The organism is Paenibacillus sp. sgz302191 (assembly GCF_057749925.1).
In genome coordinates this window covers 1-114109 of the sequence record NZ_JBYLHY010000012.1, presented here as the reverse complement: position 1 = coordinate 114109, position 114109 = coordinate 1, and the positions used below count along the sequence as shown (strand labels likewise).

At 53.0% G+C, this 114109-nt stretch carries 112 protein-coding genes and 2 pseudogenes (1 of these 114 cut by a window edge); 34 read left to right on the top strand and 80 right to left on the bottom strand.

What is annotated here, in order from left to right; translation table 11 throughout:
- On the bottom strand, positions 1–406 hold the start of the coding sequence (locus AC3G2T_RS18555) for a cache domain-containing sensor histidine kinase (protein ID WP_488436475.1). It extends 1376 nt beyond the left edge of the window; 406 of the gene's 1782 nt are visible here — the first part of the coding sequence; it begins with the start codon at positions 404–406; the stop codon falls past the left edge of the window.
- Positions 407–753: 347 nt separating this feature from the next.
- Between AC3G2T_RS18555 and AC3G2T_RS18550 the strand changes: the two genes are divergently transcribed.
- Entirely contained in the window at positions 754–1071 is a 318-nt protein-coding gene (locus tag AC3G2T_RS18550) for a hypothetical protein (RefSeq protein WP_488436474.1), read from the top strand.
- 350 nt (positions 1072–1421) lie between these two features.
- Here the strand turns inward: AC3G2T_RS18550 and AC3G2T_RS18545 are convergent, their stop codons facing one another.
- From AC3G2T_RS18545 to AC3G2T_RS18530, 4 genes are all read right to left on the bottom strand, one after another.
- Entirely contained in the window at positions 1422–2042 is a 621-nt protein-coding gene (locus AC3G2T_RS18545; RefSeq protein ID WP_474681035.1) for a serine/threonine protein kinase, read from the bottom strand.
- Between the two features lie 220 nt (positions 2043–2262).
- Entirely contained in the window at positions 2263–3285 is a 1023-nt protein-coding gene (locus AC3G2T_RS18540) for a metal ABC transporter substrate-binding protein (RefSeq protein ID WP_474680723.1), read from the bottom strand.
- A 36-nt stretch (positions 3286–3321) separates the two neighbouring features.
- Complete coding sequence (locus AC3G2T_RS18535; RefSeq protein ID WP_488436473.1) at positions 3322–4230, bottom strand: metal ABC transporter permease; 909 nt, start codon at positions 4228–4230, stop codon at positions 3322–3324.
- Positions 4176–4883, bottom strand: coding sequence for a metal ABC transporter ATP-binding protein (locus AC3G2T_RS18530; RefSeq protein WP_488436472.1), 708 nt, complete (start codon positions 4881–4883; stop codon positions 4176–4178). Before AC3G2T_RS18530 ends, AC3G2T_RS18535 begins: the two co-directional genes overlap by 55 nt.
- 295 nt (positions 4884–5178) lie before the next feature.
- Between AC3G2T_RS18530 and AC3G2T_RS18525 the strand changes: the two genes are divergently transcribed.
- From AC3G2T_RS18525 to AC3G2T_RS18515, 3 genes are all read left to right on the top strand, one after another.
- On the top strand, positions 5179–6189 hold the full coding sequence (locus AC3G2T_RS18525) for a CobW family GTP-binding protein (protein ID WP_488436471.1): 1011 nt from the start codon (positions 5179–5181) through the stop codon (positions 6187–6189).
- Positions 6190–6257: 68 nt separating this feature from the next.
- Positions 6258–7187 (top strand): permease, encoded by a 930-nt coding sequence (locus AC3G2T_RS18520; protein WP_488436470.1) that lies wholly within the window; start codon positions 6258–6260, stop codon positions 7185–7187.
- 18 nt (positions 7188–7205) lie between these two features.
- Positions 7206–8213, top strand: a complete 1008-nt coding sequence (locus AC3G2T_RS18515) for a TIGR03943 family putative permease subunit (RefSeq protein WP_488436469.1) — start codon at positions 7206–7208, stop codon at positions 8211–8213.
- A 40-nt stretch (positions 8214–8253) separates the two neighbouring features.
- Here AC3G2T_RS18515 and rpmG read toward each other — a convergent pair whose 3' ends face one another.
- The 9 genes from rpmG to AC3G2T_RS18470 form a co-directional block, all read right to left on the bottom strand.
- A complete protein-coding gene (gene rpmG, locus AC3G2T_RS18510) occupies positions 8254–8403 on the bottom strand; it encodes a 50S ribosomal protein L33 (protein WP_474680717.1) in 150 nt (49 codons plus the stop codon).
- A gap of 33 nt (positions 8404–8436) precedes the next feature.
- On the bottom strand, positions 8437–9669 hold the full coding sequence (locus tag AC3G2T_RS18505) for a GTP-binding protein (protein WP_488436468.1): 1233 nt from the start codon (positions 9667–9669) through the stop codon (positions 8437–8439).
- 18 nt (positions 9670–9687) lie between these two features.
- Complete coding sequence (locus tag AC3G2T_RS18500) at positions 9688–10182, bottom strand: Fur family transcriptional regulator (protein ID WP_474680715.1); 495 nt, start codon at positions 10180–10182, stop codon at positions 9688–9690.
- A 30-nt stretch (positions 10183–10212) separates the two neighbouring features.
- Positions 10213–11418, bottom strand: a complete 1206-nt coding sequence (locus AC3G2T_RS18495) for a GTP-binding protein (protein ID WP_488436467.1) — start codon at positions 11416–11418, stop codon at positions 10213–10215.
- A gap of 194 nt (positions 11419–11612) precedes the next feature.
- Positions 11613–12101: a L,D-transpeptidase gene (locus AC3G2T_RS18490; RefSeq protein WP_474680713.1), complete on the bottom strand. Its 489-nt coding sequence runs from the start codon at positions 12099–12101 to the stop codon at positions 11613–11615.
- A gap of 193 nt (positions 12102–12294) precedes the next feature.
- Entirely contained in the window at positions 12295–13227 is a 933-nt protein-coding gene (locus AC3G2T_RS18485) for a manganese-dependent inorganic pyrophosphatase (RefSeq protein ID WP_488436466.1), read from the bottom strand.
- Between the two features lie 131 nt (positions 13228–13358).
- Entirely contained in the window at positions 13359–14342 is a 984-nt protein-coding gene (locus AC3G2T_RS18480; RefSeq protein WP_488436465.1) for a polysaccharide deacetylase family protein, read from the bottom strand.
- Positions 14343–14946: 604 nt separating this feature from the next.
- A complete protein-coding gene (locus AC3G2T_RS18475; RefSeq protein WP_474685671.1) occupies positions 14947–15369 on the bottom strand; it encodes a DUF6157 family protein in 423 nt (140 codons plus the stop codon).
- The gene (locus tag AC3G2T_RS18470) at positions 15366–16193 is read right to left on the bottom strand and encodes a sugar phosphate isomerase/epimerase family protein (RefSeq protein WP_488436464.1); all 828 of its coding nucleotides are present in this window, start codon (positions 16191–16193) and stop codon (positions 15366–15368) included. Before AC3G2T_RS18470 ends, AC3G2T_RS18475 begins: the two co-directional genes overlap by 4 nt.
- 196 nt (positions 16194–16389) lie before the next feature.
- On the opposite strand from AC3G2T_RS18470, the gene AC3G2T_RS18465 reads away from it, so the two are divergent.
- Complete coding sequence (locus AC3G2T_RS18465) at positions 16390–16947, top strand: DJ-1/PfpI family protein (protein WP_488436463.1); 558 nt, start codon at positions 16390–16392, stop codon at positions 16945–16947.
- A gap of 82 nt (positions 16948–17029) precedes the next feature.
- Here the strand turns inward: AC3G2T_RS18465 and AC3G2T_RS18460 are convergent, their stop codons facing one another.
- The 4 genes from AC3G2T_RS18460 to AC3G2T_RS18445 all read right to left on the bottom strand — a co-directional run bounded on the left by AC3G2T_RS18460 (position 17030) and on the right by AC3G2T_RS18445 (position 20265).
- A complete protein-coding gene (locus tag AC3G2T_RS18460) occupies positions 17030–17818 on the bottom strand; it encodes a nucleotidyltransferase domain-containing protein (RefSeq protein ID WP_474685664.1) in 789 nt (262 codons plus the stop codon).
- Positions 17819–17840: 22 nt separating this feature from the next.
- Complete coding sequence (locus AC3G2T_RS18455) at positions 17841–18668, bottom strand: metallophosphoesterase family protein (RefSeq protein WP_474685662.1); 828 nt, start codon at positions 18666–18668, stop codon at positions 17841–17843.
- 118 nt (positions 18669–18786) lie between these two features.
- Positions 18787–19329, bottom strand: coding sequence for a GNAT family N-acetyltransferase (locus AC3G2T_RS18450; RefSeq protein ID WP_474685659.1), 543 nt, complete (start codon positions 19327–19329; stop codon positions 18787–18789).
- Positions 19330–19461: 132 nt separating this feature from the next.
- Positions 19462–20265 carry a hypothetical protein gene (locus AC3G2T_RS18445; protein WP_474685657.1) on the bottom strand — a complete coding sequence of 268 codons (804 nt, stop codon included), beginning with the start codon at positions 20263–20265 and terminating at the stop codon, positions 19462–19464.
- A 209-nt stretch (positions 20266–20474) separates the two neighbouring features.
- Between AC3G2T_RS18445 and AC3G2T_RS18440 the strand changes: the two genes are divergently transcribed.
- Positions 20475–20987 (top strand): hypothetical protein, encoded by a 513-nt coding sequence (locus AC3G2T_RS18440; RefSeq protein WP_474685655.1) that lies wholly within the window; start codon positions 20475–20477, stop codon positions 20985–20987.
- Positions 20988–21038: 51 nt separating this feature from the next.
- Here AC3G2T_RS18440 and AC3G2T_RS18435 read toward each other — a convergent pair whose 3' ends face one another.
- The 7 genes from AC3G2T_RS18435 to AC3G2T_RS18405 form a co-directional block, all read right to left on the bottom strand.
- Positions 21039–21476 (bottom strand): DUF2269 family protein, encoded by a 438-nt coding sequence (locus AC3G2T_RS18435; protein WP_474685653.1) that lies wholly within the window; start codon positions 21474–21476, stop codon positions 21039–21041.
- Positions 21477–21510: 34 nt separating this feature from the next.
- The gene (locus AC3G2T_RS18430) at positions 21511–21843 is read right to left on the bottom strand and encodes an ASCH domain-containing protein (RefSeq protein ID WP_474685651.1); all 333 of its coding nucleotides are present in this window, start codon (positions 21841–21843) and stop codon (positions 21511–21513) included.
- 56 nt (positions 21844–21899) lie between these two features.
- Entirely contained in the window at positions 21900–22175 is a 276-nt protein-coding gene (locus AC3G2T_RS18425) for a hypothetical protein (RefSeq protein WP_488436462.1), read from the bottom strand.
- The gene (locus AC3G2T_RS18420; protein ID WP_488436461.1) at positions 22133–23137 is read right to left on the bottom strand and encodes an aldose epimerase family protein; all 1005 of its coding nucleotides are present in this window, start codon (positions 23135–23137) and stop codon (positions 22133–22135) included. Before AC3G2T_RS18420 ends, AC3G2T_RS18425 begins: the two co-directional genes overlap by 43 nt.
- 119 nt (positions 23138–23256) lie before the next feature.
- The gene (gene araA / locus AC3G2T_RS18415) at positions 23257–24747 is read right to left on the bottom strand and encodes an L-arabinose isomerase (RefSeq protein WP_488436460.1); all 1491 of its coding nucleotides are present in this window, start codon (positions 24745–24747) and stop codon (positions 23257–23259) included.
- Positions 24748–24786: 39 nt separating this feature from the next.
- The gene (locus AC3G2T_RS18410; protein WP_474685642.1) at positions 24787–26460 is read right to left on the bottom strand and encodes a ribulokinase; all 1674 of its coding nucleotides are present in this window, start codon (positions 26458–26460) and stop codon (positions 24787–24789) included.
- Positions 26461–26552: 92 nt separating this feature from the next.
- Entirely contained in the window at positions 26553–27647 is a 1095-nt protein-coding gene (locus AC3G2T_RS18405) for a substrate-binding domain-containing protein (RefSeq protein ID WP_488436459.1), read from the bottom strand.
- Positions 27648–27827: 180 nt separating this feature from the next.
- Between AC3G2T_RS18405 and AC3G2T_RS18400 the strand changes: the two genes are divergently transcribed.
- A complete protein-coding gene (locus AC3G2T_RS18400) occupies positions 27828–28517 on the top strand; it encodes a hypothetical protein (protein WP_488436458.1) in 690 nt (229 codons plus the stop codon).
- A 49-nt stretch (positions 28518–28566) separates the two neighbouring features.
- Here AC3G2T_RS18400 and shc read toward each other — a convergent pair whose 3' ends face one another.
- Complete coding sequence (gene shc / locus AC3G2T_RS18395) at positions 28567–30429, bottom strand: squalene--hopene cyclase (protein ID WP_488436457.1); 1863 nt, start codon at positions 30427–30429, stop codon at positions 28567–28569.
- Positions 30430–30558: 129 nt separating this feature from the next.
- Between shc and AC3G2T_RS18390 the strand changes: the two genes are divergently transcribed.
- Together AC3G2T_RS18390 and AC3G2T_RS18385 are read left to right on the top strand one after the other, a co-directional pair.
- Positions 30559–31647: a DUF2515 domain-containing protein gene (locus tag AC3G2T_RS18390; RefSeq protein WP_488436558.1), complete on the top strand. Its 1089-nt coding sequence runs from the start codon at positions 30559–30561 to the stop codon at positions 31645–31647.
- Complete coding sequence (locus AC3G2T_RS18385; protein WP_488436456.1) at positions 31568–32029, top strand: CBO0543 family protein; 462 nt, start codon at positions 31568–31570, stop codon at positions 32027–32029. Before AC3G2T_RS18390 ends, AC3G2T_RS18385 begins: the two co-directional genes overlap by 80 nt.
- A gap of 105 nt (positions 32030–32134) precedes the next feature.
- Here the strand turns inward: AC3G2T_RS18385 and AC3G2T_RS18380 are convergent, their stop codons facing one another.
- From AC3G2T_RS18380 to hrpB, 5 genes are read right to left on the bottom strand one after another with little or no spacing between them, the layout of a single operon-like run.
- Positions 32135–32776, bottom strand: a complete 642-nt coding sequence (locus tag AC3G2T_RS18380; RefSeq protein WP_474685634.1) for a class I SAM-dependent methyltransferase — start codon at positions 32774–32776, stop codon at positions 32135–32137.
- The gene (locus AC3G2T_RS18375; RefSeq protein ID WP_474685632.1) at positions 32730–33614 is read right to left on the bottom strand and encodes an aminoglycoside phosphotransferase family protein; all 885 of its coding nucleotides are present in this window, start codon (positions 33612–33614) and stop codon (positions 32730–32732) included. The genes AC3G2T_RS18380 and AC3G2T_RS18375 overlap by 47 nt, the downstream gene beginning before the upstream one ends.
- Positions 33615–33631: 17 nt before the next feature.
- Positions 33632–33886 (bottom strand): hypothetical protein, encoded by a 255-nt coding sequence (locus AC3G2T_RS18370; RefSeq protein WP_474685630.1) that lies wholly within the window; start codon positions 33884–33886, stop codon positions 33632–33634.
- Positions 33887–33903: 17 nt separating this feature from the next.
- Positions 33904–34626, bottom strand: a complete 723-nt coding sequence (locus AC3G2T_RS18365; RefSeq protein ID WP_474685628.1) for a lipase family protein — start codon at positions 34624–34626, stop codon at positions 33904–33906.
- Complete coding sequence (hrpB, locus tag AC3G2T_RS18360) at positions 34623–37130, bottom strand: ATP-dependent helicase HrpB (RefSeq protein ID WP_488436455.1); 2508 nt, start codon at positions 37128–37130, stop codon at positions 34623–34625. The genes AC3G2T_RS18365 and hrpB overlap by 4 nt, the downstream gene beginning before the upstream one ends.
- A 134-nt stretch (positions 37131–37264) precedes the next feature.
- On the opposite strand from hrpB, the gene AC3G2T_RS18355 reads away from it, so the two are divergent.
- Complete coding sequence (locus AC3G2T_RS18355) at positions 37265–37519, top strand: DUF2533 family protein (RefSeq protein ID WP_488436454.1); 255 nt, start codon at positions 37265–37267, stop codon at positions 37517–37519.
- 14 nt (positions 37520–37533) lie between these two features.
- Positions 37534–37698: a hypothetical protein gene (locus AC3G2T_RS18350; RefSeq protein ID WP_474685621.1), complete on the top strand. Its 165-nt coding sequence runs from the start codon at positions 37534–37536 to the stop codon at positions 37696–37698.
- A gap of 128 nt (positions 37699–37826) precedes the next feature.
- Here AC3G2T_RS18350 and AC3G2T_RS18345 read toward each other — a convergent pair whose 3' ends face one another.
- From AC3G2T_RS18345 to AC3G2T_RS18320, 6 genes are all read right to left on the bottom strand, one after another.
- Positions 37827–38465: an NUDIX hydrolase gene (locus AC3G2T_RS18345; RefSeq protein WP_488436453.1), complete on the bottom strand. Its 639-nt coding sequence runs from the start codon at positions 38463–38465 to the stop codon at positions 37827–37829.
- Between the two features lie 29 nt (positions 38466–38494).
- Entirely contained in the window at positions 38495–39178 is a 684-nt protein-coding gene (locus AC3G2T_RS18340; RefSeq protein WP_488436452.1) for an HAD family hydrolase, read from the bottom strand.
- 2 nt (positions 39179–39180) lie between these two features.
- Positions 39181–39438, bottom strand: a complete 258-nt coding sequence (locus AC3G2T_RS18335; RefSeq protein ID WP_474685616.1) for a DUF2164 domain-containing protein — start codon at positions 39436–39438, stop codon at positions 39181–39183.
- A gap of 156 nt (positions 39439–39594) precedes the next feature.
- Positions 39595–40482: an aldo/keto reductase gene (locus tag AC3G2T_RS18330; protein ID WP_488436451.1), complete on the bottom strand. Its 888-nt coding sequence runs from the start codon at positions 40480–40482 to the stop codon at positions 39595–39597.
- A 13-nt stretch (positions 40483–40495) separates the two neighbouring features.
- Positions 40496–40816 (bottom strand): Dabb family protein, encoded by a 321-nt coding sequence (locus tag AC3G2T_RS18325; RefSeq protein WP_474685612.1) that lies wholly within the window; start codon positions 40814–40816, stop codon positions 40496–40498.
- Between the two features lie 112 nt (positions 40817–40928).
- Entirely contained in the window at positions 40929–41864 is a 936-nt protein-coding gene (locus tag AC3G2T_RS18320; RefSeq protein WP_474685610.1) for a hypothetical protein, read from the bottom strand.
- 138 nt (positions 41865–42002) lie between these two features.
- Here AC3G2T_RS18320 and AC3G2T_RS18315 point away from each other — a divergent pair, with 138 nt between their 5' ends.
- The 3 genes from AC3G2T_RS18315 to AC3G2T_RS18305 all read left to right on the top strand — a co-directional run bounded on the left by AC3G2T_RS18315 (position 42003) and on the right by AC3G2T_RS18305 (position 43860).
- Positions 42003–42179, top strand: coding sequence for a hypothetical protein (locus tag AC3G2T_RS18315; RefSeq protein WP_474685608.1), 177 nt, complete (start codon positions 42003–42005; stop codon positions 42177–42179).
- Between the two features lie 98 nt (positions 42180–42277).
- Complete coding sequence (locus tag AC3G2T_RS18310) at positions 42278–43255, top strand: YpdA family putative bacillithiol disulfide reductase (RefSeq protein ID WP_488436450.1); 978 nt, start codon at positions 42278–42280, stop codon at positions 43253–43255.
- 305 nt (positions 43256–43560) lie between these two features.
- The gene (locus tag AC3G2T_RS18305; protein ID WP_474685604.1) at positions 43561–43860 is read left to right on the top strand and encodes a hypothetical protein; all 300 of its coding nucleotides are present in this window, start codon (positions 43561–43563) and stop codon (positions 43858–43860) included.
- Between the two features lie 56 nt (positions 43861–43916).
- On the opposite strand, the gene AC3G2T_RS18300 is transcribed toward AC3G2T_RS18305, so the two are convergent.
- The 5 genes from AC3G2T_RS18300 to AC3G2T_RS18280 all read right to left on the bottom strand — a co-directional run bounded on the left by AC3G2T_RS18300 (position 43917) and on the right by AC3G2T_RS18280 (position 48845).
- Positions 43917–44483: a DNA-3-methyladenine glycosylase I gene (locus tag AC3G2T_RS18300; protein ID WP_474685602.1), complete on the bottom strand. Its 567-nt coding sequence runs from the start codon at positions 44481–44483 to the stop codon at positions 43917–43919.
- A 100-nt stretch (positions 44484–44583) separates the two neighbouring features.
- On the bottom strand, positions 44584–45441 hold the full coding sequence (locus tag AC3G2T_RS18295; protein WP_474685600.1) for a patatin-like phospholipase family protein: 858 nt from the start codon (positions 45439–45441) through the stop codon (positions 44584–44586).
- A gap of 77 nt (positions 45442–45518) precedes the next feature.
- Positions 45519–45653 (bottom strand): hypothetical protein, encoded by a 135-nt coding sequence (locus AC3G2T_RS18290; RefSeq protein ID WP_474685598.1) that lies wholly within the window; start codon positions 45651–45653, stop codon positions 45519–45521.
- A gap of 76 nt (positions 45654–45729) precedes the next feature.
- A complete protein-coding gene (locus tag AC3G2T_RS18285) occupies positions 45730–47316 on the bottom strand; it encodes a DUF3369 domain-containing protein (RefSeq protein ID WP_488436449.1) in 1587 nt (528 codons plus the stop codon).
- Positions 47316–48845, bottom strand: a complete 1530-nt coding sequence (locus tag AC3G2T_RS18280) for a sensor histidine kinase (RefSeq protein ID WP_488436448.1) — start codon at positions 48843–48845, stop codon at positions 47316–47318. Before AC3G2T_RS18280 ends, AC3G2T_RS18285 begins: the two co-directional genes overlap by 1 nt.
- 320 nt (positions 48846–49165) lie before the next feature.
- Here AC3G2T_RS18280 and AC3G2T_RS18275 point away from each other — a divergent pair, with 320 nt between their 5' ends.
- Both AC3G2T_RS18275 and udk read left to right on the top strand, forming a co-directional pair.
- Complete coding sequence (locus AC3G2T_RS18275; RefSeq protein WP_488436447.1) at positions 49166–49483, top strand: hypothetical protein; 318 nt, start codon at positions 49166–49168, stop codon at positions 49481–49483.
- 154 nt (positions 49484–49637) lie between these two features.
- A complete protein-coding gene (gene udk, locus AC3G2T_RS18270; RefSeq protein ID WP_488436446.1) occupies positions 49638–50276 on the top strand; it encodes a uridine kinase in 639 nt (212 codons plus the stop codon).
- A gap of 139 nt (positions 50277–50415) precedes the next feature.
- Here the strand turns inward: udk and AC3G2T_RS18265 are convergent, their stop codons facing one another.
- Positions 50416–50943: a hypothetical protein gene (locus AC3G2T_RS18265; RefSeq protein WP_488436445.1), complete on the bottom strand. Its 528-nt coding sequence runs from the start codon at positions 50941–50943 to the stop codon at positions 50416–50418.
- A 172-nt stretch (positions 50944–51115) separates the two neighbouring features.
- Between AC3G2T_RS18265 and AC3G2T_RS18260 the strand changes: the two genes are divergently transcribed.
- Positions 51116–52231, top strand: a complete 1116-nt coding sequence (locus tag AC3G2T_RS18260) for an aminopeptidase (RefSeq protein WP_488436444.1) — start codon at positions 51116–51118, stop codon at positions 52229–52231.
- 78 nt (positions 52232–52309) lie between these two features.
- Here AC3G2T_RS18260 and AC3G2T_RS18255 read toward each other — a convergent pair whose 3' ends face one another.
- Together AC3G2T_RS18255 and AC3G2T_RS18250 are read right to left on the bottom strand one after the other, a co-directional pair.
- Entirely contained in the window at positions 52310–52747 is a 438-nt protein-coding gene (locus tag AC3G2T_RS18255) for a carboxymuconolactone decarboxylase family protein (protein ID WP_474685585.1), read from the bottom strand.
- A 93-nt stretch (positions 52748–52840) separates the two neighbouring features.
- The gene (locus tag AC3G2T_RS18250; protein ID WP_488436443.1) at positions 52841–54337 is read right to left on the bottom strand and encodes a L,D-transpeptidase family protein; all 1497 of its coding nucleotides are present in this window, start codon (positions 54335–54337) and stop codon (positions 52841–52843) included.
- A gap of 180 nt (positions 54338–54517) precedes the next feature.
- Between AC3G2T_RS18250 and AC3G2T_RS18245 the strand changes: the two genes are divergently transcribed.
- The gene (locus AC3G2T_RS18245) at positions 54518–54655 is read left to right on the top strand and encodes a hypothetical protein (protein WP_474685581.1); all 138 of its coding nucleotides are present in this window, start codon (positions 54518–54520) and stop codon (positions 54653–54655) included.
- Positions 54656–55014: 359 nt separating this feature from the next.
- On the opposite strand, the gene AC3G2T_RS18240 is transcribed toward AC3G2T_RS18245, so the two are convergent.
- The 6 genes from AC3G2T_RS18240 to AC3G2T_RS18215 form a co-directional block, all read right to left on the bottom strand.
- Complete coding sequence (locus AC3G2T_RS18240) at positions 55015–55338, bottom strand: hypothetical protein (RefSeq protein ID WP_488436442.1); 324 nt, start codon at positions 55336–55338, stop codon at positions 55015–55017.
- Positions 55339–55489: 151 nt separating this feature from the next.
- A complete protein-coding gene (locus tag AC3G2T_RS18235; RefSeq protein WP_488436441.1) occupies positions 55490–57451 on the bottom strand; it encodes an endonuclease MutS2 in 1962 nt (653 codons plus the stop codon).
- Positions 57452–58113: 662 nt separating this feature from the next.
- Complete coding sequence (gene rocF / locus AC3G2T_RS18230; RefSeq protein WP_488436440.1) at positions 58114–59064, bottom strand: arginase; 951 nt, start codon at positions 59062–59064, stop codon at positions 58114–58116.
- 15 nt (positions 59065–59079) lie between these two features.
- Positions 59080–60009 (bottom strand): proline dehydrogenase family protein, encoded by a 930-nt coding sequence (locus AC3G2T_RS18225; RefSeq protein ID WP_474685573.1) that lies wholly within the window; start codon positions 60007–60009, stop codon positions 59080–59082.
- Positions 60010–60033: 24 nt separating this feature from the next.
- Positions 60034–61584, bottom strand: coding sequence for an L-glutamate gamma-semialdehyde dehydrogenase (gene pruA / locus AC3G2T_RS18220; RefSeq protein ID WP_488436439.1), 1551 nt, complete (start codon positions 61582–61584; stop codon positions 60034–60036).
- 17 nt (positions 61585–61601) lie between these two features.
- Complete coding sequence (locus tag AC3G2T_RS18215; protein WP_488436557.1) at positions 61602–62801, bottom strand: ornithine--oxo-acid transaminase; 1200 nt, start codon at positions 62799–62801, stop codon at positions 61602–61604.
- Positions 62802–62963: 162 nt separating this feature from the next.
- On the opposite strand from AC3G2T_RS18215, the gene AC3G2T_RS18210 reads away from it, so the two are divergent.
- Positions 62964–63803, top strand: a complete 840-nt coding sequence (locus AC3G2T_RS18210; protein WP_488436438.1) for an ATP-dependent DNA ligase — start codon at positions 62964–62966, stop codon at positions 63801–63803.
- Positions 63804–63902: 99 nt separating this feature from the next.
- On the opposite strand, the gene AC3G2T_RS18205 is transcribed toward AC3G2T_RS18210, so the two are convergent.
- The 5 genes from AC3G2T_RS18205 to cyoA all read right to left on the bottom strand — a co-directional run bounded on the left by AC3G2T_RS18205 (position 63903) and on the right by cyoA (position 68137).
- Entirely contained in the window at positions 63903–64115 is a 213-nt protein-coding gene (locus tag AC3G2T_RS18205; protein WP_474685568.1) for an alpha/beta-type small acid-soluble spore protein, read from the bottom strand.
- 75 nt (positions 64116–64190) lie between these two features.
- Positions 64191–64517, bottom strand: a complete 327-nt coding sequence (gene cyoD / locus AC3G2T_RS18200; protein ID WP_474685566.1) for a cytochrome o ubiquinol oxidase subunit IV — start codon at positions 64515–64517, stop codon at positions 64191–64193.
- Position 64518: 1 nt separating this feature from the next.
- A complete protein-coding gene (gene cyoC / locus AC3G2T_RS18195; RefSeq protein WP_474685564.1) occupies positions 64519–65133 on the bottom strand; it encodes a cytochrome o ubiquinol oxidase subunit III in 615 nt (204 codons plus the stop codon).
- Positions 65133–67106 (bottom strand): cbb3-type cytochrome c oxidase subunit I, encoded by a 1974-nt coding sequence (locus AC3G2T_RS18190; protein WP_488436437.1) that lies wholly within the window; start codon positions 67104–67106, stop codon positions 65133–65135. Before AC3G2T_RS18190 ends, cyoC begins: the two co-directional genes overlap by 1 nt.
- Before the next feature lie 29 nt (positions 67107–67135).
- Positions 67136–68137 carry a ubiquinol oxidase subunit II gene (gene cyoA / locus AC3G2T_RS18185; protein ID WP_474685560.1) on the bottom strand — a complete coding sequence of 334 codons (1002 nt, stop codon included), beginning with the start codon at positions 68135–68137 and terminating at the stop codon, positions 67136–67138.
- 1065 nt (positions 68138–69202) lie between these two features.
- Between cyoA and AC3G2T_RS18180 the strand changes: the two genes are divergently transcribed.
- The gene (locus tag AC3G2T_RS18180) at positions 69203–69625 is read left to right on the top strand and encodes a hypothetical protein (protein WP_488436436.1); all 423 of its coding nucleotides are present in this window, start codon (positions 69203–69205) and stop codon (positions 69623–69625) included.
- A 245-nt stretch (positions 69626–69870) separates the two neighbouring features.
- On the opposite strand, the gene AC3G2T_RS18175 is transcribed toward AC3G2T_RS18180, so the two are convergent.
- The 4 genes from AC3G2T_RS18175 to AC3G2T_RS18160 all read right to left on the bottom strand — a co-directional run bounded on the left by AC3G2T_RS18175 (position 69871) and on the right by AC3G2T_RS18160 (position 73513).
- Entirely contained in the window at positions 69871–70119 is a 249-nt protein-coding gene (locus tag AC3G2T_RS18175) for a hypothetical protein (protein WP_488436435.1), read from the bottom strand.
- 282 nt (positions 70120–70401) lie between these two features.
- Positions 70402–70710: a DUF4870 domain-containing protein gene (locus AC3G2T_RS18170; protein ID WP_474685556.1), complete on the bottom strand. Its 309-nt coding sequence runs from the start codon at positions 70708–70710 to the stop codon at positions 70402–70404.
- A gap of 174 nt (positions 70711–70884) precedes the next feature.
- Complete coding sequence (locus AC3G2T_RS18165; protein ID WP_488436434.1) at positions 70885–72063, bottom strand: FAD-dependent monooxygenase; 1179 nt, start codon at positions 72061–72063, stop codon at positions 70885–70887.
- A gap of 793 nt (positions 72064–72856) precedes the next feature.
- Complete coding sequence (locus AC3G2T_RS18160; protein WP_488436433.1) at positions 72857–73513, bottom strand: deoxynucleoside kinase; 657 nt, start codon at positions 73511–73513, stop codon at positions 72857–72859.
- Between the two features lie 210 nt (positions 73514–73723).
- Here AC3G2T_RS18160 and AC3G2T_RS18155 point away from each other — a divergent pair, with 210 nt between their 5' ends.
- Positions 73724–74677: an L-lactate dehydrogenase gene (locus tag AC3G2T_RS18155; protein ID WP_474685552.1), complete on the top strand. Its 954-nt coding sequence runs from the start codon at positions 73724–73726 to the stop codon at positions 74675–74677.
- 77 nt (positions 74678–74754) lie between these two features.
- Here AC3G2T_RS18155 and AC3G2T_RS18150 read toward each other — a convergent pair.
- Positions 74755–75196, bottom strand: a pseudogene (locus AC3G2T_RS18150) (DUF3900 domain-containing protein); the annotation flags it as partial.
- A gap of 210 nt (positions 75197–75406) precedes the next feature.
- On the opposite strand from AC3G2T_RS18150, the gene AC3G2T_RS18145 reads away from it, so the two are divergent.
- On the top strand, positions 75407–75637 hold the full coding sequence (locus AC3G2T_RS18145) for a hypothetical protein (RefSeq protein ID WP_474685550.1): 231 nt from the start codon (positions 75407–75409) through the stop codon (positions 75635–75637).
- Between the two features lie 122 nt (positions 75638–75759).
- On the opposite strand, the gene AC3G2T_RS18140 is transcribed toward AC3G2T_RS18145, so the two are convergent.
- Positions 75760–78003 carry a PAS domain S-box protein gene (locus AC3G2T_RS18140; RefSeq protein WP_488436432.1) on the bottom strand — a complete coding sequence of 748 codons (2244 nt, stop codon included), beginning with the start codon at positions 78001–78003 and terminating at the stop codon, positions 75760–75762.
- A gap of 190 nt (positions 78004–78193) precedes the next feature.
- Between AC3G2T_RS18140 and AC3G2T_RS18135 the strand changes: the two genes are divergently transcribed.
- A complete protein-coding gene (locus tag AC3G2T_RS18135) occupies positions 78194–79126 on the top strand; it encodes a zinc dependent phospholipase C family protein (protein ID WP_488436431.1) in 933 nt (310 codons plus the stop codon).
- Positions 79127–79183: 57 nt separating this feature from the next.
- On the opposite strand, the gene AC3G2T_RS18130 is transcribed toward AC3G2T_RS18135, so the two are convergent.
- The 4 genes from AC3G2T_RS18130 to AC3G2T_RS18115 all read right to left on the bottom strand — a co-directional run bounded on the left by AC3G2T_RS18130 (position 79184) and on the right by AC3G2T_RS18115 (position 84612).
- Positions 79184–80878: a M3 family oligoendopeptidase gene (locus tag AC3G2T_RS18130; RefSeq protein ID WP_488436430.1), complete on the bottom strand. Its 1695-nt coding sequence runs from the start codon at positions 80876–80878 to the stop codon at positions 79184–79186.
- Between the two features lie 151 nt (positions 80879–81029).
- On the bottom strand, positions 81030–81707 hold the full coding sequence (locus tag AC3G2T_RS18125) for a uracil-DNA glycosylase (RefSeq protein ID WP_488436429.1): 678 nt from the start codon (positions 81705–81707) through the stop codon (positions 81030–81032).
- Positions 81708–81730: 23 nt separating this feature from the next.
- Entirely contained in the window at positions 81731–84016 is a 2286-nt protein-coding gene (locus AC3G2T_RS18120) for a type IA DNA topoisomerase (protein ID WP_488436428.1), read from the bottom strand.
- A gap of 98 nt (positions 84017–84114) precedes the next feature.
- On the bottom strand, positions 84115–84612 hold the full coding sequence (locus tag AC3G2T_RS18115) for a metallophosphoesterase family protein (protein ID WP_488436427.1): 498 nt from the start codon (positions 84610–84612) through the stop codon (positions 84115–84117).
- 236 nt (positions 84613–84848) lie between these two features.
- On the opposite strand from AC3G2T_RS18115, the gene AC3G2T_RS18110 reads away from it, so the two are divergent.
- Positions 84849–86150, top strand: a complete 1302-nt coding sequence (locus AC3G2T_RS18110; protein ID WP_488436426.1) for an AAA family ATPase — start codon at positions 84849–84851, stop codon at positions 86148–86150.
- Positions 86151–86164: 14 nt separating this feature from the next.
- A complete protein-coding gene (locus AC3G2T_RS18105) occupies positions 86165–87874 on the top strand; it encodes a hypothetical protein (RefSeq protein WP_488436425.1) in 1710 nt (569 codons plus the stop codon).
- 649 nt (positions 87875–88523) lie between these two features.
- Here AC3G2T_RS18105 and AC3G2T_RS18100 read toward each other — a convergent pair.
- From AC3G2T_RS18100 to AC3G2T_RS18085, 4 genes are all read right to left on the bottom strand, one after another.
- A complete protein-coding gene (locus tag AC3G2T_RS18100; protein WP_474685532.1) occupies positions 88524–88721 on the bottom strand; it encodes a hypothetical protein in 198 nt (65 codons plus the stop codon).
- Between the two features lie 159 nt (positions 88722–88880).
- Positions 88881–89717 carry a prohibitin family protein gene (locus AC3G2T_RS18095; RefSeq protein ID WP_474685530.1) on the bottom strand — a complete coding sequence of 279 codons (837 nt, stop codon included), beginning with the start codon at positions 89715–89717 and terminating at the stop codon, positions 88881–88883.
- 69 nt (positions 89718–89786) lie between these two features.
- Entirely contained in the window at positions 89787–91094 is a 1308-nt protein-coding gene (gene hisS / locus AC3G2T_RS18090) for a histidine--tRNA ligase (protein WP_488436424.1), read from the bottom strand.
- 263 nt (positions 91095–91357) lie between these two features.
- Complete coding sequence (locus AC3G2T_RS18085; RefSeq protein ID WP_474685526.1) at positions 91358–91837, bottom strand: glutathione peroxidase; 480 nt, start codon at positions 91835–91837, stop codon at positions 91358–91360.
- A gap of 180 nt (positions 91838–92017) precedes the next feature.
- On the opposite strand from AC3G2T_RS18085, the gene AC3G2T_RS18080 reads away from it, so the two are divergent.
- Both AC3G2T_RS18080 and trhA read left to right on the top strand, forming a co-directional pair.
- Entirely contained in the window at positions 92018–94180 is a 2163-nt protein-coding gene (locus AC3G2T_RS18080) for a HelD family protein (RefSeq protein WP_488436423.1), read from the top strand.
- 187 nt (positions 94181–94367) lie between these two features.
- A complete protein-coding gene (gene trhA, locus AC3G2T_RS18075; RefSeq protein WP_474685523.1) occupies positions 94368–95000 on the top strand; it encodes a PAQR family membrane homeostasis protein TrhA in 633 nt (210 codons plus the stop codon).
- Between the two features lie 36 nt (positions 95001–95036).
- Here trhA and AC3G2T_RS18070 read toward each other — a convergent pair whose 3' ends face one another.
- Positions 95037–95690, bottom strand: coding sequence for a GDSL-type esterase/lipase family protein (locus AC3G2T_RS18070; RefSeq protein WP_474685522.1), 654 nt, complete (start codon positions 95688–95690; stop codon positions 95037–95039).
- Positions 95691–95780: 90 nt separating this feature from the next.
- Positions 95781–96086: a hypothetical protein gene (locus AC3G2T_RS18065; RefSeq protein WP_474685521.1), complete on the bottom strand. Its 306-nt coding sequence runs from the start codon at positions 96084–96086 to the stop codon at positions 95781–95783.
- Positions 96087–97809: 1723 nt separating this feature from the next.
- On the opposite strand from AC3G2T_RS18065, the gene AC3G2T_RS18060 reads away from it, so the two are divergent.
- Positions 97810–98973 carry a M20 family metallopeptidase gene (locus AC3G2T_RS18060; protein WP_488436422.1) on the top strand — a complete coding sequence of 388 codons (1164 nt, stop codon included), beginning with the start codon at positions 97810–97812 and terminating at the stop codon, positions 98971–98973.
- Positions 98974–99205: 232 nt separating this feature from the next.
- Here the strand turns inward: AC3G2T_RS18060 and AC3G2T_RS18055 are convergent, their stop codons facing one another.
- The gene (locus AC3G2T_RS18055) at positions 99206–100498 is read right to left on the bottom strand and encodes an MFS transporter (RefSeq protein ID WP_488436421.1); all 1293 of its coding nucleotides are present in this window, start codon (positions 100496–100498) and stop codon (positions 99206–99208) included.
- 86 nt (positions 100499–100584) lie between these two features.
- Positions 100585–101472 carry a DMT family transporter gene (locus tag AC3G2T_RS18050; protein ID WP_488436420.1) on the bottom strand — a complete coding sequence of 296 codons (888 nt, stop codon included), beginning with the start codon at positions 101470–101472 and terminating at the stop codon, positions 100585–100587.
- Positions 101473–101635: 163 nt separating this feature from the next.
- Between AC3G2T_RS18050 and AC3G2T_RS18045 the strand changes: the two genes are divergently transcribed.
- A complete protein-coding gene (locus AC3G2T_RS18045) occupies positions 101636–103720 on the top strand; it encodes a putative bifunctional diguanylate cyclase/phosphodiesterase (protein WP_488436419.1) in 2085 nt (694 codons plus the stop codon).
- A 47-nt stretch (positions 103721–103767) separates the two neighbouring features.
- Here the strand turns inward: AC3G2T_RS18045 and ytxJ are convergent, their stop codons facing one another.
- A complete protein-coding gene (ytxJ, locus tag AC3G2T_RS18040) occupies positions 103768–104109 on the bottom strand; it encodes a bacillithiol system redox-active protein YtxJ (protein WP_474687215.1) in 342 nt (113 codons plus the stop codon).
- Positions 104110–104190: 81 nt separating this feature from the next.
- The gene (locus AC3G2T_RS18035) at positions 104191–105528 is read right to left on the bottom strand and encodes a 5'-deoxyadenosine deaminase (protein ID WP_488436418.1); all 1338 of its coding nucleotides are present in this window, start codon (positions 105526–105528) and stop codon (positions 104191–104193) included.
- A 111-nt stretch (positions 105529–105639) separates the two neighbouring features.
- Between AC3G2T_RS18035 and AC3G2T_RS18030 the strand changes: the two genes are divergently transcribed.
- Positions 105640–106509, top strand: coding sequence for a metallophosphoesterase (locus AC3G2T_RS18030; protein ID WP_488436417.1), 870 nt, complete (start codon positions 105640–105642; stop codon positions 106507–106509).
- A gap of 44 nt (positions 106510–106553) precedes the next feature.
- Here AC3G2T_RS18030 and AC3G2T_RS18025 read toward each other — a convergent pair whose 3' ends face one another.
- Positions 106554–107099 carry a chromate transporter gene (locus tag AC3G2T_RS18025; protein WP_474687220.1) on the bottom strand — a complete coding sequence of 182 codons (546 nt, stop codon included), beginning with the start codon at positions 107097–107099 and terminating at the stop codon, positions 106554–106556.
- 62 nt (positions 107100–107161) lie between these two features.
- Positions 107162–108769, bottom strand: coding sequence for a PucR family transcriptional regulator (locus AC3G2T_RS18020; RefSeq protein WP_488436416.1), 1608 nt, complete (start codon positions 108767–108769; stop codon positions 107162–107164).
- A gap of 476 nt (positions 108770–109245) precedes the next feature.
- Between AC3G2T_RS18020 and AC3G2T_RS18015 the strand changes: the two genes are divergently transcribed.
- Positions 109246–109512, top strand: a complete 267-nt coding sequence (locus AC3G2T_RS18015) for a hypothetical protein (RefSeq protein ID WP_474687223.1) — start codon at positions 109246–109248, stop codon at positions 109510–109512.
- A 401-nt stretch (positions 109513–109913) separates the two neighbouring features.
- Here the strand turns inward: AC3G2T_RS18015 and AC3G2T_RS18010 are convergent, their stop codons facing one another.
- The gene (locus tag AC3G2T_RS18010) at positions 109914–110276 is read right to left on the bottom strand and encodes a tyrosine-type recombinase/integrase (RefSeq protein WP_474687225.1); all 363 of its coding nucleotides are present in this window, start codon (positions 110274–110276) and stop codon (positions 109914–109916) included.
- Positions 110277–110386: 110 nt separating this feature from the next.
- Complete coding sequence (locus AC3G2T_RS18005; protein ID WP_474687226.1) at positions 110387–111313, bottom strand: helix-turn-helix transcriptional regulator; 927 nt, start codon at positions 111311–111313, stop codon at positions 110387–110389.
- A gap of 101 nt (positions 111314–111414) precedes the next feature.
- Between AC3G2T_RS18005 and AC3G2T_RS18000 the strand changes: the two genes are divergently transcribed.
- The 3 genes and pseudogenes from AC3G2T_RS18000 (at position 111415) to AC3G2T_RS17990 (ending at position 113687) form a co-directional block, all read left to right on the top strand.
- The gene (locus AC3G2T_RS18000) at positions 111415–111879 is read left to right on the top strand and encodes a VOC family protein (protein ID WP_474687228.1); all 465 of its coding nucleotides are present in this window, start codon (positions 111415–111417) and stop codon (positions 111877–111879) included.
- A 64-nt stretch (positions 111880–111943) separates the two neighbouring features.
- Positions 111944–113119, top strand: a complete 1176-nt coding sequence (locus AC3G2T_RS17995) for an MFS transporter (RefSeq protein WP_474687230.1) — start codon at positions 111944–111946, stop codon at positions 113117–113119.
- Between the two features lie 41 nt (positions 113120–113160).
- Positions 113161–113687, top strand: a pseudogene (locus AC3G2T_RS17990) (YdeI/OmpD-associated family protein).
- Positions 113688–114109 lie beyond the last annotated feature (422 nt).

Sequence of the window (114109 nt, the reverse complement as noted above, 5' to 3'; positions counted from 1 at the left end):
TAGAATGCACGTACCCGCGAAAATCGATCAATGCCATGAACGCATGGTCGTCGACCAAAATATCCCTTGTCGACTGCAGCTTTTTTTGCAGCTGGGTCAGCCGTCTGGACGCCTCATACCGGCGGCTCCAGTCCACATCCGAGGTTAAGTACTGCATCACCTCGGAATCGTTGACCAGAAGCGTCGACGCTCTCAGCATCCGGGTCGTCAAATCCGATATGGCCGCGGCTTTTTGGCTGACCAATTCCTGGTTCGAAGCAATCAGCTTTTCTTCAATGATTTTTTCCGAATAGGAGCGGTAGTTAAAAAAAATGTAAGTATAAGGAAGGAGGATAAAAAAGAACAAAGTGAGCAGGATTTTATCGCGGAGAGAAGAAACATGCAGCTTGTTGACCCATTTCCTCATAAGCGCAAGCACCATACTTTCCTAAGGGGGTAAAGTTTGCGATTTATTTAATTTCACACCTTATTGGTTCCCTCCGTTTCATTATATGGGCGATTGTTTATTTCGGCGCAGCTCCCGGCTCCTGGCGCGTAGTGTTGCGCTGCATGACGGCGGCCGGTCGAGCACAAACGCTTACATTTGTGTTTTCAATTGTCATCGGCTGCCGATGCAAACCTCGGAAAACTTGCGAATCGCGGGCGGCGCAGCCGCAGGCCCCACACGGCTGCGGACTGCAGCCGCTCTTTCTCAACTAGCGCCTCTCATGCCATCGGTTGCTGCGCTGAAGTGGGAAGGGGGCACAAAGTGGCTTGGCAGGGCGAAAACCTGCAAAAGTGCAGGTTTTTTCCGGAGAAGCGGTTCGTTTTGGTGAAAAGCCTGCGAAAGTGCAGGAATTTTCGATGAAAATGAATCTGAGCCCCTATTCGCGGCTAAAAGCCTGCACAATTGCAGGAATTTTTCGTGGCAAGGGATCAAGGATGCAAATTCATGTATTTTTGCAGGTTTTCTTCGTGAAACCAGACAGATTGTGCAATCGGCTCGGGCGTATGGGTTTCTGGCAGCCTGCTCATTTGCCAGCTTTCTCCGCATGCCAAGTAGTTGCTTCCTCTAGCTCGCAATCCCCATAATTTTACATTCTCCTCTTCGCGCAACCAGGCAGATTGTGCGACTGGCTCGGGTATATGGGTTTCTGGCAGCCTGCCCAATTGCAGGCTTTCTCCGCACTGCCAAGCAGTTGCTGCCTCTAGCGTGCGAAATGCACTGGTTTCCATCTGCTACGCTTGTAAAGCTTGAAACTACAGCAGCAGATCTGATTATTTTCATTCTGCGGGGTGACTATCCCCGGCGTTGCGGGAGTTTTTGCAGGCTTTCCACGAGCTGCCGGCGATGCGCCGGGTCGGGTTCCGCACTCAGCGCATCTGCCGGACTCCATAACTGTGCTATGATCAGCCGCCTGCGAATATTCCTCCCTCCCCTTCTATCTCATGACCTTCTTCCATTTCCGGTACCCTCTGCGCAAGAAATTCAACATAAAGTCCGGAAACGGAAGACGGCTGATCCACGGGAAATAGAAACGGTCGTATGCCTTTTTCAAATCGTCCCACATCGTACAGGGCTCCCGCTTCAAAAAATCCGAAACGTCGACTACGATGCCTCTGCCGTCTTTCATCATGACGTTTTTCCCGTGCACATCGTGCGGGAACAGCCCTTTGCCGGCCGCATAGGCCAAAGCCTGATCGATGTCGCGGATCACCTGGCGCCGAATCGGAATCCCTTTGCGCATGCAGTTATATAGAGTGACGCCCGTGAGACGCCGCAAAATCAAAAAGTTGCGTCCTTCATAGATGCACTCCGAATAAGCCGGATGCCGGCCAAGACGCCTGTATACCTCGGCCTCGTCTTCGAGTCCCGGCCGGCCGGGCGCATATACTTTGGCCACCCAATCGGGAAAGTCAGGGTGGGCCAGCACGGCCGCGTAGTTTCCGGCACCGAGCAGCCGCCACGGCTCAGGGACATGATAGACGGCGATCGGCTCGTCGGGCTGCTCGCTGGCTATGCGCAGGTGAGGCAGCAGCTCAGCTTCGATGCGTGCAGCCATCGGCCCTGCAATTATGTGTGCCGCAGCCGCACTCGGGAAGTTGCCCTTAGATTCCACCATAAACGTTCGAATCTCTTCCTCTCTCCAAAAAAGCTCGGCGGTCTTCAGCCGCTCGCATTCATAATTGCACACGTTGTCCCCTTTGGTCAACTGGGTGCCGTCTGCCGGCAAAAGAAAAAGGAACTTCGATCCGCAGGCGGACCCAAGTTCCTAAATCTGTTTACTCGTTCAGCGCTTTTTGCAGCGCCGCCAAGTTTTGCTTCATAATGCCGATGTAGTCCAGCTTGTTTTTCTTATCCTCGTCCGTCAAACCTTCGAGCGGATTCAACACATCGGTCTTTGCGCCGATTTCTTTGGCGATCGTTTGGGCGATTTTCGGATCGACCAGCGTTTCGAAAAAGATCGTCTTGACCTGACGCTCCTTGGCAAACTTCACGATGCCCGCCATTTTTTCCGGGGACGGCTCCTGCTCGGGGGATAGTCCGGCAATCGGAACTTGCGTCAAGCCGTACTCTTTGGCCAAATAACCGAAAGCTGCGTGTTGGGTGACAAAATCTTTATGCTTTACGCCGCTTAGCCCTGTTCGATACGATTGGTCAAGCTCTTTCAGCTTCGCTATGTAAGTATCGGCATTTTTCTTGTAGTCGTCCTTGTGGGCGGGATCGGCTTGTTCGAGCGCCGCCTCGATGGCAGCCACTTCCTTTTGGGCCAGCGTGGGACTCAGCCAAACGTGAGGATCGAGAACTTTGCCGTCCTTCGCCTCCTGCTGCTTATGGTCGTCCGCGTGTTCCCCCTCGTCCTCGTCGGGCAGCCCTTCCATCAGCTCGATCCCTTTGCTCGCCTGCACAACTGTGCGCTTATCGTTCGCGGCGCTCTCCAGCGCCTTGTCGACCCAGCCTTCGACGATACCGTTATAGACGAACACGTCAGCTTCCTTGATTTGCGCCATATCTTTGGCGCTCGGCTCCCAATCGTGCGGCTCGGCGCCGGCCGGAATGAGACCGATGACATCGGCATGGCTGCCGACGATTTGCTGCGTAAATTCGACCATCGGGTAAAAGGTCGCGACAATTTTTAACGGCTTGCCGCTAGCGGCAGCGCTCGGCGACGGCGCGGAGTTCGTCCCCGCCGTAGGCGGACTGGCGGCTCCTGCTCCCGTTTGCGCCGTATTGCTGCCGCAGCCTGACAGCAGCAGCGCGGCCGCAGCCGCCGTCATCATCGTTTGTTTCCATGTTCCTTGCATGTGTATTCCTCCTGAACTTATATGAAATGTAAGAACTTATTGAATGGTTGAATCCTTGGCATAGCGGGTCGCCGATCTTGAAACAGCCGGTTCCGGGGCAGCGGGTTCAGCGGCAGCCTGCCGGCGGTTGATGCGCTTGCCCAGTTGGAGCAGCAGCTTTTTGATGCCTATGCCGGCGACCAGAAAAACGAGCAGCACGATGGCGATCGTTCCGCCGGGAGGCGTGCTCAGCTGATAGGAAGCCGTCAGGCCGGAGAAGACGCCGATCAGGCCGATAGCCATAGCAAGGCCGATTGCGGCCGAGAAGCTCGGCGCAAGGCGAATCGCCAGCGCGGCAGGCAGCACGATCAGCGAGGAGACGAGCAGGACGCCGACGACCGGCATCGCCGCCGCCACGATCATCCCGGTAACGACGCTGAACAGCAGCGATATGCGCTTCACCGGGAGGCCGCTTGTCTGCGCGGTTTCCTCGTCAAACGTGATCTGGTACAAAGGCCTGCGGAACGCGTAGAAAAAACAGCCTCCGATCAGCGCGACCGCGCACATCAAGGCGAGCTCGGTCCCGTTCACGGCAACGACCGACCCGAACAAGTACGACGAAAAGTTTTTGTTGATGCCCTGATTCAAGCTCATCAGCACGACCGCGCCGGACAAGCCGCCGATCATGATGATCGCTATCGAAATCTCGCTGTACGTTTTGTAGGACCTGCGCACATATTCCACGACGACCGCACCGATTGCCGCCACGGCAAAACCGGTCAAAGTCGGGTTCAGATGCAGGTACGCTCCGGCCGCAACGCCGGCCAGCGACACATGCGAAAGCATGTCGGCCATGAGCGCCTGGCGGCGAAGCATCAGGTACACCCCCAGCACCGACGCTAACAGCGCGATTATTCCACCGGCACAAAATGCCCGCTGCATGAAGTCGAAGTGCAGCATTTCCATCCGCCATCCTCCTTCTTTTCAAGCTCGATGATGCGGTCGAGGTATGCGCGGACTTCCGGCAGCCCGTGCGTCACCATGACGACCGTAGTGCCGTGCTCCTTCACCTGACGGTGCAGCAGCTCATAGAAAGCGTACCGGCTGTCCTGATCCATGCCCGTCGTCGGTTCGTCCAGCACGAGCAGATCCGGCTCCTGCGCCAGCGCGCGGGCGATGACGATGCGCTGCTTTTGCCCGCCGGAGAGCTCGCCGATCTTGCGGCTGCGCTGCTCCCACAGGCCGACCTGGCGCAGCGCCTTTTCCGTCTGCCGGTGATCCTCGTTCGTCAGCCTGCGAAGCCACGAGCCTCTGGCGTGCCTGCCCGACCGCACGAACTCGACAATCGTGCTCGGGAAGCCGCCGTTAAATGCTGCGATCTGCTGCGAGACGTAGCCGACAACGAGCTTCTTTCCCGCCCGGTTCGACGGCGCCAGGTACGCTTCTCCGCTCCATGGCTGCAGCAGCCCAAGCATAAGCTTGAGCAGCGTCGTCTTCGAAGCGCCGTTAGGCCCCGTCACGGCGACGAATTCGCCGGCAAATACGTCGATGCTGGCCTCTTCCAGACAGGGTACGTCCCGATAGCCGAACGATACTTGTTTCAGCGATGCTAGCAGCATAAGCTCACCTCTTTTACATGTAATCATTACGATTAAACTCGAAAAAGAAAATCGAGCCGACTCGATATTAAATAGTAATTATTACGTATTAGATCATAGCAACGTCCCGTCTATTCGTCAATGCTTTTTTTCCGGCTTGCAGTGGCGCGCGTCTCGCGCAGCATTTGCCAAGCAGCCTGGAGCTGCTGTATGATCACATTATGCTAATAGTAATCATTACTTTTTAATAGCATGTTCCGCCGGTTTTCAGAATAAGTATGTGACAAAACATCAACCACGTTCATGGAGGAACCCGATGAAAATTCCTGTTTTCGTATTAAGCGGATTTTTGGGGAGCGGCAAGACGACTCTGCTGATGCAATTGTTGAAAGAAACGAGAAACCGCGGCTTGCGGCCGGGCATCTTGATGAATGAACTCGGCAGGCAGGACGTGGACGGGAACATTGTGGACGAGGCTGCCGGGCTGGCGGTCGAAAAGCTGCTGGACGGCTGCGTATGCTGCAGCAAAAAAGAGGAATTGGCCGGATGCCTGAAGCTGCTGCTCGGGCAAAAGCCCGCCGTCCTCTTTATCGAGCTGACAGGCGTCGCCAACCCGGAAGAAATCGCCGACGCGCTGACGGAACCGGGTCTTCTGGGCGTTGTCGCACTGAAACAAATCGTCACCGTACTGGACGCCGAGCACGTGCTGGAGTACAACAGCATTTTCTCCTCCGACAGACAGCTTGTCGCCACGCTGCGGAAACAAATAGAGGCGGCCGATCTGATTTTGATCAACAAAACCGACCTCGTCCCGCCTGCACAGCTGGCCAAAATCGAAAAAAGCGTCCGCAAGCAAAACGAGAAATCGCTCATCGTCCATACCGTGCGCAGCCAAATCGACGTCAGCCCCTTGCTCGCCAGCATCGCCTCCCACGAGCCCGCTCCGCTGTCCGTCCGGCCTTTCCGCATGCTCAAATCGGTAACGGCTGTTAAGCGTGAGGCAGAAGACCACGTTCACAAACACGAGCAAAACCTCTCCTACTCGCGCGTGCAAACCGTCACACTGCCCTGGCACACGGCCGAATCGGTATCCAGGCAGAGGCTGGAACAGTTTCTCGCCCGATGGAACAAACAGCTTTTACGGGCAAAAGGATATGTCGCTTGCGGGCCGCAGGGGACGACGATGCTGATGCAATTTGCCGGAAAAAGAACGTATTGGGAGCCATCGCAGTTTGCCGGCGATCCTTATGTCGTCTTCATCGGCATCGATCTGAACGCTGCGCTGCTGGAGAAAGAATGGTCGCGCCTGTTTGAAATTTCCTCCTGAACCCGTCTATACGAAGTCCGTTCGATCCGTTATAATAATCGTAAATATTATTATTTAGAGGTACATATATGCTGCAGGCACTCCAACTACCCGCTTTCATCGACACTACCAACCTGCAAACGTTCAAAACGATGTTTATCAGCATTATTTTGGAAGCTATTCCCTTTGTGCTGCTGGGCGTCGTTTTATCTTCCATTTTGCAGGTATTCGTATCCGAGAAGCTGATTCAAAAAATCGTCCCCCGCCATCCGGCGCTCGGTATCCTGTTCGCCTGCCTGATCGGCATCGTTTTCCCGGTTTGCGAATGCGGCATGATTCCGGTGGTCAGGCGGCTGATTCAAAAAGGAATGCCCGTCTACGTCGCGGTCGTTTTTATTTTATCCGGCCCGATTCTGAATCCGGTCGTGTACGCCGCTACTTACATGGCCTTTCGGACGCACACCGATCTGGTGTATGCACGAATGGGCCTGGCTTTTCTCGCAGCCGCCTTCATCGGCTTTGTTTTGTACAAAACGGTCAAACGCAGCCCGCTGCGCACGAGCATGGCCTCCTTCCAGCCGGAAGAACCCGAACCAGAGCGCCAGCCGAACAAGATAACCGCGACTTTGGCCCATGCGGCCGAAGAATTTTTTGAAATGGGCAAATTTCTTATGTTCGGCGCCATGCTGACAGCGCTGATCCAGACGTTCGTCGTCCGCGAAAGTCTCGGCGCCATCGGACAAGGCCCCGTCATCTCGCATTTGTTCATGATGGGCTTTGCGTACATCCTGTCCTTGTGCTCAACTTCGGACGCGTTTGTCGCTTCTTCATTTTTGGGCACGTTCTCCAAAGGTTCGCTGCTTACTTTCTTGGTGATCGGCCCGATGCTCGATTTCAAAAACACGCTGATGCTGCTCTCGGTGTTCAAAACGAGGTTCGTCCTGTTCCTCAGCCTTTTGATCGCGGTCACGGTGCTGCTCGGCTCGCTGCTCATCGAACGTTTGTTTTTCATCCAATAATGACAGGAGAGGGATTCATTGGTACATCAGCATTCGCATTCCGGCTCGCTGGCGCCGCATTACTTGCTGCGGGCCGGCATTTTGCTGGCATTCGCCATGTTCATCGTCTATTTGACCAAAACGGACAACCTGGCCTACTACATCGCCCCCCGCATGCAAAGCTATGTCAAATATTCGAGCGTCGCGCTCTACGCCATCGCCATCTATCAGGTCTACCTCGGAATCGGCGCCTTGTGGGGCAAAAAGCAGGCCGATTGCGGGTGCGAACATCCCCCCTCGCGTTCGCGCTTGCGCAGTACGGTCGCTTATAGCTTGTTCGTGTTTCCTTTGCTTTTGGGCTTTTTGCTGCCCCATACCGCAATGAGCAGCGCACTGGCCGACAAAAAAGGGATGAATTTATCGACGGGCACGGCGGCCGCAGCGATCACCAAACAGCTGGCGGCAGCGGCCGAGAGCGACAAAGCGCTCGCCCCGCTCGCATCGGCTGCCCCTTCCCCCTCTCCGTCGGCGGCAGCGAATGCTCCGCAACCGCTCCCCGCAGCAGGCGGCGTGACGGATGAGCAGCTGAAAAAAATGTTCGTGGCGCCGGACGAGTATTCGGAAGATTTTGCGAAAATGGGAATGATCCTCTACAAGCGCGATCTGATTGCCGTGAAACCAGAAATCTACATGGAAGTTTTGTCCACTATCGATTTGTTCAAGCAAAACTTTTTCGGCAAAAAAATCGAACTGACCGGATTTGTGTACAGGGAAAAAGATATGAAACAGGATCAATTCGTCGTCGGACGGTTCGCCGTCTCGTGCTGCTCGGCCGACGCCTCGCCGTACGGCGTAATGGTCGACTTTCCGACAGCGAACCATCTGGACAAAGACACATGGGTGAAAGTCACGGGAACGATCGACAAAGGCAGCTACCAAAATAACGATATTTTTACGATCCATGCGACGAGCGTCGAAAAAATACCGGACCCGGGAACTCCTTACGTATATCCGAACTTCGACCCTATTCCCGAACTGAACAAATGACAACAAGCCGGAGCGGCCTGCTCCGGCTTCCTTCGTATCATTAGCGGGTTTCACGGTGAAGTGTAACTTTGTTCAGACGCGGGCAAAACTTTTTCAATTCCAAACGTCCTGGCGTGTTTCGTTTATTTTTCGTCGTCGTGTAGTTGCGATCCCCGCACTCCGTGCAGGCCAGTGTAATCGTAACGCGCATGCGGCTTCCTCCTTTCCAAGCGGTATCCCGGTTTTACTTGCCCATTCCGGCCAGCAGCTCCTCCAGCTGCTCGTTCGACGCATTCGGCAGCTCGTCTGCGAACCGGCTCCAATCCATCCGCATCTCCGCATCCGTCAGCAAGCAGCGGTCCAGCGATTCGATCAGCGCAGGCTTATCCAGCCCGATGCCGATGAGCACGAATTTCGTAACGCGGTCGCCGAAAACCGGGTCCCAATCCTGCAGCAGCTCAGGCTCCTCGGCCAAGATGGAAGCTTTCTCGGCTTCGGGCAGCGCAGTGACCCAGAAGCCGGCCGGTCCGATCTGGATCGAGGGCCCCGCCTGGCTCATATTTTGCGCCAGGTCGTGCCGTGTCGCCAGCCAGAGCATGCCTTTGGCCCGCACGATTTCTTCCGGCCAATCGGCCATCCAGGCGGTAAACCGCTCCGTATGGAAAGGCCTGCGCCGTTCGTAGACGAACGAAGAGATGCCGTATTCTTCGGTCTCCGGCGTATGATGGGCGTTCTCCAGCTCCTGCATCCAGCCGGCAGACACACTCGCTTCGTCAAAATTGAACAGCCCGGTGTTCAAAATATCACGCGGATCGACTTGACCGTTCGCGGTCCGGATCAATTTCGCCCGGGGCTGCAGCTTGCGCAGCACCCCTTCCAGTTCTTGAAGCTCCTCTTCATCGACGAGGTCGCACTTGTTCAGGAGCAGCACATCGCAAAACTCGATTTGGCTGATCAGCAGATCAACGACGTCGCGCGTATCGTCTTCGCCGACCGCCTGCCGGCGTTCGAGCAGCGTCTCCCCGGAGGAGAAATCGTGCCAGAAGCGGTAGGCGTCGACGACCGTTACCATCGTATCCAGGCGGCAGTACCGCGACAAATCGATATGATGCTCCTCGTCGATGTAGGTGAACGTTTGCGCAACCGGCACCGGCTCGCCGACGCCCGTCGATTCGATGAGGATGTAATCGAACCGACCTTCTTTGGCCAGCCGCTCCACTTCGCGCAGCAAATCCTCCCGCAGCGTGCAGCAGATGCAGCCGTTGGACATTTCGACGAGCTTTTCCTCCGTCCGGGATAATCCTCCCCCTTCTTTGACCAGACCGGCGTCGATATTCACTTCGCTCAAATCGTTGACGATAACCGCCACTTTAAGGCCGTCGCGGTTGTTTAAAACGTGGTTCAGCACGGTCGTTTTACCTGCGCCCAGGTAACCGCTCAGCACCGTAACCGGAATTTTTGCCGTATTTTCACTCATGCCTTAGGTGAACTCCTCTCATTCCGATTTTCCCGCCGCCTGCCTGCTTTCGCGCCCCTCCGAGCAATCCGAACAGTAGCCGTACACGTCGAATTTGTACTTGACCGGCTGGAACTGCCCCGGAAGGTCCGCAAACAGCTTGTGCGGCTCATAATCGCGCGGAATCGTTTTCTCGCAAGAAACGCAAATCAAATGATAATGCTCAAAATGCTCGTGCCCGCTGCAGCTCAGCTTAAACCGCACGGAACCGTCCAGAACGAACTGCTCGATAAGTCCGATCTCCGCAAACAGACGGATATTCCGGTATACGGTGTCATAGCTGACACCCGGACACTTGTGCGCCAAATCCGTATACACGTCCATCGCCGAAGCAAAGCCTGGCGTCTCCAGGAAAAAGCAAAGCGCGAGCCTGCGCTGCTTCGTAATTCGGACGCCGCGATGCGAAAGCCTGCGAATCATCGATTGCAGCCTTTCCGATGCGGAAGCGTCATGATCCGTCAGCCGATTATTCATAAGCAGCCTCCTCGCCGCCGGTTAAATAGACTACGATCTGGGGAGCGGATCGGCAAAGCTCCGCCAATTGCGTTCGCGCATCTCCTGCTCGGTCAACAGCGCCCGATCGAACAACTGCTCGATCTCCGGCCTGTTCAAGCCGATGCCGATAAAAACGAGCTTCGTTACTCTGTCGCCCCATACGTCGTCCCAATCCGGGGACTTGGGGTAATGTTCGCCGAAGTGGAACCGCCGCTCTTCCTCCGACAGCGCCGCAACCCACAAGCCTGCCACAGTCAGCTGCCTGGAAGCCCCTGCCTGCCCGAACACCATCGCCTGCGCATTTCTGGAGGCGATCCACATCAGGCCTTTGGCACGTATTATATCGCCCGGATACCGCTCAAGACATTCCGCAAGCCGCAGCGGGTGAAACGGCTTTTTTCGCTTATACACGAAGGAAGAGATGCCGTACTCCTCCGTTTCCGGCGTATGCGCTTCCTTTTCCAGCTCTTGAATCCAGCCTGCTGAACCGCTTGCCTCATCGAAATTAAATCTTCCCGTATGCAAAATCTCCTTCGGGTCGATTCGCCCGTGGGAAGTACGGATCAGCTTCGCTTTCGGCTGGAGCCCGCGGAGCCCTGCTTCCAGTTTCTCAAGCTCCGTCTCGGTGACGAGATCGCACTTGTTTATAATCAGCACGTCGCAAAATTCAATCTGATTAATGAGCAAATCGACGATGCCCCGGCTGTCATCCTCGCCGGCTTCCTGCCCGCGGTCTTTCAGCTTATCCCGTGACCGGTAGTCGTGCCAAAACTGGGCGGCATCCACGACTGTAACCATGCAGTCGAGCTCGGTCAAAGACGAGAGATTGATGCCGTTCTCATCGTCGATGTAGGTAAATGTTTGCGCGACCGGGATCGGCTCCCCGATTCCCGTCGACTCAATCAGGATGTAATCGAACTTCCGCTCCAAAGCCAGCTTCTCAACCTCGCGGAGCAAGTCTTCGCGAAGCGTACAGCAGATGCACCCGTTCGACATCTCCACCAGCTTCTCCTCTGTGCGCGACAGTCCCCCGCCGCCCCGCACAAGCTCGGCATCGATATTCACTTCGCTCAAATCGTTAACGATGACGGCCACTTTCAAACCGTCGCGATTGTTCAACACGTGATTCAGTACCGACGTTTTGCCGGCGCCCAAGTAACCGCTTAATACGGTGACAGGCAGCTTTTTATCCGGTACCCGCTGCGATTCCGCCATTATTCAACACTCTCCTTCGAGCAGCTTGACCCTGCATCCGGAACCAAGCATTTTTGTTTATATGTAATTATTACTATTATGTAGCAAAAAAAGAAAAATCCGCCAACGGATTTTAATTGTAATAATTACTAACTGAATCCATACTATCGCATTTACTCTCGTTTGTAAATAGTATTTTTTACGATTAACCGAATCTAATCTTGAATAATAACTTTCGTGCCGACCGGAATATGTTTGAACAACCATTCTACGTCCTTATTCAGCATGCGGATGCAGCCGGAAGAAACGCTCTGACCTATGGAATAAGGCTTGTTCGTGCCGTGGATTCCGTAACGGAAACCGCCCGTATTAGGGACGCTGATGCCCAGCCAACGGGTACCAAGCGGATTTCTCTTGTCTCCTCCCGGGATTTGCTTTCTCATATACCACGGATACTTGATTTTGTTGGCGATGCGAAACTCCCCTTCCGGCGTCAAGTTTCCTTTTCCCGTAGCGACCGAGAACGTAAACGGCGCACTCTCATTCACATAGACAAACAACAGATGGCTCGATTTATCAATTACGATGCATATGTCTTCTTCGATGGGATAAGGTTCGTCGGCATGAGCGGTTTTCGGTGCCGCTGCTCCTGCAATCATGAGTGCAAACGCCGCCAAGCTGAGCATACGTCTTATGGTGAGCATCCTATTCAGCCTACTTTCGCTTAACATTTTGCCGCTGTCCGAAGCTTTGATTAGTATGGTTGTCCGGCGGCAAATTCATTCCGAAAAAAGCCTGCAAATGAAGATTAAGATAAACTTCAATGAAAATGCGAAGCGCAAAAAGCCCGCCATCCTTAGGGACGACAGGCTTGGGATATCACTATATGCGCTATGCTTACAGCTTGTTGAAAATATCGGTCAATTGCGGAACGATTTGCGATTTGCGGGATACAACGCCTTTCAAAGTCGCTTTGTTATCGACCAATTTCACGTTATATGCCTGCTCGACGGCTTGCACGGAACGACCCAGCGCCAAACCGATGGAATCGTTCTTCAAAATATCAGTGACGACAAACAGGAATAAGTCCAGGCCTTTTTCCGCGATAATACCGTTCAAAGCGTCCTCAAGCTCCGCTTGGCGGGACAGAACGTCGTTCGTATCCACGGCGTTGACTTGGGCGATTTCCACTTTGTAGCTGCCCATTTGGAACTCTTTGGCGTCGAGCGAAATCAATTGAGCGATCGTTTTGTCGCTCAGGTCTGCTCCGGCTTTCAGCATGTCAAGACCGTAAGCCTCGGCGTTTACACCGGCGATTTCAGCCAGTTCTTTGGCTGCGGCCACGTCTTCTGGCGTGCAAGTCGGCGATTTGAAAAGCAGCGAGTCCGAAATAATCGCGGACAGCATAAGACCGGCGATATTTTTGTCGATGGTGATGCCATTTTCTTTGTACATTTTATTTAAAATCGTCGCTGTGCATCCTACCGGCTCGGCGCGGTAGTACAGCGGACCGCTTGTTTCGAAGTTGGCGATGCGGTGATGGTCGATAACTTCGGCCACGCGAACTTGATCGATGTCCGAAACGCTTTGCTGCCGCTCATTGTGATCCACCAAAATGACGGTTTTCGTTTCGTTCGCAACCGTTTCCACCAAACGCGGCGCTTCAGCCTTGAACGTATCGAGCGCAAATTGGGTTTCGCCGTTAATGCTGCCCAGGCGCACAGCTTCGACTTGTTGGCCTAATTTCGTTTTCAGATCCGCGTAAGCGATAGCCGAACAAATCGTATCCGTGTCCGGATTTTTGTGGCCGAAAATAAGAATTTTTTCCATTCTAATGCTCCTTAATCGTTTTTGTTTTTAGGGTGAGAATCGTTATCTCTACATAGATTATAGCCGGATCGCATGTTACGTACAAGCTATTCCGTATTTTCCACTCGCTTTTAACGGCATAGGCTTATGAGTTACTGCTGCTTGCCGAGCCTTCTAATCCATATCTTCATACTGTTTTCGCTGTCCACATAAATGCGTTTGAGCTGAAAAGGGTCCTGATCCGGCGTCGTGCGCCCCTGCTTGATCGTAAACGCATAACGGTACCCCGAATCTTTCAAAATTTGCAGCGTCTGCTTGTTGAATTCTCCATACGGATAGCAGAACACGACAGGCTTGACCCCGAGGTGCTCCTCAATAAGCCTGCCCGCTTCCACAATCTCTTCTTTTTGCTTTTCGGCGGAAAGCCTCGGCAGATGCGGGTGCGTCATGCTGTGAGGCTGAATGTCCCAGCCTGCGGCCTGCATCGCTTTGGCCTGCTCCCAGTTCAGATAGCCGTCCTGGGAAACGGCGCCCGGCGACATAAACAGCGTAGCCGGAAAACCGTAACGCTCCAGCACAGGCATCGCCAGCGTATAATTATCGGCGTAGCCGTCGTCAAAAGTAAGCAGAACCGGCTTCGCGGGCGCAGCTTTTTTCTTTTCGAGGATGAGCATAAAATCCGCAAGGCTAAGCGGCGTAAAACCGTGCTCATGCAAGTATTCCATTTGCAAAGCCAGCTCCTTCTGGGGAAGCACCAGCGAATTGCCGGGTTCGTCGCCGATGCTGTGATAATTCAGCACGGGAATGGACACAGGGCGTGAATCGCTTTCCGCCCGTTCCGTGGCGGCGGCCGCGCTCTGTACCGAGTACACGCTTGCCGCGACGGACGCCGGAGCAGGGCTGGCCGCGAGTACGGCCGGCGTCTCACTCGGCGCCGGCTCGTTCCAGCCCGCCTCAACTATCGTTGAGGCGCTTTCCTGCCGGGGCTGCTCGTCCGCAATCGGAGGTGCCTGCAACTGGGGTGCATCGGCAGCAGTTCCGTCCGTATGCGAGCGTCCGGGCTCAATCAGCCGATAGAGGCCGATCACGGCGATAACGATGATTGCAGCAATTGCTGCCGCGTAGGTTTTCTTCATAGGACTCCTCCGGGATAGTACCATTTGTTATGTTTAATCCTATCCACAGAACTATGAAAATATGTCCCGACCCGCACGCGGCGGCCACCAAAACGCAAGCGCCTTGGCTGGCGCGGCGGGCAAATCTCAAGCGCCTCCGCTGACGCGGCGCGTAAAAACTCAAGCGCCTCCGCTGACGCGGCGCGTAAAAACTCAAGCGCCCCCGCTGACGCGGCGCGCAATAACTCAAGCGCCTCCGCTGACGCGGCGCGCAATAACCCAAGCGCCTCCGCTGACGCGGCGCGCAATAACCCAAGCGCCTCCGCTGACGCGCCGCGCGAAAAGCCTGCAATTGTGCAGGCTTTTCCGCGTAAAACCTTGCTCAAACCCACCGTAAGCGGAAATTCCTGCACTTTTGCAGGCTTTCCCCTAAAACGGGCCGCTTACGAAGAAAAAGCCTGCACTTTCGCAGGTTTTGCCAGCCGCATGCAGTTCCCCCAGCTGCCAAGCCGTTCCGGCCAGCACGAGCCATCTCCGGCGGCTCGCCCGCCCCCCCCCGATGGCTGTGGTGTTTGGGCAATACCGCAGAAAAGCCTCCAACAGATGGAGGCTTGTGGTTTAGGCTCTATTTGGTCCGTGCGTTCCGCATCGCATTGACGAGTTGAGTCTTGCCGTCCGAAGCTTCGGCGAACTTTTGATACGCTTCGGATTCCATTGCATGGAGGGCGATTTTTCCCTCTCTGTTGTAATGGATTCCCCAACCGTATTTTTTGGCCAAAGTGGACGTCCGCAGGCAGGGATGCGGCTTTTGAAACAATTCCGCGCGAATTTCGTCGCCCCGGGCTTCCAACTGCTCCGGCGAAATGTTTTTGTGGCGGATATGAATTTCAAAAATCAAATCGTTTTGGGTGTATTCGTACGGATGCTGCGAAAGAAGCTCGTATTGAATGACGTGAATCGGTTTGTTTTCCTTGGCGCTTACAGGAATTTCGCTGTGTTCGGCGGCGCTGTCGGGTGAAACCAAAACAAACGTATCGAGGTAGCTCATATCAGTTCGGCCTTCACCTGCTCGATTCCGTCCCACATGTTGCCTTCCCGATCAAAAATGATGGAAATGGGAGCGCTGCAGTTCTTTTCCCGCAAAATCGCCAGCATACGGCCGAACTCTTCCCGGTCCAGTTCCCCGCCCGGGCCATAAACCGGCTTGGCGTGAATCGAGTGAGCGATGGGCGCGCCGTAGGCAATTCCGCGTTCTTTCTCCTCGGCGGCCAAATTTCCGAAATCGACGATTGTCGTAAATCCGCTGCCTAAATCCGTCATCAGTTGGGACCAGCTATCAACCGTGGAGGTCAGCTCCCGGAAATTTTCCGTTACGACGGCGATACCCCGGGCAGCGGCATACGCTTGCAAAATCCGCAAGCCCTCTGCGCTTCGGGCGTGAGCTTCACTGTCGCCGGGAGGCTGTTCGCCAGCGACGATGCGGATGGCAGCAGCGCCCGCCGTGGAAGCCGCATCGATCCATTGCTGCAAATAAGCGATGTCCGCCTCTCTACGAGCGGCATCCGGCGATGAAATATCGCCGTAGTCCACGAGCAAAGTATGGAATTTAACGTCCGCTGCGGCCAAAGCCGCCTTCAGCCGCTCTAAATAGTCCCTTTCCCTGGTAGGAAAATGGAAATGGCAAATTTCCACGAACCGGAATCCGCGGGCGGCCAGTTCCTTGGGTAGATCGAGCAGCTCCCATTCGGTCGGCTGGCTCTGCTCCGCAACGGCCGGCTGTTTCAGCGCATCGTCCCAAACCGTCCAGCGCAAAGGCCCCAAACAGCGATGCAGACTCCAAGTGCTTATCGAAAGCTTATTTTCAAACATCATCCACGCTCCTCATCTCAAAATAATGCTGCACAAAAAAATATTCCACATTTATCCAAAAATTCCTTCTGCCTTGTCCGTCGGATATTTAAACCTGATGGGCATTCGACAATAACCGTCAAATTCTCCCCATTTACAGCGGGAAGCCGTTTGTTCATAATGAAAGTGGATTCCCATCTTTTTTCCAAGGAGTGATAGGATGTCGAACAAAATTTTAATTTTAACCGGCGACGCCGCTGAAGTGCTGGAAGTTTATTATCCTTTTTTTCGTCTTCAAGAAGCCGGCTATGATGCCGTTATCGCATCGCCTGCAAAAAAAGTTCTGCGCACCGTCGTCCACGATTTCGTAGAAGGCTGGGAAACGTACACCGAGAAGCCCGGACACCTGCTGCCTTCCCATATCGCCTTCACAGACGTGGAACCTGCTGAATACGACGGCCTGATCATTCCGGGCGGACGAGCTCCGGAGTACATTCGCTCCGATGAAAACGTGCCGCGGATTTTGCGTCATTTTTTTGAAGCTGACAAGCCGATCGGCGCCATCTGCCATGCCGCCCAAATATTTACGGCTTTAAAGGACAACAGCCTTTTCGAAGGCCGTACCATCGCCGCATATACCGCCTGCCGCCTGGACGTAGAGCAGCTTGGTGCCAAATATGCGGAAAACCCGCTTCACGTGGACGGCAAGCTGGTCAGCGGTCATGCCTGGCCGGATTTGCCCGGCTTTATGCGCGAGTTTCTGAAGCTGCTCTCCTAAGCTAAGGCACAAACGGCGGGCTGCCGATCGGCGGCCCCTTTGCCGGGCAGCAGCGTTCAGACGTCGCCTCCCCGCAAATCCCTTACCTGTCCATTAACGGCGTAGCCGGCTCCAGCCAGTTCCATTCATTGTTTTGCACGAACATGCTGACCGCCTGCGACATACTGATTCCGCAGTCGTAAAACACCGACATCATGTCCAAATACGCCTTCAATTTTCCCCGGGTCGGCTCCTTGAGCAAATCGTTCGTCTTCTGCACAAACTGCTCCGGCTTCGTCTCCGCCGCCTCGACCGCCCGCATGAGTGATTTGTGGCACGGAAACAGCTGCCGATTGTAAGCGAGTACAATTCGCCCCGCCGAAAGCGCCACCTGGCTGAGCGATTGCGTCAACAAATACGCATTGTCCTGCTCCCAGGCTTTCACAGCAAAATAGTTGCCGTAAAGCAGCAGCTGTGCGTAAAAATCTTTCAAATTCGCCTCACGGCGCTCTTCCGGAAAAACCGGAATCCGGTCCAGCAGTTGCTGAAGATCGGGAATTGTCGAATACGCCGCATAAGCCCCCTGAAAAGACGCCCGGGTCGGCTCGCTGCCTTTCTCCGCAGCTTTGACCAGAAAATCGTAACAAATGATTTTGCCGTCGATGTAGCCGCCGGGGTAATCGCATACATCCTGATTAAAATAAGACAAGTTCTGCTCAGCGCTCCTGCGCTCGAACTCTTTGTCGGTAACGACCAGATACGCGTCGATATCCGAATCGTCCCTCGCGATTCCTTTTGCTACGGAACCCGCAATAATAATCGCGCGAAAGTTCGTGTCCTGCTGCAAGAAACGAACGAAATTGTTGATCGACCTCTGATGGTGCTCTTTCACGGCCCGCCCCCCATTTTCTCTGTTAAATCGAAACTTGAACGATTTTTTTCGGAGCTATCGGATTGTCCCTCGGGTAACCCAGCGAAGCATTGACGAACCTGCATTGATGCAGCACATAATCCATTCTCCGGTGAATGTGGCCAAAACACCACGTTTTATCGGCAATCCGGTCGAAGTAAGGAGCGCCGTCGAAATAATAAAAGCTTGTCGACAAATCAAGCTCCCTGCCATCGGGCACCCGGCTCCAATCGGGTGATATGTGGGTGACGACGACCTGCGCGCCCGCTACGACCTCGTCCAGCTTCGCTTTTTCCCTCTCGAACATGTCGAGCGTATGGCGCGGCTTGCCGCGAATGAGCGCATAGTCGTTGGAAACGGACTGCCATTCGATAAACAACCGGTTGGAATCCGCCTGCAAAATCTGCATGCCATACTGCAAATCGTACCACATCCCGCAGCCGCCAAACGCAATTCCGTCCAGCTCAACAATTTGGCCGTCCAAATATACTACACCGGGCAGTTGGCTTGCGAGCAGCATCATTTCATTTGCCCGATCCATGGAGTCGTAGCGCCCGCTGCTTGCCAGCATCGCCTTTTCCAAATAATAATCGTGATTTCCCATAACGAGCGCAATGTTCGGATAATGCTCTTTCATGAGCTTCAAAAAAATGTAGTTCTGTTTGTTGCTGTGACCGAGGTCGCCTGCGATAACCAACGTGTTGGAACACGTTTCAGGAAGGAGCTGCAGGACCAGTTTCTTAATCGCATTCCGCAATTTCCAGACGCTTCCGGTCTCTTTGATCCAAAAGTCCAGATGAATATCAGAAATAAGATCGAAGCGCTTCATCATGTCCTACCTGCCTTTCAGTCCAGAAGCTCTTTCTTTTTCTATTATAATGCAATTAGCCGTCAGCAGGCTCGAAGAAAAATTCAAAAATCCCACGGGCGTACCGCAACGAATCCGCAGGTTATTTCTTCCAATCAGCCGCCAGCATGCCATAGACTGCATGGTCGATGTAACGATCCTCGATCAGCTCCGCCTGCCGGATGGTGCCTTCGCACATAAAACCGAGCCTCTCCGGAATGGCTCTGCTTTTATCATTCATCACTCCCGCCCTGATCTCGACGCGGTTCAATTGCAATTCGCGCAAAGCATAGTCAACCAGCGACGAGCATGCTCTCGTCATAATGCCGCGACCCTGATATTCTCCGCCTAGCCAATAACCGATGGAAGTATGCCTGTTTTTCCAATCGATTTTATTTAGCCCGATACATCCCGCGATTGTACCCTTGTAAAAAATCCCGCAATGGAAGCCGTTGTTTTCGGCAAACTGCTGCAAAGCTTGAGAAATAAATTGTTTGATAGGCTCGGGATTATCCGTCTCCTTTACCCAAGGCAGCCATTTGCCCAGGTAAGCCCGATTTCGGTCAAGCAGTGCATACAGATCGTCCGCATATCTCATTTCCAGTATTTTCAGCTCGGTATCTTCCGCTACTTTATAACTAAACATCAAGACGCTCCTCCCTTACTTTAATTTTCTTGGACTGCACCCTATTACCATAATATGGTACGAGCGCCATTTCAGCAATCAAAAAAAGACAGCCCGGCCTTCTCGAATGGCTGCTGTCCTCTTCATCGTTTTTTACTGGGCTGCGCTTCTTATTTCCGCCAATCTGGCCGCACGCTGCTCCTTGCTCAACTTCGGGCACGTATAGCAATAAATTTCTTTCCCTGTGCGGTAATACAAACAACACGCGGTTTTAAGCGGCATCTGCTTTTGCGGATCCGTCGAATGCTCGACCATCTTGTCGGTCACATTAAACGGATTGCGCTTGCGTCCGAATACGGCGGGCTCCAAACCTTTTTGCAAAAATTCGAGATCTTCGTGCACGCGTTCCCGAATCGAGCTATCTTCCACTTCGCTCAACATATGGTCCAAAAAGTAAGCGCGCCCGTTCGACAGTTGACCCCATAACTGTGCGATAGGGACGGAAACCGTATCCGCCATTTGCTCCATAATCGGTCTCAGCGTCGTTCCGTACAAAGCGGTCAGCACTTCTTTTCTCCAGATGTGGCGTTCTTCAAGGTTCACGGGTCCGTCTTGTACGACCCATTGTTTCAGTCGGAAACCGAAGAAATGATAGCCGTTTTTGTACAAAAGCTGAATTTGCAAGTTGCCGGGAGACAAATCCAGAGATTGATTGCAAATTGAAATGGCCGATTGCTGGGCAAAAATCAAGTACCGCAGCGCACCGCCGGTATACGTTGCGGCAGCAGCCGGCTCCAGCGCCTGAATGAGCGGCGCATATGTTTGCATCAGCCGTTCCATAGACTCTTTTTGCGCAAGCTCGTCTGATTGGAAGGACAGTACTTCTTGCTCCGCATCTGTTACATGAAAATGAAAACGCTGTGTCAGCTTATATAAGTCCAATTGTGCAGCCTGCATAGTTCCTCCCTTTGCATCCGGTTGCATTAGATGCCAGGTTAATGATAATGATAATCATTATAAGGATTTGCAAAGCCGCTGTCAATCTTTAGTAGTTGACAGCGCGCATATCGCAAGCGGCTCAATCCGGTATTGCCGCATTTGCATAAAATAGTGTAAGATCATGAATGGAACTCCTTACATAAATAGAAAGTATGTGAACGCTCGGCATGAACAGCATGAACTTGAATGTCAAAATCGTAATCAGCAGTCTTTTTTTAATGGCGGTTTATTTGATCTCCGCGAAATTTTCCATCCTGCATATGCTCTTCTATCCTACGCTGGGCGCATTCAGCTTCTTGTTTTCTTCGCGCAAGCTCACGCGCAAAGAGGCGCTCTCCATGCTCGCAGGCGCCACAGCCGCCTCCGCAATCGGCGTCGGGATGTACGAAATTTACGACGGCCCCGTAACGATATTCATTGCCGCTCTGCTGGTGATGAGGATGATTTTGTTTTTCAAGCTTAACGCACCACCGATTATCGCGATCAGCTTGATTCCTTTTTTCAGCCATCCGTCCAATCCCTGGATTTCGCCGGTTTTTACGCTAGTTTCGCTAAGCGGCCTTTTCCTTACGCTAGGCATTTCGGACCGGATCGTGCAGTACGCAAGCGCTCACCCACTATTCGTTACATTGTGGAGCAAACTTAAATTCTCGACTGAATCGCAAAGCGAATCCGCTTGAAAAACAAAAACCCGCACCTCTGCCGAATGCAGAAATGCGGGTTTCTTTTGTTTACCAGAGCGCCGGTTTGGCGACCATAAACCACATCATCGTTAAAGTAATGATGACGTACACGATCAGCGACCGCCGCAGCTTGGATACCAGAGCGGTCCGGTTCTCGTGCGGAGCTTTCAGCTGCCGGATGATCGGCGAGAACGCCCGGGCTATAAAATACAGGGAAGCTACCATAATAAGCACCGTCATCACGATCCACGACGTATTCCAGGTCCAGGACGTAATCCAGGTCAGCAGAATGCCGCTGCCGACAAGCGCATGACCCGCATGCTTGGTCAATCGAACGGTAATGCGGAAAGGCTCCAGAAAGTCGTCCAGCCTCTCAAACGGCGCTTTTTCGATTTTTGCCAATAGCGGAAACAGTACAAAGTAAGGGCCGATGCTCAAAATGGCGCTGAAAATATGTACATATAACAGTAACACATACCAGGACATCAGCCATCATCCAATCCAAGTGATATCCGGCAAGTTATTGCGCGGCTTGAAATTCATGTACCCAAACCTTCATATGCGGCAGCCAAGGCATCCCCGGGTGAATGGAAAGAATGCTTTCTTTATAGGCATCGACGGTCGGATACCCTTCCGCTTGCGCATCCGTGTCCGTCAGCTCGCCGAGCGATTGCCGGTATACGCCCGTCACGACAAAAGTTTTCCCCTGCAGCTCCATCTCTTCGCCGATATCCGCATAGCGTCCGTTCCGTCTGCACGCTGTTTTTTCTCCGGCCAACACTTTGGCGACTTCCTCTTCTTTGGTAACCAGACGGTCGACTGAGCATGTTTTTGGCGGTAAAGTTTCGTTCATTGCTGTTTGCTCCTTTTTGATCGATTATTCCTTACTTTCTGCGCCGCGCTTCGCTTCTATTCCCGCAGCGCTTCCTTCAATTTCGTCGACATGCTGTCCATGGACCCGGCCTGGGTCCGCTTGCCGCTGCGCAGTTTGGCAGCCTCTTGTTTCAGCTTGGTGTGCTCATCCATCAACTGCCGGATATCTTCGATCAGCGCACGTCTCATCGGCTCATCCAGCTCCGCTCCGTCATGCAGCAGGCTCATCGCGGTCCGAAGACGGTCGTACAGGGTTAACGCCGGCTCCGTCATGCCGTACCGATGCAGTACAAGCGGCCCGATTCTTCCCAAATTTCGCCAGGCTGCAACGAAACGAGTCCGATCTGCTCCGCAGGAAGCTTCACATTAGGTGCATTTACAAGGTTCATTTGCGGCTCTGGACAGAAAAAGCCTTCCGTCGCTCCGTTGTTCCAAATCATCCACTGCTTGTAGGTCGTGCCGACATCATAAACAAGCTTAACGTTAGCGCGGTTATCCGTCAATTCCATGCGGTTACTGCCATTTTGGGCTTCCGTCGTGTAGTGATTGTCCATAGGCGCGTAAAATGGCGATAGGCCGCCCTGCTTCATCCGTTCTTCCTCGGCCGTCAAGGCCTGGAATTCGCCGGTAGGCAGCATTCTTTCGTTCAACTGCCAGCGTTTGCCGATCGTCAGCTTGAACGTGTAGTCCGCTGCGCTGCTGTCCGGCGCAAAAGGCGCATTGATCGCCGTATGAAAAGCGAGCAAGCAAGGCATCGCATCGTTACCGTCGTTGCGCACCATAACGTGCTGATGAAGCCCGTTTTCACCCAGCGTATAAGTAAGCCGGATTGTAAATTCATGAGGCAAATAACGGTATACGAAATGTCCTTCTCTGACTTTTAAGAACAGCGTAACGCGGCTTTCGTTATGATCTGCCGCATATTTTTCGACTTCCCATGGAATGTAATGCACGAACCCGTGCAAATGATTGCCTGTCGCCGCTTCGTTGACCGGGAACTCGTACACTTTGCCATTCCAGGGAAACTTGCCGTCTTCGTAGCGGTTCGGCGGAAACAGCACCGGAATGCCGTGAATGCCTGGTCTTGCCTTAAAAGCTTCCATTTCCTCCAAAGCCGGCTCATGCAAAAAACGGTACTGCTTTTCCGTATCTCTAAAAGCAATCAGATTGGCTCCGATTTGCGGCAGCGCCGCCGCCTCGTAACGTCCCGCTTTTAACCAGATAGCCTGTTCGCCTTGATAAGTTCCTTCGTAAGCTTGCGGTTGGATATTCATATTCTCCTCCTGACTAATACTGACTCCAAACTAATATAAGTTTACCGATTTCATTGTGCAAGTCAATGTTAAAGTGGAAGAAAAGCCCAAAGTGCGGCTGCAGCTCTGGGCTTTCGTTCTTATTTATGCTTCCACGCGATGTCGTTCCAGCGCAGTTCGTTGCGGAATGTTAGAGGTGACGTGTTTTTGTTGATGATTACGACCTCGATTCCGGCCATTTCCGCCCAATCCACAAGCTGCTCGGTCGTTACCGTGTAGGAGAACACGGTATGATGCGCTCCGCCTGCGTAAATCCATGCTTCCGCCGATTCGCTTAGCGAAGGCTGCGGTTTCCAGAGCACGCGGGCTACAGGAAGCTTCGGCATCGATTTCGTCACATTCACCGCGTCCACTTCGTTGATCAGCAGGCGGAATCGGTTGCCCATGTCGATGATCGAGGCATTCAGCGCAGCTCCGCTTCTGCCGTTAAAAACGAGACGCGCCGGATCGGCTTTGCCGCCGATGCCGAGCGGATGCACTTGGATCGAAGGACGATTATCCGCGATCGTCGGACAAATCTCCAGCATGTGAGCGCCAAGCACAAGCTCATTGCCCGGTTCCATATGGTAGGTGTAGTCTTCCATGAAGGAAGTGCCTTTGTTGTCGGCGATGATTTTCATAATGCGCGTCAATGCGGACGTCTTCCAGTCGCCCTCGCCGCCGAAGCCATAACCCTGCTCCATCAGGCGCTGTACGGCAAGTCCTGGCAGCTGCTTCAGACCGTGCAGGTCTTCGAAGCTGGTCGTAAACGCGCCGAAGCCGCCCTCTTGCAAAAATGCTTTCATCCCCAGCTCGATCCGTGCCTGCTCGCGAATCGCGTCGCGCACAGGTCCGGCGGAGCGGCCTTCCGGCGTTATGTCGTACAGCTCGTTGTACTCATCCATCAGCCGATCGATTTCAGCCTCGGAAATGTCATTGACGCGCTGCACGAGATCTCCGACGCCATATCCGTTAATCGACCAGCCGAACTTGATTTGCGCTTCCACCTTGTCGCCTTCGGTTACAGCTACTTCACGCATGTTGTCGCCGAAGCGGGCCACTTTCAGGTTGCGGCCTGCGATGAAAGCCGCAGCCGTACGCATCCATCCGGCAATCCGGCTGATGACGGCCGGGTCTTCCCAGTAGCCGACAACGACTTTGCGGGCAATGCCGAGCCGCGCGCCGATAAATCCGTACTCACGGTCGCCGTGGGCCGCCTGGTTCAGGTTCATGAAGTCCATGTCGATCGTTTCCCAAGGAATGTCGCGGTTAAATTGGGTATGCAGGTGAAGCAGCGGTTTGCGCAGCTCCGTTAGGCCCGCGATCCACATTTTAGCCGGGGAAAACGTATGCATCCAGGTAATGATCCCCGCGCATGTATCGTCCGAATTCGCTTCGATGCAAAGTCTGCGGATCGCATCGGGAGTCGTCAGCACAGGCTTGAAAACGAGCTTGTTAGGAATAGAAGGATTTTGATCGATGCCTTGAGTAATTTGTTGAGAATGAGCATCTACTTCTTTTAACGTTTCCGGCCCGTACAAATGTTGACTGCCTGTCACAAACCAGAACACTTTTTCCGAAACTTGCAGCATAGTTACGCCTCCTAAATGGTTATAAAAGTGTATGAAAAATTAACTGCGGGCTTCTTCCCGGATGGCGCGCAGACGCTTCATCACGTCGTTCTCGCCACGGCCGAAATAGTCGTGAAGCTGGCTGTACTCCTGATACAACCGCTCATAGACAGCTACGTTCTCCGGAATCGGCTTGAACGTTTCCTTGCGCACGCGGGCCATCTTTTGCGCTGCGTCGACGATGCTGTCGTAGCCGCCTTTGGCGGAGCCCGCCGCCACGGCGCCGAACATCGCTGCGCCCAGTGCAGGCGTTTGCTTGGAGTCGGCGATTTTGATCTCGCGGTTCGTCACGTCCGCATAAATTTGCATAAGCAGACGGTTTTTTTGCGGCAGACCGCCGCAGGCGTACAGCTCTTGAACTTCGACGCCGTTATTATGGAAAGCGTCGACGATTTTGCGCGTGCCGAAAGCGGTTGCCTCGAGCAGCGTGCGGTAAATCTCCTCCGGCTTCGTCAGCAGCGTATAGCCCAGGATCAGACCGTTGAGCTCCGTGTCGACGAGCACCGAACGGTTGCCGTTCCACCAGTCCAGCGCCAGCAGCCCGGTCTCGCCCGGCTTGTAAGCGGATGCACGGCGCTCCAGCCATTCGTGTACGTTGATGCCTTCCCCGTTGGCCGCCTCCTGTACGTAAGCGGGCACACCCTGTTCCACGTACCAGGCAAAAATGTCGCCTACCGCCGATTGGCCGGCCTCATACCCGAGATAGCCCGGAATGATACCGTCTTCCACGACGCCGCACATGCCTTCGACCTGCTTCTCTTCCGTGCCGAGCAGCATATGGCAGATCGAAGTGCCCATCGCCATGACCAGCTTGCCCGGCGTCACTACGCCCACGCCCGGAACGGCCGCATGCGCGTCCACGTTGCCGACCGCGATCGCGGTTCCCGGCTTCAGCCCCATCAGCACGGCCATCGTTTCCGTAAGCTCTCCGGCTTTCGTGCCCAGCGCCACCACATCGCCGCGCAGCTTCGTTTCGGTCACATTTTCCAAACGGGGGTCCAGCGCTTTAAAAAATTCTTTGCTCGGATATCCTTCCTGTTTGTGCCAAATGGATTTGTAACCGGCCGTGCAGCTGTTGCGCATAATTTGGCCTGTCATCTGGGAGACGACCCAATCGGTAGCTTCCAGGAAGCGGTCGGTCTGTTCGTAAATGTCGGGGGCTTCGTTAAGAATTTGCCATACTTTGGCAATCATCCACTCGGATGAAATTTTACCGCCGTAGCGCGGAAGAAAAGCCTCTCCCCTGGCTTCGGCAATTTCGTTGATCAAATTGGCTTCATCCTGTGCAGCGTGATGCTTCCACAGCTTCACCCATGCATGCGGATTGTTCTTCAGCTCCGGCTTCAAGCAAAGCGGAACTCCCTGCTCGTCAACAGGCAGCATCGTGCATGCCGTAAAATCGATGCCAAGACCGATCACGTCGGCAGGATCGACGCCGGACGCTTTCATCACGGCCGGAACGGACCGCTTGAGCACTTCAATATAGTCCGCCGGATGCTGCAGCGCCCAATCGTACTCCAGCTTGACGCCGGACTCCGGAAGCTGCTCGTCGATCACATTGTGCGGATAAGGCGTTACATGGTCCGCAACCTCGGTTCCGTCGGACAGATTGACCAGCACAGCGCGGCCTGACTCCGTACCGTAGTCGACACCGATTGCATACTTCGTAGACATGGTTAGATCCTCCTTAGCGTACATGTTCATACAAGCTAAATTTTTCTATATTCAGTATAGCACTTGTACGTACAAGTTGACTAGATGCAAAATCAAATTTTTGCCGTCGACTCTCTGACGATGAGCTCCGGCTTATAAATTTTGCCCGGAGTTCTGCCTCTTTCCTGCTTATGCTCGATCATGCCGATCAGCAGCTCCGCCGCGTCGGCGCCCAAGTCCGTCTTGGGATGCGTGAGCGTCGTAAGCTTGACTTCGGTAGCGGTAGCCAGCGTCGAATCGTCAAAGCCGACCAGGGAAATGTCCTGAGGAACTTGAAACCCGGATGTACGTACAGCTTCAAGCAAATGCACGGCCAGCTCATCGTTATAGCATACAAAAGCCGTCGGCTTCCCTTCCCCCTGAGCCAGCATCGCGACCGCCTGCTCGTAAGGCTTGTGCTTCTTCTCTTCGGTCGTGTAGTGCACGACCAGATCCGGCGAAAGCGCGAGGCCGTAGCTGTTGTGGGCGCGTATGAACCCCTTCAGCCGGTTGGCTCCTTGCAAATCGTCGGTTTTGAAAAAACCGGCGATACGCCGGTGCCCCAGCTCGATCAAATGCTGCGCGGCCAGGAAGCCGCCCTCTTCATCGTCCACCTTCATGCACGGGCAGTTCATTTCGGCGTACCGCTCGTTGATCATCAAATACGGAATTTCATGATAATCGAGAGACAAATAATAGCTCAGGTTCGGATTGCCTTCCGCGCTCTTCGTCGGCTCGATGATCAACCCGCTGAGCGGCTGGCTCATCATCATGTTCAAGCTCTCTTTTTCCTTCTCCTTGTCGTTATCCGTGCTGGACAGGAGCAGCCTGTACCCTTTGCTGCGCAAAGCGGCTTCGGCTCCGCGCACGATGTGCGGAAAAATGTAGTCGGATATATATGTCGTCACGATGCCGATCGTCTGCACATCGCGGCCCTTTTGCGTTTGCGGAGTGGAAACGAACGTGCCCTTTCCCTGCACGCGGTACAGCCAACCCTCCTGCTCCAGTTCGCCGAATGTTTGCCGCACCGTCTGCCTGCTCATTTGAAATTGCTCGGCAATTTCATTCTCGGAAGGCATCTGGTCGTTCGGTTTGAGCTTGCCGGCATGCAGCCAGGATAAAATTTCCTGCTTGAGCTGCAAATACTTGGGCATCTGTTTTTCTTTCATGTTTCACCTCGGGAGTATCGTTCTGAACGTATTATAGCATTCGCCCAACTTGTATGTACATATTCTTGGCAAAAGAGCCCCTTAAGCCGCTGCGCATTGTCGGGATGGATGGAAAATCATGTCCGCGGCCACTTTATCCAGGCATCGTCCCAAGAAGAGAACCGAGAGCCGTGAGCGCCAATGCCCGCTGGAAAAAATGCAGGTTTTTCCGCCGAGAGGGCCGTTTCCATCGAAAAAGCCTGCACTTTCGCAGGCTTTTGCCAACGTCCGCCAAACCGCTTGCACCCACGCAGGCTCATGGCGGTGAAGTGCACCCGCTCCACTCGGCGCAGCAAATTCCAAAAACGCAAGCGCTTCGATGGCACGGTGAGCGAAAAAGCCTGCGAAAGTGCAGGTTTTTGCTCGCCGCTACCGCCTGCAGCGAAATATTCCTGCAAATGTGCAGGCTTTTCTACCGATACGCAGGGCTCAGGCCGTTTTGAGCCGAAATTCCTGCACAATCGCAGGTTTTTCCGCCAAGCGGGCCGTTTCCATCGAAAAAGCCTGCGCTTTCGCAGGCTTTTGCCAGCGTCCGCCAAACCGCTTGCACCCGCGCAGGCTCATGGCGGCGAAACCACCCGCTCCACTCGACGCAGCAAATTCCAAGAACGCAAGCGCTTCGCTGGCGCGGCGAGCGAAAAGCCCGCAAAAACGCAGCTTTTTGCTCGTCGATACGCCTGTACAACTAGGTTTTCTTCGTGGCCAGCGATCAAGGACGCGAATTCATGTGTTTTTGCAGGTTTTCTTCGTGCAGCCAGACAGATTGGGGTTATCGCCTCTGACGCGGGGGGTAGGTTTTCAACAGCCTTTTCCATCGAAACGGCTCGTTAACAGCAACAGCCATAGTCGGAAAAAGCCTCAGACTATCGGCAGTCCTTCATTATTCAAACTTCCTTCGATAATGCGATAAAGCAAGCAGTGGAAAAATATACCGGTAACTATGATAATGGATATAAAACGTTCCTCCCATACCTTGGCCTTTTGGATAGTCGGTGCTCCAATCCTCTTTCTTAAGGGAATCCAGCAGATATGCTATTCCTTTGTGGATGGCTGCAGTGGGCCGGTCAGCAATTGTTATCAAGGCATCCAGCGCCCAAGCCGTATCCGTCAGCGTGCTTGTCTTTAACGGAACGTAGGTCGTTTGAATGTCGCTTTGGCACGACTCGCCCCATCCGCCGTCCGTATTCTGAATACTCGTCAGCCATGCCGCCGCTTTTTGCATGCTTGGATGGTTTTTCGATATGCCCACCGCTTTTAAACCTGTAAGCGCACCCCATGTACCGTATATATAACAAATTCCCCAGCGCCCGTACCACGAACCATCCTTCCGCTGATTGCTGAACAGCCAATTTACAGCATTCCTGATAATTGGATGGTTGGAGGGATGGTTCGTATAGTTCCCGAAAAATTCAAGCGTCCTCCCGGTCAAGTCCGCACATGATGGATCCGCCAGCAAAAACCGGCCCTTTTCAAGCGGGATAAATTCCAACAGCTTGGAATCGGCATTTTTTTCAAAAGCAGGCCATCCGCCATTATCGTTTTGCATCGACAACAGCCAGCGGACGCCCCTTTCCCAGGCAGTTGGATTTTGCTGCGAAATTCTGTGTATGGACCTTAGCGAGGCAGTCGTGTCATCCACATCCGGATTCATCGTATTCACATCGGAAAAACCCCAGCCGCCCGGCAAGCTGTTGGGATTATGTACGGCCCAGTCGCCAAAACGGGTCTGCTGGCGGCTCAGTAAATAGTTGTTTGCCCTCGCCACCATAGGATCTTTGGGCGAAACTCCCGCTGCCTGAAGCGTATAACCGATTAACGAAGTATTCCACACATTTGCCGTTGTATATTGCATATGAGGATGGCCCTTAATTTCGCATTTCATTGCCCGAATCCCCCGGACGGCCTTGGTAATGACCGGATCCGTTCTTTTGTACCCCATGGAAAGCAGGGCAAAAATCATCAGAAAGGTACTGCTGTAATAACTATAAAAAGTTCCGTCACTTTCCAAATGGTCCAGCATATATGTTTTGGCTCGCTCAAAGGCTAGCTGATGCAGTTCACTCGGGATGCCGAGCAATCTTTTGACTCCGTCCTGAATAAAGGAGAGCAGCGAACGCCATTCGCTTGAGCGAATCCATTGGTCCTCATCATCGCGAATCAATTTCAAATCAGACAGGTCGGGAGCATTTGCTGTTTGAACGGAAAACTTACGATCAGCCAGGATCATAATCGGAGTCAGATTGGCCCTGCCGAAAACAGACAAAGAAAAGAAATTGATCGGGAAGCTGAGCGGGAGCAAAATCATTTCAATTGGCAGAGGGGTAGCGGACGGCCATTTATATTGCCCGGTCAGCGCCAGCATTATTTTCGTAAACATACTCACTTCCGATAAACCGCCATTGGCGAGAATAAACTTTCTGGCAGCGCTAAGACGCTCGTCATCTTTGCTGTAGAATCCGGAAAAAAGCAGCGCATAATAGGCCTCTACAGTGGTGGTTACATTCCCTTCTCCCTCATCATAAAAAAGCTTCCATGCCCCATTTTTCTGCTGTTTACTTAAAATCCTTTGGCAAAGCCCTGCAATTAATTCATTATCATTAATCTCTAAAGTCCGCAATAAAATAATCGTAAAAGCATCGGTAGAAATCCCCGTGTCAAACGGATAAGCCCACGAACCATCGGGAGATTGGTCTTTTCGAAGTGTTTGAATAATCCACTCCATCCCTTTCACAGTATCCATCATTCCAGCCCTCCTTCCTCCCGTAAAAGCATCTTTAGGCTATACATATTCGGTTCTGCTCTAGAGAATTCGTAAGGGAGGGAAGCTGCTTTCTTTTTCACAAGAAACCGCCCCAAAACACCTCTTGAAACGATTCGCGAGGAATTAAAGAAAAGAGAGAAACATTCCCATGCCATTTCAAATGAGTTATCGCTTTCAGAGAACAAACTTTTGAACAATGTTAGATTGATTACCCAAAGCCACAACCTTAATAATGTGACTAGAACAAAAGCCTATCTCGAGTTTTATCTCCGGCATCCTGAAATCCATTGGGCATTTTTAGGCCATATGGTATCACGGAACGGCGGATGGAATATGACCGATCTCAAGGGAGAATATTTAACCAAATTGCTCACAAAAAAGGAGCAGGAATCGTTTTTCCATTTTTTAGAACGCGGCAACTGGCTGATTTTCCAAGATGTATACCCGCAATTTCTACTTTACGATGAAAGTTTAAAGCAAAATAAACCATTGTTTTATCTGCTGCCTCAACTGAATGTTTCTATTTTTATGGAAACGATTTGGAACTATTTTTGGAGAGCCCGAGATACGTATATTGTTTGTATAGCGTTAGTTATCAATGAACAAAGCTACTTGGAACAGAGGGTCATTCAAAATCCCTATTATCAAAATGAAATATTAGACAAAATCAAATTTCATCTTCAGGATTGGCTGTCATTTAATCAAATTCTGTTTCCTTCGGAAGGTGAGAATGTAAAGGGGCGGACACTTCACCATTTCCAGTCTCTTCATGAGCGAATTTTGCTTGGGAAAAGGCTATATGCCGTTTTGTTTGCAAATAAGGATTTTAATAGGCAGGCCCTGGATTGGGCGAAACGGCATCCGCATACCGGATCAAGGAAGGATTACTGGCCGCATTTATTCAATGATGTAAATGAAGGCGCACCGGGAATTACTTATCCATTTAGGTTAAGATCGTGCCGTCTCCGCGAGGGAGCAAGGAGAATATACAGTCCAAGACTTGAGTATGCCTGGAAAAATGTCAGCCAGCCGGAAGCGGAACCGGGGGATTGGTTTCAAGATATAGGCGTGGCGGATTATTTAAAGGATGATATTGAAATGACGGACGGAGAGATTAAGGGTGAATACTGTAAAACATTGGAACGGCTTGAAGTTGCTGCGCTCGCCAAAAAAACGATTAGCTTTTTGGAATCAAGATAGTTTAACATGCGCAATGCTCGCATCAATGCTTGGTACGTACTCCGATCTCTATTTTGTCGGCAAAGGGCTGTATCAGTTTCCTCACAGGCTGCTGCCGGAAATTTTTTCGATTAATATCATCTTCACTCTAATCGGATTGCCTATATGGACGATGGTTTTTTTGTACTCTCTTTCCAACATGGATCGATGGACGAGGGCAGGTATGGTCCTGTTTGTCAGCTTGCTAATGCCATTTTTGGAAATGATAGCAGAGCGGCTAGGGTTGTTTCTTCATTCAGTTAAGTGGATGCATGTATACAGCTTCTTCGGTTATTTACTGTTTCTAACGTTAATTTCAGGGGTTTATTTTGGGTTAAAAAAGGAAGCGGATAAGCGCGGATAGCAAGCAGATTGAAGCACCCGACGCAAAAGGACCTCAAATTCCACTGCCAAGCGGAGAACGAGGTCCTTTCTTCAGGTAAAAATCCGGGCAAAGCGGGGCAGAAAATCAATTGACTTGTGGGGCAGCCCCTTTTTTCCTGGCTAAAATGGATTGGTAATCGAGTTTCATGTCATCCCCCATGGACAGCACTCGAAACCGGACGATGTCGAAAACTTCGCGTACTTTCTTTTGAATATGCTCATCCTCATAAAAAGCAAAAAAGCGCTGCGGCCGGTAGCTGTCCTCTTCCCAAATGCCTTCGCTTTCGCAGCCTCCGTACAAGCCCATGTACAAAATACCGTCCGGTTTCAGCACCCGTTCGATATTCCTCAGCACTTCAACCAGACTCGCCTTCGGCACATGCAGCAGGGCGTTCATCGTCCAAACCGCATCGAACGAAGCGGCAGGCAGATCAAGCCGGTAAAAATCCATCGCATACGCTTCGAGCTCTTTTTCCCGGCAAATGCGCACCATTTCCTCCGATAAATCGACGCAAACGACCTCACAGCCCCGCTCGCGCAAATAAACCGCCTGCTGCCCGGGACCGCTCCCCAAATCCAGCAGCTTCATACCGCGGCCTTCCGTCCGGAGTGTGGCGGCAAACTCGTCCATCTCCTCCGTTTTCCAAGCCTGCATGTCATTCGTATCCCTGTACCTGGCGTTATTGTCGTAAGTTTCTTTCAGTAGCTGTTTGACTTCCAAATCCACGGCCCGCAGCTCCCTTTAGTTTGAATTGAATCAATTGAAATAAAACCCGTTTCTCGTTATCGCTCAAATGCTCAACCAATCTGGCCGCGGCGGCAGGCAAAATCCACGCTTCAATCTCCTCCATGCTCCGTCCGGACAGCTTGAGATATTCGTGAATGTACGAAGCATAAAACCGCTTCTGAATAAACGCGATCAATGCGGCCATCGGCTTCGAGACGCCCTCGGGCACTTGGCCCGTGCGCAAAATGAGAGCCGTCCGCGCGGCGTCCGCCATCGTGTTTCCGCTCATTCCGGTCATCCAGTCCATCACCCATGTGCGCGTTCCGATCATGACATTGTCGGGATGCAGGTCGCCGTGGCACAGTCCTTCCCCGCCGCCAAGCGCATGCAGCCGCTCCACGATTTCCGATTTATCCGCGTCGTTCAACAAAGGCGCATGGCGAATCCGATGCTCCCACACTTCGCTCAGTTTGGGAAAATCCGCAGCTTGATGCCGATGAATCTCAACATGCAGCGAAGCTAAGCGGCGCGCCAGTTTGGAGCAGTTCCACGGCGTGCGGCCGATCGTTTCCAGCATCGTTCTCCCGGAGGCGCGCTCATAGCGGATGCCCTGCCGCCCATCTACATGTACCCGCTCCAGCGGTTCCGGGACAGGCAGCCCGAGCCGGAATACACGCAAGCTTGCCTCATACTCGCTTTCAACCAGATCAGGGGACTGATTCGGATAAAAAAGCTTTAGCACCGTCCGCTCGCTCTCTTCAAACACTTCCGCCGTTCTGCCAACGCCTAAGCGTTTACGTGTTTCTCCCGCCATAGCTGCCGACAGTCCTCTCTTCAAGTAGTCGCGATTCCATGCTAAGAAGATGCATTGGCAGCGTCAACAAGCTGATCGAACCACTCATCGTCTTCGAGCATTTCTTCCACAGCCGAAATATGTTCTTCACTGCCGGATTCGCCCTGAAAATGCAGCCCGTAGCCCCATTCTTTTCGATTGGTGCTGTACAGTGTAATCTCGTAAGGCAGCGGATGGCCTTCCACCCGAAAGGCAACTTGGCCGACGTACCCTTCCTCCTTGCTGTGACGCATACTTGCCCGCAAAATTTCAAACATGGACAACATCCTTTCCTCTATGTAAATTGATGCGGATATGTTTCGCAAAGCCATGACCAAATCGTGTGTGCCGTCTGCTGCAAATTGCTTTCCCCGTCCAGGACGAAAAGCGGATGGTCGCGAAAATAATCGGCATGACCGCCGGCAAGCCGAAGCGGCTTGACGAAAGCCGGCGCGTGCTTCCGGGGAGCCCAGCGCCAGCCGATGGCGCGGGCCGGGACCCACCCGCCCCACGTGCCGATCCGGGTCACCGGATCGGCGGCCCGGCCAGCCGTGCGGTCGCCGGCCGCGTATATATAAAGAACGCGCTGCCGCAAGTCCGCGGGGACGGCGCATTTGGGCGATCCGATCTGGATCACCCCGGCTATGCTCCGGCCCGCCCGCTCCAGGCGGGAGGCGGCGTGAACGGAGGCGACCCCGCCGCCGCTGTGTCCGATCAGAAGCAGCGGCTCATCGGGCGCCGAGTGCTCGCTTACGAAATCGCTCAAGCTTTTGCCTCCGTAAGCGGCGCTTTTTTGCCGGGCGCCATTCCAAAGATCGCTGGCGATTTCGTGCAGCTGCAGACGCCCTTTGCGGGACCAGTCCCCGTAAGGAAAAAAGACGCGCACCCGGCAGCTCCAACCCGACTGATGAAAACGGCCGGCAAGCTCCTCGGCGCATCCATGCAGGAAGTCCGGAGCGGTCGCATAACCGGCCGACAAATAAATCGAGATCCGTTTTGTCGCAGACCGGAATATCATGAGCGGGGTTTCGCCCTGTTCGTCGGCTGCGCGGCAAGCGGGTCGTCCGGCCAATAATGCTTCGGATAGCGTCCTTTCAAATCTTTTTTCACTTCAAAATAAGCGTTTTTCCAGAAGCTGGACAAATCCTTAGTCACCTGCACGGGCCGCTGCGCCGGCGAAAGCAGATGCAGCGTCAGCGCCACTTGCCCGCGGGCAATGCGCGGCGACTTCTCCAGTCCGAACAGCTCCTGGAGCCTGACCGACAAGGACGGCGCGCCGAGGTCGCTATAATCGACCGGAATACGGGAGCCGCTGGGTACCGTAATATGCGTAGGCGCCCATTCGTCAAGCTGCCTGCGCTGTTCCCAGGACAACATATCCTCCCAGATGGAGATAAGCTGCAGGCGCTGAAGATCGCTGCGACTTTTCAGCCCGTACAGATGCGGGCCGAGCCAGTCTTCCAGCGATTCCATCAGTGCGGGGTTGCTCAGATCGGGCCACGCGGCGTCAAACCGCTGCAAAAACATGACGCGCTGCTGAAACTGCCTCGCTGCGCGGGTCCAGGGAAGCATGTCCGTTTTTTCGCTTCTGATGCCGTGAAGCAGCGCTTTGAGCCGCTGTTCCGGTTCCGGCTCGTGGACAGGAGCTTCTTTGATCGTCAGCGCGCCGAGCCGGATGCGCTGCCTGGCTTTGACAGACTGGGAAGCGGAGTCCCAGAACACTTCCTGTTCCTTCTCCAACCGGTCGGCGAATGCGCCGGTCAACTCCTCTTCCGCCAGCGGAGCCGCCATATAGATGCGGCTCTCCGCGCCCTGATCGTCAAGCTCCGCGCAGGCGAGATAGCGCTCGTTCGAGAGCGCTTGAAGCTCGGTCAGCACGGCCCCGCGGCCGCTGCTGAGCAAAAAGCGCCCGGTCGACCGGAGCTGCGCGATCCGGTCGGGATAGGCGAATGCGAGCAGCAGCCCGCTCGCATCGGCCCTTTCCGCGCCGCTCGGGCGGATGCCGAGCTGGCGCTGCAGCGCCCTGGCCTCCGCCAGGATGCGGCGGGCCAGGGCCAAATCGAAGCCGCTTGCTTCGGCTTCGGCGTCCGTGCGCTGCTCCCTCCGGGCAGCGCTCCAAAGCGCCTCGATGCGGGTGCGCACATCCGCATCGCCGCCGGCGGCGCGCAGGAAGTCGCGCTCGCCGAGGATGGCCGCGAGCTCGCACGCCATTGCGCCGAGCCCGAGCGGCACGGCTTGCAGCACCATGTGCGCAAGCCTGGGGTGCAGCCCCAGCTCCGCGAGGTGTCGGCCGTGCGGCGTCAGGCTGCCGCCCTCGTGCAGCGCGCCCAGCTGCGCGAGCAGTTCCCGCGCCTGCCGGTACGCGGCGGCGGGCGGCGGGTCGAGCCAGCGCAGCTCGGCCGGCTCGGGCGCGCCCCAGGCCGCCAGCTCGAGCGCCAGCGGCGCGAGGTCCGCTTCGCGGATCTCGGGCGTGCCGCTCGGAGGCAGCTGGCGCTGCTCGTGCTCGGTCCACAGGCGGTAGCACACGCCCGGACCGAGCCTGCCTGCGCGGCCTCTGCGCTGGTCCGCCGAGGCTTGCGACACCGGCACCGTCGCGAGCCGGGTCATGCCGGTGCGCGGCGAGAAGCGCGGCACGCGCATGAGGCCGGAGTCGATCACGACGGCGACGCCCTCGACCGTCAAGCTGGTCTCCGCGATCGCGGTCGCCAGCACCACTTTTCTGCGGCCCAGCCGGCACGGGGCGAGCGCCTTATCCTGCGCCTCCAAGGGCATATTGCCGTAAAGCGGCGCAACGTCCACGGTTTTGTCCGCCATTTGCGCGGCCAGACCCGCTTGCACGCGGCGTATTTCCGCCGCTCCCGGCAAAAACACAAGAATGCTTCCTTCATGAGCCTGCAAAGCATGGATGACGTAGCGAACGACGTACGGTTCGATGCTGCCTCCGACTTTGCCGCTTGCATAATGGGTTTCCACGGGAAACGCCCTGCCCTCGCTGTGAATGATGGGCGCATGATCCAGCATATCCGCCACAGGCTCGGCCTCGAGCGTCGCGGACATGACTAGGATGCGCAAATCTTCGCGCAGCAAGCTTTGCGATTCCCGGCTCAGCGCGAGCCCCAAATCCGCATGCAGGCTTCGTTCGTGGAACTCGTCGAAAATGACCGCTCCGATCCCTTCCAGCGCCGGATCGGCTTGCAGCATCCGCGTAAGCACGCCTTCCGTGATGACTTCAATGCGGGTCTGCGGCCCTACTTTCGTTTCCATTTTTACGCGGAATCCGACGGTTTGTCCGACTTGTTCGCCCAGCTTGCCGGCCATATACCGGGCTGCCGCCCGCGCGGCGAGCCGGCGCGGCTCCAGCATGACGATTTTTTGCTCTCCGAGCCAAGGCTCGTTCAGAAGGGCGATAGGGACTTGCGTAGTCTTCCCGGCTCCCGGGGCCGCGATCAGCACGGCGCATGAGGAGGAGCGCAGCGCTTGTCTTAATTCCGGCAGTGCCGATTCGATGGGTAACGCTTGCATTCGTTTCACTCCGCTTTACTTAAGTTCGTACTTGTCGCCTTATTTTTACCGCTTTCACCGTTTTCATTGTTCCATGCGCCGGTCATCGTGTATACTGGATTAGACATATCCGTTCGTTAAAGGAGAAACAGAACATGAGTGTACATGAAGCGATAACCAGACATTCCACGAATCAGCATATGCATTTGGTCCAATTCGCCGCATTGGACGAGCAGCGCGAGCAGGCTATCGACGAGTGCGTCGAGCTGTGCAGGAACGGGCTCCCTTTTACGGTAGATCGCATCAACGCCATTACGGCGGCCATCGCTGCGCACGCCAAGCAGGGCATTTCCCCTCTGCGCTCATATGTAACCGAGCAAATGGTGCGCGATTACGCGAGCAAACTGTAAGGAGGAATTTTCGGGTGGGCGTACTAACTTTTATTTCCATGATTATTATCGGATCTGTATTCAGTGCCGGACTGCTGCTGATGTTCAAACAAAAGAAAGCTGCCGGAGCAGCCGTCATGCTGCTTTCCGTCGTATGCTATGTCGCTTATGTTTACATCGCGCATGCTTACTTTGTCTAGGGACAACTCTCCGTCATCCAAAAAGAACCGACTGCCGTTTGCGAGAGACGCAATCAACGGCGCGCCGAACCGATCGGCCGCTTGTTTTCCGCGCCATACCGCCCGGCTGCTCCGGTTCTTTTTGTGCTCTACCCGGCCAGATTCATTTCCTTGATCGCGCGAAAAACCATCTCATAGTACGCCGCCGGATGCGGCACCAGAAGCTCGCGCTCGACGGTACGGCTGACCGGCTTCAGCTCGCCGCTCTCCGCCGGCACTACGCCTCTGGCAGCAATGGAATCGGACCGGCGATGAATCAGCGCTTCAAGCTCCGCGATGGAAACCGCGAACAGGCCGCTTACTTCCTCCGGCTGCAGCGTGTAGCTGTTCAAAGGCCGGTCGCACCTGTGAACGAACACATGGCAAAACTCCCGATCCGTCAGCTTTTCGGAAATATGATCTTCCTCGGCAAAAATACCGCAGGCGAGCAGCTCGTCAAATTCGGCCTGCAGCCCCAATTCTTCCTCCAGCTCCCGGATTCCGTCCTGCACCGTTTCTCCTGCGGCCAAATGCCCTGCGCACGAAATGTCCAGCAGATCCGGGAACAAGTCTTTATCCGGATGGCGAAGCTGCAGCAGCAGTTCCGGCGTATCCGTCTCGCAGCTGACGATCCAGCATTGAAATGTGCGGTGCCACAATCCTTTGGCATGCGCCTCGGAGCGCGGCGCAACGCCGAGCCAATTCATTTTTTCATCGTAGATGTCGAATAGTTCCTCTGCTTTGCCCACGGCTAGGTACGTCTCCCCTCTCCTGTATGTTACAGCTCCGACAGCAATTCCGGCAGTTCTTCATAATGGCTGAAACATGCATCCCACGTACGGGCGGATGCCTCCGGCTCATGCCCATTTCGTTTCCAGACCGCTTTCATACCGGCACGCCGGCTGGCCGCTACATCGTTCTCCAGATGATCGCCGACAAAATAGGCTTCCTCCGGCGATACGCCGAGCCGGCCGAGCGCTCTGGCAAATATGTCAACATCCGGCTTGCGCACGCCCTCGGATTCCGAAATCAATATAACATCCATCAGACGGTCGAGTCCAAGCGCGCGGATTCCCCGGCTTTGCAGCAGTTCCTTGCCGTTGGTGACGATGCCCAGTTTGATGCCCTGCTCCTTAAATTGGTGCAAAACTTCCAGCGCTCCCTTATACGGTCTGGCGTGGAGGCTGAAATGATCCAAATAATCTTGAAGCAGCGCTTCCCAGCCGACGCCGCCGATGACGAAGCGCGCTATGAGCTTTTGATACACCGTATCTTTCCACACGTAGCCGTGTTCGTCCAGTTCGATAAATGCATCCGCAAACGGATCTTTGGGGACATGAGGCATTTGCGGCCGCCAACGGTCATACTGGTCGCTGACGAAATACCGCAAAGAGGTATCGCGATCGAGCAGCGTTCCGTCCAGATCGAACAGCACCGCTTTGATTCCCGCCGGTACCCTCATGTTCAGCTTCTGCGCTGCGGCGAAGCTTTGCGCATCGCGTAAAGCTCGTCTTCCAACGAAGCCATTTTTTCCAGCAGCGTTTTTCTTGCGTCTTCCAATGCCAGATTATAAACCGGCACGGCAAGCTGCTGCAGCATCGTATCCACCAATTGTTCGGAGCCCATTCGGCCGAGAGTGATGCCATGATCCATCTCCAGGTGAGCTTGCAGGGCATCGATAAGAACTTCTTTTTCTTCTTTTGGCAGCTTGATCGGTATCATAATGGATATGGATTCTCCCTCCGCTATTTCATAATTTATAGTATACCATGATTATCCACGCGCACCTCACCTTGTTTTTGACGAAAAAAAACGGGCTGCCCCCAAGCAGCATGTACTGCCTGGGAATCAGCCCTTTTCAGGGAAGATCCGCGAGGTTTATGCGATCGACGTCGGAGCCCCGAAAGGCGAAGCGTAGTCGGGAATCGCACTCAAAATTTGCTCGGCCTCGCCGGAGCTCATCGCCCGGTCCGAATCAAACCGTTCGACGGCTGCGACGATTTTGGGGAACAGGTGGATATCTCCTGCGCTCGCGAAACCTGCAATCGCCGGAAAAGACAGGACGAAATGCACGCACGCATCAATAATTTCCTGCTGATCGAAAGGTTCGTACCAAGTCGAATAGGAGCGGCTCTGCTCTTCAGCCCACGGACCTTTGGCTATCGCCTTGATCGCTCTGACGGCAGCGCCGGACGCATTCGCTTGTTCCAGAAACCGCTCAAAATCGTCCCTGTACGCCTCGCGGGAATACAAATGATAGTTGAGCGGAAGCAGCACCGTATCGAACGGAAAGCGCTTAAGCGCTTCGGTATGCGTCGCAGGCGCCTGATGCCCGTGGCCGGTAATGCCGATCGCTTTGACGATCCCGGCTTCTTTGGCTTCGATGAGCGCTTCCAGCGCGCCGCCCTTTTGCGTGCAGGCATCCAGCTCTTTCAAATCGCCGACCGCGTGCAGTTGGATCAAATCTATCGTATCCGTCTGCAATCTTTCCAGTGAGCGGTAAATTTCCGCTTTCGCCTTCTCTTTCGTCCGTTCGCCGGTTTTTGTGGCCAGAAAAATATCGCCGCGAATGCGGGGCATCCAGGGGCCCAGACGCAGCTCCGCATCCCCGTAGCTCGCCGCCGTATCGAAATGATTCACCCCATGCTCCAGCGCATGCGAGATCGACGAATCCGCTTCTTCCTGCGTCACTTGACCGAGTTTCGCTGCCCCGAACATCAATACGGAGCTTTCGATTCCGAGCCGTCCGATAGTTCGATTGAGCATCGCGCCCCACTCCTCAACCGTTTAATTTTTCGTAATATTGGAAATCGATTTCCTGAAAACGGCTAACTTCCTTCAGCCAGCGTTCCGCCACATAAGTTTGATGCACAGGGTGGACATTATAGGCGTCATATGCGGCCTGATCGGCGAATACCATCGAAAATCCGTAGTCGTAATCGTTTTTTGCGCTCACCTGGCGGAAAACTTCGAACTGCTCCACTCCCGGAATCGGCGCCAACTGCGCTGCGCTCTCTTTGAGGAACGCTTCGGCTTCAGGGTTGTCTTTGCCCGCATGCAAACTAAAAGTCACCATATGTTTAATGCTCGTACGGCTCATGCTACATCTTCTCCTTCCAAAATTCACGATATTGTTTATTATAGCGCATACCCGAATCGTACATAAGAGCTATAAAAAGCTTCATTAACTTACCCGGAGGTAACTGCCCCGGTTAATTTGCGATCAATTCCTCATACCGCCTGACAGCTTCGGCCAACGCGCTCTCGGTTTTTAGGCGCTCCCGCTCCAATGCGCGCAAAATGCCGTTGACCGCATCCAGCTTCTCCTCTACCTGCGATAACGTGTCCTGAATTTTGTCTTGAACGAGCCAGTCGCTTACAAGGCCGTCGAAAAAGTAATCGGCAAACCGCAGAAATCCGCTGATCCCGATATCTATGTCGAGCGATAGCTCTACGTCCTTCAGTTCTTTCGCCAAATTGCCCAAGCTCGTCCGGGCACTTTGAATGTGCTCCATCGCCTCGTCGATTTTTTCGTTTTTAATATGCGTGGTTAGAAGCCCTCCGCCGATCATGTCAAATACGCCCCAACTTTTTGCCGAGCGGAGCGTTTCCAGCGCGTTTTGTAAATGTCCGGCAACGATACTTCCGGCTCCTTCGGCTTCTTTGAGCTCCCCGGAACGATGCCTGAGCTGGGCTTGTTGTTCGGTCAGAAGGCGAAGCTTATTACTTTTATGCGAATCCGTCAAAAAAATGTGCCGCTCGATATCCTTTGTGAGCTTTTCCACCTCCAAATCCCAAAATCTTACCGCGTCCAGCTTGAGCTTAAGCTCGTCGATATGCTGTTGAATGAGATCTCGCTCGCGTACGGCCTCGTCGTACTTCAGCTTCGCTTCCAATCTCTTTTGTTGTTCCGCCGTCGGCTGCGCTTCTTTTTTATGAAACACCCTGTACAAAAAGCCGATAAAAGAGTGCTTTTTCAGCTTGTCGACACCGTCCTGCTCTTTTCTCAGCCACTCTTCCCATGTGCAAACCCGGTATATTTCCTCTGCAAGCTGCCGTTCCAGGGCAGCCATTCGTTCTTGCCAAATGCGCTGCATGCGGCCTTTTTCTTTTGCAGCGGTTAATTGACCGGTGAGCTCTTGGATCATGGCGGACCATCCTCCCGTACTTCGCTATATCTTTTTAGACGGTGGCAGCCCGGCGAAGTTTCATCCTTTTGCATAAAATTCGGCTTCCCGGCGCACGTTAATTTTGTACCATATTTTGCATGGAAAGGAAATTCGATCATGGAAAACAAAATACATACGGGCAACTACACCGGCACAGCGAACATGAAGGCGGAAAATCAGGATCTGGAATTCGTCAACGACACTTTGGAAAACGCCAAAAACACGACGCCGGTCAATATCGCCAAAGACGATATCAGCGAAGAGCGGGAAGACAGGACCTTAAACCAGTCCTGATTTCGGCCCGGAGGCCGTGCGATTGCGAATCAACCTTGGCATCTTTCCTCTACTTGCGGTAGTATGAGAAGAGAAAATGAACCAAGGAGGATTTTGTCGTGGAACAAGTTATTGTCATCGGAGCGGGTCCGTGCGGGTTGTCGGCAGCTGTTGCCTTACAGCGCGCAGGCCTCTCTCCATTACTCATAGAAAAAAGTTCGATCGTGCACTCCATTTATTTATACCCGACCTATTTGCAATTTTTCAGCACTCCCGAGCTGCTCGAGATCGGCGGCTATCCGTTTGTCACGCCTCACGAGAAGCCTTACCGCCAGGAAGCTCTCGTCTATTACAGGGAAGTCGCCCGGCGCGAGCAGCTGCGCATCCGGTCCTATGAAGAGGTCGTCTCCATCGAACGGTCGGAGAGCGGATTCAGCGTACATACGGAAAACCGCGCAGGCCAAAAATCGTCCTACACGGCCCGCTTCGTCGTTGTCGCGACAGGCTACTTCGACGCTCCGAACATGCTTGGCATCCCCGGCGAGGAGCTTTGGAAAGTGACGCATTACTACAAAGAAGCGCACCCCTATACGGGGGCAAAAGTGGCTATCATCGGCGGGAACAACTCCGCCGTGGACGCGGCCATGGACCTGCTGCGCGTCGGAGCGGAAGTAACCGTCGTTTACCGCGGAAGCCAGTTTTCGGCCAACATTAAGCCGTGGGTCAGACCGATTTTCGAAAGCATGGTGAATAAAGGGCGCGTCAACATGTGGTTCGATTCCCAGGTAGAGCGGATTGAGGAACAGCTCGTTCATGTCCGGCGCGGCGGCGAGCTCGTCCAACTGGACAACGACTTCGTTCTGGCGCTGACCGGCTTCCGTCCGGACCGTAAGCTTCTCACCGGACTTGGCGTCCGTTTCCATGAAGAAACGGGCGCCCCGCTGATCGACCCGGAAACGATGCAGACGAACATCCAAGGCTTATACGTAGCCGGGGTCGTCGCTTCCTCCAAGTACGATGCCAACGAAATCTTCATTGAAACCGGCAGAATGCACGGAATTGCCATTACCGAACACATCAAGTCGCAGCCGGTTTGATGCCCGCCAAAGAACAAGCAAGCCCCGCCCGGAGCTTGCTTGTTCTTTTGTTTTATTTGGATTTCTTTTTTGCCGCCGATCTGCCCTGCTTCCCGTTTTGCCCTGAAACAGCCTCCGCCTCTTGCGTGCCGTCAGCTTTTTTATTGGCCATAGTGCGCTTCCCTCCCGCTTTCATTGTGCCCGCGAAAATAGTATGAATTTTTATTAAAATTTTCATGCAAAACTCTTCCATTACGAACGAATGTTTGGTATATTATAGATATACAAACAAATGTTCTATTTGAGTGAAGGAGGTTGTTTACACGATGAATACAAGTCACAATTTCCGTTTTATTGAGCGAGACTATTGGTACCATAAGGCATTGTGTAACAGCGATAGCCTTCTGCCCGCTCAAATCGATGAAATGCTGGACGAAGACAGCCATTACTACTGCGACTACACGTTCAAGTTTTATGATGACGGCTCCGTTACGATCATTGACAACGATACGAACACATTGGTCAAGCCGCGCGAATTAACCGGAGCGGTGTACGATTTTTATATCCGCAAACGAATCCATCTCATCAAAGCCAACCTTTTGGAAAAACAGCTCCAGTATGCATAATACAACAAAAGCGTGCTGCCCATTGACGAATGTCAGATGGAAGCAGCACGCTTCTGTCATGCCCGATTGCCGTTGTACCGGAAACAAGCTCTCGTATGATCGTTAACCATTCCTGTCGCTTGCATGAATGCATAGCAAATCGTGGAGCCTACGAATTTGAAGCCTCGCTTTTTCAAATCCTTGCTCATGGCATCGGATTGAGCCGTCGAGGCAGGAACGCTGCGCAGGTCGTCCCAGTGATGGATGACCGGTTCTCCGCCTACGAACCCCCATATGTAGCGGTCGAAGCTTCCGAACTCCTGCTGCACCTTCAGGAACGATTTCGCATTCTGCACCACCGCCGCAATTTTCAGCCGATTGCGCACGATTCCGGCGTTCTGCATCAGCGATTCGAGCTTTGCGTCGTCATACCCGGCAATGCGTTCCGCATCGAATTGATCGAAAGCTTCGAGGTAATGCCCGCGCTTTTTCAAAATCGTATACCAGCTTAACCCGGCCTGAGCGCCTTCCAGATTCAACATTTCGAACAGCTTGCGATCGTCATGAACAGGGACTCCCCACTCGTGATCGTGGTAATCGATATACAACGGATCTTCATTTACCCAACCGCATCTTATCACCATCGCTGCCGCCAGCTCCCTTTTCAAAAAAATACGAACATTAGTTCTTAAACCATTATATCGGCAGCTTGGCAAAAAGTCCAGTTTGGCTCCGTTTATATTTTTATTTTTCCGATTCGATCCAAGCCTTGATCCGTCCGCTTTCTCTTTGGGCATCCGTGTAGCCCAGCTCGTAGAGTTCTTCCAGCTTGCCTGCATCTTTCTCCATGCGGCCAACCCGGACAGTTGAAGATGGGCGAATCACGATGGCATGTCCCTCCCGCTCCAAGCGTTCGATCGTATCCAGGGTGCGGTTATAAATCTCGCTTCGGTTCACGAGGACGTCTATGAGACCGCGGTAGCGCGGATAGAAGCTTTTGGCGAGCCATTTTTGCTTGAACGGACTTTTGCGGTAACCCTGCTCCTTCGTTAAAACGATAATATGCTTGCTGTTGCCATCGGCCAGCGACTTTTGAATCGGGATCGGATCGACAAGCCCGCCGTCAAACAAAACTTTCCCGTTATAATGAATCGGCGTGGACACGAAGGGGAGACTGCTGGATGCTTGAACGATAGGCATCGTATCCTTCATCAGCTCATGCTTCGTATAATACACGGGCTTGCCCGTATGTGCGTCCGTCGTCCCGATGACCAGCTGCTGCGGCGACGCGTAGAACGCATCGTAATCGAACGGCTCCAAACGGTTAGGCAATTCTTTGAAAATAAAATCCATGCCGAATATGCTTTTATGCCGGAATAAATTGCGGTAACTCAAATATCGGGGATCGGCGATATATCCGATCGTCACTTTTTTATTGCGACCGCGCTGTCGGGAGATGTATGAAACGGCGTTGCATGCGCCCGCCGATACGCCTGCAATGTATGGGAAATACCAATCTTGCTTCATAAAATATTCCAAGACCCCCGCGGTGTAGACACCTCTCATCCCGCCGCCTTCCAGTACGAGTCCGATTCCTTCCAAAACGGCACCTTCTTTCAATCCCTTTTTAAAAATGCCCCCTGATCTTCGCTAAGATCAAGGGGCGCATTGTGCGGGACTTATTGTTCGTTCTTGCTGATGTTATTCAAGCTCGGCACATAATCGTCCGCCTTTTTTGCCGTCAAGTTCGTCATTTCTTCCGTGAAATTAGCTTTATTTTGCTGATTTTCCTTCTTATCCGCCCGTTTGGACACCCTGCTCACCTCCCGCACATTTTGCTTAGTATGGGGGTTCGCGCCGCTTTTTATGCCCGGTCGGGCTCCTTCAGGCTTATGCGTAAGACTCCTTGATCGCCAAAAACTCATCGAGATTGTCCAAAAACAAATCTACAATAACCGGATCAAAATGCCTGCCGCGCTCCTGCTGCAGCAGCTCCAGCACCCGGTCGAGCTCCCACGCTTTCTTGTACACGCGGTCGCTGCACAAAGCGTCAAATACGTCGGCCAGCGCGGTAATCCTGCCGTAAATATGGATCTCTTCCCCCCGCAATCCCTGCGGATAGCCCGTTCCGTCGTACTTCTCGTGATGCTCTTTGGCGATGACCGCAGCCGCATGCAGCACCTGCTTGTTCGAATGCTTGAGCATTTCGTATCCGAGGTCGGAGTGCGTTTTCATGACGCCGAACTCTTCCTCTGTTAAGCGGCCCGGCTTATTCAAAATCGCATCGGGAATTCCGACCTTCCCGACGTCGTGCATGGGCGAAGCGAGCCGGATGATTTCGGCTTCCTGCTCGGAAAGCCCGTACTTCAGCGCCAGCAGGTGCGAATATTCGGCAACGCGCTTCACATGATAGCCTGTTTCCTGCGACCGCGTCTCCGTAATCTCGCCCATCGTGTAAATGATTTCCTGCTGCGTGCTCTCCAATTCCTCGTTCAAATATATATTTTCAAAGGCGACCGAAACATTCGCGCAGTAAATATCGATCAGGTAATGTTCCCATTCGCTGAGCGACTTGAATCCGTTCATAAAAATAACGTTTTCCATCCCCATCTTGCTTTGAAAGTAAATGACGAAATGTTCGGGGGCAAACCGGCTTTTTTTCGAGCGAAACGCCTCTTCGATTTCCCGCATCACATCGGCCGGAACGACGTCCCTGGCTCTCTTGTCGCTGCTGGATGCGTAATCTCCGCTGGCAGCCAAAACATAAATGTCCTCGACGCCCCTCGTCACGGCGAAGCTGCAGTGAATCGCATTTTTATGCAAATTGACGATGGAAGTCAATTGAGTCAGCACGCCGGAGGCGAACTTTTTCATCGATTGCAGCTCGAACAGCGTAGAGGCGGATTTGATAATTTCCTCCAGACCGTTTCGGCTTTTTTCAATCGTTTTAATATCGCGGTAGGAACGCAGCGAGGCTATGACCGTCGTGAACAGCTTTTGTGCCGTAAGTTCCGTTTTCTCCTTGTAATCATTGATGTCGTATTCCGTAATGACGGTTTTTTCCGGCGCCTGGCCCGGCTGCCCCGTCCGTAAAATAATGCGGATCGAGCTGTTCTTGAGCTCCTCGCGAATAAATTTGACGATTTGCAGTCCGGCTTCGTCATGTTCCATGACCACATCCAATAAAATCAATGCGGCGTTCGGCTGTTCGCGCAGAAGCTGCCTGGCCTCGGAACCCGAGTAGGCGCAGTGGAATTCCAGCTTTTTGCCGTCAAACTCAAAATCCTGCAGCACCATCTTGGTGACCTGGTGAATTTGCTGCTCATCATCGACGATCAGGACGACCCACGCTTCTTTGTCGTGGTTTTCTTTCGTATTGGAATCCGTGTCTTCTTCCGCTGCGAATAAGAGCTGGTCGTCTTGATCGTCCGCAAACAGCGCTTCATCCGTCTGAATAATTGGATCTTTCGGCTTCATTATAGGGATTCCTCCTCTTTCGGAATTTCGATATGGAACAAGCTTCCTTGTCCCAGCGTACTGGAACAGCTCATCGTTCCGCCTAACGTTTGGGTAACCAAATTATACACAATGTTCATGCCGAGGCCTGTCCCGCCCTTCCCGCGGCTCGTCGTAAAAAACGGATCGAAAATGTGCGCAAGCACCTCCTGCGTCATGCCTTTGCCATCGTCCGTATAAACCAGATGGACGCTATCTTCGCTCGTCATAACGCGAAAATGCAAGTTGCCTTCCTCCTCCGGGGCAAACGCGTGGTTCAAAGAATTCATGACCAGATTGGTCATAATTTGCGACAAAGCTCCGGGATAGCTGTACAGGACAAGCTGTTCGTCGCACTCGATATGGACGCGCAGCCGCGTTTTTTTCAAAGAAGGCTTCAGGCTGACTACGACACCCTCCAAATACTCGCGAAGATGGAACGAGCGTTTGACTTCCACGCTTTGATCCACGGATATTTGCTTGAAACTCCGAATCAGCGCAGACGCGCGATCCAGATTGGACTGCACCATGCCGTTCGTTTCTTCAACAACCGTCAAAAATTGTTCGAGATCCGATTTCTTCATTTTGCCTGTTTGATACAACTGCTGAAAATGCTTCGTTTTTTCATCCAAATAGGAGACCGCCGTCACCCCTATGCCGATCGGCGTGTTGATTTCATGGGAAACGCCGGCAACGAGGCCGCCGAGAGCGCTCATTTTTTCCGATTGAACGAGCTTATCCTGTGTCTGTTTGAGTCTGTGGAGCGCTTGCTGCAGCTCCTGATACCGCTCATCGAGAATGTTCACCATCTCATTGAACGCGTCCGAGACATCCTCGATTTCGGGAGAAGCCTGAAACTCCAGCTTCGGCAGCTCGCCCCCCTGTTTGACCCAGTTGGCGGCTTCGCGCAGCTTGATGAGCGGGATAATAACCATTTTCCGTAAAATCAGCCATAAAATCACCGAAAGCAGCAAGGCGATGCTGGCGCCGACAACCAAAATAAGCCTTGTACGGGTATTCAGCAGCGCAGTTTCTTCCGTCGAATCGAAAATAACTTCCACGGCGCCGACCATCGTCCCGCCTTCCTCCAAGGGAGCTGTCAACCGTACGACGGGCTTATCGTTCTCTTCCATAGGCGCGCGGTCGATAATCGAATGGCTCAGCGGGTACTTCATTTGGGAAGGTGAAAATTGTTTGCCGATTTCTTCGTGCTGGGAAGAGGCCAAAATAAGGCCTTCCATGTTGTAAAGCTTCAGCTCCAAAACGCGATTGTTCTTGATCTGTATGTAATCAATCATTTGCTGGACATCGCCGATCGAACGCCCTTCTTCATACCTCGCGTTGATTGCAATGGCGATTCCGTTAATTTGGCTGACGTAAGCCTCCCTGATCGATTTGTTCAGGCTGACGGTGTCGACGGCCATCATTAACGAAAGCATGACTACCGTGACTCCAGTAAGCATGAACACAATTCTTTTCTGCAGGCTGAGCCGTTTTTTTTCTGTCGACATCGTTCAGACTCCTCTGTTTTTGCTTGCCACAAAATACCATTCTTAAAAAGCGCATGCCTCTAGCTTATAAAACTAGCAATCCGTTTGTCCACTTTTATTTACCGCGCATGTAAAGGAAAAACAGTTGAATAATTCGTCTGTTCGGAATTTTCAGACAAATGATGTCGAAAAAGTAGAAGTGCTATCATTTTTTGCGCTTGCCCAGGAAATAAAAACAATTTCCCCGTACGGGAATGATTTCCCGGGGTTTGGAGCAATGTAGTAATGGGAGTTTTTGCAAAACGACAATTCAATGCGTACATGTGAGGAGGCTTATACCGGTGACCAACACCAATCATCAGCAGGAACCGATTCGCCACGCCCAAGAGGCCGCGGAAAAAGCGATTCTGCTCGCCCAAAAAGCGGAGTACAATTTGCATACCGCTATCCTGCAGGCCGATCCGCAGGCGATCCAGTCCGCTCAGGCGGCGGTCGTTCAAGCCAGGCAGCAGGTCGTGGACGCCCAGGGGCAGCTGCGAACGTTTGACAACGAGCAGTTCGGCCCGCAAATTCAACAGACGCTGGAGCAGCTCCATCAGGCGGGTCAAGACCTGGAAGCGAACCAGGAGAAGTCCCACACGCCGCGGCAAGTCAGATAAATACGTGCGAGACGGACAAAGTGATCGGCTAACGATCGCTTTTTTCCTGTGCATCGGTTTTGCCAATATAGGGTGACTTTCTTTTTCAAAATGCAATCATTATGTTAAACTATTCGCAGAAGAGCTTAAGTCACTTGGGGAGGCAATACATTTCATGCTGGTTATCGGAATTGCCGGAGGCACCGGGTCGGGAAAAACGACGGTTGCCCGTTCGATTATGAACAAATTGGGCGGCGCAAACGTTGCGCTTATCTCGCAGGATAATTATTATCGTCATTATAGCGATCTTACTTTTGCAGAGCGCGAACGGTTGAACTACGATCATCCGAACGCTTTCGAGAACCGCTTGCTGCTCCAGCATCTTGGTGAGCTTAGAAGCGGTCATGCGGTCGATATTCCGGTGTACGATTTTACGGAGCATAACAGAAGCGGGCAGACGCTCCACATTGAAGCGAAACCGATCGTATTGATCGAAGGCATTCATGTCCTGACGGACGAGGAGCTGCGGGGGGCTCTGGATATTAAAGTTTTCGTCGATACCGACCCCGATGTCCGCATTTTGAGGCGGTTATCCCGCGACATTAACGAAAGAGGCCGGACGCTGCAGTCCGTATTCGATCAATATTTAACGACCGTGAAGCCGATACACGACGCTTTCATTGAGCCTTCCAAAAAATACGCGGATATCATCATTCCGGAGGGCGGCGAGAACGAGATCGGCATTCATATGCTGACGATTTTGACGGAGCGGTACATGACGGATCATTCGCGAGCAGCGCAATCATTCAACTAAGCAGGTGATGAGCGGCCGCGTTTATCGCCAATAAAAAAACACTGGAGCCGCAGCATCGTTGTTGCGGTTCGAGTGTCTTTTTGCCTGTCTGCGAGTCTATCGAGTCTATTTATCCGGCGAAGCGGACAAATTCCTCGGGTCACTCCACCGCTTCCCATCTTGAGGCGTACTGCTCCAGTTTCCCGTTCAAGGGAACGCGATACTTAAGCTGGACGACGAGCCGCACCTTCTTGATCCATTCCGCAAAAGACGCATAGGTGACAAACACATTGGCGTACCGGTCGCTCATCGCGACGAAAAAGGGGCCCACGTATTTATCCGTTAAAAAGTGAAGCGATGTGTCGATCGGCGTATACTTCTTCCTCTTCCCTTCCCAGCGGTCCACCTCCGCCCGGATGTTCGCCGGCACATGCTCAAGCAGCGCCTCCAGCTGTTTGACCCTGGCGAAATACGGCACCTCGCATGGAATGCCCATTCTGCGAAGCGTTTCTTCATGCTGCGGATATAAAATAACTCTGGCAAACTTCCGCTCCTCCGCCCACGCGGTAATGGACCGCATATCCTCCTCGAGCCAATCCTCGAAAGTTTCCATAACGAGCACTGTGCCTCTTCGCGTTTGAACCGGCAGCTCATAGCCGTACGGCACTTTGATCTGTTCTCTCGCCATGCTGCTTTTGCTCCCTCCCTATTCGCGAAGCTCCCCTAAGCATCCTGCAAGCTTCCTTATATTGTAGCATACCCAGACACTTTGCAATAAATATCCAATGGTCAATTCGCATCCTTCGCAGGAATAAGGTATAATTTGAGAAAACGCAATTGAACCAGAGGAGAGTTTTCGTATGAGAGATCCGAGACTGCAAACTTTTGCCAAAAACATTATTCGTTATTCGGTAGACCTTCAGCCAGGAGAGAACATTTTGATCGAAATGATCGGTGTCAAAGACCCCGAATTGACAAAATGCTTAATTGAGGAAGTGTACGCCGCAGGCGGAAAACCGTTTATCGAGCTGCGCGATCCCGCCGTCACGCGGAGTCTGCAAATGCAAGGAACCGCCGAGCAGTTCGGGCAGTGGTCGGAATTCGAGCTCGTCCGGATGCGGGCCATGGACGCTTACGTTGCCGTCCGCAGCGGGGACAACATCACCGAATCGTCAGATGTGCCGGAAGAGCAAATGAAGCTGTATTTAAAACATTTTCAGCGTCCGATCTTCGATGAACGCATCAACAACACGAAGTGGTGCGTGATGCGCTACCCGAACGCGTCGATGGCGCAGCTCGCGAGCACGAGCACGGAAGCGTTCGAAGATTTCTACTTCAAGGTGTGCAATCTGGACTACGGCAAAATGGCCGATGCCATGGAATCGCTCGTTGAACTGATGAACCGCACGGATCGGGTGAGGCTCGTTTCTCCGGGCACGGATCTTTCGTTCTCGATCAAGGATATCCCCGCCGTTCCCTGCTCGGGCCGTAGAAACATTCCGGACGGAGAAGTGTACACGGCGCCTGTGAAGGATTCGGTTAACGGCGTTATCAGCTACAATACGCCGACGATTTATTCCGGGTCCTCGTTCGAAAACATTGTGCTCCGTTTCGAGAACGGCCGGATCGTCGAAGCGACGAGCAACAACACGAAGAGGCTGAACGAAATCTTGGATACCGACGACGGCGCGCGCTATATCGGCGAATTCGCAATCGGCGTCAACCCGCATATTCAGCATCCGATGAAAGATATTTTGTTCGACGAAAAAATCGACGGCAGCATCCATTTTACTCCCGGCCAAGCCTATGAACAAGCCGATAACACGAACCGTTCTTCCGTGCATTGGGACATGGTGCTCATCCAGCGTGCGGAATACGGCGGCGGCGAAATTTATTTCGATGACGTACTTATCCGCAAAGACGGCCGGTTCGTCATTCCGGAACTGGAGAAGCTTAATCCGGAAAATTTAATATAGTAAACTAAAAAGCAGCCGGATGCCCTTTGCAGTTTTCATGCTAAGGACGTCGGCTGCTTTACTTTTCTTGCCTGTTAATTATTCAGGCATCATGCCTGTCGCAATCGCCAAACGATTCCAACTATTAATGACATTAATGGCCATCAAAATCGCAGTAAACTGCTTGCCGTCAAAATGCTTTCTCGCTTCATCGTAAACCGCCTGCGGCACGCCGGCTTCGGAAATTCGGGTGACAGCCTCGGTCAATGCCAGAGCCGCCCTTTCGGATGCCGTATAATACGGCGCTTCCCTCCAGGCGTTCAGCAAATAAATGCGCTGCTCGGTCTCCCCGTATGCTCTTGCATCTTTGGCGTGCATGTTCAGGCAAAAGGCGCAGCCGTTGATCTGCGAAGCCCGCAGCTTGATCAATTCCAGCAGCAATGGGTCCAGACCGCTCTTCCTGACGAACTGCTCCAGCCCGAGCATAGCTTGAAACGCTTCCGGATACTCTTCTTTGTAGTCCATTCTTTCCTTCATCCGCGATTCCTCCTGTACGGAAATATTCGATTTCATTTACAAGACGAAGCCGCTCTTTCTTTTGTGACAAAAAAGGGTTACGACGGGTACGCGCTAGCCCAGCCAATGAAAAACGATATGCTCGGGCGTTTCATCCGGCCGGGTCAATCCCGTTGGAACAAGCGAAGCGGGGTCGACGGTATTCCGGGCGCCGCCGCCGGATCGTTCGGCGCTTGATTTTGCCGTTATGCGCACCTCGGTTCCTTTCGGCACAAAATTATATATTTGCACCATATCCCCGTTGGACAGCCGGACACAGCCTAACGATTTATCGCTGCCGATCGAGCTTTCGTCATAAGTGCCGTGCAAAGCGATTTGACCGAGCCCGAGGCCCGCTGCGCCGTAAACATGCTGTTTCGTTCCAAGCGGCTCCAGCACGCGATCCTTCACCCGAAAGCTGCCTTCCGGCGTACTGCCGCCCGCTCCCAGGCCGATGGCAGTGTCCCATAGCAGCACTGCTCCGCTTAACAGCCTGAGACGGTGATCGTCCTTGCTGACTTCGATAAGCATCGGTTCGTAAGGAACAGTTCTGCCGGCAGGTACATTCGCAAAAAACATAGCTTCCGCCTGCTCTGCCGAAGGATCGTACACCCAGCCTCCATGCCCGTCATACGTTCCTTGGACTGCATTGCTTCCTGAATACGTTTCCAACGGAATAAAGCTCAAATAATTATTCGGATAATCCTGCAGCAGCCGGGCGACCGTGTCAGGGCTTTTGCCGTAATCCGCCTTATAATTTTGCAAAGCCGTCCGAACTAAATTAGCACCAATCGCGCTGAGCGGCTGGTGCTTTTCATATTCCGCATTCAGAAACCGGATTTTGACCGATTGATCCGTTGCAGGGTGGTATTCCGCTATGACGAAGGCGCTTTTGGCGAGCTCGCCGTTCGACAGGAGGCGTGTCTTTCCGAGATCGTTCGCATCGGATGAGGCAATTCCGTAAAGAAGCACGTTTTGATTAGGATGTTCGCTGCCGAGTTTCAACGCTTTTTTGTGCAAAATCGTTTCAATCTCCTTGAGGTCGGTTGCCGGAGCAAGATAAATCACATAAGGAACGTCAACCGTCTCATACGTAACTTCGCTGCCGACGCCCCAATGCATCATCGCGGATACGGTTTTGGTGACCGGGCGGTCCCCGAAAAATAAAGCGATAAGCAGCAAATTCAGCACAAGCAGCACGATCAGAAGCGTTTTCATAAAGGAAGGCAAGAACGACATACCGCGTTTGGGCGTCTCCTCCCCTACATCTTCCGCTGCAAGACGGGCGGGCTGCGCTTGATCCAGCTCATGCAGAGCCCGGTTGGCGGCTGAGTAAAACGGCGACGGATACGTCCTCAACACTTGTTTGTAATGGAAAATCGCCCTCCTCCGGTTCCCGTTGATTTGGAACTTCTGTCCCAGCTTGTAATGAGCTTCCGGCGAATTGGCGTCCAGGTAGCGGATAACTTTCTCATAATAGAGCGGATCCGACGGACTGATGTACAAATTTTTGTGGAGGTGAACAAGATTATCATCGAGATGGTTGCGAAATCGTTGGCTTCGGCGGATCATTCGGCTCCTCCCCGTTCTCCTATTGTAGGCATGTCCAAACTGCGATGTGCGTTACGATACATTTTGTACCATTGATACATAATGTATCATATCGTATGCCGGGTTGACAACAGTTTTATGCAAAGTCCTGCATGAATCGCTGGCCATTTGCAAAACCTGTACCATTGGAGGTGATAAACGATGAGCGGAAGAAACAATTCGCCAAAAAACAACGGCCCTGCAAGCAGCCCTTCCCGGCTGGATCAATTCGGCGAAAAAGCCGCGCAAGACGCCAAGCAAGCAACGAAGCAGCGCAAAAATAACGAAGGCGGCTGCTAAGTCGAAGGAGCCGCCCACCCGCGCGAGTTGGCCCGAGTGGTGCGAAAAGACGCCTCCGCCCGCTTTCTTTTGCAAGCGGGGAGGCGTCTTTTTAACGCGGCGGTTGAGGGCTGCGGGACGATGCGCGAGGGACCGCGGGCCTAGCGTGCTCGCCCGGGCCGGAGCCGGCGCTGCACGCCGCGGGGGGCTGCGCACAACGCGCTGCAGGGAGACGGCTTGTGCACAGCCAATACGCTGCGGGGAGGCGGCACCCTCACGCCAGGGGTCTGGCGGGCGGAGCTGCTTTTTTGCTCACCGGAATCATCGGGTTGCCAATACCGGAAAAGCCCGAAAGTCGAGCAAAACGACTTCAAATTCCACTACCAAGTGGAGGATGAAGCCCTCTCTTTTGATGAAATTTCAAGTGGGGAATAGAAAATCATCAATTGACTTTCGGGACAGCCCCATCTCGCATACACATACATTCTGCTGAGTTCATCGGAAAGACTCCAAGAAAGCATCACATCTACTTGGCAGCGTTGGGGGAAAACCTGCAAAAATACAGTTTTTTGCTCGTTAGCACGCTTGCCACGAAAAATTCCTGCAAATCTGCAGGTTTTTTGCTGAAATTTGAAGCTTAGCTCCCTCCACAGCGGAAATTCCTGCACAATCGCAGGCTTTTCCCCAAAACGAGCCGTTTCCATCAAAAAAACCTGTATTTTCGCAGGCTTTTTGGGTGGAAACGGGCGGACGCGAGGATTTCCCGCAGGTTCTCGGGCGGGCTGCCCCCCGCGCCACGCCGATGCGGGGCCGCCTCCAAACACGATGCGCGGCCCCTTGCCAGGGGAGGGCGTGTCAATCCGTCTGGGGCGGATGGATAATGGTTGCCGTTTCATCGTGGCGTTTGCTCATGATTTTGCGTTTTTTCCGCACTTCTTTGGATTCAAAGACGATATCCATGTCGTAGTCGGCCGGATACAGCTGTTCTTTTTCGATATAAAGCGACAATCGTTTCACATTGATTTTCACCTTCTCTTTTTGTATCATCACCACGACGTTTCCTCTTTCATCAGGCAGTTCGCATACGATGCCCGTGCGCTTCAACGAACGGATCCAGACGCAGTCCCCGATTTCGAACGGGGACACCCCAGGCTTGCCGGCATGCTTATGCTTTCCCGGCGCTGAACCGCTTGCCGGGTTCTGCCGGCCGCTCCGTTCAGCGCCGCTTTGATCGGCGGCACTCCGCTGCAGCGCGGCTTCCAGCGATATGAGCCCCGTCCCGCTCCCCTTTCCGCCGCTGTATGTGATGGCAGCCGATCGGTCGATAATCGCTTGCGGCATGCCGAGCTTCGCGGCGATCTGAAAAGCGTAGCTGTGCCCCGCCTCGCCGATTTTCAACCGATATAACGGCTGCAGCGTGTCCAGGTCGAATTCCATTCTGGCATTTTCAAAGCCGTCCGCAGCTTCCGCATACTGCTTGATTTCGTTAAAATGCGTCGTGGCCACGATCGTGGCGCCTTTGCGGTGCAGCTCCTCAAGCACGGCAATGGACAGGCCGATGCCTTCCCCGGGATCCGTCCCGGTCGCCAGCTCATCGAGCAGGATCAGCGTGGAAGGACCCGCCTCCCGCAAAATGCGGATCAAGTTCTTGACGTGCGACGAGAACGTGCTCAGCGATTGCTCCAGGCTCTGCCCGTCGCCGATATCGGCCAACACGCGATCAAAAATCGGGAAACAGCTGCCTTCAGCCGCAGGCGCCGGCAATCCCGATTGCACCATCATCGCAAGCAGTCCGACGGTTTTGAGCGCAACCGTCTTTCCGCCTGTATTGGGCCCGGTAATGATCAAGGATCGGTACGCCGTACCGATCTCGAAGTCCAGGGGCACCGACCGCTTCCCCAGCAAAGGGTGACGACCTTGGCGGATCCGGACATAACCGTCTTCATTCAAGCCGACGGAACGCGCATCCGTCGCCAAAGCGTACCGCGCTTTGGCGAACAAAAAATCATAATGACCGATCGTCTCCAGGTTGATTCCCAGCTCGTAGCTGCGGCTCTCGACCAAGTCCGTCAGGGAGCCGAGAATTTTCATTTCCTCCCGGCTCTCCTCGGCGCGGAGCGCGCTGAGATCGAATGTCAGCGCAGCGACGTCGGCAGGCTCCACGAAGACGGTCTGCCCGCTGGCCGATTCGTCCAGGACAGAGCCGGGAACCAGCTTCCGGTGTTCCTTTTTGACCGGAAGGACATATTTGTCGCCGCGTATGCTGACGACATGCTCCTGCAGACTGGCGCGATAGCGCTGCAGAGCGCCCTCCAGCTTTTTCTTCAGCCGCTGCTCGGCGATGACGATTTTTTTACGGACTTTGGCCAGCTCAGGACTCGCTTGATCAAGCAGTTGGCCGTGGCGGATGCAGCGCTCAAGCTCTTCGCGCACTTCCCGAAGCTCGTGCAAGGAAAGCGCATAAGAAGCGACATTCGGCGCAATTTCCGTTTTCCTGCTCATAAACCGTTTGAGCTGGTCGGTGCTTTCGAGCAATCTGCCGATCAGGCCGAGCTCGCCGACCGACAGCAGGAACCCTTTACCGAACCCGTCAGCGATCGATTCGATGCCCTCAAGCGACGGGAGCGGAACGCTGGCCCCATGCTCGATCAGCTTGAGCGCTTCCTCCGCTTCACTAAGCAGCCTGCGGATGACGGCTATGTCCGTGAGCGGCCGCAGCCTGCTTATGTGTCCGCGTCCCAAATAAGTGCGGGCATATTCCGCCAAATGCTCCTTCACTTTTTCGTATTCAAGCCGGTTCGTTGCATCAAAATTCATATTTCCGTTTGCCTCCTTCTAGGATTCTCTCCGACACAGTTACTTTTGCGCATGCCCAATCCGTGGTTTATCGGATAGACCCCTTGGTTTCGGGGGTATGCACAAAAACAGGTACAAAAAAAGAGCGGAAAATGAACGAATCGCGTTCATCTTCCGCTCCCGGTTCGGAACTTTTTGCGCACGGCCTCCGAAAAGAGTCCTTCCGCCAAGGCGAAAAAAAACGTGCTCACAAGAGCACGGTCCGTTTCGGCGCAAAAAGCTTTTGCAGACGATATGATCCCGATGTTCTTAACTAGTTCCAAGAGGGCGATGGTTGACGCTTCGCACTTTCACACTGCCAAAATGGGCAGACGGGTAGCGCGGCAGGGCCAAACGCATGGTGCCTCCTATGAAATTGATTAGTTAAGAACAACCTTCGACATACAATCACGTCTCCCAAGCTTCATCATATCAATCTGCGTAACCTAAATTTGTACTACGACCATCATAGTCAACTCACTCCAAAAAATCAAAGGAAAGAATCGTTATAACCATATTTTACCACATAAAAATGTTAAAGTTCTTTACAGCGCTAAAGGGTGAAGAACTGCATTCTTATTGGCGAATAAACCTACCTCTAAACGCGGTCGCTCATCTTCGAAAGACCTTGATAGAGGTTTATCTCACAAAATACGTTCGCCGAACAAAGAGGCGATGAGCGAGACCGCCAATTGGGCCGTCTGGTTCCGGTGGTCCAAAATGGGATTCACCTCCACGAACTCGGCGCTGACGAGCACCCCGGCGTCCGATAGCAGCTCCATCGCCAAAAAGCTTTCGCGCACAGTAATGCCTCCCGGCACGGGAGTGCCGACTCCCGGAGCATAGCCCGGATCGAGTCCGTCCAGATCGAGGCTGAGATGCACGCCGGTCGTCCCCCGCGATACATGCTCGATCGCCTGTTCCATAACGCGGGACATGCCCAGCCGGTCGATTTCGTGCATCGTGTACACCAGAATACCGTGCTGCCGCAAAAAAGCGCGCTCGCCCGGATCGAGCGATCTGGCGCCGACGATGGCCACGTGCTCGGGCTTTGCTTTCGGGAAGGAACCGCCGATAGAGACCAGTTTGGAATGTCCGAATCCGAGCGCAACGGCTAGCGACATCCCGTGAATGTTGCCCGAAGGAGAAGTCGCTGCGGTGTTCACATCGCCATGGGAATCGAACCAGATGACGCCGATCTCCTCATGATGCCGCCTGACGCCGGCCAGCGTGCCGATGGCAATGCTGTGATCCCCGCCAAGAACGAGCGGGAACTTACCCTGCCCGATCACATCCGCTACGAGCCGATGCAGCTCATCATTCACTCTCGCAATCTCATCCAAATATTTGAGATTGCCCGGACCAGGACCAGGGCCGGGGCCTGCTCCCGCAGCCGCAACGGCCGGTTGCGCCGCAGCGTGCCTCCGTACGATAAGATCCCCGCAATCTTGCATCTGATAGCCGATGCTTGCCAATTTCGCTTCGAGTCCCGCGCAGCGGATCGCGCTCGGTCCCATATCGCCCCCTCTGCGGTCCGCGCCCAAATCCATCGGGACGCCGATGATCGCAACATTCGGGTACAATCCCGGATTCATGGAGCAGCACCTCCGCTATTTTCTGAGCATTCCTTTCAGCACAAACCACAGGTTGGCCGGTCGTTCCGCTATGCGCCGGGTAAAATACGGGTACCATTGACCGCCGTAAGGGGTATACACTCTTACTTTGTAGCCCTCTCCGGCAAGCCGGCGCTGCAGCCCCGGGCATATGCCGTAAAGCATTTGAAATTCGAATTGATCTTTCTCTATGCCCTCGGCGGCGGCAAAAGCTTTGAGCGGCTCAATCATCCGTTCGTCGTGCGTGGCAATGGCCGTGTAGCAGCCGTTAAGCATATGCTTTTTGGTCAATCGCAAATAGTTGGCATCGACGTCTTTTTTACGGGGAAAAGCGAGCCCGGGAGGCTCTTTGTAGGCGCCCTTCACGATCCGCAGATTGGCGCCCATTTTGCCCAGCTCCCTCACGTCGGCTTCGGAACGGTACAAATACGCCTGAATGACCAGACCGACCGCTTTGCAGCCGAATTCCGCGGCAAGTTCCCGGAACAGGTCGACGGTCGTTTGGGTAAGCGTCGAATCTTCCATGTCGATCCGCACGAAAATGCCGTATTGCTGCGCCTGCCGGCAAATGGCGCGCATATGATTCAGGCAGGTGCCGTAATCCATGCCAATGCCGAGTTGCGAAAGTTTAACGGAAATATGGGATTGCAGCCTCTCCGTGTTTATGGCTTGCAGCGTCGACAAAATGCCCGCCGCGGCTTCCTCCGCAAGGCGTGCGTCATAGACGCTTTCTCCGAGCAGATCCAGCGTGGCGCACAACCCCGCTTCGTTCAGCCTTTTCACCTGCCCCACAGTCGCCTCCAGCGTTTCTCCGGCGACGAATCGGCTTACGCCGTAGGAAAGCCCATACTTTCGGAACCACGAGCGGACGAAACGGTTGTTGGCGATGCCGAGCACGCTGCGGCGAAGGAAAGCGTCCATGACCATGCGCAGCCCTCCTTTCCCCGCCGGTCAGAGCAACTCGGAAACGAGCTTAAGCTGCGTGAAAAGCAGCAAATAATCCGGACCGCCGGCCTTGGAATCCGTACCCGACATATTAAAGCCGCCAAAAGGGTGCACCCCTACCGCAGCGCCGGTGCATTTGCGGTTAATATATAAATTGCCCACATGAAACTCGGCTTTCGCTCTTTCAATAGATGCTCTGTTCCGCGCAAAAATGCTGCCGGTCAGCCCGTATTCCGTGCTGTTGGCGATGCGCAGCGCCTCGGTCAAATTCTCCGCCCTGGCAAAAGCGAGCACGGGCCCGAATATTTCCTCCTGCATGATCCTCGCTTCGGGAAGCACATCGGCGACAATCGTCGGTTCGACAAAAAAACCGTCCCCCGCAATGACCGAGCCGCCGGACACGATCCTCCCCTCCTGCTTCGCGATGTCGAGATACTGCGCGATTTTGCGCTGGCTACGTTCATCGATAACCGGACCGGTAAAATGAGCCGCGCTGCGCACGTCTCCAACCGCCAGCTGCCGGGTCAGGGCGACGCATTTTTCCAGCACCTCGTCGTATACGTCTTTGTGCACGATGGCACGGGAGCAAGCCGAGCATTTTTGCCCGGAAAAGCCGAACGCCGAGCTGACGATGCCTGCGGCCGCGAGCTGCAAATCGGCATCCGCATCGACGATGATCGCGTCTTTTCCGCCCATTTCAGCCGCGTAGCGCTTGATCCATTTTTGCCCGGGCGTCACTTTGGCGGCCAGTTCCGTTATCCGCAGGCCGACCTCCTTGGAGCCGGTGAAGGAAATAAAGCGCGTCAGCGGATGCAAAACGAGGAAATCGCCGATTTCCTCGCCGCTACCGGGCAAATAGTTCACGACGCCGTCGGGAATCCCGGCTTCCTCAAGCAGTTCCGCGAACTTGTAAGCGACGATCGGCGTCAGGCTGGACGGTTTGACGACGACCGTGTTGCCTGCAGCAATCGCGGCTGTTGTCATGCCCGCCAATATGGCGAGCGGGAAATTCCATGGAGACAAAATAACTCCGACGCCGAGCGGAACGTATGTCAGCCGGTTGTTCTCACCCGGTGCCGATACGAGTTCCCCGGCGGCCCGCTGCTCCAGCTTCTCTACTTGCCTTGCATAGTATTCGATAAAATCAATCGCTTCGGCGGTATCCGCGTCCGCTTCCGCACGGCTCTTGCCGGCTTCGAGCAGCAGCCAGGCCGAAAATTCGTGCTTGCGCCGCCTGAGCAGCGCCGCAGCTTTGAGCAGCGCGGCCGCTCTTGCCTCCGGCGTCACCCGCGACCATGACGCAAAAGCATCCGCGGCCGCGCGGATCGCCCGGTCGGCCAACGGCTCATCCGCCTGCGCGGCCAAACCGACCGTTTCCCGCCGGTCGGAAGGGTTGATCGAGCGGATTTGCCGCTGCGTCGCGATCCGCTCGCCGCCGATAATGAGCGGAACCTCGAGCCCCAGCTCCCCGCTCACTTGATCCAAAGCAAGCTGAAACGCCTGCTCGCTGGAGCTGTCCTGAAAATTCGTCAATGGCTCCGGACGATATGGAATCATTGCCGCACCGCCTCCTCCTAATTCGCATTCAACACTTGCGCGACGCGTTCGACGCCCCAATCGATTTCATCCTGCGTAATGATGAGCGGCGGCGCCAGCCGCAGCGTATTTACGTGCGTATCCTTGGTCAGGATGCCGGCGTCAAGCAGCTTTTCGCAATAGGGCCGCGCTTCCTCGGATAATTCGATCCCGATAAAAAGCCCTTTGCCGCGTATTTCGCGGATGCGCGAATGCGCCAGCTTTTTGTGCAGCTGCTCCTGCAAATAATCGCCCAATTGCAGCGATCTTTCGGGCAGCTTCTCGTCCATGATAACGTTCATCGCGGCGATGGACACCGCGCAAGCGAGCGGATTGCCGCCGAAAGTGGAACCGTGCGAGCCCGGATCGAGCACATCGAGAACGGCCGCATCTCCGCATACCGCGGAAATCGGCAATACCCCTCCGCCCAGCGCTTTTCCGAACATATACATGTCCGGCTGCACATTTTCCCACTCGCAGGCGAATAGTTTGCCCGTCCGGCCGAATCCGGTTTGGATTTCGTCCGCCAGCAGCAGCACATTGTGCTGCCTGCACAGATCCGCCGCCTGCCGCAAATAACCTGCCGGCGGTATGCGAATGCCCGCTTCGCCCTGAATCGGCTCAACCAAAAAAGCGGCCGTATTCGGGGTAATTGCCCCGGCCAGCGCAGCTGCATCTCCGTAAGGAACGACGCGGAAACCCGGTGTAAAAGGACCGAAACCCCGCATATACTCGGCCGTCGTGGAAAAAGAAGTCACAGATAGCGTACGCCCGTGAAAATTGCCCTCGCACACGATTATTTCCGCCTGGTCGAGCGGTACTCCCTTGACGTCGTAGGCCCATCTGCGGGCGATTTTCACCGCGGTTTCGACAGCTTCCGCACCCGTGTTCATCGGAAGTACCCGCTCTTTGCCAGACAAAGAAGCCAAATGTTCGAGCCAATCTGCCAGCACCTCGCTATGGAATGCTCTGGAAGTAAGGGTTAACTTGTCGGCTTGATCCTTCAGCGCCTGTATGACCGCCGGATGGCGGTGGCCTTGATTGTGAGCCGAATAGGCGCTCAGCATATCCAAATATTTGCGGCCGGTTACATCCTCCACCCACACGCCAAAAGCCGATGCGACGGCAATGGGAAGAGGCCGATAATTACGCGCGCCAAAGCGCTCTGACAAACTGATGACTTCGTCGGTACGCTTCATCATAGATCACCCCGCTGATATATAGTACGATTGCAGGCGGTGATCTATGTTACGTTCGAGGCAAAAGCACGAAAAAGATCGCCCGCCGGACGCAGACTTCCCTTCAACTCCCATTACCCAAACCGCGCTTCCCGTTGTACCATGAATATGGGTGAGGATACTATGTTCATTTCTCCGATGTTGGTTGAAACCGCTGTTCATCGTGAACCGCTGGGCAGTAATTACCATATTGCGGAAGCGATGCTGGACGGGATTCGCTGCATCGTTTCGCGCGTCGACGGACTCCGGGTGTACACGAAGACAGGCATCAATATTACGCATAAGTTCCCCGAACTACATAATTGCCCGATTCCCGAGGGAACTGTGCTTGACGGCGAGCTGATTATGAAAGATCATCAGGGCAAGCCTGACTACGAAGCGATGTCCGCCCGGCTCTTATCGCGAAAAGACCGCACTCCGGCTATCTTTTACGCGTTCGATGTGCTCCGGTACAACGGAGTCGACGTCACTCCGCTTTCTTTGCTGAAGCGCAAGGAGCTGTTGGAAAAGTCTTTTACCGACAACGAAGCTTATAAAAAAGTTCAATATCACGAAGGGAATGCGGCGGAATACTTCGAGCAAATTAAAAACAGCGGCCTTGAAGGCATCGTCATCAAATCGAAAAGAACGAAATACACGGCAGGCAAACGATCGAAAGCGTGGCAAAAGGTCATTAACTGGACGTATGCCGACGTCTATATAACGGGGGTCCGCAAAGGGGATCTTGCTTTGCAGGCATCCATAGACACTGCCTCCGGCTATCCGACGCCCGTCGGCTTGATCGAGACCGGACTCGCTCCGGAACAAAAGAAGGCGCTCGACAGTTTGAAAAAGCGGTTCGCTTACAAAGAGGATCAGCATTTCGCTTATATGGAACCGGTCCTGATGGCCAGCATCAAAACGCGCGGCTGGACGAGGAGCGGCAAATTGCGGTCCCCGGAATTTATCGGATTCGTCCGTTAGAACACGGGACTGATGCGGCGCGCTTCCGCTGCAAATACAAAAAAAGACTGAAATCACCTCGGACGGTGATTCAGTCTTTTTTGTATTGCTTTCAGACGTCTAGCGTCTGAAGCTCGATAATTGCTGTTCGGCGATTTGAACAAGCCGGCGGGTAATGTGTCCGCCGATTGCGCCAGTATCGCGCGAAGCCATGTATCCATAGTACCCGTCTTGAGGAATTTGGATACCCAGCTCTTGTGCGACTTCATACTTCAGTTGTTCCAATGCCGCTTTTGCTTGTTGAACGACCAGTGTGTTGCTGTTGCTCGCCATTAAATATCACTCCTTCTAGGTGAATAACTTTAATGTGCCGAGCAAATGGAATCTTTATGCATGAGCAGATCAATTTTAATGCGCAACCTGATTGTAGGTCATGATCCAGATCGAACCGGCAACGACCGTTAACAGAATGATGACGCCGAACAGGAGCGCCATTATATTCCAGCGCGCATTCTCGCCTTCTTTAATGTGCATAAAGAAGTACAGCTGAACCACGAACTGAAGCACGCCCATCGCCATAATAAGCGCCACGGTGGCGGATTTGGAAAGCATGTGATTCATCACGACGACGAGCGGAATGATGGTCAACACGATGGAAAGAATAAAACCTGTAGTATACGATTTTATGGACCCATGGGATGCATGATGATCGTGCGAACCTGCTTTTTGACTCATCCTACATCACCCCCATCAAGTAAACGACCGTGAATACGAAAATCCACACGACGTCGAGAAAGTGCCAGTACAAGCTGATAACTTCGACCTTACGCTTGGTGACAGACGTAATGCCTCTTTTGCTCAATTGAATCATCAACCCGATCATCCAGATCAAACCGACCGAAACGTGAAGACCGTGCGTACCGACGAGTACGAAAAAGCCCGATAAAAATGCGCTCGTCTTGATCGTAGCGCCCTCGCCCACCATTTTCACGAACTCGGTAAGCTCCAGACCGATAAACGAAGCCCCTAGCAGCACAGTTACGGCAAGCCAGCCGATCAACTGCTTGGTGTTGCCTTTATGCATCGCCAGAACGGCGAGGCCGCTCGTGAAGCTGCTTGTAAGCAGGATGAACGTTTCGGCGATAACGCCCGGCATTTCGAACAGCTCTTTGGCTGTCGGTCCGCCGTTGGTGTTAGCGTGCAAAACTACGTACGTTGCAAATAAAGATCCGAACAAAATACAGTCCGTAATCAGAAAGATCCAGAATCCGAACGTCTTCAGCGATTCATGATCGTGATGCTCGTGGTCATGACCGTGACCGTGTGCGGAATGCGCAGCTGTCTGTGCCATTAAACGTTCGCTCCTTTCAACGCGGCTTCCGTACGTTTTACTTCGTCAGCCGGAATGTAATAATCGGTGTCATAAGAGAACGAGCGCGCTATCATACAAATAGCAATGCCGATCAAGGCCGGAATGGACAGCCACATCCAATCCCATACGAAACCGAAGCCGGCAAAAAACCAAAGCGCCGATTTGATAAAAGGAATGCCCGAATTTTTCGGCATATGAATCGGTTCGTAATGCGCGGCCACAGTGCGCTTTATAGTGCCGCCAGCTTTTTGCTTGCGTTCCCACCAATCGTCCACGTGCTGAACTTGCGGCAGCTCTGCAAAGTTATAGAGAGGCGCAGGCGAAGGAATCGACCATTCCAACGTCCGTCCGTCCCAAGGATCGCCTGTCGTGTCGCGTTCCTGGAATTTGATACTGTGCGCGATTTGCCATACTTGGAACAGGAAGCCCATCCCCATCAGGAAGCCGCCGACGGTCGAAACCAGATTCAGCGGTCCCCAGCCCATATCGAAATCGTACGTATACGTACGGCGTGTCATGCCGTCCAAACCTAAGAAGTACTGCGGCATAAAACAAACATAGAAGCCGATATTCCACAGCCAGACCGCCCATTTGCCAAGGCGCTCGTTAAGCTTGAAGCCGAACATTTTAGGCCACCAGTAGGACAGCCCTGCAAAATAACCGAAAGCTACGCCGCCGATAAGAACCTGGTGAAAGTGAGCGATCAGAAAGTAGCTGTTGTGGAACTGGAAGTCTGCGGGAGCTACGGACAGCAGCACCCCGGTCATCCCACCGATCACGAAACATGGAATAAATGAGATCGTCCACATCATCGGCGTTGTAAAGCGAATGCGGCCGCGGAACATCGTAAACAGCCAGTTGAATACTTTGACCCCGGTCGGTATGGCGATCGCCATCGTCGTTATGGCGAAGAAGGCATTGACATCTGCGCCGGAGCCCATCGTAAAGAAGTGATGCGCCCAAGTAAAGAAGGAAAGCAAGCTGATCACCAACATCGCGAAAACCATGGACAAATATCCGAACAGCTTTTTCTTGGCGAAAGTCGCCACGACATCGGAGAATATACCGAAAGCCGGCAAGACGACGATATAAACTTCGGGGTGTCCCCACATCCAGATCAAGTTGATATACATCATCGGGTTGCCCCCGCCGTCCAGCGTAAAGAAATGCGCGCCAAGGAAGCGGTCCAGGAACAACAGCGCAAGCGTCACCGTCAAAATCGGGAAGGCGAAGATGATCGTGATACAGCTTGAAAACACAGACCAGGTAAACATCGGCATTTTCATAAGGCCCATGCCCGGTGCACGCATTTTGATGATGGTAACGATAAAGTTGATCCCCGTCGCCAAACTGCCGATACCGGAAATCTGGATGCCCCAGATGTAGAAGTTCTCCCCTACGCCGGGACTGTGCGACATTTCGGACAACGGCGGATAAGACAGCCATCCGGCATCCGGCGAACCGCCGATGACGAACGATACGTTGAAGAGCATGGCGCCCCAGAAAAACATCCAGAAGCTGAGCGAGTTCAGGAACGGATAAGCAACGTCGCGCGCGCCGATTTGCAGCGGCACTACGATGTTGAACAAACCGAACATGAGCGGCATGGCCATGAACAAAATCATGATGACGCCGTGCGTCGTAAAAATCTGGTTGTAGTGCTCAGCCTGGAGGAACTGATTGTTCGGCATCGCCAACTGGAGACGCATCAGAAGGGCGTCGACGCCGCCGCGGAACAGCATCATAATCGAGCAGATCACGTACATGATCCCGATTTTTTTATGATCGACGCTCGTCAGCCATTCTTTCCATAGCCAGACCCATTTTTTGAAATACGTGAGCACGAAGACGATGGCCACCATCGCCAGCGCGATGCTGACCTGCGCCCCGAGAATCATGGGGTCGCCGGTCACGAAAAACGTTGAGGCAAACTGTTTGATATTATCCAGCATGTGCAGACTTCCTTTCGTTTAAGTCAACTTTAATGACCCGTATGGCCCTTATGTTCGGATTGATCGTTGTGCATCTCGTAATCAGCCTTTTGAGGCTTTTTCACTTCGTCGACAACTTTATCCTTCGCTGCATTGGAAGCCTCCGAACCCCCGTGCATGCTGTGTCCACCCTCACCGTTAGGCGTATATTTCGTTACGATGTACTGGAACAAACCGTCCGGGAACGAAGAGAAGAATTGCTGCGTCGATTTTGCCGGCTTGGCCAGCGCCTCGTATTGTTCCTTCGAAAGACCCGGGTTCGTTTTCTTGACTTCCGCCACCCAAGTGTCGAAATCCTGCTGGGAGGTTGCATTCACATCGAAAGTCATATCCGCAAAATGCTCGCCGCTGAAGTTGGCCCCTGTGCCGAAATAATGGCCGGGCTCGTCAGCCTGCAGGTACAGCGTCATCGCCATGCCTGACATCGTATAGATTTGTCCGCCCAACTGCGGAATCCAGAACGAGTTCATGGGCGCATCGGAAGTAAGCTCGAATTTGACCGGCGTTCCTTCCGGAATTTGCAAGTAATTGACTGTCGCGATGCCTTGCTCCGGATACATGAACAGCCATTTCCAGTCTAACGAAGTCACCTGAACCGTAATCGGCTTTTTGGCGGATGCTAACGGTTTAGACGGCTCAAGCGCATGCGTGTATTTGACAGTGACTACGCCCAACGCCAAAATAATGACGATCGGAATGGACCACCATATCGTCTCCAGCGCAGTACTATGCGACCAGTTCGGTTGGTATGCGGCTTTGTTCCCCTCTTTGTCGCGGTACCGCCACACGATCCATGCCGTCAACACGAGCACCGGCACCAATATGATGGCGCAGAGCAAGGTCGAGATATAGATCAAATCTCTTTGGTTCGCGCCGACCGGCCCTTTCGGATCCAGCACCATCGCTTGACTGCTGCAGCCTGTCAGCAAGACAATCATCAATATGATTGCAAGCGGCAATGCTGTCCTTATCCATTTTTTCGTTTTTTCCATTCGTGATCCTCCCTATCCGCATGTCCGAAAGCAATGAAATAATATGCCCTTTCTTCACTTTTACTATTCCAAAGATATCAAATTACAACATAAAGTACATCCTACTTAACAAATACGTCAAAGGATAGACGTTTTAATGTAAAATAAATGTCACAAAACGTTCGTTGACTTTATTAAAGTGCTTATGAATTTTAAACGGCCTCTTCAGACTTCATATAAACTTAGGATTTGTTGAATTATTGAGGAGTATTACAATGTAGACCGGGGAGGTCAAGAACAACGACGATTTGCGGAGTTGGAGTGAACCACGCCTCTCCTGCACGGTTGTGGAGCTGGAGTGGGCCGCGCCTCCCCTGCATGGTTGCGGAGCCGGAGTGGACCACGCCTCTCATGCATGGTTGCGGAGCTGGAGTGGGCCGCGCCCCTCCTGTACGGTCGCGAAACTGGAGTGGGCCGCGCCTCTCCTGTTCGGTTGCGGAGCTGGAGTGGGCCGCGCCCCTCCTGCACGGCTGTGGAGCTGGAGTGGGCCGCGCCTCTCCTGCACGGTAGAGGAGCTGGAGTGGGACACGCCCTCTCCTACACGGTTACGGAGCTGAAGTGGTGGAATAAGGCGGCCCAGCAGGGAGGAAACCTGCAAAAGTGCAGGTTTTTCCAGTAGTAATGGTCTATTTTGGTGAAAAACCTGCAAAAGTGCAGGAATTTCCTCTGAAAGTGAAGCTGCGTCCATGATCGCGGCGAAAAGCCTGCACAATTGCAGGAATTCTTCGAGGCAAGCGTCTCAAGGGTATAAATTCATGTACTTTTGCAGGTTTTCTTCATGCAACCAGGCAGTTTGTGGCCATCGATAGTTACCCGGGTTTTCGAACAGCCTGGATTAATATAGTTTTTTCTGCGAAAAGAGGTGGCCGGAGTATCAATGAGTAAAAAGATGTATGTTTGCAGGCTTTCCCTGCCCGGCCAGTCAGATCGTATTAACGGTTCGGGCTTGTGAGGGTTCTCAACAGCCTGACTATTGCAGGTTGCCTGCACGCCAGTACCTAGGTTTTGCAACCAAGAGTTCAACCGGTGCATTGCTTTTGCCGGGGTACTAATTGGGAGCGCAGCCGCCCTTTCCCAATCAAGCTCTCTTCCGGCGCATTTGTTGCGCCACACGACGGGGGACCGCCCCTGTTGCCGCGCCTTGACCGCCTGTCGACCGATTGCTTGTCTTTCACCGAGCACCGGGTCGTTCCCCTTTCTCAACAGCCCGACCGAATTGATGAACAATCAATTCAGTACCGTTTCAACCAATACGCTAATTGGATAATTCGTTCCTCCATCGCCATCGTCCGACACAAACGAGATTTTATAATCTCTTTGATTCTGCGGACTAAACGTTTTTTCCAACAAAAAGTTGTTCTCTTTGCCGGTGTGGTCTTCGCTTACAACCTGGCTATTAAAGTATATTTTGAATTGTATACCTTTTTTGTTTTATCTGAGAACGAGTAACGGATTTGCTATGATCATGATTTGAATAATTAAATTCATAATGAGTCTCGCCCTTATATTTACCGCGCGCAGAAACTATCATCACTTTCTTTCGCACAGCTTCCTCCCAAAATGTGGAATCGAATCAAAGAGAAAGTACCACCTGCACGAAAATGTGTCAATTTAATGATATAAAAACGGAAAAGGCCCTTTAAGTTTTCACCTAAAGGGCTTTAAATATACCAGAACTTGACTTTGATTCCGTCTCATTCCGATTGGGAAGTTTTTTGCGAATGAACCAAATGAATAGCCGTACGAATCACATAAACAAAAACGCTGCCGACCATGAACCCGATGCCGACCATCAGTGGGGTGTTGAAATCATTGAATTGATTGAGACTGAAAAGGCTAAGCAGTACCCCGATGCCAAGCAGTACCCAAGAGGCTACGGTCATCAATCTCACCAGGCGCGCTACGTCTTTATCCATACTTTCAGTTGCTGTTCTTGTCGTCATTATAATCACTCCAAACGAGAAATGTAAGTGCTTTATATTTATAGTATACCACAACTTTTTGATTTTGTTCATTATTTATTCACAGTTTTATCAAAAAATAGACAAGTTTTTTATTGGAAATTCACAAAACGTAAAAAATATAGCTATATATTGAACGAACGGTCGCCCAGCTATCGAGACTGAGTTAGAAAATAAGCAAAAAAGAGCCGTCCTTGAGTCATAGCGATTCAAAGACGGCTCTTCTATTCAATTCGTATGTATGTCCTCGCAAACGGCTTCCGGCTATTTTAGCAATGTAAACGAACCGATGAGCGGAAGCGGCTTGACCTGCCCCTGCGCTGCGGCCACAATTCCCAATATCGCCAGAGCGACAACGATCAAATTGGCGATTGGCAGCAAGAACCAGCCAATGATCGGGATAAAACCCAGCACAATGTTCGATGCGGCAGCGGCCAGAAATAAAGTCAGCCCCTGATTGGCATGATACATCGCAAACCGCGATTCTTTGGCGGCCAGCAGCGGTATGAAAAACAAAATGTAGGCCACAATCGCCATGCCTTTGTTATTTTGAATGTCCGATGATTCGTACATGCGCAGCACCTCTTCGATTCATATTTATTACTTCTATTATATTCGAAACCCCCCGGCTATTCTGTATGTTTTCTCATAAATTAAATATTTTAATTTTGTACAAATTTGTCCGTACCGGGATCACTCCTACAAGTCGTTTACCCGACATCCTCCGAGCGTGTCCGAAATCTCGCATTAAAGCTTATAGCCAAGCAGCCAGTCGAGCTGGCGCATCTGCACGCGGGCGGGCATCGTCCGCAGCAGCAAATTGCGCATGTACAGCGCAGCCGGGTTTTCCAGCTGCACGAGCCGCCCCATTCGGCGCGACTGCCGAACGACCCGGGCCGTTCGCGGAATGCGCAGCCTTTCATAGGCGATGAGCGCCCGCGCGGCGTCCTTATGTTCCGCCTGCAGGCACTGCGCCAGCACCCAGGCGTCCTCCATCGCCTGCGCGCCGCCCTGCCCCAAATTGGGCAGCATCGGATGCGCGGCGTCCCCAAGCAAAGTTGCGCGGCCGCGGCTCCACCGATTCAATGGCTTGCGGTCAAAAATATCGTGCGCGAGGATGGCCGTCTCGTCCGTTGCCGCTATGACCGCTTCAATCGGACCGTACCATCCTTTCATATGCTGCAGGACGGCGTCTCTTCGCTCACCGGAGGGCACGCGGCTGCCCGGCGCCGAATTAATCGCGGCGAACCAAAAAATGCGGCCGTCGCCCAGATGGGAATACCCGAACCGCTTGCCCCGGCCCCAAGCTTCAAAACCGCCGCCTCGCTCCATCTCGTACCGCGGGTCGCCGAAAGCGGCAATGCCTCTAAACGCGGTGTATCCCGAATATCGAAGATCGGATGCACCGAAGAGCTGCTGTCTGACGGAAGAATAAAGCCCGTCCGCTCCTATGAGCACATCCCCGGTTTCTTCGCTCCCATCCGCGAACCGGGCTGTCACATAATCCGCTCCCTGCCCGAGCGCGACAAGCTTTTTGTTCGCCCATACCACACCTTCCCGCACCGCCTGCTGATACAAAATGGACTGAAGCCGCGCCCGGTGAATGAGATAGCTGTACGTTCCGTACGCTTCAGCTTGCTTCGACACGGGCAGCTCCGTCAAAAGCTTGCCGTCCCATGTCCGGATCTCGGCCTTCCCGACCTTCGCCCCCTCCGATCGAACCTGCCCGTCCAGGCCGAGCTTTTGCAAAACGTTCATCGCGTTCGCGCCCAAAACAATCCCCGCGCCCATTTCGGACAAAGCCTCCTGCCGGTCAAAAACCGCCGCCGCAAAGCCTGCTCTCCGCAAACAGATAGCGGCGCACAGGCCGCCGATCCCCGATCCGATAATGACCGCTTTCCTTAACGCTTTCCCTTCATTCCCCATGATGCTCCTCCTAAACGGCTGCACGGCTTGCATATCGAGTGTACTGTTTACACTGTAGCATAGTGCCGCCATGACAAAAACCCCCTGGCCCGCGCGGGTGGCGTTCAGGAGGTTCAACGGTCAACTCTCGTTCAAGGTATGCGACCACTGCACTGTTCTTATTTGGATGCGGACGCGAGTTCCTGTTTTACTTCTATAATTTCGAGGTTGGAAAAAGAACGGCTCCACTTCATCAACTTCTCGGCTGCTTCTAACTTGGATATCGGTGAGCACAGAGGTTTACCTTTATAGCAAACAATGTACAGCATAATCGATCACCCTATTCTTTGTGTTATCTTCAGCCGCCGATTGCGACTGATACATAATGTATCATAAATCATTTCGCTCGCAATTGCAACAAAAAAAGAGGTTTCCAGTCATAAAACGATAGCGGGCCGCATTTTGTTGCAGGACTTTATAACTAGACGAATTTAGTCGCCGGCTCCTACTATTTTCGCATCATTTTTCTAATTATTCTGAATATATTTAACCATAGACTTTTTGTAAGGGCTTCCATACTATATAGGTAATAGTTTTTCGAAGGGTGATGATAAAATGAACGATTATCCGAACACAGCTTGGGGTTTAATTAACGGTCTCATGATCAGTTCATTTTTATGGCTTGCCTTGTTTACACTCAGCTGGTTTTTCTACTTTATATAAATAAAGCGTTTTACCGCATTGCTTCCAGCACCTTATCGGATACACTCCAATCATGAGAAAGGGCTGCCCTCGCCGGCAGCCCTGATTGCTTTTATTCAATGCCCAATTCCTTGAGCTTCTCTTTTACATCCGCTACCAGCTTCGCAGCGTCTTCCGGACGGTTGACGACATCGAATCTATCCATATCGACCGTCAGCACGTCGGAGGCTTTGTAGTAGTTCATCACCCAATCGTCATATCCGGACCACAGCAGACGGTAATAATCCACCAGCGACTGATCCTGTTCGAAGCTTCTGCCGCGCAGCCCGATCCGGTGTATGACCGTTTCGAAGGATGCCTTCAGGTAGACCATCAGATCCGGAGCTTTTTTCGGAAGCTCGGCCAATTCCATCATCATGTTGTCGGCCAAGTCTTCATAAATATCAAACTCCAACTGGCTGATCCGCCCCAGATCATGGTTAACTTTTGCAAAATACCAGTCCTCGTATATGCTTCGGTCAATTACGTTCCGGTTGTGTACAAGCGCCGCTTTGATCGCTCTGAATCGCGTATTCAAAAAATGCAGCTGCAGCAGAAACGGATACCGTTTCCGCTCGATTTCTTCCGGCGAAGATGTATAAAACAGCGGTAAAATCGGATTGTCGTCCACACTTTCGAAAAAAACGTCCGAATTCAATTCTTTTCCGAGCAAAGTGGCTACCGACGTCTTGCCCAGCCCGATCATTCCCCCAACCACAATCACTGACATTGTCCCCTTTCCCCTTTTGCCAAACTTTAATTTACCAAATGTTAATAAGAGCTTTTCAATTATAGCAAGGAGAACAGCTACTGTGAACAGTGAAAAACCGATGTTGGAATTTCGTCACTCATTGTGTAATAAAAATTAACTTTTTCATCACACTAACCTGACTCCTACACATATATTATAGCAACCACATATGCCGGGAGGAGAATCGCCATGGGAAACAAACCGCGCAAAGTCGCGATTGTCGGAACAGGCTATGTAGGCTCAAGCTGCGCCTACTCCTTGATCCATCAATCGGTCTGCGACGAAATCATGCTGATCGGCCGCACGCCTGACCGCGCCTACGCTCAGGCGCTCGATTTGTCGCACTGCATGGACTTTACCCATACGCGCACGAAAGTTTATACCGGCGCCTATGAGCAGTGCGCGGACAGCGATATTATCGTGCTGTGCGCCGGCTCCAATCCCCCGAACAGCCGCAACCGTCTGGATCATCTGGATACGGCGGCCGAAATTCACGAGCCCATGATTCGCCAAATTATGGCAAGCGGGTTTAACGGCATTTTTGTCGCGGCTTCCAATCCGGTAGATCTCGTGACCTACTTGGTGTGGAAGCTGTCGGGGCTCCCGCGCAGCCGGGTGCTCGGCACAGGGACTTCCATCGATTCGGCACGTCTGAAAACGCTGCTGTCGGAGTATTTGCCCGTCGACCCCCGCAGCGTTCACGGCTATGTGCTCGGCGAGCACGGCGAGTCCCAATTTCCCTGCTGGTCGCACGTCACCGTCGGCGGCAAACCGATTCTGGACATTATCGCCCAGCATCCCGGCCGGTTCGGGCATATGGATTTGGAAGAGATCGCCCTGCGGACGAAAAATGCCGGCTGGGAAATCTTCAACCGCAAAGGCTCGACGCACTACGGCATCGGCAGCGCCATCGCCTATATCGTCCGGTCCGTATTTAATGACGATCATAAAATCATTGCCGTCTCCGCCATTCTCGATGGCGAGTACGGGCAGTCGGGCGTATGCGCAGGCGTGCCGGCCATCGTCACCCGGCAAGGAATCAAGGAAATTTTGGAGCTAAACCTATCGGCAAAAGAAAAAGAGCAGTTCGATTACTCCTGCTCCATCATTCGTCAACATATCGGACAGCTGGCAGCTCCGTAAAACGGGAAGCTTACCGTTCATCCTCTTCCCGGGTTATTCGCTCGATCGCCTCATGAAGATCGTCGGGCTTCAGCTGCCTTCACCTGAATATGATCAAGCTTGATGCGCATTTCGAGATCAGGCTTTTGTTCGACCCAATAAGACGCCGCTTCCATGACCTGGACGGGCGTCCATTTTTCCTGAAGCTCCCTTTTTTCGCCGGCGGCCCAAAGCTCGATGTCTATCTCCTCGCGCCTCCCGCTCCTCGGGCAAATGCTCGTCCTGGCTCTCCAACTGCTGCCGAACAAGCCCCATCACTTGAACATGCAAAATTTCCGGCATCGATTGCTCATATTCTACATATTTTAGGAAATCCTCAAAATAGCGGGCGTGCGAAGCCTGGTGAATTTTCAGCTCCGCCTCCTCCAGCATCCCTTCCTCCGGCATGAACGGATACTGAATGGACTTCATGTTTTTGGCGTTAATCGCCATTTCGACTTGATTCAGCAAACTTTTCTCGTCTGTAATCCGGGCGATACGAAAAATGAGATGAACAGGATAGTAAATTTCATGCTGCCGTTCCTTACCGATTCGTAGATGACACGTCCGCTTAACCATAGGCACAACTATGATTGTACTTCACCTGAGCGGGTTGTAAAGATATTTTTCGTTTGCGCGTGATGATTGCCTTTCTCGCACTGTCTTACAAAATGAGCCTTTCTTCTAAAATAAACGACAGAGGTGCGTTAGATGATTTACGGAACTAAGCTGATCGATACAGATACCGAACTATTCGCCGCCGCGCTGACTCAGACGCCTATCCTGGTCTGGTCCATGGATCACTTGGGCGTATTTTACCAGGTGGATTCAGGAATTATTGTGAAGTATACGCCCGACGAAGTCCGGGTGCGCAGTTACGGAAACGAGCAGCGGACGATCCGGTATTCGCGGGAAACGAATGAATTCAGCATCAAACCATGAGATAAACCTTTACCTTGAAGAACTAAACATTTCGATTCGACAAGGAGAAAACCGCCGTTCTGCCTCCTTTGCGGAAGTGAGCAGGACGGCGGTTTTCCGTTTTGGCGGCGCCCGCCGGATTTCTAGGCAAGCTCCAGCGGCCCGCTGTCGTCGAGCCGTGTCGGCAAAATGACGTCGATGGTCGTACCTTTGCCGATCGTGCTGCGCACATGCATCGTGCCTTTGTGGGCTTCTACGATTTTGAAGCACATCATCAGCCCGAGCCCGGTGCCTTTTTCCTTCGTCGTATAAAAAGGCTCTCCCAGCTTTTTGAGCCGTTCCTCCGGGATGCCGCAGCCGTTGTCCTGCGTGCGCACCCGAATGTGGCCGGGGTCCGGCATAGACACGTTGATGCGGATCAAGCCTTCCTTGGGGATCGCTTCGATCGCATTTTTCACCAAATTAATAAAAAGCTGCTTCAAATGCATCTCCGAGCAAACGATTTCCGTTAATTCGGATTCAAATTCCAGCACGAGCTGCACGCTGCGCAGCACCGCCTGCGTGTCCAGCAGCGCCTGGACCCTGAGCAATATTTCCTTTAAATCGCCTCTTTTGTATTGAATCGCTTCCGGCTTGGCAATGACGAGAAATTCGCTGACGATGAAATTGATGCGGTCAAGCTCCGACAGCATAATGTCGAAATAGTGCTGCTTCCCTTTCATGTCGCTCTGCAGCAGCTGCAAAAACCCCCGCAAGGAAGTAAGCGGGTTGCGGATTTCATGCGCCAGACCGGCGGCCAGCTGGCCCGCGACAGAGAGCTTGTCGGACTTGCGCAGCAGCTCCTCCGTTCTTTTCCGCTCCGTGATGTCCCTCGTGATGCCGGCGAACCCGATAATATTGCCCCGCTCGTTTTTGATCGGCGTTTTCGTCACACTTACATGGACGAGTTGGCCGTCTTTGCGCTGGCGCACTGTCTCCAAGCCGGAAATTTGCTTGCCCGCTTGCAGCGCTTCAAATATTTCCTGGCGCTGCTCTTCCAGAAATTCCGGATAAATCGGCAGCCTGTTCCCTTTGAGCTCTTCCAGCCGCCAACCGAACACATGCTCGTATGCCGCATTTACAGACATCACTTTGGCTCTCGGGTCCAGCACGCAGATGGCGTCCGTCGTATTATTGATGAACGATTCCAACAGCTCTTTCGTCTCCCGGAGCTCCGTCTCCATCAGCTTGCGCTCGGTAATATCTACGCAGGAGCCGATGACCTCGATCACTTTGCCGTTTTCCAAAATAGGCCGCAAGGAGCTCAAATACGTGATGCCGCGAAAAGTCGCCTCGTAAATGACGTTTTCCTCGCCGTTCCACGCTCTGCGGTAATAAGTTTCCAAATTTTTGGCCATGTAGGCCGGCCATATTTCATACAAGCCGTTGCCGATAATATGCGACGGTTTGTATCCTAACCGGTACAGCAGCTCGCCGTCGCACAGCGTATGGATAAACCGGCCTTTCATTTGCCGGAACTTCATCGTCATGCCCTGCTGTCTGCGGACCGTCTCGTGCAAATCCTGCTGGGCGATACGCAGCGACTCCCGGTCTTTATTGTGCTGGGTAATGTCCCTGGCGATAATGTACATGCCTTCGATCACATCGTTGACGATAATCGGCACATTTTTCAAGCCGAGCACGATCGTTTCGCCGGTTTTATGCTTGACGGACAGCATGTAATTATCGGATTCCTGAAAAAGCAGGCTGTGAGCGAAAATGTTCTCCTTCTCTTTGCCGCCAAAAAAACGGCTGATCGGCTGACCGGCCATCTCAATCTCCAGGTAGCCCATAATGCGTTCCATCGCAGGATTTACGTTCTTAATGATGCCGGATAAATCGCACGTCAGAATGCCGGCCGGATTGTGCTCGATCAGCGACTTATAGCGCTGCTCGCTTTCGGCCAGCTTCCTTTCCATCTCCGACCTGCGCGTAATATCGCGGATTTGCGTAACAAAATAGAGCGGATTGCCGATCAAGTCCCGAACTAGCGATATGCTGCACTCCACCCAAAGGATGCTTCCCGATTTATGCTTAAGTCTTTTGTCGATTTGGTATGAAGTAAACTGCCCTTGAAGCAATTGTTCCATTAACGCCTTGTGATGGCTCATATCTTCCGGCAAAAAAATGGCGTGAACATCGGTGCAAAGAAGTTCTTGTCGCGAATATCCTGTAATAGAGCTGAAACAATTATTGATTTTGATCCAGAGGCCGTTGACTGATATCAAGGCCATGCCGATCGCCGCATACTCGAAGGCCGCGCCAAAAGACGGCTCGTTGCCTCTCAGCAGCTCCTGCACATTGTCCGGATCCACGCCTTTTCCCATTTCCAGCGGCTTATTAATCATTTTCGTTCTATCTCCTATCCCTTACAAGCGTTCAAAGCTCACGTTGTTCGCTTGTTTGAATTCGACGACTAGAAATATTTTCCTGCCCAAGTTGCATGCCGTGCTGAAATTATGCTCAAAATGTGCCCAAACCAATAGTCTGTATGCTAGAATGAATCGAGTATCAAGCATGCGAATGGAGGTATGTGCTATGCCCAATATTTGGGCTCATCTTATATTCGGCCAGGAATTGATGAAACGGCTTGGGCACAGCCATATTTTGAACGATAAACAGGCCTGTCGCACGTTCTCCCTCGGCTGCCAGGGGCCCGATTTTTTGCTGTATCATCATTTCCTGCCCTGGCAAAAAGATAAGCGGCTTCAGCAGCTCGGGAGCGCGATGCACCAGCGGGAATGCGGGCCCTTTTTGCTGGATTTGCTGGGCCGGATGCAGGGCAGAGGCATATACAATCCCGCCGTCCTGTACACTCTCGGCTTTGTCACCCATCATATTTTGGACCGCAATATGCATCCGTACATTTTTTATAAATCCGGCTTTAAAAAGTGGAATCACCAGCGCTTCGAGGTCATTATGGACACGTTGGTCGTGCGGCGCATGCTTGGGCTGGAGACGTGGAAGACGCCCGTGTGGAAACAGATCGATGTCGGCCGGACGTTCCCGCTCGGCGTCGTACCGGCGCTTGCCGCCTCCGCAGAGCGGCATTATCCGGAGCTTGCCGCCGGCCTGAGCGAACAGGACTGGAACGACGCGTATCGGGATATGATTCGGGCGCAGCGGCTGTTTCACGATCCGAAAGGGATTAAACGCGTATTTACGCTCGGCCAAATCAGCCCGTTCGTATATGCCAAAAACCCGGCTCCGCTCGATTACATGAATGAAGCCGGAACGGTTTGGAACTGTCCGACTTCGCCGGACGAAACGTACACGCACAGCGCCTGGGAGCTGTGGGATCAAGCCGTGGAGGACGGCCTGAAAGTCATGCCCGCTGCGATCCGCGCGCTGCAGACAGACTCGGCCGCCGATTGGGAAGCGCTGCGCACCGTTCTCGGCAACCGATCTTACGAAACGGGCAAGCCGTGCGAAAGCGGCCTGGAAATCGTTCACGTGCAGCCGATCATTTAGGCGGCCGATCCGGTGTACGGAAGCTGTCTGCGCCCAAACAGCTCCGCCGTCAGATTTCTAGAGCTTGTCGTCCGGAGCCTGCTCCAGCCATTTCCCGATCTGCCCGATCACGGAGGCGACGCATCCGTCTGCAAAAGGCGTGATCAGCCCGGCCGCCTGCACAAGCTCCGTGAAGGAGCGGCTTCCGCCCAGCCGGCACAGCCTCAAGTAATCCTGCCACGCCGCTGCAGGCGCTTCGCTGGCCCGTTTCCAAAATTGCAGCGCGCAAATTTGCGCCAGCGTGTAATCGATGTAGTAAAACGGGCTTTTGAATATATGCGCCTGCTGATGCCAGAAGCCACCCCTTTCCAAATACGCCTGGTCGTCGTACACGCGGTGAGGCAAATATTTGAGCTCGATCTCGCGCCATACTTGCTTTCTGGCCGCAGGCGTCATGTCCGGCTGTTCGTACACGCGGTGTTGAAATTCATCGACAGCTACCCCGTACGGAATGAAGAGCAGCGCCTCGCTCAAATGCTTGAACTTGTACTTGTCCGTATCCTCCCCGAAAAACAGCTCCATCCATGGCCACACGATAAACTCCATGCTCATCGAATGAATCTCGCACGCCTCAAGCGTCGGAAAAATATACTCAGGCACCTCGAAATGTCTGCTGCAATAAGCTTGAAAAGCATGGCCGGCCTCGTGCGTCAACACGTCGATATCCCCGGACGTGCCGTTAAAGTTGGAAAAAATAAAAGGCGCTTTATATTTGCTTATAAACGTGCAGTATCCGCCGACGCGCTTCCCTTTTTTGGCGACGAGGTCGAACAAGCCGTTTTCCTGCATGAACGTGTAGAACTCATCGGTTTCCGGCGACAGTTCCGCATACATCTCGGCTCCCTGCCGGACGATCCATTCCGCATCCCCTTGCGGCAGCGGATTTCCGGACGGAAAGCTGAACTTGTCGTCGTAATAGCGGAGCGTATCGACCCCGATTCTCGCCGCCTGCCGCTCTTTCAGCTTCGTGGCCACCGGCACGATCTGCTCCAGTACCTGCTTGCGGAATGCGGCAACATCGTTCGCGTCGTAATCGGACCGGTTCAGCCGGGCATAGGCAAGCTCGACAAAGCTGCCGAAGCCCAGCTTTGCGGCAATTTGGGCGCGAACCTTGACCAATTGATCGTAAATCTCGTCGAGCCGCGCTTCATTTTCTTCAAAGAAGCCGTACCTGGCATCCGTCGCCCGCTTCCGCATCGCCCTGTCCGTCGATTGCTGGAACGGGGCCAGCTGCGCCAGATTGCGCTCTTCGCCTTCAAACATCAGCTTCGCAGAGGCGACCAGCTTGGAATATTCGCTCGCCAGCTTATTTTCGCGCACGAGATCTTCCACGATTTCCGGCGCAAACGTGCGCTGCGACAGCTCCGCAATGGTGAATAGCTGCCTGCCCCATTTCGCCTCCAGATCCGCCCGGAAAGCCGATTTTGTAAGCGCTTCATAAAATTTTGTCACGAGCCCCTGATACTGCGGATCAACCTCATCGACGAAATCCTGCTCCGCCTTGTAAAACTCGTCCGCCGTATCAATCGTATGGCGAATATGCGCGATCTGCATCAGCGACTCCAGTTCGCCGCGCAAAGCGACGATCGATTCCATGCACGCATCCTGCTCACCAAAATCCGCCGCGCTTGAAAACTGCTCAAGCAGGCCGTTGAACTGCCGTTCAAACGCTGCAAAATCCGGTCTTTCATACACATACTCTTGAAATTTCAACGCTGGATCACTCTTTTCTCCCTGCTCGGCAGGATTATTTAACCAATGGTATATATTCACTTTACACCAGATGAGACTCGTTTTAAATAAGCAAATAGGAGCAATCATAAAACCGAAGAGGACGGCTTCACGCAGCCGCCCCCTTGCATCATTAGCTCAAATTCGGGATTTGCCAATCGATTTCCTCACTGCCGATTTCAAGCAAGTACGCGTTCGCCTGCGAGAAAGGCCTGCTGCCGAAAAATCCCCGGTAAGCCGAGAGCGGGCTCGGATGCGGCGATCGGATGATCCGGTGCCGCTTCGCATCGATCAGGCTCATCTTGGCCTGCGCATGGCTCCCCCACAACAGAAACACGACCGGCTTCTCCCTCTCGTTCAAGCATCGGATCACCTGATCCGTGAAACGCTCCCAGCCTTTGTCCTTGTGCGAATTCGGCGTGTCGGCCCGCACGGTCAGCACCGTGTTGAGCAGCAGGACTCCCTGCTCCGCCCATTTGACCAAATAGCCGTTATCCGGGATGTGACAGCCTATATCGGTTTGCAGCTCTTTATACATGTTTTGCAGCGACGGCGGAGTCGCTATGCCGGGTTTGACGGAAAAACTGAGTCCGTGCGCCTGTCCGTGCCCATGATACGGGTCCTGGCCGAGAATCACGACTTTCGTGTCCGCGTAGCCTGTAAGATGAAGCGCGTTGAAAATATCGTGCTTGTCCGGGTAAACTCGCCGCGAATTGTACTCGTCCACAAGAAATTTGCGCAGCTCCATATAGTAAGGCGTTTCGAATTGCTCGGCCAACAGCTCCGACCAATCGTTATTCAAGATAGCCATTCTTTATTTCCTCCACCATGTTTTTATGCCAGCGTTTCTACGCCCAGTTCCCCCGTATGCGGGTCTTTCAGCACAATCCGGCCTTCAACGGGCGCGCCGTCCGGCAGCGTCAGTTTCAGCTTGGCGGTTTTTCCTTTTTGCACCAGCGCCTGCACCTGCGTATCGGTCAAACTGCGGCCGAAGCTTTCCTTCCAGATGACGAACTTGCAGCCTTCCTTGTAACGGGAACAGCCGTAGCCTTTCCGTCCCATGAACAAAGAGCCGCCGCAGCCGGGCCGCGGGCACGCGGCCACGATCGCGGAAGCGCCGTCCGGCGGCTGGGCTGCGGCCGTTTTGCGCGCAGCGGCCGGGGCTTTCGCTCCCGCAGCGGTTCCTTGCGCCGCTGCGCCGTTCTCCCGGCGGGAACCCGCCGCCTGGGAACGGGCCGCGCCGCGCTTGCCTGCGACCGGGGTCTCCCCTTCGAAAGCCGTGCGGGACGCTCTCGCCTGCATGCGGACTTTGTCCACGATCAGGCCGGCGAACTTTTTCACGTTATGCATGAACTGCTCGTCCGAAGCCGTGCCCCGCGATATTTCGTTCAGCCTGCGCTCCCACTGTCCGGTCATTTCGGGGGAAGTCAGCAGCTCGATCCCGGCGCCGCGGATCAGCTCGACGGCTGTTCGGCCCTTTTGCGTGATGACGATTTTTTTGCCCTGCATATCGATGTAGCCGACTTTTTTCAGCCGCTCGATCGTCGCGGCGCGCGTGGCCGGAGTGCCGAGCCCCGAATCTTTCATTGCATCGCGCAGCTCCTCGTCCTCGATCTGCTTGCCGGCGCTTTCCATCGCCTTCAGCAGCGTGCCTTCGGTAAACGTTTTGGGCGGCTGCGTTTCTTTCTCCTTGACGACGGTGTCGCTGCAGATGACACCGTCCGACGGATTGACGGAGAACGGCTCATTGACTTCGATTTCTTCCTCGTCTTCCTCTTCCTTGTCCTTGCCTTTGCCGCCTCTGGGCTTGTCCTTCTTCTGATCGGCGTAAATGATTTTCCAGCCCAAATGCAGCAGCTCTTTGACGGTCGTCTTGAACATTTCCGTTTCCGCTTCCGTCATCACCGTGTGCACCTTGTACTCGGCCGGCGGATAAAACTGCGAAAGAAAGCGCCTGACGATCAGATCGTACAGCTTCTGTTCGTCCGGATTCAGGCCCGACGCCTTGCGGTTCGTAGGCAGTATCGCATGGTGGTCTTCCACCTTAGCTGGATTGCAAATAAATTTGTTGTTTTTATGAACGAGATTGCGGTCGGCTCCCTGCGCCAAATCCTGGTAAGCCGTGCCCTGAAGCGCGGAAAGCGCCTTGTGCATTTCCGGAATGTTTTGCTCCGTCACATAGTTGGAATTCGTCCGCGGGTACGAGATCACTTTATGCTTCTCATACAGCGACTGCGCCGTGTCCAGCGTTTTTTTCGCGGAAAATCCGAACTTGCCGTTCGCATCCCGCTGCAGCAGCGTCAAATCGTACAGTTTGAAAGGATACTCCTTCGTCTCTTTGACCTCGTACGAAACGATGCGCGCAGGCTTGCCTTTTACTTTTGCCGCAAGCGCTTCGGCTTTGGCCTTGTCCGTCATGCGCTCTCCCTGCCACATGCCTTTGTAGGCCGTATCCCCTTGCGTAAAATGGCCCTCCAGCTCGAAAAACTTGAGCGACGAAAACGCCTCGATCTGCTTTTGCCGGTCATAAATCAATGCGAGCACAGGCGTCTGCACCCGGCCGACGGAAAGCAGCACATTATGCTTCGTCGTAAAAGCGCGCGAGCCGTTCATGCCAATCAGCCAGTCCGCTTCGCTCCGCGATCTGGCTGCCTTGGTCAAGTTATCGTACTCGCTGCCGTCCTTCAGCGTCGCGAACCCTTTGCGAATCGTCTCCGCCGTCAAGTCCGAAATCCACAGCCGCTTCACCGGATGCTTCAACTTCAAATGCCGCTGTATGAGCGAAAAAATATGCTGGCCTTCCCGCCCGGCGTCGCACGCGTTGACCAGAAGGTTGCATTTCCCCGCCAGTTCGGCAATGACCTTAAGCTGATCTTTGGTGCGCGGATTCGGCACGAGCTTGAACTGCTCGGGAATAATCGGCAGATGATCTATGCTCCATTTTTTATATTTCTCATCGTATTTGTCGGGCTCCGCCAGTTCGATCAAATGACCGATCGCCCAAGTAATAATGTACGTCTCGCCTTCCAAATAGGACCGTTTGTTTTGCGCTTTCGGCTCGATAGCCGAGGCGATATTGCGGCCCATGTCAGGCTTTTCGGCGATAATCAAAGTTTTCACGCGTCTACTACCTCTTGTCGATTATTGCTGTCGGTATTTCTCGTCAGCTTAACAATATTCGTCCTACGCAGTCAAAAATCCTCTTTCTATCGCCCGTCTTATATCTTTTCGTCGTAAAAATACAGCTGCGAGTCAATACCGGCCCCCAGCTCGATGATGCCGTAAGAATACCGGGACTGTCTCCGTTTATCGGTCGGCGAACCCGGATTGAACAGCAGCATGCCGTCAATCGTATGCCGGTAAGGAACGTGCGAATGCCCGAAAATGACGATGTCCGGCCGTTCGGCAGCAAATGCTTCCCGCGCCCGCTCCTCGGTCGTCTTGCGGTAGCCGTCGCCATGGATCAGCCCGATCCGGCGGCCGCCAAGCGTGAGCAGCTTTTTGCGCCCGAAGCGCTCGATGATGTCCATGCCGTCGTTATTTCCGGCCACAGCCTCGCAAGGAGCTATTTGCTCTACAAGATCTACGATCCGCATGCCTACCCAATCGCCGGCGTGCACGATCAGATCCACACCCTGAAGCCCCCGAACGAGTGCATTCGGCAGCTTTTCCGCACGATCCGATAAATGAGTATCCGAAATCACACCAATTCTCAAGTACTATCACTCCAATCGCTCTCTGTCCTGCCATTGTAACAGAAAACGCTTACATTTGCACGTAATCGTCCAGAAAAGGACATTCCTTCCATCTGATGTAAGCAAAACGATTCTATACTTCTTCCGCTCACTCACTCGCTGTTTGCGTGCCAGTTTGTTACAATAGAAACCATACTTCAACCGATAAAGGGGGATCGCGTGCGCCCGGCCCTGCAAACCGGAAGCACTTCCATCATATGAAAGAACCTGTGGTCATTCAAAATAAACTCAAAGAAGCGATGAGCCATCTCGAAAAACGCTTCATGGAACGCGAAGAACTGATTCGCGTGCTGCTGCTGGCCGTAATGAGCGGCGAGCACGTTCTGCTCGTCGGCCCTCCCGGCTCCGCCAAGTCGCAGCTGGCGCGGGCCGTTGCCGGACTGTTCGGCAGCGAGCCCGGCTTCGATTATTTGCTCACCAGGTTTACAACTCCCGATGAGCTGTTCGGTCCCGTTTCTTTGCAAAAGCTGAAACAGGACGAATACGTCCGGTTGACGGACGGATATTTGCCGGCGGCGCGCTTCGCTTTTCTCGACGAAATTTTCAAGGCGAACAGCGCGATTCTCAACTCCCTGCTCTCTATTCTGAACGAGCGCATCTTTTTCAACGGCCGCGGGAAGCAGCAGGTTCCGCTTCATTTTTTGATGGCGGCTTCCAATGAGCTGCCCGAAGACAACGAACAGCTTGCCGCGCTGTACGACCGCTTCCTTTTCCGCTTCGAAGTCGAGTACGTGAAGCAAATATCGAGCTTTGAGCTGATGTTCGGCGCCCCTTCCGCACCGCTGCCCGTACTGCTGTCGACGGAGTTGGTCAACCAATTGAAAGCGGCGGCGCAAGACATTATTTTGCCAGAGCCGATCATCTATATGATGTTCCAGCTGAAAACCGCCATGGAGGAAAAAGAATACGTCATATCCGACCGCCGCTGGCACAAAATCGGCCGGGTCTGGAAATGCTCCGCCGCCATCCACGGCCGCAGCTCGGTAAGCGTATGGGATACGGTGCTCACACCGCATATGCTGTGGGACTTCCCGGAGGACTTGAGCGAGCTGAAAGAGCTGTTCGATCAAGTTTTTCAGGAGATGCTGAAAAAGGAAATGGAGCAGGAACTGCCGCTCCAGACCTACAATCAATCCGTCCGCAAGTGGCTGGACAAGGAGGACGAGCTGCATTCGTTCCAATTTAAAAAGGAAGTCGGCGGCGCGCTTTCCAAAGAGGCGTCCGAACGGCTGAAAGCGGAGCTGGAGCTGTGCCGCTCCGAGCTGGAGGAAACGGCCAGAAGCTTGCGGGGCCGGCTCATCGGCTGGCAGGAAAAGGAGAAAAAGCTGGCCGAATGGATCGCTTCCCAGTCCATTTTCCTGCTTCATCCTGACCAATATGCCGTAAAGTTCACCCATCTCCGCATACAGGGCGAGCGCAACCTGCAGTCCGTTCAAGGCCTGTACCGCACCTTGTTTGACCGGGAAATTCCCGGCATTGTCTACGACTATACCCTTTAAAGAGGTACCGCCCTATGATCATACGCTGCACAAGGGTCGACAGATACGTCTTCGAAGGCTATGTCCGCTCATCGCGGGCCGCTAGCGAATGGATGCGTGAGGCTGTCCGGCAAGCCCCGTGGTTTCAACTGGAGCTGTTCGCCGATTTTTTCATGTGTTTTTATTTGGCGAAACCGGAAATCGACGGCGCGGCGGAAGACACGCCCTTTCACCGCTGGCTTGTGCTCACTTTGCGCAAGCAGTATTTTTACGTCTCGATACATCCGCGGACGATCGGCCAGGTCAATGCGTCCTTCAAAACGGCGCTGAAAGCGTTGATGTGGCTGACGGAGTCTTACGAGAAAGAAGTGACGCGCAGGCAAAAGGAACAGCAGCAGCTTGCCGCCGGCATCGAGAAAAAGCAGGAGCGCAGCGGCCAGGAAGACGCCAGGGTCAGCGAGCGGCTAACGGACAAACAGATCGAGAAGCTGCGCCTTGTCGGCTATACGCTCCAGCAGGGCAAGCGCACGGTCGAGGAGAAGCAGGCTGCCGCGGATACGAAACCGCTCGTCGCCGAGGAGATCCAGGCTTTGCGCCAGCGCATCGCCGAGTTGAAGGAAGCGATGCGTACCGAGTTCATGAAGCGTGACAAGCTGAAAACCAAGCTGCGCAAGGCGGAGGACGAGCTCGCGAGCCGCGAGCGGCAAATGGAGCGGATGACCTCAAGAGATACCGCCGCGATGAAAGAAGTCGAGGACGAGCTCGGCGATTGGCTGAACCGCGCGCTCAAGGAGACGCTGTCGCAGGAAGAGGAGGACAGCTTCGATGTGCACGCGCTGATGCAGGCCAGCCAGCGGCTGGCCAACAGGCGCTGGGGCAGCGAGCTCGGCAAACTGCGGCGGCAGACGTTCGAACGCTACACGCAGTGGATCGAAAAGCTGCAGCGCAGCAAAGATTTGATCGCCTTCTTGCAGGAAGTCGGCCGGAACGTCCATCATCTGCGCGTGCAGCGCAAAAAAATACGCTCCCCTTTCATTCCCGAAGCCTACGACGATTTGCGGCACTCCGGGGAACTTTCCCACATGCTGCCCAGCGAAGCCAGCCTGCTCGCGGATGAAGATTTCGAGCCTTATTTTCTCGTCAAATGGATCGAAAACAAGCTCATGACTTACAACTACACCGGCGCGCTCGACGAACCGCAAAAAGGTCCCGTCATCTGCATGCTGGACACGTCGCACTCCATGCGCGGCGCCAAGCTGAAGCTCGCTCAGCTGTTCACCGCAACGTTCGCCTCCTTCGCCCTGCTGGAGGGGCGCGACTTCATGCTGCTGCTGTTCGGCGCCAAAGGCGAGCTGATCGAGCACACGCTGTACTGTAAGCGTCCGGATTGGGACCGCTTCTACGCGCTGGCGCAGATGGCTTTCGGCGGAGGCACGAACTTCGACGCGCCGCTGCTGAAAGGAATGGAAGCGGTGCAGAGCAATCCGCATTTTCACGGCGCCGATTTCGTCATGGTGACGGACGGCGTAGGCCAGTTGTCCCCGCCGACGCTGCAAAAGCTCGGCGCGCTCGGCCAAACCAAGCGGCTGCGCCTCCACTCCCTGATCATCGGAACCGCGCGCCAGCATCTGATGCAAAAATACGAGATTTTGGGCGTCTCGCATCAAATCCGATTTGCAACGACCTGGGAGATGCAGGACCCGGTTAAAGACGAGCTGCTGCTTGACGTTTTTGCCAAACATTGACGGCACGGAATTAGATCGCCTTGCGGATGGATGGAAATAGTCGCCATTTAAAAAGACATCCGAATTGGCTATGCGTAGAACCGACTGGCGGGCAGCTCGCCCACTAGATCTGGGGCATGAGCTTGGCCTTTGGACTGAAGTATGCTCCTGTCGGGTTGCGTTGTTTCAGTAAGCCACCCCTTTCCGTTCGGGTTGCTGTGCTGAAATGGTGGGGAGCCGGATTGGCAGGGAGAAAGCCTGCAAAAGTGCAGGTTTTTTCTGTAAAAATGGTCCATTTTGGCGAAAAGCCTGCGATAGTGCAGGAATTTTCGACGAAAATGAACCTGAGCCCATGTTCGCAGCGAAAAGCCTGTACATTTGCAGGAATTTGTCGTGGACAGCGCATCTATCGAACAAAAACTGTACTTTTGCAGGTTTTCTTCGCACAACCAGGCAGAGGGTGCGACCGGTTCTGGCAGGTGGGTTTCTGGGCAAATTGTTGCGACCGGCTCTAGCGTGTGGTTTCTGGGCAAATTGTTGCGACCGGCTCGGGCGGGCGGGTGGCGGGCTGGAAGGTCGCTGTTTTGCCGGGTGCACCGTCATTGGACGACCCCAAAAAGACCCGCAATCTTCGCTTGGAAGTTTTGCGGGTCCTTTATTTGCCGATCATTCACAGCAGCTCTTTAATAACGTGCAGGGCTACGCCCGTCTCGCGGTACACTTCCAGCAATGAAGCTCCCGGGTTCGAACGGACAAACTCTTTCACTTTGCGTGTTTCCGCCATAAGCTCTTCTACGCACGTTTTACAGCGATTCTCATAGTCGGCGAGCAGCAATTGCCCGCAATCGACGCAGTTGCAAAGCGGCATTGGCTCACCCTCCACGTTGGTTTCCCTATATCTTTCGCAAGCCGCTTCCCGAATTTGGGGGTAACTCTGGAATAAAATTCCACCGTTATCGTGATCGCACTTGCATTCTACTAGACATTATACCCCAGGTTTTGACAATGCCGCCAGTACCGATCCTGTTTACTTTTTCGTCAAAGAATCGATGTCGATAAATGGTGCCGCCCCGCCGGTAACTGAAGGTAAACGGCCGTCCCATTTTTCCAGCGCCTTCTCCTGCACTTCGATTTGCTTCAATTGCACAAGCTCCGGCGTCACTTCCTGCTTCTTGAGCTTGAGCGATTCCGCCTCCGCCTGCGCTTGCGCAACCTTTTGCTGGGCTTCGATTTGAATCCGTTTCAAGTCGTTCTCCGCTTTCAAAGCTTGCTGCTGCGCGACTTGCTTCGCTTCAATCGATTGATTGAACGCATCGGAAAATTTGAAATTGACAATATTGATGTCATTGACGAACAGATTGTATCTGCCCAAACGTTTGGTCAGCAGCTCCTGAATTTCCACAGCGACCGCATCGCGTTTGGCGATTAAATCTTCAGCCGCATATTTGGCTGTCACTTCTTTCACGATTTCCTGAATGGCCGGCGCGATGATCACCGTATCGTACGAGCCGCCGATATTGTTCATCAAGTTGTACGCCGATGCTTTATCCACCGAATAGTTGACGGCGACGTGCGTGGACACCGGCTGAAGGTCTTTCGACGATGCCGTCGTGTCGGCTTCCGCTTTGGTCACCTGGGTGTTCACTTGAATAATCGTCTGCACGAACGGCACTTTCATATGCACGCCCGGGCCCAATACGGAGTCGCTCAGCTTTCCGAATGTTTTGTACAAACCTACATTCCCGTACTGCACGGTCGAAAAGCCGTTCAACAAAATAATGAGAACGACAACGACCAGCAAAGCCGTGGTTATGATCCATTTCACATTCGCAGCCCGACTCTTCGGGTTCAGATTGGTTTCCATCGCATCTCTCCCTCTCTTTTTTAAGAACCTCAATAATTGTACGGCGGCGAGCGGGAATTTGTTTCAAAATTATGTAAAGTTTCTTGGCGGGCAGCACACTTCCATGCAGCGGATCGCTTGTTGCAGAGGAACGACCTGCTCGGTCTGCTCGACCATATCTTTCAGCCTGACTCGGGCTGCCGAAATTTCCTCCGAACCGATCAGAACGACGAATCGGATGCCTTGAGCGGATGCGGACGACAGCAGCTTTTTTAATTTGCGGTCGCCGCTTGCGACGCGTGTCCGTATGTTTGCCTGGCGCAGCTCGAACGCTGTCCGCAGAGCTTCGGCGGAAGCTTCCTCCCCTATCCGGACGACCAGCACCTGGGGCCGGGGCGTTTGATCCGCATGTTTTCCGCTACGCAGCATCTCCATAATCGCCTCCATCCCAAAGGAAAGACCGACTGCCGGAACGCTGACTTCCCGCCCCTCCGCCAAAAGCCCGATCATCCGGTCGTATCTCCCCCCTCCGCCCAGACTCGATGTATACACGCCCGCCGCATCGGCAATCTCGTAAACCGTACCTGTATAAAAAGACAATCCCCTCGAGAGAAACGGGTCAAAAGTGCAGCAGCCGTCCAAACCGGTTTGCTGCAAAAGCAGCTGCAAGGCCCGTGCCTCCTGCGCACCTCCCTTTGCCTCCAACTGAAAACGGTCCAGCAGATGAGCGAGTCGCAGCGGCTCCTCGCCATTGAGGGCCACCGTGCGGGTTATTACTGCGTCCGATAATCCTTTGGCGGCAAGCTCGGCGCCAACGCCTTCGGCACCGATTTTCGCCAATTTGTCCAGTGTAAGCATGACGGTAAGGTGCATAGCTGACGGCACGCCTAGACAGTCAAGCAGCTCGCCGAGCAATTTGCGGTTATTCCATTTGATTACAACCGGAATGCCGAGCTTCCCGAACACATCGGCCGCAAGCTGCATCAGCTCCGCCTCTCCGACCGGACCCGCGATTCCGACCGCATCGGCGTCGCATTGGATGAATTCACGCATTCGTCCGCGCTTCACGGGGCCGTCCCGGAATACTTTGCCGATCTCGTAACGTTTGAACGGAAGCTCCAGCCCGGGGTTATTGGCAACCACTTTGGCAAGCGGCAGCGTCAGGTCATATCGAAGCGCCAAATTCCGGCCGCCCTGGTCATGCAGGCGGTACATTTCTTTCAAAACCTCTTCCCCGCCCGCATACTTGGATGCCAGCAGCGCCTCTTCATTCAAAATCGGCGTTTCCATCGGCTCAAAATCGTACAATGCAAACACCGTTTCCAGCACGGACTGCACCTCTTTCCTCAGCGCCTGCTCTTTTCCCCAATAATCGTTAGTTCCTTTCACGTTTTGCATACATTTCCCATTCCCTTCTCCGTTTATTGGCGAAAATAAAAAACGCGCCGGACCTCTGGTCCCGCGCGAATCGTTATTCCGCAGGGAGGCCAACGCGAACAGCGTTAGCCCACCCCGAAAAAGTTACAGGTGTGTGCTAACGCCTTTCAAAATAATGATGAAATTGTACGATGCAAGAACGAATCATGGCGATCGTCTCCTTCAACATAATTACAATGATTATAACGGCACGTTGTCCGCTGTGCAACTGGTTTTTTTGCCGGTTATGCCAGCAAGGATTCAATATCGGCAGCGATATCGGCAGGCTCCGTGCGGGCGCTGTACTGCTTCACGATTTGACCGCTGGCATCGACGAGGAATTTCACGAAGTTCCATTCGATATCGCCGGTCCGGTAAGGCTCGGGCGTGTTGTTCACCAAATAAGCAAACAGCGGATGAGCATGCTCGCCTTTGACGTCCACCTTGGCGAACATCGGGAATGTGACGTTATAGTTCAGCTCGCAGAAGCTTTGAATTTCTTCGTTCGTTCCCGGCTCCTGATTGGCAAACTGGTTGCAGGGAAACCCGAGAACCGTAAAACCCCGCTCTTTGAATGCTTCGTAAAGCTCTTGCAGCCCTTTATAATGCGGAGTCAGTCCGCAGGCGCTGGCCGTATTGACGATGAGCAGCACCTTGCCTTTAAACGCGGAAAGCGAAATTTCCTCACCTTTAATCGTTTGTACTTGTATATCATAGATCGACATAAATGCTCTCTCCTTTATTTTGAAATGTCCCGACTTGTCCATTATAACATTGCTTTCCAGCATTTTACCAATGCTTTCGGACGACCTTGAAGCTAAAGTTGCCTGCCAACCTTTCATGTGATATAGTTGATTACTCTGTTTTTATTTACCAACACATTAACTCTTAGGAGGTAACTGATCTTGGACACAAAGACTCAAAGTGCCTATCAAGAAGAACTGCAGCGTCTGGAACAAACCGGCGAAGAAATCGACCGGCAGTTGGAAAGGCTGCGCGCGACCCCGGTTTATTACGGCCCTGACTTAACCGAGCAGGCGCTCGAAGGGATTCGCGATCAAAGCCGGCGCAGCTTGTCCAAAGCCGTAGAGGAGCCGTATTTCGGGCGTCTTGACTTTCAAGAAAATGCGTCAGGCAGCCCCGTTCCGCTGTACATCGGCAAAGTCGGCGTAGAAGACGATCACACCGGGCAGCTGCTTGTCATTGACTGGCGCGCGCCGGTAGCCAGCCTGTTCTACTCGTTTACAGGCGGTTTGGACGCCGCAGCCTACGATTCCCCGGACGGGCTGATCGAAGGCCTCGTCTATTTGAAACGCAACCTCGTCATCCGCAAGCAAATTTTGCAGCGGGTCGTCGATACTTATGACCGCGATCAGGATTCGCTCGCCGTAGGCGACGAGTTCCTGCTTTACAGGCTCGGCGAGAACAAGGACAATAAGCTGCGCGACATCGTGTCCACGATTCAAGCCGAGCAGGACCGCATCATTCGCGCCGCCAAGAACACGGCGCTGATCATTCAAGGAGTCGCCGGAAGCGGTAAAACGACCGTCGCGCTCCACCGCCTCGCGTTCTTGCTCTATCAATACAGAGAGCAAATCCGTGCGGAACGGATGATTATTTTCGCGCCGAACAGCATGTTTCTCGACTACATCTCCGGCGTGCTCCCCGAGCTCGGCGTCGGCAATATTCAGCAAAGCACGTTCACCGACTGGACGCTCGATATTTTGGATCAGGAAGTCAAAATGGCCGACCCTTCCCTCGCCCTGCAAACCTGGTTCGCCGTCGGCAGCAAACGGCCGGTTATCGACGATTCCGCGCCGGGGCGCTTCAAAGGCTCCACCGCCTTCCTCCGCTATTTGGACGATTGCCTGAGCCGGTTCGAGCAATCGTACGTTCCGGCTGCGGATTTCATTCCGTGGGAAGGCGCCAAGCTGCCGATCGCCACGATCCGCGAATGGTTTTTCGTCGAAAACAAGCACTACCCGTTAGCCAAACGCCGTGAGCGCGTCGTCGCGCGGATTAAGCGGTGGACGGAGATGCAGCTGGAAAAAATTTGGGAAGCAAGCCGCAAAAAAGATTTGAAGAAAAAATCGTCCCAGAAGCTGCGCACGTATTTGACCGGATGGCCGGAGCATACGGCATTCTCGCTGTATAAGCTGATTTTTTCGGAGACGGGCAGACCCTCAAGCCTTCCGCTTGAGCTGCTGCGGCAAATTCCCGACTCGATCGTCAGCTCCACGGTGAAGCCGTTCAAGAAAAAAGAAGTGCAGCCGGAAGATCTGGCGCCGCTGTTGTACATTCATACCCGTCTGCACGGCATCGCATCAGACCGGATGTTCGATCATGTCGTTATCGACGAGGCGCAGGACTTCTCGCCGTTCCAGGTTGCCGTGCTGGATTCTTATACACGCAGCGGCTCCTTTACGATTTTGGGCGATCTGTCGCAAGGCATCCATGCCTATCAAGGCATCGTCGAATGGAAAGAATTTTCCAGTTTATTCCAAGAAAACGAAACGGCTTATTTCGAGCTTGAACGAAGCTACCGCTCTACGATGGAAATCATCCATTTTGCGAATCAGGTGCTCACCCGGGGCGTGCCCAATCCGCTGCTCGCCGTCCCTGTATTCCGCAGCGGAGACAAGGTGCGCGTGCTGCAGACCGCCCCCGCAAACCGGCTGCCTATGCTGGTAAAAGCCGTGACGAAGCTCAAACAAGGCGATGCAAACACGATCGCTGTCATCGCGCGGACGGAGAAGCAGGCTCTGGAGCTGCACGAAGCGCTGACTGCGTCAGGCATTGAGGCGAATTTGATTACGGCTGGGCAAAGGGAATACCGCGGCGGCCTTTCCGTACTTCCGGTCTACATCGCCAAAGGACTCGAGTTCGACGCCGTCCTGCTTATGGACGCAATCGCGGGTCAGTACGAAGCGAACCTGTTGGACGCCAAGCTGCTGTATGTCGGCTGTACCCGCGCCCTTCACGAGCTTTGGCTGATCGCCCCCGGCGAGCTGTCGCCGCTGATCGATATTCGGGATGAGGCCTACGTAACCACCGATTTTCCACAATAACCAATAAGACACATAGCTCCGGTGACCGCAACGCGGCGGCCGCCCAAGCTGTGTGTCTCTTTTTTTCGGTTTGCATTTTGTTCAAAACGAATGAAGGTATACGCGTTCCGCGAGCGTCCAAACTAGTAGTGGCTGAACCAATCGCCAAAAACAACGAATGAAATTGGGAAGAAAGAAGGGAAAGCATATGGACTACTCGCTTCGAGAGGAACGGGCCAACGCCATCAGTCATGGCATAGGAGCCGCACTCAGTATCGCCGCCTTGATTCTGCTGATCGTTCAAGCCAGCCGTTATGGAGACGCCTGGCATATTGTAAGCTTCAGCATTTTCGGAGTCACCCTGGTGCTTCTGTATACGTGCTCCACTTTGCTGCACAGCGTCAGCGAACCGAAAATCAAAGATCTGTTCGAGATTCTGGATCATTCCGCAATTTATTTGCTCATTGCCGGAACGTACACGCCTTATCTCCTCGTTACGCTGCGCGGGACGCTCGGTTGGACGTATTTTGCCGTCATATGGAGCTTGGCACTCGTCGGCATCGTGCTCAAAATCTTTTATGTCAAACGATTCATCGTACTGTCCACGATCTGTTATATATTGATGGGCTGGCTCATTGTGTTCGCCTTCAAGCCGCTCTATGACCATTTGCCGACCGGCGGGATCGTCCTGCTTATTGCCGGCGGACTGCTGTATACGTTCGGCACAATCTTTTATGTATGGCGCGGCGTCCGCTACCACCACGCCATATGGCATACATTCGTGCTGGCAGGCAGCGCTTGCCACTTTTTCTCCATATTCCTTTATGTCGCACCGCTGTAAAGCTTTTGGCGCCGCTGACCGGCCGCATGGCTCCCGTTAAGCCAGCAAATGCTGCAGTTGACCGACGGAGACGGCGTGTTCGAGCGCGGCGGCAATCAGCCCGTAGCCTTTGGCGTTCGGGTGGACGTGGTCTTCGGCCAAATGCTTGCTTTCTTTGCCGACAAAAGCATCATAAATTTGCACGACGCGGACGTCCTCCTTCGCCTGCTTGCGCAAAAACCGGTTAAACCGCCTGATCCAGTAAGCGGAATTGGGCACTTGCGGCAGCGGATTATACAATCCGATCAAAACGATGAGATAAGGCGCCCCAGCGCCTTTTTTCAATTCTTCCAGCTGCGCGAGCAGCTTTTTATAATTCGCTTCATATTTTTGCAGCGCCGACTTCAGAAGGTTCGCATTACCCTGGTAAAAATAAGGAATGGCAGCTTGAATTAAATCGTTGCCACCGGCTGTAATCGTGATCAAGTTCGCCTGTTTGACATGAGCCCGCAGTTCGGGCTCCTTTTCGAGCTTGGCGAGCAGTTCTCCGGTAGTCGCGCCATTCGTACCTGCCTGAGTCAAATGGACGGGCACGTTCAGCGCCTTCTCCACTTTTTTCCGGTACAGCGGCACGAAGCCTTGCCCGGCCTTTGCCCCATAGCCTACAGTCAAGGAATCACCGAATGCCAGATAATGGATCGCCTTCTTCATCACAACCCTCTCCCCAAATCCCGACGTACTACCAATGTATGCGGGTGCGCCCAGATTGGGAAGGCCGGACGACGCGCCGGCGGGAAGTTTTTATTCGCTCGCGAGCAGCATCTGCGGCTTGCACTGCTCCTCGACAAACCTTTCGATTTGCGCCTTTTCCGTCAAAGTAAACTGATATTCGCAGTCGCAGCCCTCGTCCTGCAGCACGATTTGCACGGGCTCGCCGCCATGATTGCATATGACGAGAACCCCCGGCTCCTGCAGGCCGTTGGGCAAATACTGCCCTTCCTTCAAATTCAGGTCGAGGTACACATCAACCCATTGCCCCCGAGCTTCCACTTCCCTGCGAAATAGCGCAAAATCGTGCTCTACCGGATCCGCACCGTATTTCATCATACCCATTGCCTCCTTCTTGCACGTGTCGTCCACTTATTGTAACCCAGCCTCCGCGTTTGTGGTAGTTCCCCCTCAAATGTACTACAATGAAACCAAGAATATTTTTTCATCGTGTTCGAGCGGGGGATAAAAACAGTCGTCCATGCTGCGCGGAACGGCGTTTTTAGCGACCGTCGAGCGGTTCCGCAGTAATTAATTTTCGGGCTTGCACATTCGTTTGTGTGAAAACCCACGATGGGTGGCACGGCGCAGCCGGTTGAACCTGACGGCTTGGCAGCCCGAAATAGCCTGCGAAAACCCCCATGACGCCGTGGACGTCACCCCACAGAATGAAAATAATTCAGCTCTACTGTGTTTATTTTCGTATAAAGTGCAGGCTTTTTCGGGGGAGCGGGCCGGTTTCGGGAAATTCCTGCGATTGTGCAGGAATTTCCGGCTAAGAGGCGGCTGGGCCTCGAATTTCGGCGAAAAGCCTGCACTATCGCAGGAATATTTCGCGGGCAGCACTTCTCGACGCAAAAAAGATGTACTTTTGCAGGCTTTCTGCGCGCGGCTAGTGATTCCCTGGTGAGCATGTTTTTCCGCTCACCACTCTGTAGGCCTCGCCTGCAAGGATGGCGTGGCGGCTTGCCAGCCCGAAAAGCCTGCGAAAGTGCAGGCTTTTTCGGGGGAAGCGGGCCAGTTTCGGGAAATTCCTGCAATTGTGCAGGAATTTCCGGCTAAGAGGCGGCCGGGCCCATAATTCCAGCGAAAAGCCTGCAGTTTTGCAGGAATATTTCGCGGACAGCGCTTCTCGACGCAAAAAAGATGTACTTTTGCAGGCTTTCTGCGCGCGGCTAGTGATTCCCTGGTGAGCATGTTTTTCCGCTCACTGCTGTGTAGGCCTCGCCACAAGGATGGCGTGGCGGCTTGCCAGCCCGAAAAGCCTGCGAAAGTGCAGGCTTTTTCGGGGGAAGCGGGCCGGTTTCGGGAAATTCCTGCAATTGTGCAGGAATTTCCGGCTAAGAGGCGGCCGGGCCCATAATTCCAGCGAAAAGCCTGCAGTTTTGCAGGAATATTTCGCGGACAGCGCTTCTCGACGCAAAAAAGATGTACTTTTGCAGGCTTTCTGCGCGCGGCTAGTGATTCCCTGGTGAGCATGTTTTTCCGCTCACCACTCTGTAGGCCTCGCCTGCAAGGATGGCATGGCGGCTTGCCAGCCCAAAAAGCCTGCGAAAGTGCAGGCTTTTTCGGGGGAAGCGGGCCGATTTCGGGAAATTCCTGCAATTGTGCAGGAATTTCCGGCTAAGAGGCGGCCGGGCCCATAATTCCAGCGAAAAGCCTGCAGTTTTGCAGGAATATTTCGCGGACAGCGCTTCTCGACGCAAAAAAGATGTACTTTTGCAGGTTTTTTGCACGCGGGCTAGTGATTCGAGGCGAGCATATTTTTCGCTCGCCGACGTACAGCCTCGCTAACAAGTATCTCGTTCGCCGCCATATGGGCCTGCCAGCAAGCAATTCACTTGCCCCTACGCTTAACTCGCTAGCAAGTATACCGGCGTATCTTTTTCCACGCAGCCAACGCTTCACGTTCCAATGCTAGAACGTTGATTTTCGGCTCGGCGCCCGATGGAGGCACCTATCGCCGCTGACGCTGCTGGGGACGATGGTTTTTCATCGTCGCGTGGAGGTCCCCGCGAAACGATGTTTTTCAATCATTATTCAAACGAGGAGTTTTTGCGAAATGAAAACGATGATCGCGCAAACTATAGACCGGCACGCCGGCAAATTCAAAGAAATATCCGGCTTTATCGGGGCGAATCCCGAGTTGGGCCATCAGGAATTTTTGGCCGCCGTCAAGCTTACCGAACAGTTGGCATCCCATGGCTTTCAGGTTGAGCGCGGGATTCTGGACATACCCACCTCGTTTCTCGCCACCTACGATTCCGGCAAGCCGGGACCTGTCGTCGCTTTTCTGGCCGAGTACGACGCGCTTCCCGAGCTGGGCCATGCCTGCGGGCACCATTTGATTTGCATGATGAGTATCGGGGCGGCCGTAGGCCTGCAGTCCGTCCTCGCGGAAACAGGCGGCAGCATTCGCGTATACGGAACCCCCGCCGAAGAGACGAAAGGCGCCAAAGTGCCGATGTCCGAAGCCGGGCTGTTCGACGACGTCGACATTGCGCTTATGGCCCATCCCTACTATACGTATGAGAAATCCGGCGAATCGCTCGCGATGGACGCGATACAGTTCGAATATTTCGGCCGTTCCGCCCATGCCGCTGCGCAGCCTTACGAAGGCATTAACGCGCTGGATGCGGTGCTCCAGCTGTTCAACTCCATCAACGCGATGCGGCAGCAGGTCAAATCGGACGCGAGAATTCACGGCATTATCAGCGAGGGCGGCAAAGCGCCGAACATCATTCCGGACTACGCCGCCGCGCAGTTCTACGTAAGGTCCGCCTCCCGCAGCTATACGGACGAACTCGTGCAAAAAGTACTGCGCTGCGCGGAAGGCGCCGCTCTCCAAACGGGCTGCACGCTGCAAACGTCCAACTACGAGTATTCGTACGACGAGCTGCGAACGAATGAGACGCTGTCGGCGGTTTTTACGCGCAACCTTGCGGAAATGGGCATCGCGGAGGACGAGATTGAAACCGGCAAAGATCACGGATCGCTCGATCTCGGCAACGTTTCGACGCATTGCCCGACCATTCATCCGTTCGTCAAAGTCGTGGACGAGAAACATATGCTTCACACCAAAGAGTTCCGCGATTTGGCGATGCAGGACAGAGCTTTGGAAGGCATGATTTTCACCGCCAAAGCTTTGGCCTTCACCGCTTACGACGCCATAGCCGACAAGGAGCTGCTCGACAAAATCAAAGCCGAGTTTGCAGCCGGCCAGTAAGCCCCTTCAAAAACTTGCGGCCGCCGCCTTCGCGGACACCTGCTTCAAGTCGAAGCGGCAGCGGCATTCCGCGGGGAGCAGCCGTCCTCTTCGCGCCGGTCGAGGCGGTGCACGATGGAGCAGTCGCGGACACCTGCTTCAAGTCGAAGCGGCAATGGCATTCCGCGGAGAGCGGCCGTCCTCTTTGCGCCGGTCGAGGCGGTGCGCGATGGAGCAATCGCGGACACCTGCCTCATGTCGAAGCGGCAGCGGCATTCCGCGGAGAGCGGCCGTCCTCTTTGCGCCGGTCGAGGCGGTGCACGATGGAGTAAAACAGCAGCATGCCTGCAACTCCGGTCAAGCCGATCAATACGGCCATCGTCCACGAAGGCAGGATGCTCCCAAGGATGACGCCGCCCCCGCCGATCAGCAGAGCGATTTTGTACAGCATGCCGTTTACCGCCATGTAAGAGCTTCTTGCGTGCTCCGGCGCCATATTTCCCAAATACGCCTGGTTAACGGGAACATACATCAACTCGCCGCACGTTGCGATAAGCATGGACAGCAGCAGAAGCCATGGCTGATTGCTGTATACCACATAGCTGTAACCGGCAATATACAGCGTATATCCGACGAACAGCACCTTTTTGTCCGGGAACCGTCCGATAACGAATCTCGCAGCTGCGGAAAGCAGCACGACAAGCACCGTATTTTCCGTCCGCAAAAAGCCGACCATCTGTAGGCCATCGACGTGCAAGGAAATGGTGCCCCAATCGATGAACGGCGCGTCCATCATCTCTTTGCCCAGTCGGACGGCAACATAATTGCCCGTGTGGAACTCTACCGAAACGAGCAAAAGACACGCCACGGTAAATACCATAAATGTCGAATCTTTCATAACCTGCGCATAGTTCGCCCACAGGGACATCGCTTTCGGGCGTTCGCCGCCCTGCGCATCCGCCGCTTTGAAGGGCACGTACACTTCTTCGATGAAAAAATAAGTCACGAGCAAAGTGATCAGACCGATGCAAGTCAGCAAAACAAACAGTTCGAACAAATACGATTTGAACAAAAACGCCCCTGCAATGCCGGCAACCGCAAGCGACAAGTTGTTGATCCAATATTTGAACGCGTACATGTATTTGCGCGATTCGGGCTCCGTGACGTCGAGCAGCATCGCATCGTTCGCCGGGGCGTGCAGCCCCCACAGCATGCTGACGAGAATCATCATCGCGAAAGTGACGACGGGCGATTCGAACCAGGGCGAGTTGGACATCGCCATCGCGGCAAATGCCGCCGTGCACCCGGCTTCGGCTGTGAGCATCAGCTTTTTGCGGCCGATCCGGTCCGCATAGTAGCCTCCCCAAATGCCGGCGGCCAAACCGGCCAGGATGCCCGCAATAACGGCCAAACCCGCAGTCGTATCTCCCAGCTTTCCGGAAAAGTAAATGGACATGAACGGCAGCACCATATTGTTGGCGGTTCCAGACAAAAACGAAAGATAAAAACGAATCTTAACATTGCGATGAAAATCCCGAAATTTCACGAGCCACCTCCGTTATTAGACAAGCCCCTGCCCCTGCCCCTGTCCTTACCTCAATTGACCAAAGTTCAATAAATGCTCAAAAAAATTTATGACCCCTTCCCTTCACTGCTGCGCAGAAACATAGCGACACCAAGCAGCAGCAGACACCCGGCCCACATCTGCATTCCCGTAATGGATTCTCCCAGCAGGAAGTAAGCGAGCAACGAGGCTCCGAGCGGTTCCCCCAACACGGTCATGGATACCGATGCGGCGTTCATATATTTCAGCAGCCAGTTAAATATGTAGTGGCCGAACACGGTCGGCACGACGGCCAAAAGCAGAAACACGCCCCAGTCGTCAAGCGAATATCCCGTAAATGACTTGCGCATGCAAACGTTGTACACCGCAAGAACGAGTCCTGCGCTCAAAAAGACAAAAAAACTGTAGACAAAGGCGGAGATGTGTTCGCGCAAGCTTTTGCCCAGCAGCATATGAACCGCAACTGCAACTGTCCCCAGCAAAGAAAGCAGGTCTCCCTTGAGCCCCTCGCCGGAAAAGCGGAAATCTCCCCACCCGATGAAGATCGCTCCGGCAATGGCCATAATCATGCTCAGCACCGCCGTACGGCTTGTCCGGTGACTGAACAGCAGAAAAGATCCCAGCATGACAAAGATCGGCTCCAGTGTAAGAATCGCGGTGGAACTTGCTACGGTCGTGTAATTCAGCGAATCCATCCACCATAAAAAATGCAGGCCCAAGGCGGCGCCGGAAGCCGCGATCCGAATCCAGTTCCGCACAGAGATGCGCGACATTTCGGCCATATACCGCCAGACAAAAGGCAGCATCAGCACATTGGTCAAAAGCAGCCTGTACATGGCCAGCACCGAGGCGGGCGCATCCGACCATTTTACAAAAATCGCAGAAAAAGAGATGGCAATAATTCCAACGGCAAGAAATAAAATAAGCGGTACTTTGATTTTACTGTTGATTGGCATACGTAAACTCCCCGGTGTCTTCATCTGGCATAAGTTGCCGTATTAGTATATCGAAGGACGGGCGGCTTGCCAACCACTTGACAAAAAACTTTTTCAATTCCAACATTTTCATATATAATTTAATCGATACAATTCGGATTTGTGATAATCGGGGGTTGCACTGTTGACGTCATCCAATAGCATAGAACAATGGAACAAACTGGAATATGATCCACATTACATCCAGGAAGTGGTCGAAGCTTTAATGGAGCACGCTGCAGTAGCTTTTGCCGTTTGCGATCTTCAGCATCATGTGAAGTATATCAATCATAATTTCGAGCAAATGTTCGGCTGGCATCAAGAAGAGCTGCTTGGCCTCCCCCTGCCGACCATTCCTGAAGAGGAACTGGACGCGTATGAAAAGCTGCTTCTTGCCCACAGATGGGAATACGACAAAATGGAGCATCGCCGCAAGCATAAAAACCGCACGAATATTCAGGTGAATGAGACGGTCGCCCCGATCCGCAATCAGGAAGGGAGCATCGTCGCTTACGCCAGCATGATTTGGGATGTGGGAGAGTATAAAAAGACCGAACGGAGCCTCCTGGAAAGCAGACAGCAGTTCCAGTCTTTGTTTGACAACAATCCGGATGCGGTCGTCTCGCTTGATTCGTCAGGCAATCTGATCGGCTTCAATCCCGCAACCTGCAAGCTGACCGGCTATTCGCAGGCGGAATTTGGTCAGCATTCGCTAAGGGAGCTTTGCGTGCCGGAACATTTGGACAAAATCATCGGACGGCTGGAGCGCACGCTGCTCGGGCGGCCGCAAAATTTTGAAACCGCAATTGTTCATAAAAACGGCTCCCGCATCGAGCTTAACGTCATTCTCGTGCCCATTTCGATCAACGGCGCCATCAGCGGCGTCTACTTCATAGCCAAAAACATCACGCAGCAAAAGGAAGCCGAAGATTTAATTCAATACATGGCTTACTACGATGCCTTGACAGACTTGCCCAACCGCAGAATGTTCGAGCGGAAAGTGATGTCGCATCTGGGCGAAGCCGACAGCCAGCGCAGCCAAATCGCCATTTTGTATCTCGACCTGGACGGATTCAAATTCATTAACGATTCGCTCGGACACGGAGTCGGCGATCAGGTTTTGAAAGAGGTCGCCAAGCGGCTGAAAAGCAGCGTCCGCGAGCAGGATACGGTCGGGCGCATGGGCGGCGACGAGTTTACGGTCTGTCTGCCGCTGATCAGCGGTCAGGACGACGCCGCGCCGGTTGCGGAGCGGATTTTGCACGAAATTCGCAAGCCTTTTGCCGTGCAGGGTCAAGATTTTTACTTGTCGGTCAGCATCGGCATGGCGTTCTACCCGGAGCATGGCTGTCATGCGGAAGATTTGATCCATAACGCCGACACCGCTCTGTATAAAGTGAAAGAACAGGGCAAAAACCATGTGAAAATATATTCCAAAGCGATGCACGAGGAAGCCATTCACCGCCGCCAGCTGGAAAACGAGCTGCACAAAGCGCTGCAGCACGATGAATTTGTCGTCCACTACCAGCCGCAAATCGATGTGAACACGAATGCCGTCGTCGGCATGGAAGCGCTTGTACGCTGGGATCATCCGACGCGCGATCTTCTGTACCCGGGCGATTTTATCGCCATTGCCGAAGAAACCGGCCTGATCGTTCCGATCGGCTCGCGCGTCCTGGAAATTGCCTGCAAGCAGTGCAAAAGATGGCAGGAACAGGGCCACGGGGACCTGCGCATCGCCGTCAACCTTTCGCAAATTCAGCTCAGAGACGAGGAACTCGTCCGCTCCGTGAAGCAGGTGCTCGATCAAACCGGCCTCCCTCCCGCTTCGCTGGAGCTGGAAATTACCGAAAGCATCGCGATGCACAACACTGAGCCGATCATCGAGCGGTTGAACGAACTTGTGTCCCTGGGCGTCCAAATCTCGATCGACGACTTCGGGACAGGCTTTTCATCGCTCAGCTATTTAAGCAAGTTCCCGGTTCACCGGCTCAAAATCGACCGTTCTTTTATTACCAACATAACGAACCGTTCGGAATCCGCGATCGTTGCGTCTATCGTCGGACTCGCGCAAAATTTGAACCTCGGCGTCATCGTCGAAGGGGTCGAAACCGAGCTGCAAAAAGATGCGCTGCCGCGGCTCGGATGTTACGAAATGCAGGGCTATCTGTTCTGCAAGCCGATGCCGGCCTCGCTGTTTTCCACGCTGCTGGACGGAAATTTCAATTAAAAAAAAGCCTCGGGGACCGTCAAACTGTCCTCAAGGCTTTTTCTTCATTAATTCAGCACGGCTGTTATATGTTTCGTCGTGACCGACCAGTGTGAAGTGTTCCAGATCGACTCTTTATTTTTGAAATAAAGAATTTGCGGCGAAGCGTGCTTGACCCCCAAATCCTCGGCGATTTGATTGGATACCGGGCGGGTTTCGATCACTTTAACCAAATAATAGTCGACGTCTTCGTTCGGGCTGCCAGCCAGGTACTCATCGTACTCTTCAAGCGCGCTCGCGCTTACCGGACATGCCGTACTGTGCTTCAGGACAACGGTAGGCTTACCGGAGGATTGCTCCAAAACTTGCTGCCATTGTTCTAGCGTAGTCAATTCTTTCCATGTAGACATATGAATAACTCCCTCCCTCTCGTACTTGAGAATTATTATAATTTAAGGGAGCGGCATATGCAAATGGTGATGCCGACGGAATCAATGAATGTCAGGCAACCTTCTCAAAAGCCGCTCGATGGAGCGGTTCGCTTCCTTCAGCACCGTAGGCTTGTCAATCGTCCGGATGATGCGGTCCCTCATGACGATTTTGCCGTCGATCATCGTCATTTCCACATCGGCGCGGGTCGCCGAATACACCAGTCTGCCGTAAACGTCGACTTCGGAAGAAGGATACGTGTGGAAATCGTTGAGATCAACCAGCACAAGGTCGGCTTTTTTCCCTTTCTCGATGCTGCCGATTTCCTCTTCCATCCCCATGACGCGAGCGCCGCCCATCGTCGCCATGCGAAATACGGTTTTCGCGTCCATGGCCGTCGGTCCATGCTGCACCTTTTGCAGGTGCGAGGACAGCCTCATTTCGTGGAACATATCAAGATTGTTGTTGCACGGCGCACCGTCCGCGCCCAGGCTGAGAATGATCTCCCTGGAGAGCAGATCGGGCACTTCGGCCACACCCGAGGCCAGCTTGAGATTGGAGCCCGGGCAATGGCTCACTTTGACGCGGTGTTTGCGAAGAATTTCCTTCTCCTGTTCGTCGAGCCAAATGCAATGAGCGAGGATCAAATTCGGATTCGCAAGCCCGATATGCTCCAGATAGACGATATTGCGCATGCCGCGCTGAGCTTCGACCAGTTCGATTTCCTTTTGATTTTCCGAGGCGTGCGTATGGACTTTGACCCCATATTGAGCGGACAAATCTCTGACCTGGATGAGCAGCTCCTCCGTGCAGGAGACGACGAACCGCGGGCAGAACGCATACTGCAGCCTGCCGCCGTCGTGGTTGTGCCACTTCTCCAAAAGCTTCACGCTTTCCCGAACCGAGTCGTCCGTCTTCTCGATCAGCATGCTCGGCACTTCCGAGCCGTAATCCATCATCACCTTGCCGGACAACGCGCGAATGCCGCTCTCCGACATGGCGCGGAACGCCGAATCCGTATGATTGACCGTCTCCATATCAACGATCGAAGTCGTCCCGCTGCGAATCAGCTCGCCGAGTCCCAGCATCGCCGAATAATAGACGGATTCCTCGTCATGCGCAGCTTCAAGCGGCCAAATCCGCTTGCGCAGCCAATCGAGCAGCTCGAGATCGTCCGCCTGGCCGCGGAACAATGTTTGGCACAAATGAATGTGCGTTTGAATCAAACCGGGAATCAGCACTTTTCCCGCTGCGTCGATCACTTCATCGCCGGCTTCCGGCGCAATGGACGACCCGATTTCGACAATCCGGTCCCGTTCGACCCTGACGTCGCCGACAAATACTTCCTCCTGCCCGTTCATCGTGACGATTTGCGCTCCTTGAATCACTATTCCTGCCATTGTACATACCTCCGGTTTCCAATTGGGGATGACTGCATCCCATAATTCGCATCTTCCGCTCGGATGCTGCTATAATGAAAGCAAAACTTATCCAAAAGAGGAAGAGTATACATGCCAAATCCTCAGCTTATGACTAGACGTTCTTTTTTTAAAAAAGGGCTTGCTCTTGCCGGCTCCTTGTTCGCTGCAGGCGGTCTGACAGCTGGCTACTCAGCCTTTGTGGAGCCGCGCCGCTACGAAATTATGCGCCATACGCTCCGTTTCAAAAGGCTTCCCGAAGCTTTTCACGGCATCAAACTGCTGCAATTCAGCGACACTCATATCGGCCACCATTTTAATCTCGGTCATTTGCAAAAAGTAGTCGACCTGATTGCGCGCGAGCAGGCGGATTTGCTTTGTTTTACAGGAGACTTGTTCGATACGTCCGTAACGGAAGATCCCGCAGCAACAAGCGAAATCCTGTCGCAGCTAGAAGCGCCGTTGGGCAAATGGGCCGTGCTGGGCAACCACGATAAATATTCCGGCGTCAAAAAAACCGAAGACATGCTCGCAGGAGGCGGCTTCACCACCTTGGTCAACCGGCACCAGACGATACGCCACAAAGACGGCTTCATCCAAATCGCCGGCGTAGCGGATATGCTGACAGGCAATCCGGACATCGCCCAAACCCTCAAAGGTGCGGATTCCGGAGCTTTCACCCTGCTGATGTCGCATTCGCCCAATTTTGCCGACAAGGCTTCCAAGCAAGCGATCGATCTGCAGCTGTCCGGGCATACGCACGGAGGCCAAATCCGGCTCCCGTTCATCGGCGCCCTGGTCACCCCACCCCTCGGCGATAAATATGTAATGGGGCATTATACCGCAGCCGGGTCCGAGATGCAAGTGTACACGACCCGCGGGATCGGCACGACACTGATGCCGATGCGCTTTTTGTGCCGGCCGGAAATCACCGTCCTTACGCTTGAAAAGCAAAAGCCCTGAGCTTCCGTAGAAGCTGCCCAGGGCTTACGATTCCACCTCTTGCGTCATCTCATGAATAACGCTCCCACCACCAAACCGCCGATAATTCCCCACACAGAGCTCAAACCTAAATATTGCACCATAATAAAGTAAGCGGCCGCTATCAGAAAAGGCAAAAATTTGACCGGACCGTCCATCGGCGCAAAAGCGAATTTGATAAAATCGTAAGCAAGCATCGCGAGCATAACGAAGATGACCGGCTGAATGCCTTTGATCATGCCGCGAATGACGGAATTGCCCGACAGCTTGCTCATCACGCCCACAAGCAGCACCATCAGCAGCGCAGTCGGCATCACGACGGCCAACACGGCCACAGTCGCGCCAAGCCAGCCTGCGACCTTAAAGCCGATGTAGGCGGCCAATTTCGTCGCAATCGGCCCGGGAAGCGCGTTGCCGAAAGCGAGCGCCTGACCGAACTCCTCCTTGTTCATCCAGGCGAATCTGCCTACCGCCTCATGCTCGTACAGAGGAATAATCGAAGGCCCTCCGCCGTAACCAAGCATCGTAGATCTTCCAAAACCGATAAATAATTCCCACAATTTCAACCACATATTTCTCCACTCTCTCCTGCAGCATTTGAATCAAGAATACACGAATGGCATTCCGATCTCAACTAATCTTGTCTAACGTGAAGAAATTGCCGGAACAAAAACACTGCTTTAAGTTTCAACAAATCGTTCACTTTTTTAAAATCGACCTGCAGCAAATCGCTGATTTTCTCCAGCCGGTAAGTCACCGTATTCCGGTGAATAAACAGCTGTTTCGCCGCTTCGCTGACCTGCCCGTCGTTGCGGATGAACACTTCCAGCGTGCGGATCATCTCCTGCGAATACTCCGCATCCTTCTCCAGCAGCGGCCGCAAAATTTTCGTGCAATAATCCTCCATGACGGCGGAAGGAACCGTTTGAAAAAGATGCGCGAACTCAATCGTCTCAAAATGGAGCACCCGGTCGTGCAGCTTCAACCGCCCCGCAAGCCTGTGCGTCTCCTGGCATTCCATGTACGCTTCCCGGAGCGCCGGCGGCTTCAGCTTCACCGGGCTCACATAGAAGGCCACCTCCCCGTCGTCCTCCACATTGACGGCATCCGCCGCATATTTGGACAGCAGTTGAGTCAGCTCCTCTTCAGGAAAGCCGTCGGAAAGCGAGGTCGAATAAATCGAAAACAGCTGATCCTTCATCGCAAAATGATGCGCGCGCAGACTCGAAGATTTGGGTTGGGATTCCAAATACTGCTTAAGCTCCTTCAGCTTGCGGAATTGCCCGTCTTCGGCGAGCGGCGGCATGCCGGTCATTTTGGCAACGACGCATTGGTAAGCTCCCGTAAACAGGTTGACGCCTCTGGCGCGCGCCTGCTCCAAAAACTCTTCAAGGGGAGCTCCTTTCTCCAGATAGCGGACGAGGCTGTTCTGAAGATCCCTCTGCATCGACGCTTCCACATGAGACCTGAACGTGAAACCCATGTGAAACGACAAAATATCCGCCGCCTGCTGAAACAGCCCTTCCTCCACGTTCGCCAGCAGCACGGCATCAGGCATGACCAGCAGACTGCCCAGATGCTCATCGTCCTGCTGCATCAGAGCGACGCGGTATGCGCGTTCTTTTCCCGCGTGCACCCAGCCCGCTTTGCGCTTCCAGGGCCAATTGAACTGCAGCTGCTCGGTGCTCCATGCGCTTGTGTTGTACATGACCTGATTTTTGGCTCCCACAATCGCCATCGGATACCCGACAATATCGCTGATCCATTGAAACATCGAGGCCATGTCATCCTGCTTCAAGCCGAATTGCAGCAGCTTTTTTTGCTTATCGAGCACACTTTGCAGCACCTGCGTATTGCGGCGGTATTCCGCGTTAAAGAGTGCGTTCATCTGATCGGAAAAAGTAAATTGAAACGGCATTTCAATAATGGGAAAATGCAGCCGATCCGCCTCTTCGACGACGACCTTCGGCAGTTCCGACCAAAACCGCCCCAATTTGATGCCCAGCCCCGCAGCCCCCCGGTCATTTAATTTGCGCAGCAAATTGACCGTCTCTTGAGGGTTATCCTTCATGGCAAAAGCCGTCGTAAACAGCATTTCTCCCGATTTTGTCCAATCCGCTATATCCGGCGCATCCATGACATTCACGGACTTGACAATGCGCGAGTCTCCCTGTTTGCCCGCTACCAACTTCGCTTCAGATAAAGGATAAATGGTTAACGCCTCTCGAATGGTAAGATGCATAACGATTCCCCCTTACGTCTTTTTATCGATTATAGGATGCCGCTACCGTTCAGTCAATGAATTTGTGTTATATTTTATTACATAAATGCGGGAATGATGAATTTTTCATGAAATTTTTTCAATTATATGTTATGTTAAATGACATAAATATGTCATTTGTAGAAAAGACAAATTGATCGGCTTGTCGGTGTAAACCGCCAGACAGCGTGCCGCATGTGGCCGACCGACCGCCGTCACACGGCGCAAAACCGGGGGCCGCGTGCGCAGCCTCCACACCACGCACCGGGAACGGCGTGCGCAGGTTTCCACATCGCACGCCGGGAGCCGCACGCGTAGCTTCCACACCGCGCATCGGGAGCTACGTGCGTAACCTCCGCACCGCGCACCGGGAACCGCGTGCGCAGCCTCCGCAGGTAACCATCCCACCGCCTTGGGCTGGTTTGCACAAATGACCCTTCTTCGCGAGTCTGATGTGGTTGAGCAGCAGCATGAAAACCTGCAAAATGCAGGTTGCCCAAGAAAGTAGCGACATATTGGTCGTAAAACTGGACAACTGGCCAGGAAGCAGCATGGTAACGAAAAAACCTGCGAAAGTGCAGGTTTTCCCTCTTAAATTGGTCTATTTTCTCGAAAAACCTGCAAATGTGCAGGAATTTTCGCTGAAAGTGAATCCGGGTCCATATGTTCGGCGAAAAGCCTGCACTTTTGCAGGAATTCTTCATGGATGGCGATCAAAGACGTAAATTCATGTATTTTTGCAGGCTTTTTCGCTGGAATCGATTCATTTTGCGAAAAACCTGCGATTGTACAGGAATTATCGTTCAGAAGGGGCCTAACCCTACGTTTTATCGCAAAAAACTGCAAATTTCAGGCTTCTCAGAAAAACGTACACTGGAGAGGCGTATCTCTGTAACCGTGTAGAAACCTGCAAAAACTCCCATAACGTCGCCGGTGTCACTCCAAAGATGAAAATAATTCAAGTCTGCCGCGTACTATTTTCATATAAAAAATCAGATTGTTGATCAAGTGACGGGTTAGAGAAAGCGTTGAGGCCGCAGCAGCCACTCTGCCCCAACCTATGTGGGTCGGCCGCCTTCATGGGGTAGTAACAGCGTCGCTGACACCACCCGCAAAGTAGCAGAAATTATACGGGAAACTTATTGATGACCTCGTTATATTCAAACTGTGCATCGGTGATAGCTAGTTTCGAATATACTTCCAGCGATTTTCGGCTTTCATGCCCGGAATAAGGCTGAACCAGTGCATCATCGATTCCTTGCTTTTTCAGCCAGGTCAGCAGAAAGTGGCGGAGCATGTGTGGTGACAGATTTTGAGCCAGTTCAGCTTCCACGGAGTATTTGGCCAAAATTTTGCGGATTCCTCGCTCGGTGTATTTTTTCTTCCAGGAGGATTCAAATAAATACACCGCCTTCTTCTTTTTCATCGAATCTGCGTGCATGGCCAGCAACTCTTTAAAGGTCTTCGGGAGCGTTTTCACGATCATCATACCCTGAAAAGTTCCTAAAAGAGTGAGTATCGGAACTTATATTATTCATAGGGGACTGAGCTAACAGGCAGCATAGTTTTTTAAGAATATGCGCCGCCAACATTTTGATGTTAATGGGAGCCTTTTGAAGTATACTTCTCCACCATTTTATTCAAATAATCTCGATATTCTTCAACATAGGTCTTCGGCTCTACTATTTCCAGATTTGTCCCGAAACTCGCTAAAAACTGAAAGCCAATACTGTTTTGAGGAACATAGATGGTGGCTAAGAAATATTCAGAACTGTAGTTTTCAATACTCTTTCGACCGTACCTTTCAATGAATTGATCTTTTATGCCAGGCGAAATCAACGCCTTGACTGTGACTAGTTCCGGTTGATAACTTGCTTCCTGCTCTTGTTCCAACAAATCATCTCTAGGGCTAAACGTTTGTTCATTCATTTTAAGATGATCGATCCGAGATAATTTGAACGTTCTATATCTCATGCGATGTAAACAGAATCCTTTCAAATACCAACTCGTTTCGCTAAAATGAAGCTGATAGGGCTCGACAGTTCTTTTCGTCGCAGTGCCATTTTTATCTATATAATCAAATGAAACTAATCTTCTCTTTAATATGGCTTCCTGACATGTCTTCAAGGTTTGACGAATCTCAGACCGACCCTCCCAATCATAAAAAGACAGTTGAATTGAACCTTTCGGAGCCAATGGACTAACCATGGCTTCTATTTTTCTGATCGTTACTTCAACTTCTTCGCTAATTAGAATTTGTTCCAATCCGCCGAGCGCAGTCAATATATTCTCTAAGTCGGAGCTGCTTAAAAGACGTTTATCAACCTTGTATTCATCCATAATGCCGTAGCCGCCATGAACTCCAATGACCGAATAGATAGGGATGTTTGATAAACTCAAGGTTTCCATATCGCGAAGAATCGTTCTTTTGGAAACGTTAAATAATTGCGCGAATTCTTTGGTGGAAACAACCTCTTTTTTCAGCAAGATCATAATGATAGAGATTAATCTCTCAACTTTTTCCATCGGTTCCCCTCTTTTTTTCTACTTTAGTATGAAACGGTGACATACTGCTGTCACCTCTTATAAAGTATACTACATTTATAACAAGAAGGAGGTATTGCTTTATGGCAGCTATTGTATATTTAAACTTTGATGGAAATGCAGAACAAGTGATTGAATTTTATTCGGAGGCTTTAAGCGCAATTGAAGTAAAAAAAGCGAAATTTGGGGATATCCCGCAAGATCCAAACTACCCAATGCCGGAAAATGAGTTAAATATGATCATGGAGTCTTCCATAGAATTCGCAGGCGGGAAAATCATGATGTCGGACATTTTGCCTTCAATGAAGGCGGTAACAGGCGAGCTGGTGAAAGGGAATACTATTCTGATTAGTCTAGTCATCGAAGATAAGCAAAAACTGGAAGAATACTTTGGTCAATTGTCCCTTGGCGGCCATGTCATCATGCCGTTATCCAATTATCCTTGGTCTTCGTGCTTTGGAATGCTAATTGATAAGTTTGGGGTTAACTGGAAATTCAATAGTGACGCAGATCAGTTTCTTGATAACATAATATCCAACAAACAGTAACTCATTCTGAAAATGGTCTTGCAACTGAAGGCCATTTTTTTATGCACTGATGGAGGCACGATTTATGAAAAATAGCTATTCTTCGCTTATCTTTTTTCTGGCTTTAGGTATATTTGGCATCATAACAACTGAAATGGGCATGATCGGAGTTCTTCCCCAAGTCACTCAAAAGTTTCATATAGCACCATCGGAGGCCGGGTACCTTGTGAGTGCATTTGCTTTCATCGTTGCCATTTCAGGCCCATTCCTAACATTACTCGCTTCCGGCATGAATCGAAAAGCACTCTTACTTTCCGCTATCCTGATGTTTGCCATCGCTAATTTGGTGTATGCTTATACGACCAGGTTCGAAGTTATGCTGGCTTTCCGGATTGTTCCTGCGTTTTTTCATTCTGTCTTTTTTTCGATTGCGCTCGCGACCGCTGCCAGCCTTGTTCCTCCCGAAAAGAGCGGCAAAGCGGTCACCCAGGTTATGGCCGGAGTAACCGTTGGATTCGCTTTTGGCGTGCCGATTACATCCTATCTCTCCACAAAAATTTCGCTGGAAGCTGCTTTCCTGTTTGGAGCTATTGTGAGCGTCATTGCCTTTATAGGCATACTGGTCTGGCTTCCTTCAATGACTGTTAAGGAAAGAATGTCTTTCGGCAAGCAGCTCGGCATATTGCGCAAACCTCAATTGTGGTTAACGATCTTGATCGTGGTGATGATCTTTACAGCGATGAGTTCGATTTATAGCTACTTTGCCGAATATCTCGGAGAAGTCACCCATATGAACGGTACCTGGATCAGCGTGATGTTGATGATCTTTGGCGTCACCATGATTGCAGGGAACTTCTTGTTCGGGTTCTTTCTGAACAAAAGCATGACAAAAACGGTTATCCTGTTTCCTCTCGTATATGCGGTCATTTACTTATTTACTTATTATTGGGGTTCTCATTTTTGGCCGATGGCGGTCATCGTATTTGTGTGGGGAGCTGTGCATTCCGGGGGACTTATTCTAAGTCAAGCCTTGTTGATGACTGATGCGAAAGAAGCTTCCGAATTCGGTAACAGCTTATTTGTTTCCTTTTCTAATGTTGGCATTACGGTAGGGACATGGATCGGCGGCTTGTTTATTTCCCAGTTGGGCGCGCATCAGCTTATCTGGAGCGGTATTATGCTTTTGTCGCTTACTTTCATACTGATCATGATAAAAGCAGCAATTTCCAAATCACATGTTGAGAAAGCAAGCATGAATTAACGGATATATGATAAATGTAGAAAGGAAATTCTTTTTCAAATATGGAACTGGATCATTTAATTCCCGTAAAATCGAGAGAAGAGTTGAGGTTTTGGCTGCAGGAAAATAGTAAAACTAAAAAATATTGTTGGGTCTTGGTTAGTATGGCGCCCAAATCGGATACGCTCTTATATTTGGACGCGGTCGAGGAAGCTTTGTGCTTTGGATGGATCGATGGAGTCAAGAAGAAAATATCTGAAAATGGACTGAATTGAATAAAGAACGTGTCCGCCGCCTCGAAAAGTTGGGTTTGATGACAGACGAAGGAAGAAAGGTTCTTCCTGATATGGATTACGATTCTTTTCGAATCGATTCGGTTATAGAGCAAAGGCTGAAAGAGGAAAAGCAAGTATATGAGAACTTCAAGGCATTTCCGGATCTGTATAAAAGAGTTCGGATCGACACGATACAAAGCATAAAAAATCAACCGGAATTATTTGATAGCAGATTAGACAAATTCATAGCAAACACGAGAGAAAACAAAATGTACGGCCAATGGAATGATAATGGACGTCTACTAGATATTTAAGTTGCTCTGTGGCAATTTTCAAACCTTTAAGCCAGCCAGATTATAGCAGAAAGAGATCTCGCCAACACTTTAACAGTAAACGTCACATCCAACCCGTCTTCAACCGCGCGTTCACATATAGAGGCAATCCGGTCGAGGAGGTTGCCTGTATGCCTATGAAAGGACATCCCCGTTACTATGGGTACGTAGTTTAACGAACAGGCTACAATTGGTACATTTATCATTCATAAAGAGAACTCTCAAAAGTGGAGGGTCCTTACAATTTTATCCATGTGTTTGCGGGTAGTTTCAGCTACGCTGGTACTACCCGTGCGCGTTGTTCCTAGACAACCTGCTCAGAAATGAACAACAAAACTAGGGGGTTTCTAAAGAGACCTAACTTCATATCTGAATGGATGGGGGAAATCCCCATCACGTTAGAA

What these genes read in the sequence shown, in the direction of transcription:
- AC3G2T_RS18545 (WP_474681035.1), bottom strand. Translation starts at nt 2,042, where the DNA reads ATGGCTGCACGCATCGAAGCTGAGCTGCTGCCTCACCTGCGCATAGCC.
- AC3G2T_RS18540 (WP_474680723.1), bottom strand. Translation starts at nt 3,285, where the DNA reads ATGCAAGGAACATGGAAACAAACGATGATGACGGCGGCTGCGGCCGCG.
- AC3G2T_RS18535 (WP_488436473.1), bottom strand. Translation starts at nt 4,230, where the DNA reads ATGGAAATGCTGCACTTCGACTTCATGCAGCGGGCATTTTGTGCCGGT.
- AC3G2T_RS18530 (WP_488436472.1), bottom strand. Translation starts at nt 4,883, where the DNA reads ATGCTGCTAGCATCGCTGAAACAAGTATCGTTCGGCTATCGGGACGTA.
- AC3G2T_RS18525 (WP_488436471.1), top strand. Translation starts at nt 5,179, where the DNA reads ATGAAAATTCCTGTTTTCGTATTAAGCGGATTTTTGGGGAGCGGCAAG.
- AC3G2T_RS18520 (WP_488436470.1), top strand. Translation starts at nt 6,258, where the DNA reads ATGCTGCAGGCACTCCAACTACCCGCTTTCATCGACACTACCAACCTG.
- rpmG (WP_474680717.1), bottom strand. Translation starts at nt 8,403, where the DNA reads ATGCGCGTTACGATTACACTGGCCTGCACGGAGTGCGGGGATCGCAAC.
- AC3G2T_RS18505 (WP_488436468.1), bottom strand. Translation starts at nt 9,669, where the DNA reads ATGAGTGAAAATACGGCAAAAATTCCGGTTACGGTGCTGAGCGGTTAC.
- AC3G2T_RS18500 (WP_474680715.1), bottom strand. Translation starts at nt 10,182, where the DNA reads ATGAATAATCGGCTGACGGATCATGACGCTTCCGCATCGGAAAGGCTG.
- AC3G2T_RS18495 (WP_488436467.1), bottom strand. Translation starts at nt 11,418, where the DNA reads ATGGCGGAATCGCAGCGGGTACCGGATAAAAAGCTGCCTGTCACCGTA.
- AC3G2T_RS18490 (WP_474680713.1), bottom strand. Translation starts at nt 12,101, where the DNA reads ATGCTCACCATAAGACGTATGCTCAGCTTGGCGGCGTTTGCACTCATG.
- AC3G2T_RS18485 (WP_488436466.1), bottom strand. Translation starts at nt 13,227, where the DNA reads ATGGAAAAAATTCTTATTTTCGGCCACAAAAATCCGGACACGGATACG.
- AC3G2T_RS18480 (WP_488436465.1), bottom strand. Translation starts at nt 14,342, where the DNA reads ATGAAGAAAACCTACGCGGCAGCAATTGCTGCAATCATCGTTATCGCC.
- AC3G2T_RS18475 (WP_474685671.1), bottom strand. Translation starts at nt 15,369, where the DNA reads ATGAGCTACCTCGATACGTTTGTTTTGGTTTCACCCGACAGCGCCGCC.
- AC3G2T_RS18470 (WP_488436464.1), bottom strand. Translation starts at nt 16,193, where the DNA reads ATGATGTTTGAAAATAAGCTTTCGATAAGCACTTGGAGTCTGCATCGC.
- AC3G2T_RS18465 (WP_488436463.1), top strand. Translation starts at nt 16,390, where the DNA reads ATGTCGAACAAAATTTTAATTTTAACCGGCGACGCCGCTGAAGTGCTG.
- AC3G2T_RS18455 (WP_474685662.1), bottom strand. Translation starts at nt 18,668, where the DNA reads ATGATGAAGCGCTTCGATCTTATTTCTGATATTCATCTGGACTTTTGG.
- AC3G2T_RS18450 (WP_474685659.1), bottom strand. Translation starts at nt 19,329, where the DNA reads ATGTTTAGTTATAAAGTAGCGGAAGATACCGAGCTGAAAATACTGGAA.
- AC3G2T_RS18445 (WP_474685657.1), bottom strand. Translation starts at nt 20,265, where the DNA reads ATGCAGGCTGCACAATTGGACTTATATAAGCTGACACAGCGTTTTCAT.
- AC3G2T_RS18440 (WP_474685655.1), top strand. Translation starts at nt 20,475, where the DNA reads ATGAACAGCATGAACTTGAATGTCAAAATCGTAATCAGCAGTCTTTTT.
- AC3G2T_RS18435 (WP_474685653.1), bottom strand. Translation starts at nt 21,476, where the DNA reads ATGTCCTGGTATGTGTTACTGTTATATGTACATATTTTCAGCGCCATT.
- AC3G2T_RS18430 (WP_474685651.1), bottom strand. Translation starts at nt 21,843, where the DNA reads ATGAACGAAACTTTACCGCCAAAAACATGCTCAGTCGACCGTCTGGTT.
- AC3G2T_RS18420 (WP_488436461.1), bottom strand. Translation starts at nt 23,137, where the DNA reads ATGAATATCCAACCGCAAGCTTACGAAGGAACTTATCAAGGCGAACAG.
- araA (WP_488436460.1), bottom strand. Translation starts at nt 24,747, where the DNA reads ATGCTGCAAGTTTCGGAAAAAGTGTTCTGGTTTGTGACAGGCAGTCAA.
- AC3G2T_RS18410 (WP_474685642.1), bottom strand. Translation starts at nt 26,460, where the DNA reads ATGTCTACGAAGTATGCAATCGGTGTCGACTACGGTACGGAGTCAGGC.
- AC3G2T_RS18405 (WP_488436459.1), bottom strand. Translation starts at nt 27,647, where the DNA reads ATGAAAGAAAAACAGATGCCCAAGTATTTGCAGCTCAAGCAGGAAATT.
- AC3G2T_RS18400 (WP_488436458.1), top strand. Translation starts at nt 27,828, where the DNA reads ATGCCCGCTGGAAAAAATGCAGGTTTTTCCGCCGAGAGGGCCGTTTCC.
- shc (WP_488436457.1), bottom strand. Translation starts at nt 30,429, where the DNA reads ATGATGGATACTGTGAAAGGGATGGAGTGGATTATTCAAACACTTCGA.
- AC3G2T_RS18370 (WP_474685630.1), bottom strand. Translation starts at nt 33,886, where the DNA reads ATGTTTGAAATTTTGCGGGCAAGTATGCGTCACAGCAAGGAGGAAGGG.
- AC3G2T_RS18365 (WP_474685628.1), bottom strand. Translation starts at nt 34,626, where the DNA reads ATGATATTCCGGTCTGCGACAAAACGGATCTCGATTTATTTGTCGGCC.
- hrpB (WP_488436455.1), bottom strand. Translation starts at nt 37,130, where the DNA reads ATGCAAGCGTTACCCATCGAATCGGCACTGCCGGAATTAAGACAAGCG.
- AC3G2T_RS18355 (WP_488436454.1), top strand. Translation starts at nt 37,265, where the DNA reads ATGAGTGTACATGAAGCGATAACCAGACATTCCACGAATCAGCATATG.
- AC3G2T_RS18340 (WP_488436452.1), bottom strand. Translation starts at nt 39,178, where the DNA reads ATGAGGGTACCGGCGGGAATCAAAGCGGTGCTGTTCGATCTGGACGGA.
- AC3G2T_RS18335 (WP_474685616.1), bottom strand. Translation starts at nt 39,438, where the DNA reads ATGATACCGATCAAGCTGCCAAAAGAAGAAAAAGAAGTTCTTATCGAT.
- AC3G2T_RS18330 (WP_488436451.1), bottom strand. Translation starts at nt 40,482, where the DNA reads ATGCTCAATCGAACTATCGGACGGCTCGGAATCGAAAGCTCCGTATTG.
- AC3G2T_RS18325 (WP_474685612.1), bottom strand. Translation starts at nt 40,816, where the DNA reads ATGAGCCGTACGAGCATTAAACATATGGTGACTTTTAGTTTGCATGCG.
- AC3G2T_RS18320 (WP_474685610.1), bottom strand. Translation starts at nt 41,864, where the DNA reads ATGATCCAAGAGCTCACCGGTCAATTAACCGCTGCAAAAGAAAAAGGC.
- AC3G2T_RS18315 (WP_474685608.1), top strand. Translation starts at nt 42,003, where the DNA reads ATGGAAAACAAAATACATACGGGCAACTACACCGGCACAGCGAACATG.
- AC3G2T_RS18305 (WP_474685604.1), top strand. Translation starts at nt 43,561, where the DNA reads ATGAATACAAGTCACAATTTCCGTTTTATTGAGCGAGACTATTGGTAC.
- AC3G2T_RS18300 (WP_474685602.1), bottom strand. Translation starts at nt 44,483, where the DNA reads ATGGTGATAAGATGCGGTTGGGTAAATGAAGATCCGTTGTATATCGAT.
- AC3G2T_RS18285 (WP_488436449.1), bottom strand. Translation starts at nt 47,316, where the DNA reads ATGAAGCCGAAAGATCCAATTATTCAGACGGATGAAGCGCTGTTTGCG.
- AC3G2T_RS18280 (WP_488436448.1), bottom strand. Translation starts at nt 48,845, where the DNA reads ATGTCGACAGAAAAAAAACGGCTCAGCCTGCAGAAAAGAATTGTGTTC.
- udk (WP_488436446.1), top strand. Translation starts at nt 49,638, where the DNA reads ATGCTGGTTATCGGAATTGCCGGAGGCACCGGGTCGGGAAAAACGACG.
- AC3G2T_RS18265 (WP_488436445.1), bottom strand. Translation starts at nt 50,943, where the DNA reads ATGGCGAGAGAACAGATCAAAGTGCCGTACGGCTATGAGCTGCCGGTT.
- AC3G2T_RS18260 (WP_488436444.1), top strand. Translation starts at nt 51,116, where the DNA reads ATGAGAGATCCGAGACTGCAAACTTTTGCCAAAAACATTATTCGTTAT.
- AC3G2T_RS18255 (WP_474685585.1), bottom strand. Translation starts at nt 52,747, where the DNA reads ATGAAGGAAAGAATGGACTACAAAGAAGAGTATCCGGAAGCGTTTCAA.
- AC3G2T_RS18250 (WP_488436443.1), bottom strand. Translation starts at nt 54,337, where the DNA reads ATGATCCGCCGAAGCCAACGATTTCGCAACCATCTCGATGATAATCTT.
- AC3G2T_RS18245 (WP_474685581.1), top strand. Translation starts at nt 54,518, where the DNA reads ATGAGCGGAAGAAACAATTCGCCAAAAAACAACGGCCCTGCAAGCAGC.
- AC3G2T_RS18240 (WP_488436442.1), bottom strand. Translation starts at nt 55,338, where the DNA reads ATGGAAACGGCTCGTTTTGGGGAAAAGCCTGCGATTGTGCAGGAATTT.
- AC3G2T_RS18235 (WP_488436441.1), bottom strand. Translation starts at nt 57,451, where the DNA reads ATGAATTTTGATGCAACGAACCGGCTTGAATACGAAAAAGTGAAGGAG.
- rocF (WP_488436440.1), bottom strand. Translation starts at nt 59,064, where the DNA reads ATGAATCCGGGATTGTACCCGAATGTTGCGATCATCGGCGTCCCGATG.
- AC3G2T_RS18225 (WP_474685573.1), bottom strand. Translation starts at nt 60,009, where the DNA reads ATGGTCATGGACGCTTTCCTTCGCCGCAGCGTGCTCGGCATCGCCAAC.
- pruA (WP_488436439.1), bottom strand. Translation starts at nt 61,584, where the DNA reads ATGATTCCATATCGTCCGGAGCCATTGACGAATTTTCAGGACAGCTCC.
- AC3G2T_RS18215 (WP_488436557.1), bottom strand. Translation starts at nt 62,801, where the DNA reads ATGAAGCGTACCGACGAAGTCATCAGTTTGTCAGAGCGCTTTGGCGCG.
- AC3G2T_RS18210 (WP_488436438.1), top strand. Translation starts at nt 62,964, where the DNA reads ATGTTCATTTCTCCGATGTTGGTTGAAACCGCTGTTCATCGTGAACCG.
- AC3G2T_RS18205 (WP_474685568.1), bottom strand. Translation starts at nt 64,115, where the DNA reads ATGGCGAGCAACAGCAACACACTGGTCGTTCAACAAGCAAAAGCGGCA.
- cyoD (WP_474685566.1), bottom strand. Translation starts at nt 64,517, where the DNA reads ATGAGTCAAAAAGCAGGTTCGCACGATCATCATGCATCCCATGGGTCC.
- cyoC (WP_474685564.1), bottom strand. Translation starts at nt 65,133, where the DNA reads ATGGCACAGACAGCTGCGCATTCCGCACACGGTCACGGTCATGACCAC.
- AC3G2T_RS18190 (WP_488436437.1), bottom strand. Translation starts at nt 67,106, where the DNA reads ATGCTGGATAATATCAAACAGTTTGCCTCAACGTTTTTCGTGACCGGC.
- cyoA (WP_474685560.1), bottom strand. Translation starts at nt 68,137, where the DNA reads ATGGAAAAAACGAAAAAATGGATAAGGACAGCATTGCCGCTTGCAATC.
- AC3G2T_RS18175 (WP_488436435.1), bottom strand. Translation starts at nt 70,119, where the DNA reads ATGACGACAAGAACAGCAACTGAAAGTATGGATAAAGACGTAGCGCGC.
- AC3G2T_RS18170 (WP_474685556.1), bottom strand. Translation starts at nt 70,710, where the DNA reads ATGTACGAATCATCGGACATTCAAAATAACAAAGGCATGGCGATTGTG.
- AC3G2T_RS18165 (WP_488436434.1), bottom strand. Translation starts at nt 72,063, where the DNA reads ATGGGGAATGAAGGGAAAGCGTTAAGGAAAGCGGTCATTATCGGATCG.
- AC3G2T_RS18160 (WP_488436433.1), bottom strand. Translation starts at nt 73,513, where the DNA reads ATGTCAGTGATTGTGGTTGGGGGAATGATCGGGCTGGGCAAGACGTCG.
- AC3G2T_RS18155 (WP_474685552.1), top strand. Translation starts at nt 73,724, where the DNA reads ATGGGAAACAAACCGCGCAAAGTCGCGATTGTCGGAACAGGCTATGTA.
- AC3G2T_RS18145 (WP_474685550.1), top strand. Translation starts at nt 75,407, where the DNA reads ATGATTTACGGAACTAAGCTGATCGATACAGATACCGAACTATTCGCC.
- AC3G2T_RS18140 (WP_488436432.1), bottom strand. Translation starts at nt 78,003, where the DNA reads ATGATTAATAAGCCGCTGGAAATGGGAAAAGGCGTGGATCCGGACAAT.
- AC3G2T_RS18135 (WP_488436431.1), top strand. Translation starts at nt 78,194, where the DNA reads ATGCCCAATATTTGGGCTCATCTTATATTCGGCCAGGAATTGATGAAA.
- AC3G2T_RS18125 (WP_488436429.1), bottom strand. Translation starts at nt 81,707, where the DNA reads ATGGCTATCTTGAATAACGATTGGTCGGAGCTGTTGGCCGAGCAATTC.
- AC3G2T_RS18110 (WP_488436426.1), top strand. Translation starts at nt 84,849, where the DNA reads ATGAAAGAACCTGTGGTCATTCAAAATAAACTCAAAGAAGCGATGAGC.
- AC3G2T_RS18105 (WP_488436425.1), top strand. Translation starts at nt 86,165, where the DNA reads ATGATCATACGCTGCACAAGGGTCGACAGATACGTCTTCGAAGGCTAT.
- AC3G2T_RS18100 (WP_474685532.1), bottom strand. Translation starts at nt 88,721, where the DNA reads ATGCCGCTTTGCAACTGCGTCGATTGCGGGCAATTGCTGCTCGCCGAC.
- AC3G2T_RS18095 (WP_474685530.1), bottom strand. Translation starts at nt 89,717, where the DNA reads ATGGAAACCAATCTGAACCCGAAGAGTCGGGCTGCGAATGTGAAATGG.
- hisS (WP_488436424.1), bottom strand. Translation starts at nt 91,094, where the DNA reads ATGCAAAACGTGAAAGGAACTAACGATTATTGGGGAAAAGAGCAGGCG.
- AC3G2T_RS18085 (WP_474685526.1), bottom strand. Translation starts at nt 91,837, where the DNA reads ATGTCGATCTATGATATACAAGTACAAACGATTAAAGGTGAGGAAATT.
- trhA (WP_474685523.1), top strand. Translation starts at nt 94,368, where the DNA reads ATGGACTACTCGCTTCGAGAGGAACGGGCCAACGCCATCAGTCATGGC.
- AC3G2T_RS18070 (WP_474685522.1), bottom strand. Translation starts at nt 95,690, where the DNA reads ATGAAGAAGGCGATCCATTATCTGGCATTCGGTGATTCCTTGACTGTA.
- AC3G2T_RS18065 (WP_474685521.1), bottom strand. Translation starts at nt 96,086, where the DNA reads ATGATGAAATACGGTGCGGATCCGGTAGAGCACGATTTTGCGCTATTT.
- AC3G2T_RS18060 (WP_488436422.1), top strand. Translation starts at nt 97,810, where the DNA reads ATGAAAACGATGATCGCGCAAACTATAGACCGGCACGCCGGCAAATTC.
- AC3G2T_RS18050 (WP_488436420.1), bottom strand. Translation starts at nt 101,472, where the DNA reads ATGCCAATCAACAGTAAAATCAAAGTACCGCTTATTTTATTTCTTGCC.
- ytxJ (WP_474687215.1), bottom strand. Translation starts at nt 104,109, where the DNA reads ATGTCTACATGGAAAGAATTGACTACGCTAGAACAATGGCAGCAAGTT.
- AC3G2T_RS18035 (WP_488436418.1), bottom strand. Translation starts at nt 105,528, where the DNA reads ATGGCAGGAATAGTGATTCAAGGAGCGCAAATCGTCACGATGAACGGG.
- AC3G2T_RS18030 (WP_488436417.1), top strand. Translation starts at nt 105,640, where the DNA reads ATGCCAAATCCTCAGCTTATGACTAGACGTTCTTTTTTTAAAAAAGGG.
- AC3G2T_RS18025 (WP_474687220.1), bottom strand. Translation starts at nt 107,099, where the DNA reads ATGTGGTTGAAATTGTGGGAATTATTTATCGGTTTTGGAAGATCTACG.
- AC3G2T_RS18020 (WP_488436416.1), bottom strand. Translation starts at nt 108,769, where the DNA reads ATGCATCTTACCATTCGAGAGGCGTTAACCATTTATCCTTTATCTGAA.
- AC3G2T_RS18010 (WP_474687225.1), bottom strand. Translation starts at nt 110,276, where the DNA reads ATGATGATCGTGAAAACGCTCCCGAAGACCTTTAAAGAGTTGCTGGCC.
- AC3G2T_RS18005 (WP_474687226.1), bottom strand. Translation starts at nt 111,313, where the DNA reads ATGGAAAAAGTTGAGAGATTAATCTCTATCATTATGATCTTGCTGAAA.
- AC3G2T_RS18000 (WP_474687228.1), top strand. Translation starts at nt 111,415, where the DNA reads ATGGCAGCTATTGTATATTTAAACTTTGATGGAAATGCAGAACAAGTG.
- AC3G2T_RS17995 (WP_474687230.1), top strand. Translation starts at nt 111,944, where the DNA reads ATGAAAAATAGCTATTCTTCGCTTATCTTTTTTCTGGCTTTAGGTATA.